This window comes from Mesonia aestuariivivens (genome assembly GCF_019311235.1).
Lineage (GTDB): Bacteria > Bacteroidota > Bacteroidia > Flavobacteriales > Flavobacteriaceae > Mesonia > Mesonia aestuariivivens.
In genome coordinates this window covers 1-115,343 of record NZ_JAHWDF010000001.1, presented here as the reverse complement: position 1 = coordinate 115,343, position 115,343 = coordinate 1, and the positions used below count along the sequence as shown (strand labels likewise).

The 115,343-nt window shown below is 33.4% G+C and carries 93 protein-coding genes and 1 tRNA gene; 38 read left to right on the top strand and 56 right to left on the bottom strand.

What is annotated here, in order from left to right; all coding sequences use genetic code 11:
- Nucleotides 1–151: 151 nt before the first annotated feature.
- The 5 genes from KW502_RS00470 (at nucleotide 152) to KW502_RS00450 (ending at nucleotide 4,277) form a co-directional block, all read left to right on the top strand.
- The gene (locus KW502_RS00470; protein ID WP_219038560.1) at nucleotides 152–1,018 is read left to right on the top strand and encodes a YicC/YloC family endoribonuclease; all 867 of its coding nucleotides are present in this window, start codon (nucleotides 152–154) and stop codon (nucleotides 1,016–1,018) included.
- Nucleotides 1,019–1,591 (top strand): guanylate kinase, encoded by a 573-nt coding sequence (gene gmk / locus KW502_RS00465; protein ID WP_219038559.1) that lies wholly within the window; start codon nucleotides 1,019–1,021, stop codon nucleotides 1,589–1,591.
- Nucleotides 1,592–1,597: 6 nt separating this feature from the next.
- Complete coding sequence (gene nadD, locus KW502_RS00460; RefSeq protein WP_219038558.1) at nucleotides 1,598–2,185, top strand: nicotinate (nicotinamide) nucleotide adenylyltransferase; 588 nt, start codon at nucleotides 1,598–1,600, stop codon at nucleotides 2,183–2,185.
- Nucleotides 2,186–2,367: 182 nt separating this feature from the next.
- Nucleotides 2,368–3,372: an NAD(P)H-dependent glycerol-3-phosphate dehydrogenase gene (locus tag KW502_RS00455; protein ID WP_219038557.1), complete on the top strand. Its 1,005-nt coding sequence runs from the start codon at nucleotides 2,368–2,370 to the stop codon at nucleotides 3,370–3,372.
- A gap of 11 nt (nucleotides 3,373–3,383) precedes the next feature.
- Nucleotides 3,384–4,277, top strand: coding sequence for an EamA family transporter (locus tag KW502_RS00450; RefSeq protein WP_255553918.1), 894 nt, complete (start codon nucleotides 3,384–3,386; stop codon nucleotides 4,275–4,277).
- Nucleotide 4,278: 1 nt separating this feature from the next.
- Here the strand turns inward: KW502_RS00450 and KW502_RS00445 are convergent, their stop codons facing one another.
- Genes KW502_RS00445 through KW502_RS00425 form a run of 5 tightly spaced genes read right to left on the bottom strand, consistent with a single transcriptional unit; the run spans nucleotide 4,279 to nucleotide 6,981 of the window.
- Entirely contained in the window at nucleotides 4,279–4,674 is a 396-nt protein-coding gene (locus tag KW502_RS00445) for a hypothetical protein (RefSeq protein WP_219038556.1), read from the bottom strand.
- Between the two features lie 2 nt (nucleotides 4,675–4,676).
- Nucleotides 4,677–4,847 carry a hypothetical protein gene (locus tag KW502_RS00440; protein ID WP_219038555.1) on the bottom strand — a complete coding sequence of 57 codons (171 nt, stop codon included), beginning with the start codon at nucleotides 4,845–4,847 and terminating at the stop codon, nucleotides 4,677–4,679.
- 1 nt (nucleotide 4,848) lies between these two features.
- Nucleotides 4,849–5,871, bottom strand: a complete 1,023-nt coding sequence (pheS, locus tag KW502_RS00435) for a phenylalanine--tRNA ligase subunit alpha (RefSeq protein WP_219038554.1) — start codon at nucleotides 5,869–5,871, stop codon at nucleotides 4,849–4,851.
- Between the two features lie 57 nt (nucleotides 5,872–5,928).
- Nucleotides 5,929–6,624, bottom strand: a complete 696-nt coding sequence (locus tag KW502_RS00430) for a ceramidase (RefSeq protein WP_219038553.1) — start codon at nucleotides 6,622–6,624, stop codon at nucleotides 5,929–5,931.
- On the bottom strand, nucleotides 6,625–6,981 hold the full coding sequence (locus KW502_RS00425) for a hypothetical protein (protein WP_219038552.1): 357 nt from the start codon (nucleotides 6,979–6,981) through the stop codon (nucleotides 6,625–6,627).
- A 50-nt stretch (nucleotides 6,982–7,031) separates the two neighbouring features.
- Here KW502_RS00425 and KW502_RS00420 point away from each other — a divergent pair, with 50 nt between their 5' ends.
- Entirely contained in the window at nucleotides 7,032–7,544 is a 513-nt protein-coding gene (locus tag KW502_RS00420; RefSeq protein WP_219038551.1) for a CvpA family protein, read from the top strand.
- A 50-nt stretch (nucleotides 7,545–7,594) separates the two neighbouring features.
- Here KW502_RS00420 and can read toward each other — a convergent pair whose 3' ends face one another.
- The 11 genes from can to KW502_RS00365 form a co-directional block, all read right to left on the bottom strand.
- Nucleotides 7,595–8,233: a carbonate dehydratase gene (gene can, locus KW502_RS00415; RefSeq protein ID WP_219038550.1), complete on the bottom strand. Its 639-nt coding sequence runs from the start codon at nucleotides 8,231–8,233 to the stop codon at nucleotides 7,595–7,597.
- A 12-nt stretch (nucleotides 8,234–8,245) separates the two neighbouring features.
- Complete coding sequence (locus tag KW502_RS00410) at nucleotides 8,246–9,823, bottom strand: SulP family inorganic anion transporter (RefSeq protein ID WP_219038549.1); 1,578 nt, start codon at nucleotides 9,821–9,823, stop codon at nucleotides 8,246–8,248.
- Between the two features lie 87 nt (nucleotides 9,824–9,910).
- Nucleotides 9,911–10,219, bottom strand: a complete 309-nt coding sequence (locus KW502_RS00405) for a hypothetical protein (protein ID WP_219038548.1) — start codon at nucleotides 10,217–10,219, stop codon at nucleotides 9,911–9,913.
- Nucleotides 10,220–10,273: 54 nt separating this feature from the next.
- Nucleotides 10,274–11,023, bottom strand: coding sequence for a tetratricopeptide repeat protein (locus tag KW502_RS00400; RefSeq protein ID WP_219038547.1), 750 nt, complete (start codon nucleotides 11,021–11,023; stop codon nucleotides 10,274–10,276).
- A 1-nt stretch (nucleotide 11,024) separates the two neighbouring features.
- Nucleotides 11,025–12,791, bottom strand: a complete 1,767-nt coding sequence (locus KW502_RS00395) for a BatD family protein (RefSeq protein ID WP_369412500.1) — start codon at nucleotides 12,789–12,791, stop codon at nucleotides 11,025–11,027.
- A gap of 5 nt (nucleotides 12,792–12,796) precedes the next feature.
- Nucleotides 12,797–13,654 carry a tetratricopeptide repeat protein gene (locus KW502_RS00390; protein ID WP_255553917.1) on the bottom strand — a complete coding sequence of 286 codons (858 nt, stop codon included), beginning with the start codon at nucleotides 13,652–13,654 and terminating at the stop codon, nucleotides 12,797–12,799.
- Nucleotides 13,644–14,693 (bottom strand): vWA domain-containing protein, encoded by a 1,050-nt coding sequence (locus KW502_RS00385; RefSeq protein WP_219038544.1) that lies wholly within the window; start codon nucleotides 14,691–14,693, stop codon nucleotides 13,644–13,646. The genes KW502_RS00390 and KW502_RS00385 overlap by 11 nt, the downstream gene beginning before the upstream one ends.
- Entirely contained in the window at nucleotides 14,694–15,704 is a 1,011-nt protein-coding gene (locus KW502_RS00380; RefSeq protein WP_219038543.1) for a vWA domain-containing protein, read from the bottom strand.
- Nucleotides 15,704–17,329 carry a BatD family protein gene (locus KW502_RS00375; RefSeq protein WP_219038542.1) on the bottom strand — a complete coding sequence of 542 codons (1,626 nt, stop codon included), beginning with the start codon at nucleotides 17,327–17,329 and terminating at the stop codon, nucleotides 15,704–15,706. The genes KW502_RS00380 and KW502_RS00375 overlap by 1 nt, the downstream gene beginning before the upstream one ends.
- Nucleotides 17,330–18,196, bottom strand: a complete 867-nt coding sequence (locus tag KW502_RS00370) for a DUF58 domain-containing protein (protein ID WP_219038541.1) — start codon at nucleotides 18,194–18,196, stop codon at nucleotides 17,330–17,332. It lies immediately after the preceding gene.
- A gap of 54 nt (nucleotides 18,197–18,250) precedes the next feature.
- A complete protein-coding gene (locus KW502_RS00365) occupies nucleotides 18,251–19,252 on the bottom strand; it encodes an AAA family ATPase (RefSeq protein WP_219038540.1) in 1,002 nt (333 codons plus the stop codon).
- A 344-nt stretch (nucleotides 19,253–19,596) separates the two neighbouring features.
- Here KW502_RS00365 and KW502_RS00360 point away from each other — a divergent pair, with 344 nt between their 5' ends.
- The 5 genes from KW502_RS00360 to KW502_RS00340 all read left to right on the top strand — a co-directional run bounded on the left by KW502_RS00360 (nucleotide 19,597) and on the right by KW502_RS00340 (nucleotide 23,567).
- Complete coding sequence (locus tag KW502_RS00360) at nucleotides 19,597–20,349, top strand: SDR family NAD(P)-dependent oxidoreductase (protein WP_219038539.1); 753 nt, start codon at nucleotides 19,597–19,599, stop codon at nucleotides 20,347–20,349.
- A 1-nt stretch (nucleotide 20,350) separates the two neighbouring features.
- The gene (locus KW502_RS00355) at nucleotides 20,351–21,484 is read left to right on the top strand and encodes an ATP-binding protein (protein ID WP_219038538.1); all 1,134 of its coding nucleotides are present in this window, start codon (nucleotides 20,351–20,353) and stop codon (nucleotides 21,482–21,484) included.
- Nucleotides 21,485–21,556: 72 nt separating this feature from the next.
- On the top strand, nucleotides 21,557–22,282 hold the full coding sequence (locus tag KW502_RS00350) for a metallophosphoesterase family protein (RefSeq protein WP_219038537.1): 726 nt from the start codon (nucleotides 21,557–21,559) through the stop codon (nucleotides 22,280–22,282).
- Between the two features lie 14 nt (nucleotides 22,283–22,296).
- Nucleotides 22,297–22,848: an autotransporter domain-containing protein gene (locus KW502_RS00345; RefSeq protein WP_219038536.1), complete on the top strand. Its 552-nt coding sequence runs from the start codon at nucleotides 22,297–22,299 to the stop codon at nucleotides 22,846–22,848.
- Between the two features lie 134 nt (nucleotides 22,849–22,982).
- A complete protein-coding gene (locus tag KW502_RS00340; RefSeq protein ID WP_219038535.1) occupies nucleotides 22,983–23,567 on the top strand; it encodes a PhnA domain-containing protein in 585 nt (194 codons plus the stop codon).
- Nucleotides 23,568–23,600: 33 nt separating this feature from the next.
- On the opposite strand, the gene KW502_RS00335 is transcribed toward KW502_RS00340, so the two are convergent.
- Genes KW502_RS00335 through KW502_RS00325 form a run of 3 tightly spaced genes read right to left on the bottom strand, consistent with a single transcriptional unit; the run spans nucleotide 23,601 to nucleotide 27,613 of the window.
- Nucleotides 23,601–25,199: an efflux MFS transporter permease gene (locus tag KW502_RS00335; protein ID WP_219038534.1), complete on the bottom strand. Its 1,599-nt coding sequence runs from the start codon at nucleotides 25,197–25,199 to the stop codon at nucleotides 23,601–23,603.
- A 3-nt stretch (nucleotides 25,200–25,202) separates the two neighbouring features.
- A complete protein-coding gene (locus tag KW502_RS00330) occupies nucleotides 25,203–26,264 on the bottom strand; it encodes an HlyD family secretion protein (RefSeq protein WP_219038533.1) in 1,062 nt (353 codons plus the stop codon).
- Entirely contained in the window at nucleotides 26,264–27,613 is a 1,350-nt protein-coding gene (locus tag KW502_RS00325) for a TolC family protein (protein ID WP_219038532.1), read from the bottom strand. Before KW502_RS00325 ends, KW502_RS00330 begins: the two co-directional genes overlap by 1 nt.
- Before the next feature lie 97 nt (nucleotides 27,614–27,710).
- Between KW502_RS00325 and KW502_RS00320 the strand changes: the two genes are divergently transcribed.
- Nucleotides 27,711–28,499: a helix-turn-helix domain-containing protein gene (locus tag KW502_RS00320; RefSeq protein WP_219038531.1), complete on the top strand. Its 789-nt coding sequence runs from the start codon at nucleotides 27,711–27,713 to the stop codon at nucleotides 28,497–28,499.
- Between the two features lie 158 nt (nucleotides 28,500–28,657).
- Entirely contained in the window at nucleotides 28,658–30,274 is a 1,617-nt protein-coding gene (locus KW502_RS15555) for a DUF1186 domain-containing protein (protein ID WP_305067277.1), read from the top strand.
- Between the two features lie 70 nt (nucleotides 30,275–30,344).
- On the opposite strand, the gene amaB is transcribed toward KW502_RS15555, so the two are convergent.
- Nucleotides 30,345–31,898, bottom strand: a complete 1,554-nt coding sequence (gene amaB, locus KW502_RS00310; protein WP_219038530.1) for an L-piperidine-6-carboxylate dehydrogenase — start codon at nucleotides 31,896–31,898, stop codon at nucleotides 30,345–30,347.
- A gap of 332 nt (nucleotides 31,899–32,230) precedes the next feature.
- On the opposite strand from amaB, the gene KW502_RS00305 reads away from it, so the two are divergent.
- Nucleotides 32,231–34,579: a TonB-dependent receptor gene (locus tag KW502_RS00305; protein ID WP_219038529.1), complete on the top strand. Its 2,349-nt coding sequence runs from the start codon at nucleotides 32,231–32,233 to the stop codon at nucleotides 34,577–34,579.
- Nucleotides 34,580–34,599: 20 nt separating this feature from the next.
- A complete protein-coding gene (locus KW502_RS00300; RefSeq protein WP_219038528.1) occupies nucleotides 34,600–35,652 on the top strand; it encodes a PepSY-associated TM helix domain-containing protein in 1,053 nt (350 codons plus the stop codon).
- A 2-nt stretch (nucleotides 35,653–35,654) separates the two neighbouring features.
- On the opposite strand, the gene KW502_RS00295 is transcribed toward KW502_RS00300, so the two are convergent.
- Nucleotides 35,655–36,197: a 3-hydroxyanthranilate 3,4-dioxygenase gene (locus KW502_RS00295; protein ID WP_219038527.1), complete on the bottom strand. Its 543-nt coding sequence runs from the start codon at nucleotides 36,195–36,197 to the stop codon at nucleotides 35,655–35,657.
- Nucleotides 36,198–36,430: 233 nt separating this feature from the next.
- Here KW502_RS00295 and KW502_RS00290 point away from each other — a divergent pair, with 233 nt between their 5' ends.
- From KW502_RS00290 to KW502_RS00265, 6 genes are all read left to right on the top strand, one after another.
- Nucleotides 36,431–41,992 carry an alpha-2-macroglobulin family protein gene (locus KW502_RS00290; protein ID WP_219038526.1) on the top strand — a complete coding sequence of 1,854 codons (5,562 nt, stop codon included), beginning with the start codon at nucleotides 36,431–36,433 and terminating at the stop codon, nucleotides 41,990–41,992.
- Between the two features lie 135 nt (nucleotides 41,993–42,127).
- A complete protein-coding gene (gene pbpC / locus KW502_RS00285; protein ID WP_219038525.1) occupies nucleotides 42,128–44,470 on the top strand; it encodes a penicillin-binding protein 1C in 2,343 nt (780 codons plus the stop codon).
- A 135-nt stretch (nucleotides 44,471–44,605) separates the two neighbouring features.
- Nucleotides 44,606–45,085 carry a GbsR/MarR family transcriptional regulator gene (locus KW502_RS00280; RefSeq protein ID WP_219038524.1) on the top strand — a complete coding sequence of 160 codons (480 nt, stop codon included), beginning with the start codon at nucleotides 44,606–44,608 and terminating at the stop codon, nucleotides 45,083–45,085.
- Between the two features lie 21 nt (nucleotides 45,086–45,106).
- Nucleotides 45,107–46,240, top strand: coding sequence for an efflux RND transporter periplasmic adaptor subunit (locus KW502_RS00275; protein ID WP_219038523.1), 1,134 nt, complete (start codon nucleotides 45,107–45,109; stop codon nucleotides 46,238–46,240).
- 19 nt (nucleotides 46,241–46,259) lie between these two features.
- Entirely contained in the window at nucleotides 46,260–49,406 is a 3,147-nt protein-coding gene (locus KW502_RS00270) for an efflux RND transporter permease subunit (protein WP_219038522.1), read from the top strand.
- A 1-nt stretch (nucleotide 49,407) separates the two neighbouring features.
- Complete coding sequence (locus KW502_RS00265; protein ID WP_219038521.1) at nucleotides 49,408–50,817, top strand: efflux transporter outer membrane subunit; 1,410 nt, start codon at nucleotides 49,408–49,410, stop codon at nucleotides 50,815–50,817.
- Between the two features lie 97 nt (nucleotides 50,818–50,914).
- On the opposite strand, the gene KW502_RS00260 is transcribed toward KW502_RS00265, so the two are convergent.
- On the bottom strand, nucleotides 50,915–51,388 hold the full coding sequence (locus KW502_RS00260; RefSeq protein ID WP_219038520.1) for a CYTH domain-containing protein: 474 nt from the start codon (nucleotides 51,386–51,388) through the stop codon (nucleotides 50,915–50,917).
- Between the two features lie 151 nt (nucleotides 51,389–51,539).
- Here KW502_RS00260 and KW502_RS00255 point away from each other — a divergent pair, with 151 nt between their 5' ends.
- A complete protein-coding gene (locus KW502_RS00255; protein WP_219038519.1) occupies nucleotides 51,540–53,225 on the top strand; it encodes a mechanosensitive ion channel family protein in 1,686 nt (561 codons plus the stop codon).
- Between the two features lie 95 nt (nucleotides 53,226–53,320).
- Here the strand turns inward: KW502_RS00255 and KW502_RS00250 are convergent, their stop codons facing one another.
- The 5 genes from KW502_RS00250 to KW502_RS00230 all read right to left on the bottom strand — a co-directional run bounded on the left by KW502_RS00250 (nucleotide 53,321) and on the right by KW502_RS00230 (nucleotide 57,821).
- Nucleotides 53,321–53,758: a MarR family winged helix-turn-helix transcriptional regulator gene (locus KW502_RS00250; protein WP_219038518.1), complete on the bottom strand. Its 438-nt coding sequence runs from the start codon at nucleotides 53,756–53,758 to the stop codon at nucleotides 53,321–53,323.
- A 110-nt stretch (nucleotides 53,759–53,868) separates the two neighbouring features.
- The gene (locus KW502_RS00245) at nucleotides 53,869–54,285 is read right to left on the bottom strand and encodes an organic hydroperoxide resistance protein (RefSeq protein ID WP_219038517.1); all 417 of its coding nucleotides are present in this window, start codon (nucleotides 54,283–54,285) and stop codon (nucleotides 53,869–53,871) included.
- A gap of 101 nt (nucleotides 54,286–54,386) precedes the next feature.
- Nucleotides 54,387–55,517, bottom strand: coding sequence for an aldo/keto reductase (locus tag KW502_RS00240; RefSeq protein WP_219038516.1), 1,131 nt, complete (start codon nucleotides 55,515–55,517; stop codon nucleotides 54,387–54,389).
- A 97-nt stretch (nucleotides 55,518–55,614) separates the two neighbouring features.
- On the bottom strand, nucleotides 55,615–57,090 hold the full coding sequence (locus KW502_RS00235; RefSeq protein WP_219038515.1) for an MltF family protein: 1,476 nt from the start codon (nucleotides 57,088–57,090) through the stop codon (nucleotides 55,615–55,617).
- A gap of 65 nt (nucleotides 57,091–57,155) precedes the next feature.
- Nucleotides 57,156–57,821 carry an NAD(P)H-binding protein gene (locus tag KW502_RS00230; RefSeq protein ID WP_219038514.1) on the bottom strand — a complete coding sequence of 222 codons (666 nt, stop codon included), beginning with the start codon at nucleotides 57,819–57,821 and terminating at the stop codon, nucleotides 57,156–57,158.
- 53 nt (nucleotides 57,822–57,874) lie between these two features.
- Here KW502_RS00230 and dinB point away from each other — a divergent pair, with 53 nt between their 5' ends.
- Complete coding sequence (gene dinB, locus KW502_RS00225) at nucleotides 57,875–58,969, top strand: DNA polymerase IV (protein WP_219038513.1); 1,095 nt, start codon at nucleotides 57,875–57,877, stop codon at nucleotides 58,967–58,969.
- On the opposite strand, the gene KW502_RS00220 is transcribed toward dinB, so the two are convergent.
- The gene (locus tag KW502_RS00220) at nucleotides 58,966–59,913 is read right to left on the bottom strand and encodes a LysR substrate-binding domain-containing protein (protein WP_219038512.1); all 948 of its coding nucleotides are present in this window, start codon (nucleotides 59,911–59,913) and stop codon (nucleotides 58,966–58,968) included. The genes dinB and KW502_RS00220 overlap by 4 nt on opposite strands.
- Before the next feature lie 109 nt (nucleotides 59,914–60,022).
- On the opposite strand from KW502_RS00220, the gene katG reads away from it, so the two are divergent.
- A complete protein-coding gene (gene katG, locus KW502_RS00215) occupies nucleotides 60,023–62,308 on the top strand; it encodes a catalase/peroxidase HPI (protein ID WP_219038511.1) in 2,286 nt (761 codons plus the stop codon).
- Nucleotides 62,309–62,388: 80 nt separating this feature from the next.
- Here katG and pyk read toward each other — a convergent pair whose 3' ends face one another.
- From pyk to KW502_RS00190, 5 genes are all read right to left on the bottom strand, one after another.
- Nucleotides 62,389–63,819 carry a pyruvate kinase gene (pyk, locus tag KW502_RS00210; RefSeq protein WP_219038510.1) on the bottom strand — a complete coding sequence of 477 codons (1,431 nt, stop codon included), beginning with the start codon at nucleotides 63,817–63,819 and terminating at the stop codon, nucleotides 62,389–62,391.
- Nucleotides 63,819–64,301 (bottom strand): IPExxxVDY family protein, encoded by a 483-nt coding sequence (locus KW502_RS00205; RefSeq protein ID WP_219038509.1) that lies wholly within the window; start codon nucleotides 64,299–64,301, stop codon nucleotides 63,819–63,821. The genes pyk and KW502_RS00205 overlap by 1 nt, the downstream gene beginning before the upstream one ends.
- 86 nt (nucleotides 64,302–64,387) lie before the next feature.
- Nucleotides 64,388–65,125: a ribonuclease III gene (rnc, locus tag KW502_RS00200; RefSeq protein ID WP_219038508.1), complete on the bottom strand. Its 738-nt coding sequence runs from the start codon at nucleotides 65,123–65,125 to the stop codon at nucleotides 64,388–64,390.
- A 7-nt stretch (nucleotides 65,126–65,132) separates the two neighbouring features.
- On the bottom strand, nucleotides 65,133–66,386 hold the full coding sequence (gene fabF, locus KW502_RS00195) for a beta-ketoacyl-ACP synthase II (protein WP_219038507.1): 1,254 nt from the start codon (nucleotides 66,384–66,386) through the stop codon (nucleotides 65,133–65,135).
- Nucleotides 66,387–66,401: 15 nt separating this feature from the next.
- Nucleotides 66,402–66,638 (bottom strand): acyl carrier protein, encoded by a 237-nt coding sequence (locus tag KW502_RS00190; protein WP_027885177.1) that lies wholly within the window; start codon nucleotides 66,636–66,638, stop codon nucleotides 66,402–66,404.
- Between the two features lie 157 nt (nucleotides 66,639–66,795).
- On the opposite strand from KW502_RS00190, the gene purN reads away from it, so the two are divergent.
- Entirely contained in the window at nucleotides 66,796–67,386 is a 591-nt protein-coding gene (gene purN / locus KW502_RS00185) for a phosphoribosylglycinamide formyltransferase (protein WP_219038506.1), read from the top strand.
- Entirely contained in the window at nucleotides 67,386–68,015 is a 630-nt protein-coding gene (locus tag KW502_RS00180) for a ribonuclease H1 domain-containing protein (protein ID WP_219038505.1), read from the top strand. Before purN ends, KW502_RS00180 begins: the two co-directional genes overlap by 1 nt.
- A gap of 85 nt (nucleotides 68,016–68,100) precedes the next feature.
- Here the strand turns inward: KW502_RS00180 and KW502_RS00175 are convergent, their stop codons facing one another.
- On the bottom strand, nucleotides 68,101–68,748 hold the full coding sequence (locus KW502_RS00175; protein WP_219038504.1) for an OmpW/AlkL family protein: 648 nt from the start codon (nucleotides 68,746–68,748) through the stop codon (nucleotides 68,101–68,103).
- Nucleotides 68,749–69,144: 396 nt separating this feature from the next.
- Here KW502_RS00175 and KW502_RS00170 point away from each other — a divergent pair, with 396 nt between their 5' ends.
- Together KW502_RS00170 and KW502_RS00165 are read left to right on the top strand one after the other, a co-directional pair.
- Nucleotides 69,145–70,068, top strand: a complete 924-nt coding sequence (locus KW502_RS00170; RefSeq protein WP_219038503.1) for a PfkB family carbohydrate kinase — start codon at nucleotides 69,145–69,147, stop codon at nucleotides 70,066–70,068.
- Nucleotides 70,069–70,121: 53 nt separating this feature from the next.
- Nucleotides 70,122–72,023, top strand: a complete 1,902-nt coding sequence (locus tag KW502_RS00165; protein ID WP_219038502.1) for an amidophosphoribosyltransferase — start codon at nucleotides 70,122–70,124, stop codon at nucleotides 72,021–72,023.
- A gap of 174 nt (nucleotides 72,024–72,197) precedes the next feature.
- Here the strand turns inward: KW502_RS00165 and KW502_RS00160 are convergent, their stop codons facing one another.
- Nucleotides 72,198–72,806 carry a superoxide dismutase gene (locus tag KW502_RS00160; RefSeq protein WP_219038501.1) on the bottom strand — a complete coding sequence of 203 codons (609 nt, stop codon included), beginning with the start codon at nucleotides 72,804–72,806 and terminating at the stop codon, nucleotides 72,198–72,200.
- 171 nt (nucleotides 72,807–72,977) lie between these two features.
- On the opposite strand from KW502_RS00160, the gene KW502_RS00155 reads away from it, so the two are divergent.
- The 7 genes from KW502_RS00155 (at nucleotide 72,978) to KW502_RS00125 (ending at nucleotide 84,027) form a co-directional block, all read left to right on the top strand.
- Complete coding sequence (locus tag KW502_RS00155; RefSeq protein ID WP_219038500.1) at nucleotides 72,978–76,121, top strand: UvrD-helicase domain-containing protein; 3,144 nt, start codon at nucleotides 72,978–72,980, stop codon at nucleotides 76,119–76,121.
- A gap of 29 nt (nucleotides 76,122–76,150) precedes the next feature.
- On the top strand, nucleotides 76,151–77,347 hold the full coding sequence (gene kbl / locus KW502_RS00150) for a glycine C-acetyltransferase (protein ID WP_219038499.1): 1,197 nt from the start codon (nucleotides 76,151–76,153) through the stop codon (nucleotides 77,345–77,347).
- A gap of 120 nt (nucleotides 77,348–77,467) precedes the next feature.
- Entirely contained in the window at nucleotides 77,468–78,838 is a 1,371-nt protein-coding gene (locus tag KW502_RS00145) for an OmpA family protein (RefSeq protein ID WP_219038498.1), read from the top strand.
- 67 nt (nucleotides 78,839–78,905) lie between these two features.
- Nucleotides 78,906–81,614: a PD-(D/E)XK nuclease family protein gene (locus KW502_RS00140; protein WP_219038497.1), complete on the top strand. Its 2,709-nt coding sequence runs from the start codon at nucleotides 78,906–78,908 to the stop codon at nucleotides 81,612–81,614.
- A 2-nt stretch (nucleotides 81,615–81,616) separates the two neighbouring features.
- Nucleotides 81,617–82,459, top strand: coding sequence for an alpha/beta hydrolase family protein (locus tag KW502_RS00135; protein ID WP_219038496.1), 843 nt, complete (start codon nucleotides 81,617–81,619; stop codon nucleotides 82,457–82,459).
- Nucleotides 82,460–82,461: 2 nt separating this feature from the next.
- Complete coding sequence (locus tag KW502_RS00130; protein ID WP_219038495.1) at nucleotides 82,462–83,910, top strand: potassium/proton antiporter; 1,449 nt, start codon at nucleotides 82,462–82,464, stop codon at nucleotides 83,908–83,910.
- 43 nt (nucleotides 83,911–83,953) lie between these two features.
- A tRNA-Ala gene (locus KW502_RS00125) sits at nucleotides 83,954–84,027 on the top strand.
- Between the two features lie 36 nt (nucleotides 84,028–84,063).
- On the opposite strand, the gene KW502_RS00120 is transcribed toward KW502_RS00125, so the two are convergent.
- The 21 genes from KW502_RS00120 to KW502_RS00020 form a co-directional block, all read right to left on the bottom strand.
- Nucleotides 84,064–85,287 (bottom strand): murein hydrolase activator EnvC family protein, encoded by a 1,224-nt coding sequence (locus KW502_RS00120; RefSeq protein WP_219038494.1) that lies wholly within the window; start codon nucleotides 85,285–85,287, stop codon nucleotides 84,064–84,066.
- Nucleotides 85,284–86,057, bottom strand: a complete 774-nt coding sequence (gene lolB1 / locus KW502_RS00115; RefSeq protein WP_219038493.1) for a lipoprotein insertase outer membrane protein LolB1 — start codon at nucleotides 86,055–86,057, stop codon at nucleotides 85,284–85,286. The genes KW502_RS00120 and lolB1 overlap by 4 nt, the downstream gene beginning before the upstream one ends.
- A 3-nt stretch (nucleotides 86,058–86,060) precedes the next feature.
- Nucleotides 86,061–87,440 (bottom strand): tetratricopeptide repeat protein, encoded by a 1,380-nt coding sequence (locus KW502_RS00110; RefSeq protein WP_219038492.1) that lies wholly within the window; start codon nucleotides 87,438–87,440, stop codon nucleotides 86,061–86,063.
- A 78-nt stretch (nucleotides 87,441–87,518) separates the two neighbouring features.
- Nucleotides 87,519–88,535, bottom strand: coding sequence for a sugar nucleotidyltransferase (locus KW502_RS00105; RefSeq protein ID WP_219038491.1), 1,017 nt, complete (start codon nucleotides 88,533–88,535; stop codon nucleotides 87,519–87,521).
- A gap of 32 nt (nucleotides 88,536–88,567) precedes the next feature.
- The gene (gene dut / locus KW502_RS00100; RefSeq protein ID WP_219038490.1) at nucleotides 88,568–88,999 is read right to left on the bottom strand and encodes a dUTP diphosphatase; all 432 of its coding nucleotides are present in this window, start codon (nucleotides 88,997–88,999) and stop codon (nucleotides 88,568–88,570) included.
- Nucleotide 89,000: 1 nt separating this feature from the next.
- Entirely contained in the window at nucleotides 89,001–90,431 is a 1,431-nt protein-coding gene (locus KW502_RS00095) for an oligosaccharide flippase family protein (protein ID WP_219038489.1), read from the bottom strand.
- Between the two features lie 142 nt (nucleotides 90,432–90,573).
- Nucleotides 90,574–91,437, bottom strand: a complete 864-nt coding sequence (gene atpG, locus KW502_RS00090) for an ATP synthase F1 subunit gamma (protein ID WP_219038488.1) — start codon at nucleotides 91,435–91,437, stop codon at nucleotides 90,574–90,576.
- Between the two features lie 67 nt (nucleotides 91,438–91,504).
- A complete protein-coding gene (gene atpA, locus KW502_RS00085; RefSeq protein ID WP_219038487.1) occupies nucleotides 91,505–93,085 on the bottom strand; it encodes a F0F1 ATP synthase subunit alpha in 1,581 nt (526 codons plus the stop codon).
- Between the two features lie 48 nt (nucleotides 93,086–93,133).
- Nucleotides 93,134–93,679 (bottom strand): ATP synthase F1 subunit delta, encoded by a 546-nt coding sequence (gene atpH / locus KW502_RS00080; RefSeq protein WP_219038486.1) that lies wholly within the window; start codon nucleotides 93,677–93,679, stop codon nucleotides 93,134–93,136.
- A 4-nt stretch (nucleotides 93,680–93,683) separates the two neighbouring features.
- Nucleotides 93,684–94,178, bottom strand: coding sequence for a F0F1 ATP synthase subunit B (locus KW502_RS00075; RefSeq protein WP_219038485.1), 495 nt, complete (start codon nucleotides 94,176–94,178; stop codon nucleotides 93,684–93,686).
- A gap of 85 nt (nucleotides 94,179–94,263) precedes the next feature.
- Complete coding sequence (gene atpE, locus KW502_RS00070) at nucleotides 94,264–94,485, bottom strand: ATP synthase F0 subunit C (protein ID WP_219038484.1); 222 nt, start codon at nucleotides 94,483–94,485, stop codon at nucleotides 94,264–94,266.
- Nucleotides 94,486–94,510: 25 nt separating this feature from the next.
- Nucleotides 94,511–95,596: a F0F1 ATP synthase subunit A gene (gene atpB, locus KW502_RS00065; protein ID WP_219038483.1), complete on the bottom strand. Its 1,086-nt coding sequence runs from the start codon at nucleotides 95,594–95,596 to the stop codon at nucleotides 94,511–94,513.
- Nucleotides 95,597–95,730: 134 nt separating this feature from the next.
- Nucleotides 95,731–96,111 (bottom strand): DUF6168 family protein, encoded by a 381-nt coding sequence (locus tag KW502_RS00060; RefSeq protein WP_219038482.1) that lies wholly within the window; start codon nucleotides 96,109–96,111, stop codon nucleotides 95,731–95,733.
- Nucleotides 96,112–96,122: 11 nt separating this feature from the next.
- The gene (locus KW502_RS00055) at nucleotides 96,123–96,347 is read right to left on the bottom strand and encodes an AtpZ/AtpI family protein (RefSeq protein ID WP_219038481.1); all 225 of its coding nucleotides are present in this window, start codon (nucleotides 96,345–96,347) and stop codon (nucleotides 96,123–96,125) included.
- On the bottom strand, nucleotides 96,307–96,729 hold the full coding sequence (locus KW502_RS00050) for a bactofilin family protein (RefSeq protein WP_219038480.1): 423 nt from the start codon (nucleotides 96,727–96,729) through the stop codon (nucleotides 96,307–96,309). The genes KW502_RS00055 and KW502_RS00050 overlap by 41 nt, the downstream gene beginning before the upstream one ends.
- Before the next feature lie 12 nt (nucleotides 96,730–96,741).
- Nucleotides 96,742–99,309: a type IX secretion system periplasmic lipoprotein PorW/SprE gene (porW, locus tag KW502_RS00045; RefSeq protein ID WP_255553903.1), complete on the bottom strand. Its 2,568-nt coding sequence runs from the start codon at nucleotides 99,307–99,309 to the stop codon at nucleotides 96,742–96,744.
- Nucleotides 99,310–99,417: 108 nt separating this feature from the next.
- Entirely contained in the window at nucleotides 99,418–100,113 is a 696-nt protein-coding gene (locus KW502_RS00040) for an ABC transporter ATP-binding protein (RefSeq protein ID WP_219038479.1), read from the bottom strand.
- Nucleotides 100,114–100,119: 6 nt separating this feature from the next.
- On the bottom strand, nucleotides 100,120–101,592 hold the full coding sequence (locus KW502_RS00035; protein ID WP_219038478.1) for a DUF5687 family protein: 1,473 nt from the start codon (nucleotides 101,590–101,592) through the stop codon (nucleotides 100,120–100,122).
- A 51-nt stretch (nucleotides 101,593–101,643) separates the two neighbouring features.
- The gene (locus tag KW502_RS00030) at nucleotides 101,644–102,342 is read right to left on the bottom strand and encodes a hypothetical protein (RefSeq protein ID WP_219038477.1); all 699 of its coding nucleotides are present in this window, start codon (nucleotides 102,340–102,342) and stop codon (nucleotides 101,644–101,646) included.
- A complete protein-coding gene (locus KW502_RS00025; protein ID WP_219038476.1) occupies nucleotides 102,339–102,974 on the bottom strand; it encodes a hypothetical protein in 636 nt (211 codons plus the stop codon). The genes KW502_RS00030 and KW502_RS00025 overlap by 4 nt, the downstream gene beginning before the upstream one ends.
- Nucleotides 102,971–103,309, bottom strand: a complete 339-nt coding sequence (locus tag KW502_RS00020) for a PadR family transcriptional regulator (RefSeq protein WP_219038475.1) — start codon at nucleotides 103,307–103,309, stop codon at nucleotides 102,971–102,973. The genes KW502_RS00025 and KW502_RS00020 overlap by 4 nt, the downstream gene beginning before the upstream one ends.
- A 125-nt stretch (nucleotides 103,310–103,434) precedes the next feature.
- On the opposite strand from KW502_RS00020, the gene KW502_RS00015 reads away from it, so the two are divergent.
- The 3 genes from KW502_RS00015 to KW502_RS00005 form a co-directional block, all read left to right on the top strand.
- Complete coding sequence (locus KW502_RS00015; RefSeq protein ID WP_219038474.1) at nucleotides 103,435–104,487, top strand: ferredoxin--NADP reductase; 1,053 nt, start codon at nucleotides 103,435–103,437, stop codon at nucleotides 104,485–104,487.
- A 339-nt stretch (nucleotides 104,488–104,826) separates the two neighbouring features.
- On the top strand, nucleotides 104,827–109,101 hold the full coding sequence (locus tag KW502_RS00010; RefSeq protein WP_219038473.1) for a T9SS-dependent choice-of-anchor J family protein: 4,275 nt from the start codon (nucleotides 104,827–104,829) through the stop codon (nucleotides 109,099–109,101).
- Nucleotides 109,102–109,489: 388 nt separating this feature from the next.
- Nucleotides 109,490–115,343: PKD domain-containing protein (locus tag KW502_RS00005; protein ID WP_219038472.1), on the top strand; the 5,854-nt coding region annotated here is incomplete at its 3' end.

Genomic DNA, 115,343 nt, shown 5'->3' with positions numbered 1-115,343 from the left:
TTAGTGATAGGTTAATTTCGATTTACTAAAACCTTTAAGGTTGCCACTAAAAAAGATACCGCTGCTATCCCTATTGCAAAAATCAAATACAGTGAAGTTCTTAGATACTTTATTGTTTTTATTACCTTTGCGCAACTTTTAAAACAAACGCATGATTCAATCTATGACGGGTTTTGGGAAAAGTATGATCGAGCTTCCCAACAAGAAAATCACAATCGAGCTTAAATCACTAAACAGTAAAAATTTAGACTTAAATGCTCGGATGCCTTCTCAATACCGAGAACGTGAATTAGATTTGAGAAACAAAATTGCTAAATCACTTTCTCGCGGTAAAGTAGATTTCTCGTTGTATGTAGAAGTTACTGGAGAAGCTACCACAGCCTCTGTAAATACAGAAGTGGTAAAAAAATACCTTCAGCAATTAAAAGAAATTCCTACTAACGGAACTGCAGACGAAGCATCTCTACTAGCAATTGCCATGCGTCTACCAGATACGTTAAAAACAGAACGTGACGAAATAGACGAATCTGAATTTAACGCAATTGACCAAGGCCTAACAGAAGCTTTATTAGAGATTAATGAGTTTAGAACTGCCGAAGGAAATGCTCTTGAAAAAGATTTCTTACTTCGTGTAGAAACACTTCAGCAATTATTAAAAGAAGTGATACAAATAGATCCTGAACGAATTGAAGGCGTAAAAGAACGTTTGCAAAAAGGAATTGCAGAACTGAAGGAAAGTGTTGATGAAAATCGTTTTGAGCAAGAATTGGTATACTACATCGAAAAATACGATATCACCGAAGAAAAAACACGTTTAGAAAACCATTTAAGTTATTTTATGGAAACCCTAAACTCTTCTGGCGCTAATGGAAAAAAATTAGCCTTTATCGGTCAAGAAATAGGTAGAGAGATTAACACCATTGGTAGTAAATCTAACTTCGCCCCTATGCAAAAACTCGTAGTACAAATGAAAGACGAGTTAGAAAAAATAAAAGAACAACTTTTAAACGTACTTTAAATGATAGAAGGTAAACTTATTGTCTTTTCTGCTCCCTCTGGTTCTGGTAAAACAACCATTGTTCAGCATTTATTAAAACAAGAAGACTTAAACCTAGATTTTTCAATTTCAGCAACCTCTAGAGCTCCAAGAGAAAATGAAGTAAATGGCGAAGATTACTATTTCATGTCTTTAGATGAATTTAAAACCCACATTAAACACGACGATTTTTTAGAATGGGAAGAAGTTTATAGAGATAATTTTTATGGTACGCTAAAAAAAGAAGTAGAACGCATTTGGGAGCAAGGCAAACACGTTGTTTTTGATATTGATGTGGTGGGTGGTTTAGACATTAAGCACATTTACCCAGAACGTACATTAGCTGTTTTTGTAGAACCGCCAAGTATTGAAGAACTAAAAATAAGATTAAAAAAGCGCAAAACAGAAACTGAAGATCGTATTAATATGCGAGTAGCCAAAGCTTCTATAGAAATGGCAACGGCTCCGCAATTCGATTTTATTATTGTAAATAATGACTTGCAAAAAGCACTTGAAGAGTCTTATCATTTGGTTAAAAACTTCATAAATAATTAAACGATTTTGCAAAAAAAAATAGGTTTATATTTTGGCACGTTTAACCCCGTACACATGGGACATTTAGCGATTGCTAACCATATGGTTGAGTTTTCAGATTTAGATGAAGTTTGGATGGTGGTGACTCCTCTCAATCCGTTAAAAAAGAAACGTACATTGCTGGAAGATCATCATCGTTTAGAAATGGTTTACCTAGCCACAGAAGACTACGACCATATACAACCTAGCAATATAGAATTTGGTTTACCACAACCTAATTATACCGTTAATACACTTGCTCATTTAGAAGAAAAATATCCTGAATACAATTTCGCTTTAATTATGGGTGAAGACAATCTAAATACACTTCATAAATGGAAAAACCATGAAGTGATTCTAGAGCGTTTTGAAGTTTTTGTATATCCAAGAATTACTTCAGCTGTTTTAAAAGATGAGTTTCAAAACCATCCAAAAATAACAAAGCTCGATGCTCCTATTATGGAGATCTCTAGCACATTTATAAGAAACGCAGTAAAAAACGGAAAAAGAATCACACCGCTACTTCCGCATAAAGTTTGGGAATATATAGATGAAATGAATTTCTATAAATTGTAAAGCCGCCCTGTGAATTTTCACAAAACGGCTTTACTAAATAACCAACCAAAAAATCTATTTAAATAACGATATCTTTTCTATATAATTGCCCTGTAGATAGAAAAATGAATGTTAAAAGTATCAAATCTTAACCCCTTAAATTCTTCAGAGGCTTTAACTTTGGTATTAAATAAAGAACAGCTATGAATAGAGACGCTAAATTTGCAGTATTAGGTGGTGGCAGTTGGGCTACAGCTATTGCAAAAATGTTGTGCGAAAATGTAGATAAAATTTATTGGTATATGCGCAATAAGACTGCTATTGAACATATACGTAAAGAAGATCACAACCCCAATTACTTAAGTTCTGTTGAATTTAACAATGATCAACTACTACTTACCAATAATATAAATGAAGCTGTTGAAAACGCAGATTACTTAATCTTCGTTATACCATCTGCCTTTTTAAAAACAGAATTAGAAGAACTCACCGCTTCTTTAGAAAATAAAGTAATTTTTAGCGCCATAAAAGGTATTGTACCAGAAACGAGTCTAATTGTAGGTGAACATTTTCATAAAATTTATAATATTCCTTTTGAAAATATTGGCGTAATTACAGGCCCTTGTCATGCCGAAGAAGTTGCCTTAGAACGTTTATCTTACCTAACCATCGCTTGCGCTAATGAAGTTCATGCTGATTTTCTTGCTGAGCATTTAAGTAGTCACTACATTAACTGTAAAACAAGTGAAGATGTAGTAGGCACAGAATACGCAGCTATGCTCAAAAATATTTACGCCATTGCAGCAGGTATTGCTCACGGACTGGGTTACGGAGATAACTTTCAGAGTGTATTGATGAGTAATGCTATTAGAGAGATGAAGCGTTTTATAAAGAAAACGTACAAAATGAAACGTAACATTAACGACTCTGCCTATTTAGGAGATTTGTTAGTGACTGGTTATTCTGTATTTAGTAGAAATAGAATGTTCGGAAATATGATTGGGAAAGGCTACACCGTAAAAAGTGCCCAAATGGAAATGAGTATGGTAGCCGAAGGTTATTATGCTACAAAAAGCGCCTACAACATTAACATAGCTAAGAATAAGAAAAAGGCTAAAACTCCAATTATTAATGCGGTTTATCAAATTCTTTACGAACAGAAAAACCCAAAAGAAATTTTCGCTAAGCTTAGCGATAAACTCAACTAATATAATTTTCATTGAAAAATAAAACACTTTTAGGCGGAATGCTTGTTGCATTAGGAGCCGCGAGTTACGGAATTCTTACCACTTTTGTAAAATTAGCCTACAGCGAAGGTTATAACACCTATGAAGTAACCTTCTCCCAAATGCTATTAGGCTTTATCTGTTTGGTAGTGATTAATTTTTTCTATAAAGGATATACAAAGAAAAAAGCTCCAGAAAAAGCTTCTAAGAAAAATATTCTTCACCTAATGCTGGCAGGAACCTCATTAGGATTAACCAGTACTTTTTATTACTTGGCTGTACAATATGTATCAGTATCTATAGGGATTGTATTATTAATGCAAAGTGTTTGGATGGGTGTAGTTTTTAATGCTTTTCTCACTAAAGAGAAACCTTCTTTTCTAAAAATCTTAGCCGTCATAATTATTCTTACAGGCACTGTATTAGCAACAAATATTCTTTTTGATGAAATTACACTTAGTCCTATAGGAATTCTTTTTGGATTATTAGCGGCTCTTTCTTATACGGTAACTATCTACACCTCTAACACAGTGGCAAAAGAATTACCCTCCATTACCAGAAGTAAATGGATGATGCTAGGCGGACTTATAGTAGTTACTGCTATATCTATACCCTACTTAAACGAAAATTTTAATCTACTTATTTTCACTAAATGGGGACCCATTTTAGCATTGTTTGGAACGGTACTTCCTCCTTTATTAATGACGACAGGGATGCCAAAAATAAATGTAGGATTAGGCGTAATTATAACTTCTATTGAATTGCCAGTAGCTGTGATGGCTGCTTATTTATTACTAAACGAAACTGTTCTTATTTACCAGTGGCTTGGCATTATCTTAATATTAGCATCTATTGTGGTGATGAATATAAGAAAGCTAAAACAATAAATTATTTAGCTAATATGCCGTCTTCTTCCATTAGAGGTATTTTTTTAGCATTTGATTCAGCTATCGTATTTTTCTTAAAAATGAAGTTTTTATGCAACATTTTTCCTTCAGCAAAAAAGCTTATAGAGAATTCATTATTGAGTTTTAACACATTTGGCTCTAAGTATTCAACTTTTGCAAAAGATTTAGCACCTAGCACTTTTAAGGTGTGACGCATTGTAGAGGTCTTATCTTTCTTATCGTAACCATTAGAGACAATTAAAACGGTCTCTAATGGGTAATTATTTTCATTAATAAGGTAAGCATACCAATCGTAAGTTCTATGATCTTTATTAAACTGATTAACAGCTACTAAATAAACGCCTGCAACTTCTGGAATTTTAATATCTTCTTTCAAATCTAATCTTCTAAACGATGTTTAATCTTTTGATAGGCTATTGCAAATAAAATCACAGCAACTGCTAATAATATTAAACCAATGGTTATTTTTAATAGTGCAATCACGAAGGTGACATATAAAATGACCCCCAATACAATGATTGCTAAAATAAAGAAGCCTATCTTTTTCATATTATAAAACTGATTTAAATTGATTTAAAAAACGAACATCGTTATCATAAAACATTCGAATATCACCAATTTGATACAGTAACATTGCAATACGTTCGATACCCATACCAAATGCAAAACCAGAATATTCATTTGGATCTATATTACAGTTTTTAAGCACATTAGGGTCTACCATACCACAGCCCATAATTTCTAACCAACCAGTGCCTTTGGTGATTCTATAATCTGTTTCTGTTTCTAATCCCCAATAAATATCTACCTCAGCACTGGGCTCTGTAAATGGAAAATATGAAGGTCGAAGTCTAATTTTAGATTTCCCAAAAAGTTGCTTGGTAAAATATAACAAAGTTTGCTTTAAATCTGCAAACGAAACGCCTTTGTCGATATATAAACCTTCTACCTGATGAAATATACAGTGTGAACGCGCAGAAATTGCTTCGTTTCTAAATACTCTTCCAGGAGAAATGGTTCTAATTGGCGGCTTATTGTTTTCCATATATCGCACCTGAACGCTAGAAGTATGTGTTCTCAGCAAAATTTCTTCAGGATCGGTTTGAATGAAAAAGGTATCCTGCATATCTCTGGCAGGATGATATTCTGGCAAGTTTAACGCTGTAAAATTATGCCAATCATCTTCCATCTCGGGTCCTTCAGAAACATTAAACCCTATGTTAGAAAAGATTTCTATAATTTGATTTTTAACAATAGATATTGGGTGACGCGAACCTATTTCAATAGGTTCTCCAGGACGAGTTAAATCGCCGTAAACGCCTTTCTCCTCAAGCTTGCTTTCCAACTCTTCTTTAAGTTGGCTTACTTTATCTTGAGCTGCATTTTTTAACTGATTTATCGTTTGCCCAAACTCTTTCTTAGATTCATTGGGAACGTTTTTAAATTCAGCAAAAAACTCTTTTAAGATTCCTTTTTGCCCTAAAAATTTGATTCTAAAGTTTTCTACTTCTTCCTGCGTTGAGGCTGAGAATTTTTCGACTTCAGCAATGTAATTTTTAATCTTATCTACCATTTTTCTTCAACTTATAAAGCAGCAAAGTTAAGAAAATAGAACACTATTTGAAGTTTTTTAACTTGGTATATTTTTAGAAGATAAATGCAAACGATCTTTGTAGATGTATTGCATTAAAAAGAAAACTGAAATCGCTCCGAAGCTGTGCCATAACCAGTGTGTTCCCATTTCAAATAAATCTAAACGCTGGTCTATAATTCTAAAGCTTATAGCAGCAGAAAATGAAAGCAATGCGAATAAAATATATTTACCGTAAATAAAATTTGTTTTTACTAAGTAAATGCACATAGGCAACAATAAGCCTATTGCAGTTGAAATATAACCTATTGAGGTGCCTAATTGGTTGGGCCAATTAATAAGTTCTACACCAAACAACAAAAGTAAAACTATAACTAATAAGCCGTATTTCTGCAGAGAGTTTTCACCGTCTTTAAACGTAAAATAAATAGAGGCTGAAAGGCAAAGAATTACAATAGGCACCCAGTCCATTAACAACCAAATTTCATGACTTCGGGTTGCGTGATATATCGTACCGCCTATAAAACCTATTAGTAAGACGGGCAAAGCAAAAGCTAAAAAAGCTTGCTGCTTTACATTTTTATAAACCTTTAAAGAAAAATAAATCACTATTGATAAAAACAATATATTGCTAAACGTATTAAAAGGCTCTACCGGAAGCCTTCCTGCTAAGGTTTCTCTATAAATAGGACCACTATCGTTAGGGAAATTTAATGCTTTTAAAAATAGACTCATTTAATCAATATATTCTTTTTCTAAAAAATATTGAACGATTGCTTCTTTCATCATCACGGCTTGTTCTCCTGCTTTTAGATTAGGTAATTGCTCGATTATTTTATAGTGCGGCCATCCTTCTTCATCTACATAATCAAACTCATAATATCCATAAGGTTCTAGCAATCTACAAATAGCAATATGCATTAAATCTAATTTCTGATCTTTCTTAAATCTTCTGTGCAATTGCCCTAATTCTTGAACGCCAATTAAATATATAATTGCATCTAATTCTAATACATCTCCTTCTGCAAATTGGTCTGAAAGTTTTTGCTGTACTTTTTGCCAATTTTGTTTTAAATCTTCATCTCTTGCCATAAGCACAAAGATAATCAACTTCTTATTTCAAAATAATTATATTTGCTTTTATGAATCTAGTAGATATTATTATTATCGTAATTCTCGTTTTAGGTTTTGCTCGCGGAGTGATGCGCGGCTTAATTATTGAACTTGCTTCTCTTATTGCATTAATTGCAGGAGTTTATGGCGCCATTCACTTTTCGTATTACGCGATAGATTTGCTAACAAAATATGTTTCTTGGGATGAAGAGTATATTCAAATAGTAGGGATTGCACTTACATTTCTTCTTATTATTATACTTATTATATTGGCAGGAAAATTACTTACCAAATTAGCAGGAGTTATCGCTCTAGGTATTGTTAACCGTATTTTAGGAGGTGTTTTCGGACTTATAAAATTTGCTTTTATCTTGAGTGTAGCTTTAATGTTTACCGAAGGATTAAATAAGAATATTAGTTTTATAAGTGAAGAAAAATTTGAAGAGTCTGTATTATTTGAACCAATTAAAAAAGTAGCTCCAATTATTTTACCGCCTGTACTTAAAGGCATTGAAGAAACTAAAGAAAAACTAAACGTATAAAAAAAGCTGAATAGAATTATTCAGCTTTTTTTATAATTTATTTATTAAAATTAGAAGTTCAATTTATAGACTTCATCTAACTCATCGTTATTACTCATATTAACCCCAAGATCGTTTACAATACCTGTACCAACACCGTAAGCCCAACCGTGTACTGTTAAGTTTTGTTTGTTTTTCCAAGCGTTTTGAACTATTGAAGTTTCGGCAAGATCAAAAACTTGCTCTACCACGTTTAGTTCAACAAACCTATCCCAACGTTGTTTAGTATCGTCTATTTTTTCTAATTCTTCTTTGTGCATTTTATAGACATCTTTAATGTGTCGCACCCAGTTATCTATTAAACCAATCGATTGATTTTCCATAGCTGCTTTTACACCACCGCAACCGTAATGACCGCAAACAATAATATGCTCAATTTTAAGTGCATTTACAGCAAAATCTAAAACACTAAGCATATTCATATCTGTATGAACCACCATATTGGCGATGTTACGATGAACAAAAACTTCTCCTGGCTGGGTTCCAATAATTTCATTTGCAGGCACGCGACTATCTGCACAACCTATCCAAAGCAAAGGGGGTTTTTGACCATTTTCTAATCGCTTAAAAAATTCAGGATCTGCATCTAACTTGCTTTCTACCCATTTTTTATTATTGTCTAAAATCTTCTTATAAAAATCTTGGCTCATAGTTAATAATTTTTAGATAATTTCTTTTTTTTCTTTTTCAAAAAACACTTTATAACTCGTTGGGTTTTCTACTGTTCCTCGTTGTGAAATTAATTGAATTGTTATATTTTTTTCTTTAGCTCGAATAGCAAATTCATCTAAAATTTCAACAATATCATAATCTAACCATTTTGTTTTAGTTACATCTAACTCTAAATAAGCATTTTTTGGCAAATTATGTAATTCTCGATTTATTGCTCCTTTATTTAAAAAAGTAACTTCTTCAGCAAGGTTCATTTTAAATTTATTGTTAATATCATTAAATTTTTCTTTATGTAAAAAGTGAGAATTCTTATAACTATTGAGCAATATAGTAATTATTCCTACTGCTAAGCCTAAACCTATACCTATTAACAAATCTGTAAAGACGATCCCAATAATAGTAATTACAAATGGCAAAAATTGTGCTTTCCCTAACTTATACATGTGTTTAAACAAACTAGGTTTTGCTAATTTATAGCCCACTACAAAGAGTATAGCCGCCAAAACCGCTAATGGAATTTTATTTAATAAAACTGGAATGGTAACTACTGATATTAATATAAATATTCCGTGCAAAATTGCCGAAACTTTCGTTCTTGCGCCAGACTGTATATTTGCTGAGCTTCTTACAATTACCTGAGTAATAGGCAAACCACCAATTAAACCAGAAATAATATTTCCCGTTCCTTGTGCCAACAGCTCTCTGTTAGTTGGCGTTACTCTTTTATGAGGGTCTAACTTATCTGCTGCTTCTACACATAATAAAGTTTCTAAGCTTGCTACAATAGCAATAGTAACTCCGGTCACCCATACCTTCATGTTCGAAATAGCACTAAAATCTGGAAATGTAAATTGAGAACCAAAATCTTTTAAACTCTCTGGCACAGGAACTTTCACCAAATGTGCTTCGGCAATTTCTAAACTAGTGTCTTGCATCAGCATCGCATAAACAACTCCAAAAACTACCGCCACTAATGGACCTGGAATAATGGTGAAAATTTTATGTTTTTTAGAAAGTACATTTTCCCAAAGCAACAAAATAATTAATGAAATAATGGTTACAATTACGGCTCCTGGAGAGATGTAATCAAGCATGTTGATTAATTCTGAAAAAGTGTTTTCTCCATCAGACTGAAAAAATTCTAATTCGCCTTCATAATCTTTATCATAACCAAATGCGTGTGGTATTTGTTTAAGAAAAATTATAATTCCTATACCGGCCAACATCCCTTTTATTACTGCAGAAGGAAAATAATAACCAATGACTCCGGCTCTTAAAATACCTAATAAAATTTGCAGCGCGCCACCTATAACTACGGCCACTAAAAACTGATCAAAACCAAGCGTAGCAATTGCTCCCAAAACAATTACTGCCAACCCTGCTGCCGGCCCGCTAACCCCTAATTGAGAACCGCTAATAGCGCCTACGACCACACCACCAATTATACCGGCAATTAATCCTGAAAACGCAGGTGCGCCACTTGCCAGAGCAATACCTAAACAAAGAGGTAAAGCAACAAAAAAAACGACTATACTCGCAGGTATATCTTTATTTAAATATTTAAACATAACTTTAATTTTTTTACAACTATTGTTTTGAATACTAAAAGAAGGATGAAAATCTCACCTGATTCTTATAATAGAAAATGAAAAAAGTTATGCTAATTTTGGAGGAGGTGATAATAAATCAAAATAAACTATAGGAAGTTGTGCTGCAGTTTGATACTTATCTATAAATGTTTGCACACCTAAACACTGTATATTACTAAAATATACAAAAGAAACTTTATAAACTAAATTTTTTAATTTGGAATACTCATCAAATTCTACCGAATTTTCTTCTTCTGCACCATCAAATAGATTTAACACCTCTTCCTCTTTACTATGCCCAGTTATACTTATTATGGTTGGAGCAAGTAAAAAAGCAGAAAATAAAATTAAAAATATAAGTACTAGTGCTTTCAAAAAAATTAGATTTTAATTTTTCTAAATTATGCAAATAATAAGATATAAAGAAATTTAAAGCGCTTTTAAATCGGTAGCTCTTATCCAACCCTCTCTCCCGTCTGAAAGTGCTATTTTATAATACTTATTAAATTCATCTAATAACTTAATCTTAGTGCCCTCATGCAACGTAAATACGTTAGATGAGCTAGAATTAGGTTCAGACAGAACAGTTGATTCTTCAGCAAAAATAATTGCAAACTTCTTTTTCTGCTGAATATCAAACTGTAAATAAGCAAATATTACTGAAGAAATCATCACTATACAGCTTACTACAAAAACAGTAAAAAAAACTCTCTTTTTACCAGTGGTTGCAGAGAAATAATAAAAGAAAAAGAAGATTAATAATAATACTGAACTACTTACTGCCAACCAAGCCCAGCCATTGTAACTTAGTTTAGAAATTATATTATTCACGACTTTAGACAAACTACTTTTAGGTAAATCATCAATCGCGTCTAAGGTCATATTTTGCGCAAAAACCAAGTTATTCTTTGCGTCTTGATGGTTAGGCTTTAGTAATAAAGCTTTTTCGTAATTGTAGATACTTGGCGCAATATGGTCTAGCTTATAGTGAGCATTTCCCAAATTATAATACAAATTAGCAGAAGCCTCGCCATTGCCTAAGATCTTCTCATATTGGTCTATGGCTTTTTTATAATTACCGTCTGCATAATCTTGTGAAGCTTGTTTAAACAACGCCTCGTTATCTTGTGCCAATAAACTTGTACCAAGTAATAAAAAAACAATCAATAACTTTTTCATTTTACAACTGCTTATCTAATTCTGAAATTGTCTTTTTAGCTTTATCATAATCTTTCTGCATTTCTACATTAGAGGTTGGTGTGTAACGCGCCAACTCACAACTTTCTAAAATCTCTATAAAAGAAGTAGTTGTCGCTGGTTGTACACTTCGCTCTGCCAGTAAAGTTTTAACTTTATCTTTACTCATCTCTCCCGTTTTAATAGAAAGTTTTGCTTTTAAATAATTATGTAAAGCTCGCTCTAAAGCTTCATAAAATTTCTTCTGATCTCCTAAACTATTTTTAGCTTCAGATAAATATTTACGTGCTAGTTTATCTGCTTTTTTAGAAGTATTACCTGCAGCATCTGCTATTAAAGATTTTCGTTTTTTACCTGTAAAAATACCAATAGGGATTAATAATAATGGCGTAACCAAAGCCGACCAAAATGCCACACTTTTAAAAAAGGCTGGTTGATCTATTGGTTTTAAATTTGCGTCTAATTGTATGTATTTGAACTGACTTGAAGCTGAAGCTACAGCTTGTTTAGTAGAACTTTCTTTACCCGAAGAAGCTACTGGAGCCGTTGTAGTAGTTGTGGGACCGTTTTCTACATTTAGCAAAATTTCTTTTGAAGTTATCGTTTTATAGCTCTCAGATCGAGGGTCAAAATAACTAAAACTTACTGGGTTAATGGGGTACTTTCCTTTTAACTGCGGCACAAGTGTATAGCTATCTGTAATTCTTCCGTGCATTCCATTTAAATTGGTACTCACTTGCTCTTGGTGTTCTGGCTCATAAATCTCTAACGAGGCCGGAACATTTAATTTAGGAAGCTGAAATAATTTTAAATTTCCATTTCCAGAAACCTGAAGTTTAATTTGTAACGATTCTGTTGCGTCTAAAACATCTTTACTATTAGTGACATTAAAATTAAAACTCCCTACGGCTCCAGTAAAATTAGCAGGTTTACCAGCTGCTGGTAAAGATTTCACGTCTATAGTTTGATGGTTAGAAGATACTGTTTGATCTACGGTTTCAGACAATCTTCTTCCAAAAATATCACGCCGATCTGAAGGCACACTTACAGGAACACTAAGCACCAAAGGCTCTATCGTTAACTTTCCTGTTTTTTGAGGATACAATACCGTTTCTCTTATTACCACATATTGGTAAGGATCTCCTCGGTATAAATCTTCTTTTACATTTAATTGTTTTATATCTATATTCTGACTCCAAAAATCTGCATACTTAGGATTATCTTTAGGATACCACTGTCTAATGTTTATTTGCGGACTAAAATAGAGTTTATACTTTACAGCAATCCCTTCATTTAAATAAGGTGTTCTATTAGAAATTTCTGCTACTAAATGAATATTATCTGCTGCAATAATTTCTGGATTACTGCCATCGGTAGGTTTATCTACTGCTGCAGTAACCTCGACCGCAACAGGAGGTGTTTTATAAGTTTGCCCTTCTATTTCTATAGTTGCTTGACCAATGTTGAAATTTCCTCTTCCGTTAGGCTGAAGAAAATAACTGTACTTTTTCTGAAAAGAACGCTTTCCGTTAACAAAACTCTGACTGATAGATTGGTTGGGGCCACCAATAACTTTAAACCCACGAAAATCTGGCGGATTAAAATTATCTCCATCTTGATTCATCGTAAAATCTACTCTTAAACGTTCGTTAACCCCCAATTTCTCTCTACTCGCCTGAGCTTCAAATTTTACTTGAGCTATACCTGCACAAGAAACAAATAAAAGGATGTAAAAAATAAACTGCTTCATCTTCATTACCAATCTTTATCTGTAGTTTTTGGTTGACCTTTTGCTCTTCGAGCATTAATTTTATCTTGAATTTCTTTTTCTTGATTTTCCATCGCTTCTAACAAATTCTTCATTTGTTGTGGAGACATTTGTCCTTTCACTGGCTGTTGGCTTTGCTCTTTACCTTCTTCACCCTTATCTCCTTGTTGTTCTTTATCGGGTTGTGGTTTTTCTTGATCGCCTTCTCCTTCTTTCTTTTCTTGTTTATTTTGCTCGCCGTTCTCTTCTTGATCTTTACCTTGATCGCCTTCTTGGTTCTCTTTTTTATCTTTATTCTGCTCTTGGTCTTCTTTATTCTCTCCTTCTTCGTTTTCGTTCTTTTTATTCTCTTCTTCTTTATCTTTATTTTGATCTTGGTCTTGCTGCTGCTGTTTCGCTTTTTCTTTCGCTAATGCAAGATTGTAACGTGTTTCTTCATCGGTGGGGTCGTTTCTTAATGCATTTTTATAAGCTTCTATTGCTTCTCCATATTTTTCTTCTTTCATAAAAACATTTCCTTGGTTATGAAATGCTTTATGTTTTATGGATTTACTTTCTGAAATTTTGGCAGATTGATTTAACCTTACTACCGATTCTGTATTTTTATTTTTATTGTGATAGACTGTTCCTAAATTATATTTCAATTCGGCATTTTCTGGATCTTTAGAAATTGCTTCTCTATATTTAGCTTCAGCTTTCTCAAACTCGTTTTTAGCCATGGCATTTTGAGCTTCAAAAGCTAATATCTTGGCTTGAGTTTTCTTTTCTTTTACTTCTTCATTTTGTGCTTGGGCATAAAAAGTAGTAGAAAAAACTATCAGTATGATTAAAAATTTACTCTTCATCTTCTTTCTTTTCATTAAATAAATTTAACTTTCTTATCCAAGAGGTTTTGCGTTCTAATACAAATATGTCTAATACAATAAAAAGTATGCCAAACCCTAAAAACCATTGAAACTGATCTTTATAATCTGCAATTTGCTGACTTTCAAATTCGGTTTTTTCTATATTGGCTAATATATCATTTACTTTATCTACCACTTGACTTGTTATATTACCGCTAATAAATTCACCATTGGTGGCCATTGCAATTTGCTTTAGTGTTGCTTCATCCAAACGGGTAATAACCGTTTCGCCATTTCTATCTTTTTTATAAGATTGAATCAAGTTATTTCTTTTAATAGGAATTGGACCACCTTTAGCTGTTCCCACTCCTATACTAAAAATACGAATTCCTTTTTCTGCTGCTTGCTCTGCAATATCTTCAATATTACCGCCGTGATCTTCTCCATCGCTTATTAAGAAAAGTACGCGATTGGTTTCTGACTCATCATTGTAATAAGTTTGTGCTAATTCTATGGCTTCATTAATGGCAGTACCTTGACTAGAAACCATATCGGTATTCATAGACTGTAAAAATAATTTTGCCGAGCCATAATCTGTAGTGATAGGTAACTGCGGAAATGCTGAACCTGCATAAGCAATAATACCCACGCGATCACTGGTTAGGTTATTAATGATTTGCGTAACCAGTTGTTTAGATTTTTCTAAACGATTGGGTGCGATATCTTCTGCCAGCATACTTTTACTCACATCGATCGCAAAAACAATATCTACGCCTTCTCGCTTTACCGTTTCCATTTTAGAACCAATCTTTGGATTAACCAATGCCATGGTTAAAAATGCGATTGCTAAGCTCCAAAACAGGACTTTTAAAATGGGCTTAAATTTTGATTTATGAGGACTCAATTTCTCCAACGATTCTGGAGAAGCAAATTTACGCTGAGCTTTTTTCTTCCAAATAAGTTGAAGAAAGTAAATAACCACGACCAATACGATCGCTAGTAAAAACCAAAAATATATTTTCTCTTCTAGAACTACCATTTATACAAAACTTCTAAATACTGTGTTTCTAACTATAATTTCAATTAAAAAAAGTAAACCTGCTAAAATGACTAGTGGTCTATATTTTTCTTCATAATTATAAAATTTAGATTCTTCTACTTCTGTTTTTTCAAGCTTATTAATTTCATCGTAAATTTCTTCTAACTTTTTATTATCAGTAGCTCTAAAGTATTCCCCACTAGTTTTAGTGGCAATTTCTTTCATCAGGTCTTCATCAATCTCGACCTTAGTTGGCCCGTATCTCAATTGCCCATTTCTATCTATTCCTACAGGTCCCATCGCAGTCCCGTTAGAACCTAAACCAATGGTATACACTTTAATATCATATTCTACAGCTAACTCTGTTGCGATTTTAGGATCAATAAACCCAGTGTTGTTCACCCCGTCTGAAAGTAAAATAATCACTTTACTTTTGGCCTTACTGTCTTTTAATCGATTTACAGAAGTAGCTAATCCCATTCCTATCGCTGTACCATTATCTAACAAATCGCTATATTCTATTTCACTCAATGCATTTTGTACAATAGCTTTATCACTGGTTATTGGCGTTTTGGTAAAACTTTCTCCCGAATAAACTACCAAACCAATACGATCGTTTGGGCGACCTTTTATAAATTCTGCCGCAACTTCTTTTAAGGCTTCTAAACGATTTGGCTTTAAATCTCTAGCTAACATACTAGGGGAAACATCTATCGCCATCACGATATCTATACCTTGTGTCTTTTTTGTTTTAGAAGTTACATCTACCGTTCTAGGTCTTGCCATTGCGGTAATTAGTAAGCTTAGCGCTAAGAGTCTAAATACAAATAACAAAGGTCTTAATCTAGGCAGAATACCTTGTTTTATTTTAAAGCCTTTTATGCTAGAAATTTTTACTTCAGGAGTTTGAAGGTTACGTTTCCAAACATACCAAGCAATTAGAATTGGAAATAATAGAAATAACCAAAACCACTGCGGATTTTCAAATGTGATGTTATTAAAATCGAACATTAGTTTTCTCTGTTAAATTCTACGGAATTAATAATTCTGTTGATAATTTCTTTAAAACCTTCATCTTTGTCTTCTGCCGAAATAAAGATGCTAATATTATTGCCTTGCTCTGATGCAAAAAATAGTTGCACATAACTTTTCTTTTCTTCTTGCTTAGTAATAGGATCTTTGATACTAAAATCACCAAAAACCTTCACTCCTTCACTACCATCTGCGGTGGTAAACTTTTCTTCTTTAGATAGAATATTTTTTGCTCCTAACGCTTCTAAACGGTCTACTTGACTTTCTATACTTAGTGAAGAATCTGGTTTGGTGTTAAAAATGTTTAAGTTAATATAAAGATCTTTTGCAATTGCACCGTAAGTAAACAACTCGCCTGTAAGTGTCGCCTTATCTTTAGCTAAGATGGAATTATTGTTTTTTCTTACTAAAACTTCTGGAGTAATAATATACACCGGTGGGTTTCCATATTCACTTGCAATCCAATCTTTTTCGAGTAATTCTTCCGCTGAATCATGAATCACTAAATCTTTAAGGTATTCAAAGCCTTTATTTTCAAAAAAAACAAAATTGGCAACGATAAACACTAAAACCAATCCTACAACACCAGCAATAATTTTAGTACGTTTCTCTTTTTTCTTTTTCCCTTCTAAATAAGCTTCATCTTTTTGCAGCTCTTCTTCGGTAGGTTCTGGTATCGAATCTTTAATGTTATTAATATCTTCTTCGATTAGTTTACGATCTGCTTTAGCGGTAAGTTTATCCATTCCGCCACCAGCAAATTTTATTAAATCTGCTCTTCGTAAAATATCTTTTAAATCGTTAATCACTTTATTATCTACTAAAAGTGATTGATTGGCTTTCAATTCATTTAAATGAACAATTAACTCTTCTGTGGTACTTTCTAAAGCTCGTTCATCAATCTTTTCATCAATGTATCTTTTTACAGCTAAGGTTAATGTAGAATAATAAACTTTCATTTCTCCACGCTCCAACACCTGACTTTCATCTAACTTTTTAAGCGTATCGATAGCTCTCTCATAGGGCGGAATTTGCTTTGCTCGCTCAATTTTTCGTTTTCTCAATTTCAGAATTAAGAAGACTAACCCAGCAATAACACCTATCGTTAAAAGTACCCAAAGTAACCACATCGGGAAAACCGAAGGTTCTTTAATTTCGATGGTTGGTTTAATAGGAAAAACATCTTGCTTTGTCGTATCGACCACTACCGTAGCCACCTCAACTTTTAAAGAATCTGTAAAAAAAGTCTGATCATTAATGATTACTTTTTGTCGCGGAATCGTATAAGATCCTGAATCCCATTGGGTTAATACATATTCTCTAGTAAGTTTCCAAGTTGGGCTGTCTTTAAGTTGCGTAGTATCTATTCTATAAACCTCTACCATTTCTAATGGCATAAAACTTTGTCCTTCTGGGAAGACTACTGGCAAATCTTTATTGGCTTTAACTTGTATTTGATAATGAAGTTGCTCTCCAATTTTAATTTGCGTAGTATCTATTGAAGATGAAATTTCTTGCGCTGAAGTTTGCTGAATAAAGAGCAACCCCAATACCGCCAAAAGCATCACTCTGCCTACTGATATTTGTTTTACTAATTGCTTCATTTAACCTCTTTGTTTAAAATAACCCAATAATTTTTTCACATAACTTTCATCGGTTCTGGCATCAATGCTTCCTGAACCGCTAAGTCTAAAACTCGAATGAAAATAAGCTGTGCGCTCACTAAAGTATTTGGCGTAACTTGTTCGCACCGATTTAGACCCTGTATTTACCCAAATTAATTCGCTTGTTTCTTCATCTTGCATTTGCACCATTCCTACATTGGGCATTTCTTCTTCTCGCTGGTCGTAAACTCGAATTCCGGTTACATCATGTTTATTTCCCATAATTTTAAGCGTATGCTGATAATCATCGGTTAAAAAATCTGAAAGAATAAATACAATGGCTTTTCTCTTCATCATATTCTGAAGAAATTTGAGCGCTTGAGTAAGGTCTGTTTTTTTGCTTTTTGGCTGAAATTCTAATAACTCCCGAATAATTCGTAGCACGTGAGAACGCCCTTTTTTAGGCGGAATGTATAATTCGACCTCATCAGAGAAAAGTAACAACCCAATCTTATCGTTGTTTTGTGTTGCCGAAAAGGCTAAAGTTGCTGCTATTTCTGTGATGATATCTTTTTTAAAAGTCTCGGTAGAACCAAAAAATTCTGACCCAGAAACATCTGCCACCAACATCATGGTGAGTTCGCGTTCTTCTTCAAAAACTTTTACAAAAGGTTCATTATAGCGTGCAGTTACATTCCAATCTATACTTCGCACATCGTCACCAAATTGGTATTGACGTACTTCACTAAAGGTCATTCCGCGACCTTTAAAGGTAGAGTGATATTCACCACCAAACACGTGATTACTTAACCGACGTGTTTTAATTTCTATTTTTCTTACTTTTTTAAGGAGTTCTTTCGTGTTCATTATTCTGCATCAGATTAGATTTCAACTGAAAAAATTAAACCAGCTTTGTCTATTCTATGGCACTTCAATTTCATTTACAATTTTACCTACAATATCTTCTGAAGTTATATTTTCTGCTTCTGCTTCATAGGTAATTCCTATTCGGTGGCGTAAAATATCTAAAACTACTGCACGTACATCTTCTGGGATTACGTAACCTCTTCTCTTTATAAAAGCGTAACATTTTGCGGCAGTCGCTAAGTTAATACTTCCTCTTGGTGAAGCTCCAAAAGAGATTAAGGGCTTTAAAGATTCTAAATTATATTTCTCTGGGTAACGAGTAGCAAAAATAATATCGAGGATATATTTTTCAATCTTCTCATCCATATATACTTCTCTCACGGTTTGCTGAGCGGTTAAAATTTGCTCTAGAGAAACTACCGGATTCACTTTTTCAAATGAGCCTTTTAAATTTGCTCTTACCACCAGTTGTTCTTCTTCTAGGCTAGGGTAATCTATGACTGTTTTTAGCATAAAACGGTCAACTTGCGCTTCTGGCAATGGGTAAGTACCTTCTTGTTCTACTGGGTTTTGTGTAGCCATTACTAAAAAAGGCTTATCTAACACAAAGGTTTGGTCTCCTATCGTAACTTGCTTTTCTTGCATCGCTTCTAACAATGCAGATTGTACTTTTGCTGGTGCACGGTTAATCTCATCTGCTAATACGAAGTTGGCAAAAATGGGACCTTTTTTAATACTGAAGTCATTTTCCTTCATATTATAAATCATCGTTCCCACCACATCGGCAGGAAGTAAATCTGGCGTAAACTGAATTCTACTAAAGCTTCCTTTTACGGCTTTTGAAAGTGTATTAATGGCTAAGGTTTTTGCTAACCCAGGAACACCTTCCAATAAAATATGACCTTGACCTAGCAGACCAATTAATAAACGCTCAATCATGTATTTTTGACCAATGATTACTTTATTCATTTCATTGGTTAATAAATCTACAAACGCACTTTCACGTTGTACCTTTTCGTTTAAACCTGCAATATCTACGGATGTGTTTTGTTCCATAATTAATAACTAAAATTAATTTTTTTCTTATTGTTTATAAGACTTGGCAAAGTCCCAAAATATTCATTCAATAATGTTAATATTTGGTTAAAATACAATTCGATATTGAAATGAAATAAATAGTAAACATAGCATTTTTAAGTCTTTTATTCAAAAGACTTATTTGAAGTATGTAGTGTTGCAAAAAATTTTTGATTTTTTCGCGGAAGTGAATTACGAACCCTTATAAAACGCAAGTTATTCAGGTTTAGTATTTTTCCTGTTCATATCTTTCATTTAAATTAATAGTGATCTTTTTTATTCCTATTTAAAATGATTTACTTTTAAGCAAAAAGTAAATTTTAATGAATAAAACTGTTTTAATTACCGGAGCAACTAGCGGAATAGGAAAAGCTACTGCTATTGAGCTTGCCAAAGAAAACTTTAACTTAATTCTCTGCGGAAGAAGACAAGAACGTCTAGACGAAATAAAAGCTAAACTTTCTGCAACTACGAAAGTTCACACATTAAGTTTTGATGTTCGAGATAAACAAGAAGTTATAAAAGAGATAGCGTCATTACCAAAAGAATTTCAGCTAATTGATATTTTAATTAATAACGCAGGAAACGCACACGGCTTAGACACTATTCAAGATGGAAATATTGACGATTGGGATGCCATGATCGATATTAATGTAAAAGGGTTACTTTATGTAAGTAAACAAATTATTCCGCAGATGGTAGAACGTGGTAACGGACATATTATTAACATTGGCTCTACTGCAGGAAAAGAGGTTTACCCCAAAGGAAATGTATATTGCGCCAGTAAACATGCAGTAGATGCCATTACTCAAGGAATGCGAATAGATCTCAATGGCACAGGAATAAAAGTTGGCGGTATTAATCCGGGATTGGTAGAAACCGAGTTCAGCGAAGTTAGGTTTAAAGGAGACAGCGAAAAAGCCAGTAAAGTTTATCAAGGTTTTACGCCACTAAAACCAGAAGATATTGCAGACATCATCAAATTTGTGGTGACAAGACCTTACCACGTTAATATTGCAGATTTAATTGTGATGTGCACCGCTCAAGCTTCTTCAACTATTGTAGATAAAAAATAACATGATCAATAAGCGCTTACTCATTAAAAACCTCTTAGCTCATAGCGATGAGAATAGTTTTTACGACAAAAAGCGCAAATTAAACTTGGGCGAAAAAGAAGGAAAAGCTAAGTTTTTAAAACACGTTTGCGCTTTAGCCAATAGCAACCCATTTAACAATAGTTATATTGTAGTTGGGGTAGAAGATCGTGATAATAGCATTACGGGCGTAGATTTTTTTGATGATAGTAAAATTCAGAACTTGATTAATGCCTACCTCACCAATCCGCCCAATATCACTTACGAGAATATTCTTTTTCCGCATTTACCTAACGAGAAAGTTGTAGGGTTGGTGATTATTAGAGCCAATCAAGGTAAGGTTTGCAGCCTTCGTAAAAATATTTGGAAGTATTATGGCGGCGCTGTATTTTTTAGAGATGGGAGCATAAGTATGCCCAAAGATTTCGGAATTGATTTAACCGATCGAAATTCTAAAATTGTAGCTTCTATAGAAAGTCACTCACAAAACACCATTGAGTACACACTTGATGGTGTTTTTGATTTTATGCAGAAAAATAGAGATTATCACCCTACTTATAAAGTATTTCAAGAATATTTTGTAGTGTGTTGGGCAGGGAAAGAAAAAGTAATTAAAGATCAAAAATATTATAGCCGGGTAAATATTGAATTAATTAATGAACAAGTAAAATTATTCTATTCAGATTTAGATGAAATAAGAATTTTCTTTGCGCCCGATGAATTCAAAATTATTGAATATGTGTATTTGGGCTTGTACGAAAGTTATCAATATTACCCTTTAGAAGAAGTAAAAATAAGTTTCAAAAACAACATGAGTTATGAGATTGAAAGCAAAATTTTGTTTGAACCGCCTCAATTTTCAAAAAGCACATTGCATCATATTTTTAATAGTAATTCAGCACTCATTAATAAACTTTCCAAAAATTTAATTCTAAAACCAACCGAAGAAAAAGACATAAAGAGCTTACCAGACACCTTGCTTTTGTGCTACCTCAACGGTATTAATAGTGCTTACGATAAACTTGAACAAGCTAAAACACTTTTAAAAAAGTATCCTTCAACTTATCAGCGATTAAAAGATAATTTGAGGATTTTAAGAAAAGTGAGGTATAATTAAATTACATTTAAATCTTTGTTAATCTAAACCACTTATAAACAAACTAAACTTATAAGTTGTAATTTTACTCCAATGAAAAGATTTGCAATAGGAGACATTCACGGCGGACTCAAAGCTTTAAAGCAAGTTTTAGAGAGAGCAAAAGTCACCACCCAAGATCAATTAATATTTCTAGGAGATTATGTAGATGGTTGGAGTGATTCTGCTGCAGTTATTTCTTTTCTAATAGAATTATCTAAAACTCACAATTGCATCTTTATAAGAGGGAACCATGACGATTTAGTGCATCACTGGTTAAAAACCGATGAGCAAAATGAGAACTGGTTAAAGCACGGCGGTCAATCTAGTAAAGATGCTTATGCAAAACTAACTCTTTCTGAAGTTGAAGAACACAAAAAATTCTTCAGCAATCTTGAAAATTATTACATAGATCCAGAGAACAATCTTTTTGTTCATGCGGGTTTCGCCAATATGCATGGTCCACAAAATGAATATGAGCCCTATATGGTTTATTGGGACAGAACTTTATGGGAAACAGCACTTGCGTTAGATGAAAATTTAAAACCAGAAGATTTATTATACCCTAAACGCTTCAAGCTATTTCATGAAATATTTATTGGTCACACCCCAGTCACAAGAATTAACCAAACCAAACCAGTAAATGCCGCAAATATTTGGAATGTAGATACAGGCGCTGCTTTTAAAGGGCCTTTAACCATGCTTAATATAGACACAAAAGAAATTATACAAAGTGAACCCGTTCATCAACTTTACCCAAACGAATCGGGCAGAAATTAATTCAACTAAAAATTATGAAAAAAGCATACTTATTATTGAGCCTTTTACTGGCAACAACATTTGCCAAAGCACAAACAGAAGAATTCCCTAAAAATGAAGTAAAACTAAACATCGCTAACACCATTGCCATTGCATCGGTAGAAGTTGGATATGAACGTTTTATTAGTTTTAATCAATCTGTTGAAGTCGTAGGATTAATAAATGATCGTATAAATTATCACAGTCAAAGTGGTTCTAGAGATTTTAACACCAACAGTATTAAACTAGGTTACAACTATTATTTTGACTTAGAACAATCGGGAGCAGGAATTTACGCCAATCCGTTTTTAAAATATCGATTTGGTGATTTTTCACAAGATCAATCTATTGGTGGGCAAACTATTAATGTAGAAACTGATATGGATGCTTTTATGGTAGGCTTAGGAGCTGGTTATAAATGGAATTTTAATAACAAATTTGTATTAGGCCCTTTTGTAAACATTGCCAGAAACTTTAGTGACGAGGTAAAAGATCGTTTCTCTGCCATAGAGTTTAATGCAGGATTTAATGTGGGGTACAGATTTTAATTTTTGGATAAATTATTTCATCCTAAAAAAATAAGGTTTTAATACATTTCAACAATTAACAGAAAATTTAACAAAATTTGAAATCTCATTTTCTAAGCGGAAATAAAATGTATTTTTGTTGAAAATTTCAGCATATGAGCGTACTTGAGAAAAGATTAGTAGACCGTAGTGGTAACAAATGTGAATTATGTGGTTACGAACACGACTTGCAAGTTTATCAAGTTCCACCAACTTCAGAAAGAACATTAGAAGACTCTATTCTAGCGTGTAAAAATTGTATCACACAAATTGAAGATCCAGAAAAAATAGATCCTAATCATTGGCGTTGCTTAAATGACAGTATGTGGAGTGAACACCTACCAGTACAAATTATAGCTTGGAGAATGCTCAATAGATTACGTAGCGAAGGATGGCCGCAAGATTTGTTAGGGATGATGTATTTAGATGAAGAAGCTTTAGCTTGGGCAAAAGCTACTGAAGATACGGAAGATGAAGCTGAAAAAATAATTCATAAAGACAGCAACGGTAATATTCTTGCCGATGGTGATTCTGTAGTGCTTATTAAAGATTTAGATGTAAAAGGCGCTAATTTCACTGCAAAGCGTGGTGCGCCCGTACATAGAATTTCTTTAGTACACGATAATGCTGAGCAAATTGAAGGCCGTGTAGACGGGCAGCACATTGTTATTCTTACCCAATACGTTAAGAAAACTAAGTAAAGAATTGGATTGTAATTAATTCCGGTTTAAGCTTTAGACCGGAATTAATTTTGCTCCTATCTCGCGTATTTTATAGTGAAAATGTGGGATGACTGCAATCGCTAGCATCACCAACCCTATAAATATACTCATATAGATAAAATAATCTCTAGCAAACATTAGGTTAGACTGCTTACCAATTTCTTTATTTAATAAAGCTTTTGCCGCTTTATTAGATTCTACCAACTTCCCGTTTTGCTGCAACGCATTTGAATATTTTGAAATCTCTTGCATCGCTACTGGATTATCTGCAGTGATATTTGCTGCGAAAGATTGCTGATGTATTTTTTGCTGGTGTAACCCCATAAAAGCGACCAAAGCCATACTCGCTGTAAAAGAGAAAAAACGAAAAGCGACACCTGTAACTGAAGCCGAAAATCCAAGTTCTGGTGATACTGAGGTTGCATAAAAAATTACAATAGAGAGAATTAGCACTCCATTACCAAAACCTTGCAAAAATAATGGCAAAATTAAACCAGTCATTTCAGCTTGATCGCCAAGAACATTTAAACTTAATAAATGGTACACCAACAAAGCTCCAAAACCAGTTAACCAAATCAATCTAATTTTTCTTCCTGCTAAAATAAAACGCGCACTTAAAAATGCTCCTATAACAATTCCTAATCCGTTCCACAACATCACGTAACCTTTATGGTAAGCATCTAAGTTTACGCTATTAGAGAAAAAACCGTACAATACGCTAGTATCTCCTTTCGCCAAATAAAATGCAATAAGCAAAGCCATACCTATTTTAAAGTTTCGCGTTTTAAATATCTTTAAATCTATATAAGGTATTTTCAGTTTTAGTTGTCGCAAAACAAATAACAACAACAAGAAGATAAAGCCAATCATACAAAAAGTAATTCTTAGACTCTTAAACCAGTGATAATATTGCCCATAAAGTAAAATATAAGCGAGTAGCAATAAAGCTGAAGCATAAATTACAAAGCTTTGCCAATCTACATTTCTAAAAGGAATTTTACCTTCTGGCCTTAGATCTACCTTCTTTTTCAACAGAAATAAGAACAATAATAATCCAGGCAAAACGCTATAAATTTTAACTAAGAAAATCACATTAAAATCATAATGTGTAAAAATATTCGCATCTAAAATTTGAGCTAATGGTGCAGTTACAAATAAAGATGAATACAATGTTGCATAGCCCAACACCCTGTTTCTTTGTGCGTGAAATTGCCTAAATATAAGACTAAAAGCTACCCCTATAAAACTTAAAGACAGTGCGCCTCCAAAAAATCTTAAAATGACTAACACCGCAAAACTATTGGTGAAGTATAAAATAAGATTTACACAAACAAAAAGTATTCCAGCTCCTACTAAATAAATTTTTGAAGAAAAGAAATTAAAGAAATTTTTCTCTAAAGGGAAAGCGCTAGCGATTGCCAAATAAAATACAACGACAGAATAACGAATATCTGTACTGTCTACTCCGTAATAACTCATAGCACTAGTCGTACCTGCTAGATAAATCCCTAATACCGAAGCGATCGGAAGTAAAAAAAGAAAGATTGCCAATAAAATTAACCAATCTGGAACCCAACTTTTAAAAATAGCCTGATTTTTTTCACTTGCCATAACTTAAGATTTGGGTACAAAAACTTCCGCATTCATTCCTGCACGAAGTTTTTTAAGTTTAGCTTCCTTATCGGTAAATAGAATACGGACAGGAAAACGCTGTGTGATTTTAACAAAATTTCCGGTGGCATTATTGGTTGGTAATAAAGAAAATTCTGATCCTGTGGCGGGAGAAAGCGATTCAATTTTTCCATGGAAAGTTTCATTAGGATAAGCATCGATCGTAATTTTAGCTTCTTGCCCTTCTTGCATTGTAGCAATTTGAGTTTCTTCAAAATTCGCCACTACCCATTTTCCCTGATTTTGATCTACAATAAAACCAAGCGTTTGTCCTTTTTGAACATACTGCCCTTTTTGCAGGTTTTTTTTACCCATATAACCATCAGACGGAGCAACAATGACACTGTATTTTAAGTTAAGTTGAATACGCTCCAATACCGATTTCTTTTGCGCTATCCTAGCTTCAGCAACGGCAATTTGTGCACTCACATCTCTAGTTTTTCCTTGGGAAGTATTAAAAGAATTTTTAATGGCTTGGTAATTAGACTTAGCGACCTCTAAGCTGGTTTTAATATTTTCAAACTGTTGCTGAGTTACGGCTTCTCCCGCTAGTAGTTTTTGATAGCGATTAAACTCTTGCTGTTGTTGCCATAATTTTGCTTTGGCTGCGCTAATCTTTGCTTCGTTTACACTAGCGCTACTCGTTGCCGTAGAAACGTTACTTTTTAAAACTTCTAATTGTGCTTTTGCTGAAGCTAAAGCTGATTTGGCTTCTTGCAAACTTACATTCGCTTCTTGGGTATCTAAAACCACCAGCGTGTCTCCTTTAGCAACCTGCTCGTGATCTTTGTAGCGTATTTTTTCCACATAACCACTAGCTCTGCTCAAAATAGGATTAATGTATTCTTTTACCTGAGCATCATTCGTTTCTTCATAACGCCAAGAATTTAACAGCGAAAAAGCACCCCAAATAATTAAAGCTAAAACTATAATTAAAGCCACCACGTAGGTGGTTTTCACAACCACTTTATCTAATTTTTCGTATTTTTTTATTTGCTCGCTCATTATAATTCGCCTGTTATTTTAAGTAATTGGTAGTAATGTAATTTTGCTGAAATTTGATTGTTTACCAATTCAAATTTTGCTTGTAATAATTGTGTATCTGCATCTAAAAGATCTGTCAATAACGACAACTGATTGAAATAGGTTTGATTTACAATGCGATAGCTTTCTTTTGCTTGCTCGATATTCATCTTTGCAATTACAATTTTCTCTACATCTTCTTCTAAATGTTTATAAGCTGCTTTCACCCCTTTTCTAAGCTTGTCTTGGGTATTTTCTTTCACTAACTTTTGCCGATCTACTGCAATTTTCGCTGCTTCTTCTTTATGCTTATCGTGATACAAAGCAGAAACATCATAAGACAATTTAATGCCCGCCACTCCTAATAAATAAGGCGCGGTTTCGTAAGGATAGAGTTTAATTTGAGGGTAAGAATAGGTGTAATCTCCAAAAAGTCCAATTTTAGGTAGTTTATCGGCCTTTAATTCCTCTTCTTGAAGTTTTTTTAGCTCGATTTCTTTATCTGCAATCTTCATTAAAGGTGAAATCTCTAACGCATCATTCCTATAATCTCGATATGTTTTCGCTGCTTTTAATAAATTTACCTGAATACTATCTGTAGGTTGTATAGGCTGCTCATCATTAAAACCTACCAAAATATTTAAAGATTGTGTGGCAAGTTCTACATTATTTTTCATTTCCAACAAATTGGTTTGCTGTCTTGATAACTGCAGTTTAGCACGCAATAAATCACTTTTTAAAACCACCCCATTTTCATACAATTTGGTAATTTGATCTAAACGCTTTTCATTTCTCTTTATATTTTGAAGAATTAGCTGATTAAACTCCATTGAGCGTTGCATATCTAGATAAGCTTCAGCTACTTTAAAATGAATAACAGCGCTGGTTTCTTCTTCTAAATAGCTAAGCAATTCTTGTCTTGTTTCTGCTTTTGTAATATGAATATTCGTTTTATTACCATTATATAGATTGAAGTAAGCTTCTACCCCTGCGCTATAAGTGGTATGATCTTCTAAATGAATAAATTCTGCATCGTTAGAAACTCCATCAACAAAAATAGGAATGTTAGAAAGTTGCCCATAACTACCCTCTATCCCAATAACTGGCAAGCGTTCTCGTTTGGCATCTATAACTTTTTCTTTACCAATTTCTTTATCAAACTCACTAAGTCGAAGTTTTTTGCTATACGTATTGGCGCGACTCCAAGCTTCATTTAAACTTAAAGGAATACTATCTTTTGAGACTTGCGCAATTGCTAATTCACTTATAGTGAAAACAAAAGCAACTAAAATTAAGCGCCTTGAAATGCGATGTATGATTTTCAATTTCATTTTGCAAATTTCCGTCATAATTTCAAGTCTTATTTTCAAAAATTAGACAAATATTTTATAATTTAAGCCATTGTTAAAAACTGATATTAGAAGCTTTATGCATCCATTTTTAGAAAACGTAAAACGAGATCCGAACAGCTTTTTTGTGTATCATACCAAAATTGAAGAACGTTTACCCATGCATAGCCACGTTAAACATCAGCTTAGTTATGTAGAAGGAGGTGTTGCTTTTCTGAATACGAGAAACAAGTCTTATTTTTTCCCGGCAAGGCATTTTATTTGGATTCCCGCAGGGAGAGAGCATAACGTAACGTCGAGAACTTCGGTAAAAATAATACGTAATATTTTTTTTCCGAAAGAGGCTATTCCTAAAGATCACGAATTGCAATATCAGGGAGGTATTTTTCCGGTGACTAATCTTTTAATGGAAATGATTTATTACACTGTTAATTGGCGAGGTGACGTGAGCCAAAAAGATACTAGCAAATATGAATTTTTAATGGCAATGAAAAATATTGTGCTTGATGTTGCTGAAAACCCTTTACCTATTGTCTTACCCACAACTAAAAATGAAATTTTACAACCCATCTTAAAATACATACACCTACATATAGACCAAGATTTATATGTAGATAAAATTGCACATGAATTTGGGCAAAGTGCGCGTACACTTTCACGCTTATTTAAAAAAAATATAGAAATCTCTTTTTTGCAATATGTAAAACTTACCCGAATTATAAAAAGTATGGAACTGCTTTTACAAACCGATCTTTCTGTTACCGAAATTGCTTATAGCTGCGGTTATAATAGTATTTCTGCGTTTAGTTATGCTTTTCATCAATTAATTCACCACTCCCCTAATGAGTTTAGAAAACAGAATGTTTAGTTACTGGTAAATCTTTTTTACATTATTATTAGTTTTGCGAGACGCAATGTTTATTTCTAATTGAAGCGCCATTTAAAAAATTGACTGAGTGTATTCAATTCATCATCTATTTCAACACTATTATATTTACCTTTGAAATAACCGAAAATATATAACATATGCTTCAATACCAGCTTACATCTTATACTATAAGTTCAGATCACGAATTATTAGATAATGAAAATCATATTTCTTCAGAAGTACGTGAGGTTCTTGAAAGCATTCATCCCGATGTTCTAAAAGGCAAAAAATACTTACTAAAAAAACTACCCGAGCTTATTGAGCAATATCCAAAGGTACCCGCTTTTAAAAACTTTTTGGCTACACTACATAAAGAACGCGGAGAAATAGACCAAGCTTTTAAAGCTAACCGATGGCTAGCAAAAGAGCATCCCAATTATCTATTTGGCCGAATTAATTTAGCTACAGAATATCTAGCAAATAATCAGTTAGAGAAAATTCCAGAAGTTTTGGGCGAAATGATGGAATTAAAATCACTTTATCCCGATCGCAAAGAGTTTCATATTGAAGAATTTATCGCTTTCAATCAAATCGCAGTTTTATATTTTTTGGGAGACCAAGAGTTAGAACAAGCTGAAATGAGGGCAAATATGATGTTAAAAGTTGCGCCAAATCACCCTAAAACACAATATATACAGGAAAGTATAGAACATTATATACTTACAAAAGTGATGGAAATAAAACAAATGGAAAGCGAAGAATCACACGCTACAGAAGTAATCGGTAAACGTTTGCAAACCGATAAAGCTCCTGTTTTTCATTTTCCCTTACAAATGCAGTGGTTGTATGAAGAAGATTATGATTTTCCTAACTACAAATTACAAACTATCCTGCAACTGGAACGCAAACCGCTTATTGAAGATTTAAAAAAAGTATTAAACGATAGCATTGGTCGTTTCAACTATTTTATGGAAGATGACGAAACAATAGACTTCCTTCTCTTTCCTACACACACCCTATTTCTACTAGAAGAATTAAAAGCTGAACAGGCACTTCATGAAATTTTAGAATTTCTAAAACAAGATGAGGAAATTTATGAAACCTATTTCGGAGATTTTGTAAATGATATTGTCACTTCGATCGTTTTTACATTTGGGGAAAATAATCTAGAACAATTTTTCAACTTTCTAAAAACTCCAAATCTTTATAGTCTTTCTAAAGCATATATTTCTGAAGGAATTACTTTTTTAGCAAAAGAAAAACCAGAATTAAGAGAAAACATTCAATCCCATTATAAAGATCTACTGCTTTATTTTATAGCAGAAAAAGAGAATGAGAACCTGATAGATGAAGAAGCCTACGGACTTATCATCGCAGATATCATCGATTTGAAGATGGAAGAATTATTACCTGAGATCACGGAACTTTATCAGTTGAATTTAGTTTGCGAAAGCGTTAATGGTGACTTAGATACTTTAAAAGAAGATTTCAAAGATCTAAAACCTATAGAAGAACAAGCAGAGCTACCCAAAGCCAACATATTTGAAAAATATAAAATTTGGAAAACAGACTTCGAAGATTATTTAGAAAGAGAATTTGAAGACGACGACTTCGATATAATGGATAACCTTTTTAATGAAGAAGAATTTCAGCGTTTAATTATGCATAACGAAGATGAATCGCCTATTGAAAAACAAAAAGAACCAGGACGAAATGACCCTTGCCCATGTGGAAGTGGTAAAAAATACAAAAAATGCTGTTTGAATAAAAAGTAATATTTGGTTTTACAAAAAAACCCCACAGAATTACCCGTGAGGTTTGTATCTAAAATCTTAGTTATAAAAATTATAAATCAAATTTTATTCCTTGCGCTAGCGGTAATTCTGTGGTATAATTGATCGTATTGGTTTGTCTACGCATATAGACTTTCCAAGCATCAGAACCAGATTCACGACCGCCGCCAGTATCTTTTTCACCACCAAAGGCTCCACCGATTTCAGCTCCTGATGTTCCGATATTTACATTGGCAATCCCACAGTCTGAGCCTTCCACCGATAAGAAACGTTCTGCTTCTCTTAAATTATTAGTCATAATTGCAGAAGAAAGTCCTTGTCGAACTCCGTTCTGTAATGCTAAAGCATCGGCAACATCACCTTTATACTTCATAATATAAAGCACAGGAGCAAAAGTTTCGTGTTGTACGATTTCAAAATGATTTTCAGCTTCAGCAATCGCTGGTTTTACGTAGCAACCGCTTTCATAACCTTCGCCTTCTAAAACACCACCTTCAACTAAAACTTTGCCACCTTCTTCCACTACTTTTTCTAACGCATGTTGATAATTCTTCACGGCATCTTTATCGATTAGCGGCCCCACGTGATTATTTTCATCTAACGGATTACCTATTTTAATTTGCTTATAAGCATCGACAACCGCATCTTTTATTTTATCGTAGATATCTTCGTGAACAATTAAACGACGGGTAGAAGTACAACGTTGTCCGCAAGTTCCTACCGCACCAAAAACAGCTCCGATTACTGTATTTTTAATATTCGCATCTGGAGTAACGATAATGGCATTGTTACCTCCTAATTCTAACAAAGATTTCCCTAAACGCCCAGCAACTTCTTTTGCTACAGTTTTTCCCATTCGGGTAGAACCTGTTGCAGAAATTAACGGAACGCGTTCATCTTTAGTCATTAATTCACCAACCGTATAATCTCCTGTAATTAAACAAGAAATTCCTTCTGGCACTCCATTTTCAGAAAATACACGTGCTGCGATATTTTGACAAGCTACAGAGGTTAATGGTGTTTTTTCTGAACCTTTCCAGATACAGGCATCGCCACAAACCCAAGCTAAAGCAGTGTTCCAAGACCAAACGGCTACAGGAAAGTTAAATGCCGATATTACTCCTACAACTCCAAGTGGGTGATATTGCTCGTACATTCGGTGACCTGGACGCTCAGAATGCATCGTTAATCCGTGTAACTGACGTGAAAGACCTACGGCAAAATCACAGATATCAATCATTTCTTGAACCTCTCCTAAACCTTCTTGATAAGATTTACCCATTTCATAAGAAACAAGTTTCCCTAGTGGTTCTTTTAAACGGCGTAATTCATCATTAAATTTTCTTACAATTTCGCCTCGCTGTGGAGCTGGCATTGTTCGCCATTCTAAGAATCCTTTTTGTGCAGTAGTAATTACTTTTTCGTAATCTTCTTTGGTCGTTGCTTTTACTTTACCAATCAAAGCTCCATCTACTGGAGAGTAAGATTCGATTACTTCTCCAGTAGCGAAAAAGTCTTTTCCGGTAGAAGTCCCATTATTTATTTCTTTTAGCCCTAATTCTTTTAAGGCTTTATCTATTCCAAAATCTTTTGCGATTTGACTCATTAGTGGTATATATTTTAGTTGATTGGTAATTTTCTTGTTATTAAAAAACTTAAATTGAATAAATCTCAATATTTAGCCTAAAATAAAAATTTTATCTCTCAAAACTGATGATTTTCAAGAAAAGTTCAAGAAACTGAACTAAACACAGTTAATTAAAATTTCATCTAAAACTCTTTCTTAACAATTATCTTGATAAGGCAATTATTTAAAAAAACATTATTTTTTTATCCTGTAAAATCTCATCAAATAAATTTTAAAAAAAACTTTGATATGTTACTACATGCATATACTTTTACACTTCTTTAAAATGAGTCTAAATAAAAATAAAATACATGAGATCATTTCTTATTTTATGTCTTAGCTGTTTCACATTCATAAGCACATACGGGCAAGAAGCTAAAATTATCGGAAAAGTTGTAGATGAAAATGACAGAGCTATTCCTTTTGTATCTGTTACCATAGCTGAACTTAATAAAGGTGTAGCGAGCGATATGGAAGGAAACTATGAACTACAAACCAAAAAAACAGGAGAATATACTTTTCATTTCTCTGCCATTGGATTTAAAAAACAAATCAAAAAATTTAGAATTGATAAAGGACAAAATATATTAAACATAAGTTTAGAAAAAAGTTTAGAAGGCTTAGATCAAGTGGTGATTACGTCTAACCGAACTCGTGAAACTTTAGATGAAGTTCCTTCATCAGTTTCTGTCTTAACATCAAAAGATATCGAAAATTTAACGCAAACAAGTAATTCTGTTGCTGATATTCTTAGTACAGTTCCTGGTATTGCACTATCTAATAATCAAACGAGCAGCAACGGGCAAACACTTAGAGGTAGAAATATGTTAATCTTGGTTGATGGGATTCCGCAATCTACGCCTTTAAGAAAAGGAGGAAGAGATATTAATAGTATAGACCCAAGTACCATTGAGCGTATTGAAGTAATTAAAGGAGCAACGGCAATTTACGGAAATGGTGCCGATGGCGGAATTGTAAATTATATTACCAAAAAACCAACAAGTCTAAAAAAGATAGAAAGCACCACAAGTATTAATGCTGAAGGAGGTTTAAAAGGTTTTAATAATACCGTAGGTTCTAAAATTACCCAAACTTTTTCTGGTAACCTCGACAAGTTTTCTTATGTGGCTAGCGGAAGTGTAAAACAAACTGGTGTCTATAAAGATGCCAATGGTGAGGTAATATCGCCTTTCTATGGGTTAGGAGAAACAAGCCAATATAGTTTATTTGGCAAAGCAAATTACACTATTAACGACCAGCATTCTATCCAATTATCATATAATTATTTCAGTAGTAATCAGGATTCAAAATATTTAGCACAAGTAGGAATTTACAGAGAAAACCCAACCATTGGTGTATTAGGAGAAGATGCAGGAGTAGATCAGGGTACGCGTTATAATCATAATGTTCAACTGACTTATAATTTTAATGAGATTTATAAAAATACTGATTTTAAGCTCAACCTATATATGCAAGATTTTAAAACTATCTACGGTTATACGGACAGCTTTTACAATCCAGATTTAGGTTTTGACGGAGGCCAGTCTACTATTTCTTCTACTAAAAAAGGTGCTCGTTTTAATTTCAACACCTATTATAGTTTTGGAGCGATTAATGGTGAAATTTTATATGGTTTAGATGCTTTAAACGATGTTACCTCTCAAGATCTAGTAGATGGTAGGCCTTGGGTACCTAAAATAGATATGAATAATCTTGCTCCATATGCCCAACTAAAGACAATGTATAAAAACTTTGTCTTTAAAGGAGGGATACGTTTTGAGAATATTAAAATTGATATTCCAAATTACACCACACTAACTCGCTATAATGTAGGCGAAACTCAACCCAACAGTGGCGGCGTTGCTATTAATGGAGGAGAAAAAGATTATAATGCTACTACTTTCAATTTAGGTTTACGTTACAATAAATGGGGCATCTTTAAACCCTTTGTTAGTTTTTCTCAAAGTTTTTCTGTTGCCGATATAGGAAGAGTTTTACGTTCAGCTACTGCAAATACTGTAAGTCAAATTAATTCTGAAGCTGTTATCGCGAACAATTATGAAGCAGGTTTTAATAGTAGTTTTGGAAAAACAAATTTGAGTGGTTCATATTATATTAGCACGTCAGACCTAGGTTCAACCTATAGAGAAACCGAGAGTGGTGCCTTTGAAATCTTACGCCAACCAGAAAAAGTATATGGATTTGAAATTGCTTTAACTACAGAAATTATTAAAAATGTTGGTTTTGGAACTTCTTTCTCTTATACCGAAGGAAAAATAGATGCTAATAATGATAATTCTTATAACACCTATATGGGAAGCGATAGAATCTCTCCTATAAAAACAGTAAGCTTTATTTCATATACTTGGAACAATAGATTCAATGCTCGTTTATCACATATTTATAGCGGAAACAGAGATAAATTTGAAGCTAACGAAAACGGTGATTACACATATGGAAAAGGTCCTGTTGAGAGTTTTAATATTTTTAACCTAACCACAAGTTACCAATTAAGTAAGTCTACAAAATTAAGTTTAGGAATTAAAAACTTATTCAATGAAGATTATTACAATTTAATTTCTCAATGGGCTGCAAGAGATTCTAATTACATTAAAGCTAATGGAACTCAATTTAACCTTGGGTTAACCGTAAAAATATAATTTTAGCATTTACAGATTGAATGAACAATAAAAAATTATTGAAATATCATTCTATTAGTGGACTTATTGCCGGTATTTTCTTATTTATTTTAGGGATTACCGGCTCTATTTTAGTGTTTAATTCTAACATTGATAACGCTATAGCTCAAAAATATGAAACTCAAGGTTTCCCAGAAGCTTTTCAGCTTGATAGCGCAATAAAGAATGTTCAAGACCAGTATAAAAACTGGAGCACAAGAATTATACATTTTAAAAAAGGAGAGACTTTCGTTTTTAACGTAAGAAAACCAAATGAGAGAAAGTTAGTTTTTGTTGCTCCTCATACTGGAAAAATAATTGGTGAAATAAATGAAGGTTCACACCTTAGTAAATGGATGTTAAAGTTACACTACTCACTGCATGCGGGTGTAATTGGCAAATTTATAATACTTATCGTAGGCGTCTTATTTTTTATCTCTTTGATTAGTGGGATTATTTTATTTCGAAAAAATATTTTAAAAACGCTCCTCTTTAAAGTTAAACTAAAGAAAAAGAATAAAAGAACCTATTACTCTGTCTTACATCGTTATATAGGAGTTTGGGCATTATTTCTCAATTTAGTTTTAGTCTTTACAGGTATATTTTTAAGTTACAATGTTGCTGTTGGCGGTTTAAAAAAAAAGAGCATCACCTCTCCCCCAATCGTAAAAACTTCAGTAGAAAAAATACTCAATAATTTAAAGAAAAACCATCCTGATTTCAATCCAGAATATATCAGACTACCCTCTACAAAAGGAAAGAAAATTGTAATTAATGGTCCGTTTAAAAATGATCCTTTTTATTACAGCATACATTACAATAAAGTTGAAATAAATTACAAAACTGGTAAGATTAGCAAGATCAAAAAAACTGCACATGAAAGTTTCCTGTACAGGTTTAACAGCTCTATTTTACCTTTTCATTACGGACAGTTTGCAGGAATTTTTGGAAAAATAATTTATTCAGTAATTGGTTTATCTGGTCCATTTCTTTCAATCACCGGGTTTTATCTATGGTATAAAAGAAAAAAGAAGAAGAAAAAGAAAGCTAAATAATCTTATTCTTCATCGGCTACAAATCGCGAATCTACAGGCATCACTTCTCCGCAATTATCACAGGTTCTTAAATCCTCATTCTCGTAGAAATATTTAAAATGCTTTAAAAAATCTACTTCAATATCTTCTAAAGGAAAATAAACCTCATATAACTTATAGTTACAGTTATCACAATGCCAAAGCAAACCATCTTTTACTTCTAAATGTGCACGTTTACGCTCGATCACTAAACCTATAGAATTTTCACCGCGTGCTGGAGAATGAGGTACTTTTGCCGGATGCAAATACATATCGCCAGGGCCTAATTTCATGGTTTTCTTTTCGCCATCTTCTTGAATATGAACTTCAATATTTCCTTCTAATTGATAAAATAATTCTTCCGTTTCATTATAATGATAATCTTTTCTAGCATTAGGTCCTCCTACGATCATCACAATATAATCACCAGCATCCTTATATAAGTTTTTATTTCCAACGGGCGGTTTTAATAGAGCTCTATTATCTTCAATCCACTGATTTAAATTAAAAGGTTGTTGAATAGCCATAATTTTTTGCTTTAGAAATAATAAATTTAAGCATTTCTCTTGGTTCAAAATAAATTTAAAAACATTTTCATTTCAATTTCTATTATTAGAACAATTAAAAACATTATTAATAACCCAACTAATCATAAAGCATCACCAAAATAAATTTAATATTTCACGGTTTACAGCTAGTTTTTCTACTGTAATTCTATCTTATATTTACTAACTTTAAATAGCAACAAATATTCCTTCTTATGAAAAAGTTTTATCGTGTATTAGTTCTTACTATTTTATGCGTTTTCATGGCTTGTAAAGATAAAAGCGACACTACAGAAAATACCGATAATCTTTTTAAGTTTAGAGATTACATTTCGTTTCATACCCAAGGAAAATCTTCTATCGCAGAACCTATTCGTATTGATTTAGCTCAACCTCTAGAGCAATATGAAATAACTCAAGAAATACCTTCTAATTCTATAAAAATAACCCCTGCTACAGAAGGTAAATTACTTATAGAGAATAATAGCACCTTAATTTTTAAGCCAAATAAATACCTGAAACCCGATACAGAATATACCGTAAAATTAGATTTAGAAAAATTATACGAAGACGTAGAAGACGGGTTCGAGACTTTTCAGTTTAGCTTTAAAACCATTCAACCTGACTTCAAAATTAACCTTGATAATTTACAGTCTTATACCAAAGAATGGCAATACGTTACTGGTACAATAGAAGCTTCAGATGTAATTCAATTAGAAAAAGCTAAAACTATTGTAGAAGCAAAACAAGAGGGTGAAAATCTAAAGATCACTTGGCCAGAAAACAATGAAAATGCTAATTATTTTAAATTCACCATCGATAGCATAAAACGACACATAGACGATTCTCAAATAGAAATAGCTTGGAACGGAAAATCTATTAATGCAGATAATAAAGGCAAAAATACTTTTCCTATCCCAGGACAAAATAACTTTACGGTAATCGATTTACAATCTTCTCACGCAGCGCAAAGTTCTGTTGCCATTAACTTTTCAGACCCTATACAAGAAAAACAAAATTTTAAGGGCTTGGTAAATATCGAAAATCAAAACCAGTTGCGTTTTGAAGTAAACGGAAATGTATTATACGTTTATCCTAATCACAGAATCACCGGCGATGTAAAAGTAGATATTTTTAAAGGCATTAAAAATAGTTACGGATTTAGTCTAAAAAAAGATTTTTCAGAAACACTTTCTTTTCAGCAGTTAGAACCAGCTGTTAGGCTTCTCTCTAAAGGTGTAATTTTACCCAACTCACAACAAACTCCTATTTATTTTGAAAGCGTAAACCTTTCTACTGTCGATGTGCGAGTGATCAAAATTTATGAAGATAATATGCTTCAGTTTTTACAAAACGCTAACTTAAATGAAGAAAACTCTTATAACCTTCGCAGAGTAGGAAGACGTGTTGCTAAAAAAACAATTTCTCTAAAAACAACTACAGAGTTTGAACTTAACTCTTGGAAAGCTCATGCCTTAAATATTTCAGAGTTTATTAAAGCAGATCCAGGTGCAATGTACCAAGTAGAAATTAGCTTTAAAAAAGAATACAGCACTTTTGACTGTGGAAATGAAACCAATTTAACTGAAAATAATTCAGAAGAACAGGATTATTACGAAGACTTTGCTTCAACTGAAGAAGAAGAACGTGAAGAACAATATTGGAATAATGAAATTTACAATTGGCGAAATACTCACTACAATTGGCAAGAAAGAGACAATCCTTGCAGTAATTCTTATTATACTAACGATCGTTTTGCAGTCACCAATGTTTTAGGTTCTAACTTAGGTTTAATTGTAAAAGAAAGTAGTAATCGCTCCTATCATTTCGCAACCACCAACTTAATAAGCGCAACAGCAGAACCTGCAACAACAATAGATCTTTATAATTACCAGCAACAGCTCATAGCTTCTGTAATCACAGATAAAGAAGGTTTTGCAATTATAGACAGTGATCAAAAAGCAGCTTTTGCCATTGCTCACAAAAACAAAAATTATGCTTACGCTAAATTAGAAGATGGTAATGCACTTTCTTTAAGCAAGTTTGATGTTTCAGGAAAGATTCTTGAAAAAGGCTTAAAAGGTTTTTTGTATACAGAAAGAGATGTTCATCGCCCAGGAGACACCATTCATTTAACTTTTGCACTGAATGACAAAGCCAATCCGCTACCTAAAAATCACCCCATAAAATTAGAAGTGACAGATGCTCGAGGTAAATTAGTGAAACAAGAAATTTTAAGTGAAAATATAAATACACAGCAAGCTAAAAATGGTTTTTATTATTTCCCTATTAGCACCCAAGACACAGATCCTACTGGAAATTGGAATGCAACCGTTCACGTAGGTGGAGCGAGTTTTTCTAAAAACTTAAAAGTAGCTACCGTAAAACCAAATCGCTTAAAAATAAAACTAGATTTTGAAGATGAAATTCTCGACGCAAGTAAACCCATCGCAGGAAATTTAAGTTCAACTTGGTTACACGGTGCTCCAGCAAGAAATTTAAAAGCTGAAATGGAAGTCACTTTAACTTCAACCACAAGTGCTTTCGATAAATTTCCAAAGTATGTTTTTACTGACCCCGTAAGAAGTTTTGAAAAAATTGAAATGCCTATTGCTGAAACCCAACTTTCTTCAGAGGGAGAAACTTCATTTAGTAAAAAAATGGAACTTAATGAAAAAGCTCCAGGAATGCTAAAAGCTACTTTTTTAACCAAAGTATTTGAAGGCGGAGGCGATTTTTCTATCGATGTATTTTCTAAAAATCTAGCTCCCTATGATTATTTTGTAGGCTTGCTCGCTCCAGAACCCCATCGCTATGGCTCCTATTATACAGATGAAAACACAGTTTTTAATATGGTAAGCGTAGATGCTCAAGGCAAAACTGCGGGTAATCGTGAATTAGAAGTAAAAGTGTTTGAAATTGAATGGCGTTGGTGGTGGAGCCGTGGTAGTGATAACCTTTCACGTTATGAAAACACCAACACCTACCGACCTGTAAAAGATTTCACCATCACTACAGAAAGTAATGGTAAAGGTCAATTTACCCTAAATATTCCCGAAGAAGCAAGCGGACGTTATTTAATACGAGTAATTGATAAAGCTTCTGGTCACGCCACAGGAAAAACTGTTTATTTCTATCGAAATTGGTCTAAAAGGCCATCTGGAGCCGATGCCGAAAGTGCTAAAATGTTAGTCTTTTCTGCAGATAAAGAAAATTATAAGTTAGGCGAAGATGCCGTGATCACTTTCCCTTCTGGTAGTAAAGGAAAAGCTTTTATTAGTATTGAAAATGGAACCGAAGTACTTTCTAAACAATGGGTAGAGACGCAAAAAGGCGAAACACAAGTAACCATTCCACTAACCAAAGAAATGGCTCCCAACGTGTATGTAAATATCTCTTTACTACAACCGCACGCGCAAACTAAAAATGACTTACCCATTAGGTTATACGGTGTTATTCCGCTATTGGTAGAAAACCCAAAAACAAAATTAAATCCCGAAATAGAGATGCCGGAAATTTTAAAACCGGAAGAAAATTATACCATAAAAGTTTCTGAAACTAATGATAAGGAAATGACCTATACGCTTGCTGTGGTTGATGAAGGTTTACTCGACTTAACTCGATACACCACACCAAATATACATGAAGCTTTTTATGCTCGTGAGGCTTTAGGCGTAAAAACTTTCGATATTTTTGATGATGTGATTGGTGCCTACTCTGGAAGCGTAGATAATATTTATGAAATTGGTGGTGGTGATGCCGCCGCAGGGGCCAAAAATAGAAAAGCAGATCGGTTTAAACCAGTGGTTACGTATTTAGGTCCGTTTCAACTAAAATCAGGCGAATCAAAAACTCATCGTTTATATATGTCTAATTATGTAGGCTCAGTTAAAACGATGGTCGTTGCAGGAGATCATAAAACCGCTGCTTACGGAAATGCTGAAAAGGTAACTCCTGTAAGAAAACCGTTAATGATGTTAGCTTCACTGCCAAGAAAACTTTCCCCTGGTGAAATAGTAACTTTACCAGTAACTGTTTTCGCTATGGAAAAGCAGATAAAAAATGTAAAAGTAAAAGTAAAAGCAAGTGAAGCATTTACGCCAATTGGAGCCGCTTCAAAAAACATCTCGTTTTCAGAGATAGGAGAAAAAATTGTAAATTTTGAATTTGAAGTAAGCGCAACAAATAAGCCACAAATTTTTCAAATTTATGCTTCTGGAAACGGAGAAAACGCAAAAACTACAATAGAAATTGATGTAGTGAACCCAAACCCGATTTCTCAAAAATCGATTACCTATACCTTAGAAAATAAAGAAAATAAAAAAGTTGAGTTGACAACTTTTGGAATCGAAGGAAGTAACTCTGCTACAGTAGAATTCTCTACTCTCCCTCCGATGGATTTCAGTAAACGTATGGAATCTTTAATTCGTTATCCTCACGGATGTGTAGAGCAGACTACTTCTAGCGTATTTCCGCAGTTATTTATGGGAGATATTTTTGATCTTACGTTCAACAAAAAGCAAGAAATTGAAGAAAACATCAAACACGCCATTAACCGACTAAATAATTTCCAATCCACTAAAGGAGGCTTAAGTTATTGGCCCGGAAATACAGAAGCTGATGAATGGGGAACTAGTTATGCGGGTCATTTTATGTTAGAAGCTAAGAAAAAAGGCTACGCTTTACCCATAACGTTCTTGAGCAATTGGATACGCTACCAACAAAACCAAGCTCGACAATGGCGAGATTCTCGAACACAATACAATTCAAGCTTAACACAAGCTTATCGACTTTACACCTTAGCACTTGCAGGGCAACCAGAATTAGCAGCGATGAACCGTTTGCGAGAATCTGGAGCGATGAGTAACAATGCAAAATGGAGATTAGCTGCTGCTTATGCGCTTATAGGAAAACAAAGTGTAGCTAAACAAATTGCCGCTAACGCGAACATCAGTTTTCAAGCTAAAGATGACAATTATTACACGTATGGGTCACCATTTAGAAATAAAGCGATGGCACTAGAAACTATGGTAATTTTAAAAGATAACCAACAACGAGAGCTAGCTATTTCTTTAGCTAAAAGCTTATCATCTTCCAACTGGTATAGCACGCAAGAGACCTCTTATGCATTATTATCACTAGCTAAAATGGCGAATAATAACGGAGGGAAATCAGTTGAGGTAAACCACAGTTTCAACGGTAAAGGTGAAAGTCTCAAAACGACTAAATCTCTTGCTGAACGTAACTTAGCGATTAAAATGGGTTCTAATAAATTGATTTTAGAAAATCAAAAAGATAATATTTTATATGTAACGGTTTCGCAAAGCGGAAAACTTCCGTTAGGTGAAGAGTTGGTAGAACAAAGTAAACTCTCGGTAAAAACCCAGTTTATGGATGGCGCAGGCAATGCGTTAGAGGTTTCTGAATTACGCCAAGGCACCGAAGTAATTGCTAAAGTGAGTGTAACCAATACTACTATAGATAAAGTAGATAATATTGCCCTCTCACAAATTTTCCCAAGTGGTTGGGAGTTGGTGAACACTAGCTTTACAGATTTAGCTGGAGGCGCCGATGATGAAGCTAATTATAAAGATATTCGTGATGACCGTGTAAATTTCTATTTTGAATTAGACAGCAAGAAAACCAAAGTCTTCTCTGTAAAACTGAATGCGTCTTACTTAGGCAACTATTATTTACCAGGTACGCAAGCAGAAGCGATGTACGACAATACCTATTTTGCAAGAACCAAAGGAAAATGGATAAAAGTTGTGCAATAAATCTAGCTAAAGAAAACTTTATAAAATGAGACTCTAAACTCTTTTTGGGGTCTCATAAAGTAGATGTATTCAGCTAAAAAAATATCGGTAACGCTCGAGTTAAGAATAAACATTTAAAATTTCAGGAATAACGAAATGCTTCACTTTCTTAAAAGAAATCCAATTAAAATCGGAATTTTACTCCTCTTAATATTGGTGTGGCTTTTTTGTTTACCAAGTAACCTATTTAAAGAACCAACTTCAACCGTGCTTAAAAGCCGAGAAGGTTTGATGCTGGGTGCTAGAATTGCAGACGATGGCCAGTGGCGATTCCCTAAACAAGACAGTGTCTCCCATCGTTTTGAAAAGTGCATTTTAAATTTTGAAGATGAATATTTTTATTGGCATCCCGGCTTTAACCCTATAGCTATAAGTAAAGCTCTTTGGGAAAATCTAACCACTCATGAACGTCGAGGTGGAAGTACCCTAACGCAACAAGTAATACGTTTAGCGAGAAAAAACCAAAAGCGTACCTATTGGGAAAAATTAATAGAAATTTTTCAGGCAACGCGATTAGAATTTCGTTCAAGTAAAAAAGAAATTCTAAATCTCTACACCACGAACGCACCATTTGGTGGAAATGTAGTAGGATTAGAAACTGCTTCTTGGCGTTATTTTGGCATCTCCTCTGAAGATTTAAGTTGGGGACAAGCAGCAGCTTTAGCGGTTTTACCCAATGCACCATCATTAATATTTCCTGGTAAAAATGAAAAGATTTTAAAAGAAAAGCGTGATCGATTGCTGCTAAAACTCTTTAAGAATAAAATTATCGATGAAACTACCTACGACTTAGCACTAGCCGAAAAACTTCCTGGGAAACCTTTAGCGCTTCCTGAAATTGCTCCGCATCTCACCGAAAAGCTTAGAAATGATGATAAGGGAACACAATTAACCTCAACCATTCCTTTTACTCTTCAACAACAAATGAATGAGATTGCTAGGAAAAACTATGAGAACTTACGACAAAATGAAATACACAACCTTTCAATTTTAATACTTGATGTAAATACGCGAGAAGTATTAGCTTACGTAGGTAACTCTCCCACTACGGCAGAACACAATCACTACGTAGATATTATACAGCGACCGCGAAGTACTGGTAGCATTTTAAAACCTTTTTTATATGCCGCGATGCTTGATGAAGGTACACTTCTCCCAAATAGCTTAGTAGCCGATGTTCCCACTTCGATAAATGGTTACCAACCGCAAAACTTTGATAAAAAGTTTAATGGAGCTGTTCCTGCAAATGTAGCTTTAGCGAGGTCATTAAATGTACCGGCGGTAAGAATGCTTCAAGATTACGGTTTACAAAAGTTTTACCATAAACTTCAAAAAATTCAATTAAAAGATGTCAATAAATCTGCAGGTTACTACGGCCTTTCTTTAATTCTAGGAGGCGCAGAAAGTTCACTTTGGAACATTACAACAGCTTATGCAGGTATGGCTTCAACGTTAAATCATTTTAATGCTTCTTCGAGTGAATATTACCCGAATGAGTTTTTAGAACCTATTTATCACTTAGGTAAAAAAGTGAATTTTGGCGATCACCAATTTCAACCTGAAGTTTTTCAGGCCGGAGCCATTTACCACACCTTAAAAACTTTAGAAGAAGTAAACCGACCAACAGGAGAAGAAAACTGGAATTTTTTTTCACACTCACAAGCTATTTCTTGGAAAACAGGAACGAGCTACGGATTTAAAGATGCTTGGGCCGTTGGTTTAAATTCGAAATTTGTAGTGGGCGTTTGGGTAGGAAATGCTGATGGTGAAGGTCGCCCAGGACTGACGGGGTTACAAGCTGCGGCTCCTATTTTATTTGAAGCTTTTGATAAATTACCAAAAGCTAGCCGCTTCAATATTCCTTATGACGAATTAATAGAGGCTGAAGTTTGTACCCAAAGCGGTCACTTAGCGGGAATTTATTGTGATAAAGTAAAAAAAGAATGGATCCCTAAAAACGGAACTCGAACTGAAGCTTGCCCCTATCACAAACAGGTTTTTTTAGATGAATCTGAGCAATTTCAAGTAAATTCTTCTTGTTATGAATTTGCTGCAATGAAAGCAACGAATTGGTTTTCATTACCACCAATTATGGAGTATTACTATGCTTCTAAGCATCCAGAATACAAAAATATTCCTCCGTTCAAATCGGGGTGCTTAAAAGAAGGCGAACAATTAATGCAATTTATCTATCCAAAGAGGAATGAAGCTATTTTACTTCCAAAAAATTTTAAAGAACAGACTAATCCTGTTGTATTTAAATTAGCACATCACAATCCAAACACTACCGTTTACTGGTACCTAGATAAAAAATTTATCACAACTACACAAACTTTTCATGAGCTTCTCTACGAACCTGAACCAGGCAAACACTCCCTCACAGCAACTGATCAGGAAGGAAATTCTATTACTCAAGAAATTTTAATCGAAAAAAATTAAAGTAACAATTAAACCTTTTTATTGCTTCAAAGTCAAACAATAATATGTGTTGATTATTATTTAACAATTATTTAAGTTCTTTTGGTTCGGTTAATTAAGAACTAAATGTATTTTTGCAAACTTAAATTTATGATTATGGGCTGTTCTAATGCAAAGAAAAAATTAATTGAAGAAGTGGGACTTCATTTTGAGCATACGCATCAAATTTCTCCACTAGCAGCTAGAATATATGCAATTATGATTCTATCTCCTTCAGACGGACATACGTTTGAAGAAATTTTAGAAATTACTTGCGCTAGTAAAAGTTCAGTTTCAACACAACTTAATGTTTTATTACAATTAAAAAAAGCAGAATATTTTACTAAATCAGGAGACCGCAAAAGGTATTTTAGGGCTAGTAAAAGATATATGATTAATACTTTAGAAGAACAAGTAGATGCTATTAACAAAGAGATTACTGTAATAAAAAAAATAAGTGAATATCATGCTGAATTTAATGTAAAAAAATATGAAGAACACCAAGATTTCTCCTCGCTCTATAAAGGATATTTAATGAATCAGAAAAATATAATTAAAGATACCATTGAAAAAATGTCAAAACTAACCCATAAATAAATTAATATCTAAAATAATAAAATGAAAAAGACACTAAAATATATCAGTTTATTCGCTGGGATTCTCTTTTTAGTTTCCTGTGGCGATGATAAGCAAGCTCAACAGCAAGGACAAGCTCAAGCACAACAAGCAAAACCATTTCCTGTAATTACGGTTCCTACAAAAACATTAACAGGTTACAATTCTTACCCTACAAGTATTGAAGGAATTGTAAACAGTGAAGTACGCGCTAAAGTACAAGGATACATTCAAGAAGTATTGGTAGATGAAGGTGAAAAAGTAAGAAAAGGCCAACCTTTATTTAAACTAGAAACCCAATCATTATCGCAAGACGCTGCTGCAGGAAAAGCTAATGTGAATGCTGCTCAAGTTGAAGTCGATAAGTTAAAGCCACTTGTTGAAAAAAACATTATAAGCAATGTTCAGTTAGAAACTGCTAAGGCTAAATTACAACAAGCAAAAAGTAACTATCAAAGTATTAATGCCAATATTAATTATGGTACAGTAAAAAGTTCTGTAGATGGTTTTGTTGGTTCAATCCCTTATCGTCAAGGAGCTTTAGTTGGACCTTCAGACCAAACGTTTCTTACTACGGTTTCTGACATTAGTAAAGTATATGCTTATTTTTCAATGAATGAAACAGATTATTTAAGCTTTATACAAACTACTAAAGGAAAAACGTTACAAGAAAAAGTAAATAATTTTCCTGAAGTAAGTTTAGTGCTGACTAACGGAAGTACGTACGAGCAAAAAGGAAAAATACAAACCGTAACTGGGCAGATAGATAAGACTACAGGTACAGTTAGCTTTAGAGCTATTTTCGATAACCCAAATCAATTATTGACTAACGGAAATAGTGGAATTATTAAAATACCACAAACTTATGAGAATGCAGTAGTTATTCCTCAAACTTCAACTTTTGAACAACAAGGGCAAGTATTAGTTTTTAAAGTAGGTAAAAACAATAAAGCAGAATCTTCTGTGCTCTCCATAAAAGACGAAGTTGGAAACTTATATGTAGTCGAAGATGGAATTGAAGAAGGTGAAAAAATTATAGCAAAAGGAGTAGGAAAGTTAAGAAACGGAACTCCTATAGCCCCACAAGAAACTCCTTTTGACAGTATTGCAAAACCGATCAAAAAGGTATTTAAATAATAATAGAAGGCAATAAATTATGCTAAAAACATTTATAGAACGTCCGGTACTTTCTACCGTGATCTCAATTATCATCGTAATATTAGGAGTGTTGGGACTTACCACACTACCTATTGAGCAATATCCAGATATTGCTCCACCAACCGTTAAGGTCACCACAACCTATCCTGGAGCGAATGCAGAAACCATTCTAGAAAGTGTTGTTATACCCTTAGAAGAACAAATTAATGGTGTGGAAGGAATGACCTATCTTACATCTACAGCAACCAACAACGGAACTGCAGAGATTACAGTTTATTTTAATCAAAATGTAGACCCCGATATTGCTGCAGTAAATGTACAAAACCGTGTTGCTAGAGCAAATCCTTTATTACCAGCAGAGGTAAAACAAACTGGAGTACTTACACAAAAGCAACAGACCAGTTCATTAATGTTCTTATCTTTTTATACTACAAATAAAGATTATAGTTCTACTTACCTACAAAACTATTTAAAAATTAATGTTATTCCTGAATTACAAAGGGTAAGTGGTGTTGGAGATGTAAACGTATTTTCTCAAGAAGATTACGCCATGCGTATATGGTTAAAACCAGAAAAACTTGCAGCTTACGACTTAACACCTGCAGATATTAGTGCGGCATTAAGTGAGCAAAGTTTAGAAGCAGCAGCTGGTGCGTTAGGAGAAAATAATGGTGAATCATTTTCTTATGTAATTAAATATAGTGGCCGTTTTAAAACAGAAAAGCAATATTCAGGTATTGTGATAAAGGCCTTAGGAAATGGGCAGTATTTAAAATTAGAAGACGTCGCAGATATTGAACTTGGAGCACAAACTTATGGTAAAAAGTCTATTACAGAGGGATACCCGAGTATTAATATGGCTATATATCAAACTAAAGGTTCTAATGCACAAGAAATTATTAAAGAAATTAAATCTCGCCTAAACGTTTTAGAAAAAGACTTCCCTGATGGTGTAAAGACTCTAATTCCTTACGACACCAATGAGTTTTTAAATGCCTCTATAGAAAAAGTAGTACACACCTTAATAGAAGCTTTTATTTTAGTATTTATTGTTGTATTTATATTCTTACAAGATTTTAGATCTACTTTAATACCTGCTATTGCAGTTCCAGTATCTATTATTGGTACATTCTTTTTCCTAAATGTTTTTGGTTTTTCTATTAACTTACTTACCCTATTTGCACTTGTTCTGGCCATTGGTATTGTTGTTGATGATGCTATTGTAGTAGTAGAAGCTGTACATGCGAAGATTGATGAAGGCGCCAAAACTGCAAAAAAAGCAACCATAGGCGCTATGCACGAAATATCAGGAGCTATTATTTCTATTACACTTGTAATGGCGGCTGTATTTGTACCGGTCACCTTTGTACAAGGACCAACAGGAGTCTTTTATAAACAATTTGGTATAACTTTAATTGTAGCTATTGTTATTTCTGCAGTTAATGCTTTAACACTAAGTCCAGCGCTTTGTGCTTTGTTTTTAAAACCACACAATGAGGAAGAAAGCAAAAAATCATTTTTACAACGATTCTATGCTGCATTTAATCGTGGATTTAATGCTACCATAAATAGATATGGTAAGTCGCTAGGATTCTTATATAAAAATAAGTGGATTACGTTTGTCATCTTAGCATTATCAATCGTGGGTATTTATTGGACTTCTACTACCACTCCGACAGGTTTTATACCTAACGAAGATAGAGGTATTATTTTTGCCAATATTGAATTACCTGCAGGAGCAACGCTAGATAGAACGCATGCTGTAAACGAATCGATGTATAATAAAATTAAAGATTTACCTGGTGTGGAAGCAGTTTCTATGATTGATGGAATTAGTTTATTAAGTGGAGCTGGTGGAAACTATGCACTAGGTTTTATTAAACTTAAAAATTGGTCTGAACGTAAAGAAGATTCTCTATCGGTAGATGCTATTACAGGAAGATTATTTGGTATTGCATCAACTATACCTGAAGCTAATATTATATTCTTTGCACCTCCAAGTGTGCCAGGTTTTAGTGCGTCTGCTGGTGCAGAGGTAAACTTATTAGATCAATCAGGAGGATCGTTTAAAGAGCTCGATAAAACTAATCAAAAGTTTATTCAATCTTTAATGAAGCATCCAGAAGTCCAATACGCGCAATCTTCATTTAACACAAGATACCCACAATATGAATTAAATATCAATGTTCCTGTTGCAAAAGATAAAGGAGTGTCTATTAGTGATATTTTCTCTACACTGCAAGGGTATATTGGTGGAGTTTATGCAGCAGATTTCGCTAGATTTGGTAAACAATATAGAGTATACATTCAATCTTTACCAGAAGATAGAGCTTCAAAAAGTGATTTAAACAAATTATTTGTAAAAACTAGCGATGGTAAGATGTCCCCAATTACTCAATTTATTTCCTTAAAAAGAGTATATGGACCGCAAGCCGTTACCCGTTTTAACTTATTTAATTCCACAAAACTTACAGTAGCCATGAATCCTGGCTTTAGTACAGGTGATGCAATTAATATTATTAAGGAAGAAGCGAGTACGTTACCTAATAATTTTAACACAGCTTATTCTGGGCTTACTAGAGAAGAAGTAAGCGCAGGTAACCAAACTACTATGATATTTATATTGTGTTTAGTTTTTGTTTACTTTTTACTTTCTGCTCAATATGAAAGTTATTTATTACCATTCTCTGTAATCCTTTCATTACCGCTTGGAGTTTTTGGAGCATATTTTTCTATTAAAATGTTAGGCTTACAAAACAATATCTATTTTCAAATTGCACTCATCATGCTAATAGGTCTTCTTGCTAAGAATGCTATTCTTATTGTAGAGTTTGCTATACAAAGAAGAAAACGAGGCGAGTCTATTGTAGATGCTGCTATTAATGGAGCCAAAGCACGTTTAAGACCAATATTAATGACCTCATTTGCATTTATATTAGGTTTAATGCCTTTAGTTTTAGCAAGTGGTGTAGGTGCAATTGGTAATAGATCTATTGGTACAGGTGCTGTTGGAGGATTACTAATAGGTACTCTTGCGGGAGTTTTCGTAATTCCAATACTGTATATTATGTTTCAATGGTTACAAGAAAAAATTTCTGGTGAACCAGAATTCATTATAGAATCTACTGAAGAAGAAAACAAATAATATGAAATCTATCATAAAAAATAAAAAATGGCAAAAAGTAGCTTTAATGGCTACTTTTGCCATCACAATGCAAAGCTGTTTCGTAGCTAAAGATTACGAGCAACCGGAAATTGTAAACGAAGAGAATTTTAGAACAGATAATATTCCTCAAGATAGCCTAAACATGGCAAATGTTTCTTGGAGAGATATGTTCACAGATCCTGTATTGCAAGATTACATAGAAGAAGGTCTTCAAAATAATATTGATATTCGGGTAGCGCTTCAGCAAATATTATATGCTGAAGCTTACTTGAAACAAGGTAAAGCGGGCTATTTCCCTTCCATTACTGGAAATGCAAGTTTAACACATCAAGAAATTTCCTCCAACAGTCAATTTGGTTCATTTTTTTCATCCCAAGATCAATATGAACTTTCTGCCGACCTTTCTTGGGAAGCCGATATTTGGGGAAAAATCAGAAGTCAAAAAAGAGCTTACGGTGCCACTTACCTACAAAGTGTAGCTGCGCATCAAGCCGTAAAAACTACTTTAATTTCTAATATTGCTTCTAACTATTACCAATTGCTTTCTTTAGATGAACAACGAAGAGTCACTAAAAAAACTATTGAAACTAGAGAGAAAAGTTTAGAAACTAATAAAGCTTTAAAAGATGCCGGAAATATTACCGAAGTTGCAGTGAAGCAAACCGAAGCTCAACTTTATACAGCGCAAGCCTTATTGGTAGATTTAAATAATCAAATTAGATTATTAGAAAACACGATGTCAATTCTGCTAGGTAAAGAACCTCAAGATATCAATAGAACCTTGCTAGAAAATCAAAGTATAGACACTGAACTGAAAACCGGTGTTCCTGCACAATTATTAAGCAACAGGCCCGATGTTAAGCAAGCAGAATATAAGCTGGTAAATGCTTTTGAGCTTACCAATGTAGCTCGTGCAAACTTTTATCCTTCGATTACGTTAACGGCAACTGGAGGCCTACAAGCATTAAGCGCAAAAGAATTGTTTGATACGAACTCATTATTTGCTACGATTGTAGGTGGATTAACCCAGCCTATTTTTCAGAAAAGACAAATAAAAACGCAGTATGAGGCAGCTCAAGTACAACAAGAGCAAGCTAGACTTCAGTTTAGACAAGCTTATTTAACGGCAACTAAAGAAGTGGCTGATGCTTTGTATAATTATGAAGCTTCAACAGAAAAAATAGAGATTAAAGAGAAAGAATTTGATGCTTATGAAACGGCTACTAACTATTCTCAAGAATTATTAAATAATGGTTTAGCTAATTATTTAGAAGTGTTAACTGCAAGAGAAAATGCTTTAAACTCTAGGTTAGATTTAATTACAGCAAAATACACCCAGTTAAATTCTATCGTAAATCTTTACCAAGCTTTAGGTGGCGGATGGAAATAAAATTTTATAGTTTGTAATTTTTGGTTAGTAAATCGCTTTGTAAATTAATTTTTACAAGGCGATTTTTTTCATGCTATGTAGTTATAAAGGTACTTCTCTATTTTTCCCAACTACAATAAGGGTGTTGAGTTAATGCTGAATTATAATATTTTTGTTCTCCCGTTACTTCTTTTCCTAACCATTTGGGTAGAATAACTTCATCTTCTTCAGATTTCATCTCTACTTCTGCAACGATTAAACCTTGGTTTTGCCCATAAAACTCATCAACTTCAAAAGTGTGATTTCCAGACTTAATTAAATAGCGCGTCTTTTCAATTTTGCCCGATTCACATAATTTCAGTAAAGCTTCAGCATCTTTTAAATTAATTTCTTTTTCCCACTCAAAACGTGATAAACCGTTTTCAGAAGACTTTCCTTTAACGGTTATAAAAGCCTCAAGTTCTTTTATTCGAATACGAGTGGTACGCTCAGGATGAGAATTTAAATAACCTTGTTTAATCTCAAAAGATTGAAAAGCTTCTATTTTAAAATCTTGGTTTTGTACCAAAAATTTCCGTTCGATTTCAAGCATAGTGTTTTCTTTCAAAAGTAATCATTTCTATAAAACAGTCTTCCTATTGATAAGCTTAGCATTTAAAAGTATTTCTGAAAATTAAAATATTTATTTTTAGCTTAGTAGTCCGTGCGAAATCATCAAGTTAGCAGCACGTTAATTTATACTTATGGGGATTATCTACAAAATTACAGTCGGTTTATTGATAATTTTTTCTGGTTTATCAACGAGCTGTTTTGCTTTTTCTGCTTCAAATTTAAATGAATTTGAACAAGACACTACTTCCACTAAAAACGAGTTAATTCCCAAAGAAAATTTTCCTGTTATTGGTAAAGCGGGAGAAGAATTATTTTCAATTTATCAAAAATCAGGAGATTTATCTGCTGCAGAACGCGCCGAAATTATATCAAGAAGAATACAACGCATTGATGCTAATTTATTTGCAAAAGACTCTCTTCAAATTTTAAATGATAGTGATCATTTAGAAGTGTTTTATGCTAATCAATTACTTTTTAATATTTCTAATTTAGATACGCTTAACACTCAAAAAACAAAAGAGCAGTTAGCCAATTTATACGTAGGTAAAATTGCTGCAAATCTTGATATCGCTGAAAGCAAATATGTCCCGAAAAACATATTCTTAAAAATTGGCTTTGTTGCATTAATACTCTTAGGCTTATGGCTAGCGCTTAAATTAATAGGATTTTTAAACCAGAGAAGTATTCGTTTTATTGAACGTAAAAAAGATAAATGGCTTAAAAGTCTTACCTACAATAACTATACTTTTATCACACCAGAACAAGAACTTAATGTAATACTATTACTACTGAAAGTTTTAAAATGGTTTTTAATTCTGCTGGTTGTCTATATCTTTTTTCCGCTTATTTTTAGCGTATTTGAGTTTACTCAAGGTTGGTCTAATTATCTTTTCGATTTGATATTTTCTTCATTCGGACAAATATTTACAGCCATTTGGAGTTACTTCCCTAACCTCATCAAAATTGCAGTCATCATTTTTGTGATGCGCTATTTTGTAAAATCTGTAAAATATATTTTTACTGAAATTGAAGGTGAAAAGTTAGAAATATCAGGATTTCACCCCGATTGGGCTATGCCCACATTTACCATTATTAGGTTTTTGTTATTTGCCTTTATGTTTGTACTCATCTTTCCATTACTACCAGGATCAGACTCCAACATTTTTAAAGGCGTTTCTGTCTTTTTAGGAGTTTTATTATCGCTAGGATCTTCTTCAGCCATCGCAAATATGGTCGCAGGTTTGGTAATTACCTATATGCGACCTTTTAAAATTGGTGATCGTATTAATATTGGAGATACTACTGGAAATGTAATCGAAAAAACACTTCTAGTTACCCGACTTAAAACCATAAAAAATGAAGAAATCACCATTCCCAATTCTGCAGTTTTGAGTGGAAACACGGTAAATTATTCCACGTTTACCAAAGATAAAGGTGAAGGTTTAATTATTAATACCACAGTGACCTTAGGTTATGACCTTCCGTATAAAACAGTTTATGCAGCTTTAGTTGAAGCCGCTTTACGTACTAATTTAATCGAAAAAAAACCTCAACCTTTTGTGCTACAAACCAGTTTAGATGATTTTTATGTGTCTTACCAACTGAATGCTTATACCAAACACGCTAATAAACAAGCGCTAATTTATTCAGATTTGCATCAAAATATTCAAGATTGTTGTAATGAAATGGATATTGAAATTTTATCGCCACACTACCGTGCCCAACGTGATGGAAATATGAGCACCATTCCGAAAGATTACTTACCTGAAGATTATGAAGCGCCGAGTTTTAATATAAAAAGCAGAAAATCTGAATAATAAACCCTAAAAATTTCTTCAGAAATATTTAATTGAAAATTTACAGATAAATATGCGATTTAGTGTTAAGCACAGAATGACGAAATAACAACTTATTAATCACTCATTTTACCAATCATTTTATATAACAATCGGTATAATTCTTTGGCTTCATCTATAGATAATGGAAGGTGTTCGGCTAATAAAGCTGGAACATCACAAGCTTCATCTTTTAGTGATTTTCCTTTTTGGGTTAAAGTGATTATAATATTACGCTCATCAGTTTCAGAACGTTTTCGCTCCAACAATCCGCGTTTTTCAAGTCGCTTTAAAAGCGGTGTTAATGTATTAGATTGAAGCTGAAGTTTTTCGGCTATCGTACTTAAATTTACCTCATCTTTTTCCCACAACACCATCAATACCAAATATTGCGAATAGGTAAGATCTAATTCCTTTAGCATAGGCTGATATTGCTGAATCACTAAACGTGAAGCCGTATACAACGGAAAACAAAGTTGATTTTCTAGTTTTAAATCTTCATATTTCTCACTCATTCTTCAGTAATTTTTAAGCCAGTACTCTTTTAAGCAATGAAAGTAATAAAAAAAATTCCCTTTCTACAGTTGCAAAAAGGGAATCATAGTTTATAAAATTTTGGGATGAATTAAATCACTTCTAATTCTACTTCAATGTTTCCGCGAGTGGCGTTAGAGTACGGACAAACTTGGTGTGCCTGTTCTACTAACTCTTGTGCTTTCTCCTTTTCTACTCCGGGAATTTCTACCGCAAGTTTAACAGCTAATTGAAATCCGCCTTCTTCATTTGGGCCAATTCCTACGGTAGCTTTTACTATTGTTGGATTTTCGGGTTTTACTTTGGCTTTGCTCATCACTAAATTTAAAGCGCTATCAAAACAAGCGGCATAACCTGCTGCAAATAATTGCTCGGGATTGGTAGCTCCTCCATTTCCGCCTAATTCTTTCGGCATTAAAACGTCAAAATCTACAAATCCGTCTTCACTTTTTACGTGTCCGTTTCTTCCTCCAGTTGCTTCTACTGTTGTTTGATATTGTGTTTTCATAACTATTTTTTTTAATTCATTTACGATTAAATCGTGTACGATACAAATATATCAAAAGAAGCTTAATCTCAGTGTTAAGCTTCTCTCAAAATTTATTTAAACTACTTTATTTTGGGTTCTGGTGCGTTCTGGGCAATTAAACCTTCAGATTTTAATTCTGCCCAAAATGCTTTCGGAATTTTCACATTCATCGATTTTGCATTCGCTGAAGATTGTTCAGCATTACTTGCCCCTGGTATTACACTTGAAACTACATCTGGCGCAGCACAAAACTGAAGTGCTGCCGTAGCTAAATCTACTTGATGTTTATCGGCTACTTTTTGCAACTGATCTCTTTTTACTGCGTATTTTTCAGGAATATCTTTACTATAATCAAAACGATCTTTCCCTGCTAAAAACCCAGAATTATACGGAGCGCCAATTACTAAGCTAATTCCTTCTTTTTCACAAACTGGAAAGACATTATTTAAATCATCTTCGTGATAGATAAGTGAATATTGCTTAGCCGATAAAAATATATCTGGATCGGCAACCTTTATGGTTTCTAAAATAGGTTCAGTAGTATTTACACCCAGTCCCCAAGCTTTAATTAAACCTTCTTCTCGCATTTTAGTAAGCTCTGGCATTGCGCCATTTTTAGCCTGATCAAAATATTTTTCGTAATCGCTTCTAGAAAAATCTGGATTATCGGGCGATAAATCGTGAATAAAAACAATATCTAAATAAGCCAAACCTAAGCGGTGCAAACTATCTTCTACCGATTTTCTAGCTCCTTCAGCCGAGTAATCGTATTTATAATTCATATTTAACTTGCCTTTCCATAAACCATCAGGCATACTAAAATTTGGATCTGGTTTTAAGAGTCGACCTACTTTGGTAGATAACACAAAATCTTCTCTTTTTTTATTGAAAAGATAACTTCCCATTCTGCGCTCGCTAATCCCTAAACCGTACCAAGGTGAAGTATCAAAATAACGTACTCCATTTTCCCAAGCCGCATCCATTGCATTTCGAATTTGTTCATCTGAATTTACGTGAAATCCGTTACCAGCAGCAACTCCACCGATTCCGAACTTCCATTCGGGTTTAAATTTTTCGCGTAAATGATTATTTTTAATTTTTGCCGCAGGGATTCCTGTCGATGTATTTGAAGCATTTAAAATAGACGGAGCCGCCATAATGCCAGCAGACCCTAATATTGTTTTTTGAATGAAATTTCTTCGGTTAGCCATATTCTAAATTTTGTAGATGAATAATTCACTAAAACTATTAAGCAACAACGAAAAAGAATACTATAGAAAGTTAAATTCTAGTTAATTTGAAGCTACTTTAGATTCCGTCTTTGGGAGTTTCAAACGGAATTAATTTTTTGTAATGCTCGTAGCGCAAGAAAATTTCCTTTACATATAAAAAAGGCTCACGACCTCTTACAAAACCATATTTCACTTCTGGTCTGCTAAAAAATTCGCGCGAGCTTAACTTCAGCATATAATCTTCTACATTATCGTCCCATACATAAGGATCTTCATCAAAAGCTTTGGCTAATCGCTGTGCATCTCGAACGTGACCTAACCCACAGTTGTAAGCTGCGAGTGTAAATTTTATTTTCTGAATACTGTCTTCTACCTTGGTGAAATTTTCGCGAAGTTGCTTTAAATATTTTGTCCCACCACGTATATTTTCGGAAGGATTCGTAATATCTGCAATTCCTAAATCTTGCGCTGTTGCTGGCATAATCTGCATTAGACCTCCTGCCCCTGCCCAAGAATTTTCGTTGGGTTTAAATCTAGATTCCTGAAAAATTTGAGAGCTTAGCAAACGCCAATCCCAACCTAATTTTTCTACGTTGTTTTTTACAATAGCATCGTACTGACTTATTTTACCTTCATTCTTACTATAAAATTGACTTTTAATTCGGCGTCTATATGACTTTTTATTTTTGAAGTACTTATTATAAACCACATAGTAGAAATCTTCCTTTTTGGTTTTCTTAAGCCACGAATTTATTTCGGCTAGCAGCTCTGGTGAATTTTTACGAACTGCCCAAGCAATGCGCTGAGAAAAACTAATTTCGGTATCTATGTCTAAAATTGGGTTGTAGGTTTGGTTAATGGCAGCAATATTATAATCGGCGATCGTATAATCTATTTCGCCTTTCACAACCATTTTAATAATGTCTTCGGTGGTTTTATTGCCCGGCACTAATTGAATATCTATCTGCCCGCCAATTTCATCCTCTAAATTTTCTAATCGTTCAAAATACGATGAATTTTTACGCACGTGTATTTTTTTCCCAATCATCTCAATCGGGTCGTTTATCGTTTGCTTTTTAATTTTATACATCGGGAGTTTTCGCCAATTATCAGGACGACGCTGTACCAACACTTGATGCGTGAGGTAGTGATATTCGGTAAAATTGACTAGCTTTTTTCGATCTTCAGTCACCGAAAGTCCAAAGGCTATTAAATCTCCTTCACCAGCATTTAACATATCAAATAAATGATCGATATCTTCGGCCACCTTAATATTAAGCTCTAAGTTTAAATGATCGGCGAGTTTTTTAACCAATTCATACTCAAAACCCATTGGTTTTCCGCGGTATAAAAAGTAACTGGTAGAATTGTAGATGGTTATAACGGTGAGTTTCCCATCTTCTTTTATCTCTGATAATGATTTAGAAACCATACTGGTTTCGTAAGCAAGTTGAGCGCCTTCTGTAAAAGAATCGCTTTTATCTTTACAGCTTGATAGAGAAAATATGATTAAAAAAACTAGTAAGTAATTTGTAATTTTATAGCTATACATTAAAAGTTTGATTTTCTGTAAGATACAAAATTCTTAACAAATCAACTTTTTACAGGTTATATCAACTAATTATTAGTAGCTATTCTCTTAATTTCTTCAGATTCAATAATGGAATTTTTATAATTCACTTTACCCAATATTCTCATCGCTTTAGCTATCGTTTCTGCCTCAATGGGTTTATATTTATTTAAAGGCCCCACCATTAAAAAACTAGCCGCTTTCATTAATTGGTTGGCAACAAATTCCATTTTTCTTTTTTCTGCACGATTTCCCTGAATTAAAGAAGGACGAAGAATATAAGTTTCTGCTAATTGTTGTGCTAAAACTCCTTCTTCCATCTCTCCTTTGGTTTTGTTATAAAAAATATTACTGTCTTTATTGGCTCCCAATGCAGAAACTACAATCATTTTAGAAATCTGATTTTGCTTGGCTAATTTTGCTGCATTCACTGGAATCCCAAAATCTATTTTTCGATAGTTTTTTTCATCTGGAGTTTTCTTTTTAGTGGTCCCTACTGCACAAAAAACAACATCGGCTTGAAAGTGTTGCTGATACTTTTCCAATTCAAATAAATGAATTAAATATTCTTCAATTTTAGGATGCTGAACGTTCACACTACTTCTAGAAAAAAGTATGATTTTATGAAAAGCTTCATCTTTTAGTAATTGCTGAAGTAATAAATTTCCGGTTAGTCCCGTAGCGCCGAGTAATATTGCTGTTTTCGTTTTCATAAGAGTAAGTTATAAAATAGCTCACAAAAAATAAGATTAGTTAACTTTGTATTGTGAAGCCGCAACGTAAAATAATCCATATCGACATGGACGCTTTCTACGCCTCTGTAGAGCAATTAGATAATCCAGAACTACGCGGAAAGGCAATTGTTGTGGGTGGCGGTTCTAAACGTGGGGTAGTGAGCGCTGCCAGTTATGAAGCAAGAAAGTTTGGGGTGAAAAGTGCGATGAGCGGAGTTATGGCAAAAAAACTTTGCCCGCATCTTATTTTTGTAAAATCTAATTTTGATCGTTACCGAGAAATTTCACAGCGCATAAGAACCATCTTTTTAGAATATACAGATTTAGTTGAACCGCTATCTTTAGATGAAGCTTATTTAGATGTCACAATCAATAAAAAAAATAACCCCAGCGCCTCTCTTATTGCAAAAGAAATTAGACAAAAAATTAAGGAGAAAACTGGCTTAAATGCTTCCGCAGGAATATCGATTAATAAATTTGTGGCTAAAGTTGCAAGTGATTACAATAAACCTAACGGACAAAAAACGGTGAATCCAGATGAAGTTGAAGCGTTTCTCGAAAATCTAGAAATTAGAAAATTTCACGGTGTTGGTAAAGTTACGGCAGAAAAAATGTATCAGTTAGGTATTTTCACCGGAAAAGATTTAAAAACTAAATCTGAAGAATTTTTAGCAGATAAATTTGGCAAAAGCGGTTCTTATTATTACAACGTAGTACGTGGAATTCATTTAAGTGAAGTGAAACCTAATAGGATTAGAAAATCTTTAGGTGCCGAACGTACTTTTTCTGAAAATATAACTTCTGAAATTTATATGCTCGAACGTTTAGAACATATCGCTGAAGAGATCGAACGACGTCTAGTGAAGAGTAAAGTTGCCGGTAAAACCATTACGTTAAAAATTAAATACAGCGATTTTACGCAACAAACTCGAAGCAAAACTATATCTTACTTTATCTCTACCAAAGAATTGATTTTAGAGGTTGCTAAGGAGCTTTTATACCAAGAAAAGATGAAAGATTCTGTGCGGCTTTTAGGAATTTCTCTTTCTAACCTAAATACCGATAAAAAAGAGAAAACTAATGAAGATGATAAAGAAATTTACGTCCAACTCAGCTTTCAATTCTAATGATTTGAAGGTAGAGGTTTAATTGTTTTTTGCTGATCTACTTGCGGAATTAAACCTTTAACAGAAGCTAAAATCACTTCATATAGTTTATTTAACAATTTTTTCTTTACAAAAAACTTATTCGTAACCAACCCCACTTTTCGAACCGGAACCGGCTCTTGAAAATAAGCAAGTTGATTTTTCTCTTCTTCCCTCAAATCTAACGTAGCTAAATGAGGAATAATAGTAATTCCTTTTCGTATTTTTGTGATTTTCAACAAACTGTCCATCGAGCCCGATTCTATTTCAAAATTAACATCTTGTGTCGTTAATTTTGCGGAGAGTTCACATATTTCTTGAACTTGTGTACGTAAACAATGACCTTCTTGCAACAGGCAAACTTTAGAATAATTAAGACTTTCTAAGGCTACTTTTTCGTTAGACTTTTCACCCGTACAATCATATAACAAAAAGGGTTCTGTAAACAATTCTAATTCATCAAGCTCTTCATCTACTAGTGGTAAAGCTAATATGCCAATATCTAATTTACGTATTTTTAATTCTTGCTGTATTTGGTCTGTCGTCATTTCTCTCACCACAATTTTAACTTTCGGAAACTTTTCAGCAAAAGCTGTTAAAAAAAGAGGCAATAAGTAAGGAGCAATTGTGGGTATAATTCCAATCTTCACCTCACCTACTATTTCACCTTTCATTTCTTGAATCATGTTTTTTAACGAATCTATTTCGTTATTAATAATTCTGAACCTTTTAATAAGTTGTTCTCCTTCAGAGGTTATGGAAACTGGTTTTGTTTTTCGATTAAATATTTTAATATCAATCTCATTCTCTAGTCTACTTATCATGGTACTTAAAGTAGACTGGGTAACAAAACACTTTTCTGCTGCAGCTTCAAAATTTTTTAATTCTACTACTGCCTGTACGTATTTAAATTGTTGGATTGTCATACTTGCAAATATAACTAATATCTACAACATCAATATACGTATTTAAAATATAGTTTTTGTAAATATATAATTAGACTCATCTTTGCCTTGTAATTAAACAAGTATTCAAATGAAAATTAAATTTTTAAGTTCGGCATTACTCCTCCTTTTTGCTTCTTGCTCCAATTCTGAAAAAGGATCTACATCTCCTAAAAAATCTGGAGGTTGTCCTTTTGGTTTCGATAAATTAAGTAGTATTGGGCAGAATATAAAAAATAAAGATAAAGGCACGACCAATGAAGAATGGTGGCCTAACCAATTAAATGTTGGTATTTTGAGACAGAATTCAGAAATGTCTAATCCCATGGATACTAATTTTGACTATGCTGAAGAGTTTAAGCAGTTAGACTATCAAGCACTCAAAAAAGATCTAAAAAAATTAATGACTAATTCTCAAGATTGGTGGCCTGCAGATTTTGGAAATTATGGTCCATTTTTTATACGCATGGCTTGGCATAGCGCAGGAACTTACCGTACGGGCGATGGTAGAGGTGGTTCTAGAGCAGGACAGCAGCGCTTTGCACCACTAAATAGTTGGCCAGATAACGCAAACTTAGATAAAGCAAGAAGGTTATTGTGGCCTATTAAACAAAAATATGGTAAACAAATCTCTTGGGCAGATTTAATGATTCTTACAGGAAATGTAGCACTAGAATCTATGGGATTTAAAACCATTGGATTTGCAGGTGGCCGTGAAGATGTTTGGGAACCAGAAACTAATGTATACTGGGGTAGTGAAAAAAAATGGTTAGAAAGAGATCAACGTTATGATAAAAATGGAGAATTAGAACAACCATTAGCGGCTTCTCAAATGGGATTAATTTATGTTAACCCTGAAGGTCCAGGAGGAAATCCAGATCCATTACTTGCGGCAAAAGCGATTAGAGAGACTTTTGGCAGAATGGGAATGAATGATGAAGAAACAGTAGCTCTTATTGCCGGCGGACATACTTTAGGGAAAACCCACGGAAAAGCCAATGGTGATGAACATTTAGGTGCTGCCCCAGAAGCTTCAGACATTGAAGATCAAGGGTTAGGGTGGAAAAGTTCTTATAAATCTGGTAAAGGTAAAGATGCAATTACTTCAGGTTTAGAAGTAACTTGGACAGCGACGCCAACGCAATGGAGCCAAGGTTTCTTTAAAAGTTTATTTGAAAATGAATGGGAGCTTACCAAAAGTCCTGGTGGTGCTCACCAATTTGTAGCTAAAACTCCAAAGAAAATGTATCCTGATGCTTTTGATAAAAACAAAACGCATAAGCCAACCATGTTAGTGACAGATATTTCACTTAAAGAAGACCCTGTTTATGAAAAAATCTCGAAACGATTTTATGAAAATCCAGAAGAATTTAATGCTGCTTTTGCAAAAGCATGGTTTAAATTAACACACAGAGATATGGGTCCAAAATCAAGTTATTTAGGACCAGAAATTCCAAAAGAAGATTTCTTATGGCAAGATCCTATTCCTACGGTAGATCATGAATTAGTCAATAAAGAAGACATTAAAACTCTGACTCAAGAAATTTTAAATTCTGAATTAACTGCAAGTGATTTAATAGCTACGGCTTGGGCTTCAGCTTCAACCTATAGAAAATCTGACCGTCGTGGCGGTGCCAATGGAGCTCATATACAACTTGAACCACAAATAAACTGGGAAGCCAATAATCCAAAACGATTAAAAAGAGTACTTGGTGTTTATAAACATATTCAAGATAAGTTTGAACAACAAACCAAGAGAAAAATTTCTATTGCAGATTTAATTGTTTTAGGAGGAAATATCGCTGTTGAAGATGCTGTTCAAAAAGCAGGAGTACCTATAAAAGTTCCTTTTAACCCAGGAAGAATGGATGCTTTGCAAGAACAAACCGATATTGATGGCATGAAATATTTACAACCAATTGCTGATGGTTTTAAAAATTATCAACCCAAGAAATATGCAATTTCTTCTGAAGAATTATTACTTGATAAGGCACAACTTTTATCACTTACAGCTCCAGAAATGACTGTTCTTATTGGTGGCTTGCGTGTGCTTGACGGCAATTATGATGGTTCTGAATATGGCGTATTTACAGAGAAAACCGGAATTCTTACTAATGATTTCTTTAGAAATTTATTGAATATGAATACGGTTTGGAAAGCAACAAATGAAGATAAAATGTTTTTTGAAGGTAGAGATAGAACCACAAATGAACTTAAATGGAAAGCTACAAGAGTAGATTTAATTTTCGGTTCTAATTCAGAATTAAGAGCATTAGCAGAAGTATATGCCAGTGATTATGCAAAAGAAAAATTTGTAAGGGATTTTGTAGCTGCTTGGCATAAAGTCATGAACTTAGATCGATTTGATTTAAACTAAACATTAAACTTAAATTAAATAAAAAACGGGTTGCTTTGTAAGGCAACCCGTTTTTATTATAAATATTTCAAAAAAATCTTCTACTCAATTTCAGAAACACGTAATGTATTTACCATACCTTTATTACCAATTGGCATAGCAGCAAGGTTAACTACAAAATCTCCTTTTTTAACCACTTCTTTTTCTTTAGCGATTTCATTTACATCTTCTACGGTATCATCTGTACTTACAAATTTATCATAGTAATACGCATTAACTCCCCAAAGAAGGCTTAATTGCGTTAAGATTCTTTTATTAGAAGTAAAAGCTAAAATATGGGCATCTGGACGCCAAGCTGAAATTTGAAAAGCTGTGTATCCACTATTTGTTAACGTACAAATTGCTTTTGCATCAATCTCATTCGCCATTAAAGCCGCGTGATAACACACAGATTTGGTAATGTATCTTTTTGTTTTAATATGTGGAGGGTCGTGTGGTACATTAATTAATTTTGAATGCTCGACACTTTTAATAATATCTGTCATTTTCTGAATTACTTCTACTGGGTATTTCCCTACAGAAGTTTCTCCACTTAACATCACAGCATCAGCACCATCCATCACAGAGTTAGCTACATCATTTACTTCCGCTCTTGTTGGAGTAAGACTGCTAATCATGGTTTCCATCATTTGCGTAGCAATGATTACAGGAATACGCGCTTTTTTTGCTTTAAGCACTAATTCTTTTTGAATTAAAGGCACTTCATTAGCAGGAACTTCAACTCCTAAATCTCCACGAGCAACCATTAAACCATCACATGCTTGAACAATCTCATCGATATTTTTAACCCCTTCTGGCTTTTCAATTTTAGCGATGATTGGTATTTTATGCTCACTATGCTCATTAATGATGTCTTGTAAATCTTTAATATCTTGCGCATGGCGTACAAAAGAAAGTGCCATCCAGTCTACTTCTTTCTTAATTGCGAATTCTGCATCTTTTACATCTTTCTCTGTCAGTGCTGGTAAAGAAAGTTCTGTATTTGGTAAGTTTACTCCTTTTCTAGAACGTAAAGGACCTCCTTGAACAACTTTTGCTTCTACTTCATTTTTTCCGTTGGTATTCACCACTTCAAAAATAAGCTTACCATCATCTAATAAAATTCGCTCTTTAGCTTTTACATCTCTAGGAAAGTTATCGTAGTTCATGTAAACGCGTTCTGCTGTACCCTCAAACTCTTCCCCAGTAACGAATGTTATAGTATCGCCTTTAGAAACAACAACTTCTTCTTTCATTACCCCTACACGAAGTTTAGGACCTTGTAAATCTCCTAAAATTCCTGCGTTGAAGCCGTATTCTTCATTTAAATCTCTAATCATTTTGATGCGTTCTTCTACATCATCATAATTGGCGTGAGAAAAGTTAATTCTAAAAATGTTTACTCCACTCTCTAACATTGATTTTAAAACTTCTTTAGAGCTTGTAGCGGGTCCTAAAGTAGCTACAATTTTAGTGTTCTTTGTTTTATGCATTAGCTAAATATTAAATTTTCTATTGATTTCATTTGTGTAACCTCTACTGTGTAGGCGGTTACTATTTGATTTATTTTACTGATAGCGAGTAACAATTCTTTAGTAATTACAGATTCGCTATTATCTTCTATTTTTAAAAAACAGTCTACCCTTTTAAACTCTGGCAAGAGATAGGCTTTTTTTTTCGTTTCTCCTTCAAATAAGAAACCGTTGCTTTGTAGATGATTTGCTTTTATGGAGTACTTATTAGATACGAGGTAATAATTGAAGCCTTCATCTTTACTATAATAATCATAAAGTTCATAAAAAGCCATTCCTTCAGGATAATTATAATCTACATCTTTGGGTGTTCGCTGTAAATTTAAACCTAAAAATTTATTAAGGTAAAATACAACTTTATAAACCTCTGCTGAACAATGAATGGCAATAAGATGAAAATCTTCATCTACCAAATTATCAAGCACCAGTTTATTGATCACCATATTTTATTATCCTGTAAATTTAAAACAAGTTCACAACTTTTAAGAAGACCTAAAGTTAAATAATCTTGAAGTTTAGGACCGATACGCTATTCTTTGCTCATCTTTTTTTGAAATGCATAATATGCACGTTTAGATGCTTTTTCTTCTGCTTTTTTCTTAGAAGTTGCTCTTGCTTTTGCAATTACCTTTTGATCTATCCATAACTTTACGGCAAAATGTTTGAGCTCGTCTTTACCTGTGTCTTCATAAACTTCGTATTTAAATTTATGTTTCTTTTTTTGACACCATTCAATTAAAAGACTTTTATAACTAATTATTCTTCCTTCTAATTGCTCTATATCTACGTAAGGATCTATGACCCTTTTCTGAATAAATTTTTCACAATACTTGTAACCTCTATCTAAATAAATGGCTCCAACTAATGCTTCAAACAAATTTCCATGAATATTTTGACCAAAATGATCTTTAGGCACATTTGTTTCTACAAATGTAATTAATCCTAAATCTTTACCCAATTCATTAAGATGTTTTCTACTCACTACTTTAGACCTCATCTTTGTCAAATACCCTTCGTCTCCACTTGGAACTTCGTTGTAAAGATAAGCAGCAATTATTGAACTTAGCATGGCATCACCAAGAAATTCTAAGCGTTCATAATTTAAATCATTTCCTAAAGTATCTTTTTTATTTAAAGATCTATGAATAAATGCTCTGTTATAATGACTTATAGCTTTAGGCTTAAAACCTATAATGGATTGAATAGCACCAAAAAAATTCCCGTCCTTATGAGAACGGGAATATAATATGTTACGTATAACGTTCATTAAACGCTTACTCTTCTATTTTTTTAAATAAAACACAAGCATTATGACCACCAAAACCAAAGGTGTTACTCATGGCCACATTTACTTCTCTTTCTTGAGCTTTATTTAAAGTTAAATTTAATTCTGGATCAATATTTTCATCTGCCGTTTCATGATTAATGGTTGGCGGCACTAAACTATGTTTCATCGCTAAAATAGAAGCAATAGCTTCAATAGCGCCAGCGGCTCCTAAAAGGTGCCCTGTCATAGATTTAGTTGAATTAATATTAAGAGATTTTGCGTGAGCACCAAAAACTTTTGTAATTGCCTTAAGCTCTGCCACATCACCTAACGGAGTTGAAGTTCCATGCGTATTAATAGCATCTACATCTTCTGGATTTAGGCCTGCATTACGAAGACAATTCTCCATAACAGCCACCACTCCTTTACCTTCAGGGTGCGGAGCCGTCATATGATAAGCATCAGAAGACATACCGCCTCCTAAAACTTCAGCATAAATGGTTGCACCACGTGCCTTGGCATGTTCATACTCTTCTAAAATTAATGCTCCTGCTCCTTCTCCTAAAACGAAACCATCTCGATTTGCATCAAAAGGTCTAGAAGCTTTTTCAGGATCATCATTTCTAGTAGATAGGGCATGCATTGCATTAAAACCACCCATACCTGCTTGTGTTACTGCTGCTTCACTTCCGCCTGTAACCATTACATCACTATAACCTAGTCTTATGTAATTTAAAGCATCTATTAAAGCATTGGCAGAGGAAGCACAAGCAGAAACGGTAGTATAATTTGGCCCCATAAACCCATGTTTGATAGAAATATTACCAGGGGCAATATCTGCAATCATTTTAGGGATAAAAAATGGATTAAAACGAGGTGTACCATCTCCGTTCGCAAAATTTTTAACTTCTTCTTGAAAAGTTTCTAAACCACCTATCCCGGCTCCCCAAATTACACCTACACGATACTTGTCTACAGTTTCTAGATCTATACCAGAATCTGCAATAGCTTCATCAGAAGCTACCAAAGCGTATTGTGCAAATTTGTCTAGCCTACGGATTTCTTTGCGGCCAAAATATTCATTAAAGTCGAAGTTTTTGATCTCGCAAGCAAACTTGGTTTTAAATTTTTCAGTATCAAAATAGGTGATAGGTGCACTTCCGCTTTTACCGCTCACCAAAGAATCCCAATATTCTTCAATATTGTTACCAATTGGTGTTAAGGCACCTAAACCTGTAACTACTACTCGCTTTAACTCCATACGTATGGTTATTTCTTATTTTTTTGCTTCTTCGATGTAAGAAATCGCTTGACCTACTGTAGCAATGTTCTCAGCTTGGTCGTCTGGAATTTGAATATCGAATTCTTTTTCGAATTCCATAATTAATTCTACGGTGTCTAAAGAATCCGCACCTAAATCGTTTGTGAAGCTCGCGTCGTTTACTACTTCGTTCTCGTCAACTCCTAATTTATCAACGATTATTGCTTTTACTCTTGATGCAATGTCTGACATAATTTTATCTTTTTAGATTTTTAATAAGTGGCAAAAATAAAAAACTTTAGTTTAAAACAAGTTTTACTTTAAAAAATGTGGTGTCAATTTACATATTTTTAAAGTAAGTAACTATTTTTATACTTTAATAATTTCTAAAAAATTGCCGCTTTAACCTATGAACTCTTCAAATTCTACAAAAAAAATTGTCATATTCGCCTCAGGCCAAGGCTCTAACGCTAAGAACATTATCCGTTATTTTCAAGACAGGAATGATGTTAAAATTTCTCATGTTCTTTCTAACAACATTAGGGCAAATGTTCTAAAAATGGCACACGAACATGAAATTAATTCACTTCACTTTGATAGAGAAGCACTCTACCATTCTAACGAAATACTTCATATTTTGAAGGATACTAACCCAGATTTAATTGTTTTGGCCGGATTTTTATGGATAATGCCTCAGGAAATTATTGCTGAATTTGAAAATAAAATCATTAATCTTCACCCAGCGTTACTTCCTAAATATGGAGGAAAAGGAATGTACGGCAATTATGTTCATCAAGCTGTTTTAGAAAATAAAGAAAAAGAATCTGGTATTACAATACATTATGTGAACGAAAAGTATGATGAAGGAAAAACTATTGCTCAATTTAGTACTTCAATTGAAACAAATGAATCTATGGAGACATTAAAGAAAAAAATTCAGCAATTAGAGCATGAAAATTTCCCAAAAGTGATTGATGAACTTTTATCGAAAAAATCTTAATGGCTAAAAAAAAATATTATGTAGTTTGGAAGGGGCACAAAACAGGAATTTTCACTTCTTGGAATATTTGTAAAAAAGCAATAGACGGATTTAATGGCGCTCAATATAAATCTTTTAAAAGTTTAGCCGAAGCTGAAGATGCATTTAAAGTTTCTTTTTTTGAATATAAAGAGAACAACAAGAATGGAGTGCCACTATTTCAATTAGAAAAAAGAGCAAAAGAGGTAAATTTTGATTCTATAAATACCGATGCAGCTTGCAGCGGAAACCCTGGTAAAATGGAATACCGTGGTGTTTATACCAAAACTGGTAAAGAAATATTTAAGCAAGGCCCTTTTCTAGAAGGCACTAATAATATTGGCGAATTTTTAGCACTTGTTCACGGCTTGGCTTTTCTTCAGCAGAGAAAAAGCAACTTACCTATTTATTCAGATTCTAGAATCGCGATAGGTTGGGTTAAAAAAAAATGCTGCAATACTAAATTGCAACAAACAGCTAAAAACAAAGATTTATTTCAATTAGTAAAAAGAGCAGAGGTTTGGTTGCACAATAACACCTACTCCAACCCCATTTTAAAATGGAACACTAAAGAATGGGGAGAAATCCCTGCTGATTTTGGGAGGAAATAAATATAAAAAGCTACCTTATTAAAGAAAAAAGTATTTTTTTTTAATAAGGTAGCTAAGTAAGACTGTATTTATAATTTAAATGAAATTACAATTTAACACCAAAACCTACTCCAAAAAGCCAAGGATTAATGTCTACATCTGCACCAACAGTAGCTCCTAATGCAGAAGTTGCATTTATAGTGGCATCGGTTTGCAAAAATAATTTTTTCACATCTACGTTAATAAACCATTTCTCGCTAATCATATAATCTAGCCCTAATTGTCCTGCAAAAGCAAAACTGTTATCATAATCTACATCATCTGCAACAGGACCTTCATCTACACTATAAAAAATCGTATAATTCACCCCTGCACCAATATAAGGTTTAAAATTACCTAAATCTGTATAATGGTATTGAAATGTTAATGTAGGAGGTAACAACCATGCACTTCCTAAATCAATATCTCCAACTGCAGTATTAACTGCTTTCACATCGTGTTTAGTGGTTCCTAAAATAAGTTCTAATGCCCAATTTTCTGTAAAGAAATAAGAAATATCAAGCTCTGGAATTAATGTTGTAGAAATATCTGCATTACCGCCAATAGCATCTATCGAAGCTTTTTCATCTGGCGAAACCACTACCCCTCTTAACCTAAATTGCCACGGATTATCTTTTGTATTTTGCTCTTCTTGAGCTTGTGCTGAAAAGCTAAAAAACAATGCTGTAATTACTGTAAATAGAAATATTCTCATGATTTTTGAATTTTATTAGATTTCAAAAATATTTTCTTATTCTTAGTGAAAAGATGATAAAAATCAGTTTTTCAATTTTTAGAGCGTTTTTTATACTTCAAAATTACATTATTCAGAAAAAAAATCTCTTAATAACTGAGTTACAGCTTAAAGGATAATACCTTCAACTTATTGTTAATTTAAAAAAAATAATAGCTTCCGTAAAACTCAAATATTAGAATTCAGAAAAAGAAAATACTACGATTACATCTCACTTTATTTAGTGAGTTACAAATTATTTAAATCACTAATTATCATATTATAAATCGTATTTTTTTAGAATTTTTTAATAAAAATGCTCAGGTTGAAAAATTACTTATAAACGCCTTATATTTGCAAAAATTCTAAGCAAATAACATGAGTAAATTAGTTGTAGTAGGTACAGTAGCCTTCGATAAAATAGAAACTCCTTTTGGTAAAACCGATAAAATTTTAGGAGGTGCCGGAACTTATATTGGTCTTGCGGCTAAAAAATTTGGTGTAGATGCCGCTATTGTTTCTGTAATTGGCGGTGATTTTCCTGAAGAATATATTTCTATTTTCAAAGAAAGAGACATTAATATTGAGGGTCTAAAGATGATAGAAGATGGTAAAACCTTCTTTTGGAGTGGTAAATATCATGACGATATGAACTCTCGAGACACTTTAGATACCCAGTTAAATGTGTTAGCAGATTTTCAACCCGTAGTGCCTGCTTCTTATAAAGATGCCAAAATTGTAATGCTTGGTAATTTACATCCGTTAGTTCAGTTAAGTGTGATTGAGCAGATGGTAAATCCAGAACTTATTGTATTAGATACGATGAATTTTTGGATGGATAATGCTTTAGAAGATCTTAAGAAAGTAATCGCTAAAGTAGATGTAATTACGATTAACGATGAAGAAGCTAGACAACTTTCAGGAGAATATTCTTTAGTGAAAGCTGCTCGCGAAATCGAGAAAATGGGGCCTAAATACGTAGTAATTAAAAAAGGAGAACATGGCGCTTTATTATTTCATCAAAATGAAATGTTTTTTGCCCCTGCTCTGCCATTAGAAGAAGTTTTTGACCCAACCGGAGCCGGAGATACTTTTGCTGGTGGTTTCGTAGGTTATCTTGCGAAAACCGAAAACACTTCTTTTGAAAACATGAAAAATGCTATTATTTATGGATCTAATTTAGCCTCTTTTTGTGTTGAAAAATTTGGAACTGAAAGGATGCTTAATTTAACCGACAAAGAGATTGAAGAACGTTTAAAAACATTTAAAGCTTTAACTCAATTTAAAATTAGCTTAGATTAAGCACTCAAGATAACAACAACACAACAACCCTTTAAATCTCTCGCCCACAAAATATGAGTGATGCTATTAAACACGAGTGCGGTATTGCACTAGTTAGGTTATTAAAGCCTTTAGAATTTTATAAAGAAAAGTATGGTACCTCTTTTTATGGTTTAAACAAGATGTACCTCATGATGGAAAAGCAACATAATCGAGGACAAGATGGTGCTGGTTTAGCAAGCATAAAATTAGATACTTCGCCTGGCGAAAGATACATTAGCCGTGTAAGATCCAATCAGGCGCAACCTATTCAAGACATTTTTGCTCAAATTAATGATCGTATTAATGACGAAATGCAAAAACATCCTGAATATGCAGAAGATGTTGCGGCACAAAAAAAGAATTTACCTTATATAGGTGAATTACTTTTAGGTCACGTTCGTTATGGAACTTTTGGTAAAAACAGCATCGAAAGTGTTCATCCGTTTTTACGCCAAAACAACTGGATGCACCGTAACCTTATTGTTGCTGGTAACTTTAATATGACCAATGTTTTTAAATTATTTAATAATTTAGTAGAACTAGGTCAGCACCCAAAAGATCAAGCAGATACCGTTACGGTAATGGAAAAGATTGGGCATTTTTTAGATTCTGAAGTACAAAAAGTTTACAAAAAATTAAAAAAAGAAGGCTTTAGTAAAAAAGATGCTTCACCGCATATTGCAGATAGATTGAACGTAGCTAAAATCTTACGTAAATCTTCAAAAGATTGGGATGGTGGTTACGCTATGGCCGGATTAATAGGGCATGGCGATTCTTTTGTGTTAAGAGATCCAGCAGGGATTAGACCTGTTTATTACTATATAGATGATGAAGTGGTGGTTACCGCTTCAGAAAGACCTGTTATTCAAACGGCTTTTAATGTTGCTTTTGAAGATGTAAAAGAACTCGAACCAGGTCACGCTTTAATTACCAAAAAAAGCGGAAAAACTTCCATTAAAAAAATAATAGAACCACTAGAACGTAAGGCTTGCTCTTTTGAACGTATCTATTTTTCTAGAGGAAGTGATGCAGAAATCTATCAAGAACGTAAAAACTTAGGTAAATTTATTATGCCTGAAGTTTTAAAGGCAATAGATTACGATACCATTAATTCTGTTTTTTCATTCATTCCTAATACTGCTGAAACTTCTTTCTACGGAATGGTAGAAGCGGCTCAAGACGAATTAAATCGTCAAAAGAATGAAGCAATTCTAAAAGAAAAAGAAACCCTTACAGATGAGCGCTTAAAGCAAATTCTTTCTTACCGTTTACGTACAGAAAAAATTGCTATTAAAGATGCCAAACTAAGAACTTTTATTACAGAAGATAGTAGCCGTGATGATTTAGTGGCACACGTTTATGATGTAACATACGGTGTGGTTAAACCAGAAGATAATTTAGTGATAATCGACGACAGTATTGTACGTGGTACTACGTTAAAAAAGAGTATCATTAAAATGATGGATCGCTTAGGGCCTAAGAAAATTATCGTAGTTTCTTCTGCTCCGCAAATTCGTTATCCGGACTGTTATGGTATAGATATGGCACGATTAGAAGACTTTGTAGCTTTTAAAGCAGCATTAGCTCTACTAAAAGAAACCAATCAATACGATATTATTGAAAAAGTTTACCATAAATGCCTAGCTCAGGTAGAATTAGAAGACAATCAAGTTCAAAATTTTGTAAAAGAAGTTTACGAGCCTTTTACATACGAGCAGGTTTCTAATAAAATTGCAGAATTACTTTGCGACGAAACTATTGAAGCTAACGTAGAAGTTATTTATCAGAAAGTAGATAAATTACACGAGGCTTGTCCAAAAAATTTAGGCGACTGGTATTTTACTGGAGATTACCCAACACCAGGAGGAAATAGAGTTGTAAATAGAGCATTTATTAATTTCTTTGAAGGTAATAAAGAAAGAGCATATCTATAATTAATGATTTTTATTGTATAAATAAAATTTGTTAATTATTCTCTTAAATTAATAAAAAGATCCTATATTTATAATAGCCATAAAAAAGTAGGTTAAGTTTATGGTAAAATTTGGGGCAAAAAAAGGTGGTTTTTACAAACCACCTTTTTTTATAATTCTATTTTAAAAATCTAATTATTTAGATTTTGCATATTTAGAAGCTACTTCTTCCCAGTCTACAACATTAAAAAATGCATCGATATATTCTGGACGCTTATTTTGATATTTTAGATAATATGCATGCTCCCAAACATCAAGTCCTAAAATTGGTGTTCCTCCACAACCAATACCTGGCATTAATGGATTATCTTGGTTTGGAGTAGAGCAAATTTCTACTTTACCACCTTCGTGTACACAAAGCCAAGCCCAACCAGAACCAAACTGTCCAGCAGCTGCTTTAGCAAATTCTTCTTTAAAAGCATCAAAAGAGCCATAAGCTTCTTCAATAGCTTTTTCTAATTCACCTGTAGGTTTTCCTCCTCCGTTTGGAGACATTACTTCCCAAAAAAGATTATGGTTAAAAAAACCTCCTCCGTTATTTCTAACAGCCGTGTTAGACTTATCTAGATTCATTAAAATATTTTCAATATTTTTTCCATCTAAATCTGTTCCTTCTACAGCTGCATTTAATTTTTTAGTATATCCTGCGTGGTGCTTTCCATAATGAATCTCCATCGTTTCTTTGTCGATGTTAGGTTCAAGTGCGTCAAAAGCATATTTTAATTTTGGTTGTTCAAAAGCCATAATTGTTATATTTTGTTGTTAGTAATCTAATTCGCTATCAAAATTAATTATTAAGAACCTGAATAAAAATAAAAAAATGTTATAAATTACTTAAAGATTTTGAGTTTTCATAGAAACCCATTATAACTTATTATTTTTATCTATATCATTGCTTCAAAAATTTTAATCATTTTGCAAACTTCTCGCTCCCCTTTTCAACTTTATAATGCTTCTGCAGGTTCTGGTAAAACATTTACCATTGTAAAAAAATACATTTCTATTTTACTCAAAGCCAACCGAAAAGATTATTACAAAAATATTCTCGCCATTACATTTACAAATAAGGCGGTGGGAGAAATGAAGTCTAGAATCGTAAATAGTTTAAAAGATTTTGCCGAAGAAGAGACGCCTAAAAAATCTATAGCACTTTTTGAAGAAATAAAGAATGAAACTAAACTTTCTTCAGAAGAAATTAAAAACGAAGCGAAAATTATATTGAGGAGTATTCTTCATAATTACGCTGCGTTTGATGTTTCTACCATCGATGGTTTTACTCATCGTGTTTTGCGTACTTTTGCTAAAGATTTGGGTCTTCCCATGAATTTTGAAGTAGAATTAAATACTTCAGAAATACTACAAGAAGCCGTAGATAGATTAATTTCTAAAGCAGGAACAGATAAAAAACTTACTAAAGTTTTAATAGATTTTGCTATAGCTAAAGCCGATGATGATAAAAGCTGGGATATTAGCAAAGACTTATATGAAATAGCTCAGCTGTTAGTGAATGAAAATAATTTACAGCCGCTTAAAGAATTAGAAACTAAAAATATTGAAGATTTTCAAGCTTTTGAAAAAGAGCTTAAAGCATTTATAAATACTTCAGAAAAAAAATTGCAAAAAAAAGCAGCACAATTTTTTGAATTACTCTTGCAAAATGGATTAGATGATAAAGATTATAACAGAAGCTCTATTCCTGATTATTTCAAAAAGCTTGAGAATGTATCTTACACTGTAAAATCTTCAGATAAAAAAGCGAAGTGGGAACAGGAGATTGCTACAGCTTCACATTATGCGAAGAAACAAACCGATGAAAAAAAATCGGTCATGGATGCCATTCAACCTCAAGTAGCTTCACTTTATTCTTCTTCAGAAACGCTTATAAATAGCATTGAATTTTATAAGAGTATTTTAAAAAAGCTCACCTCTCTTTCGCTGTTAAATCTAATTTACAAAGAAATAGAAAGCGTTAAAATTGAAAAGAATCTGTTACTTATTTCAGAATTTAATAGAAAAATTAGTGAAAGCATAAAAGAGCAACCAGCGCCCTTTATTTATGAGCGTTTAGGCGAGCGTTACCATGAATTTTTTATAGATGAATTTCAAGATACATCAGAATTGCAGTGGATTAATTTAATACCGCTTATTGAGAATAATCTGTCTACAATAGATATTGATGGCAACACCAAAGGTGAGCTTTTTCTGGTGGGTGACGCCAAACAATCTATTTATCGCTGGCGCGGTGGGAAAGCAGAACAATTTATAGATTTGAGTGAAGATTACAACCCATTTAATGTAGAAAAACAGACCATTAATTTGCCCAAAAATTTTAGAAGTCAGCTAGAAATTGTAAAATTCAACAATGCTTTTTTTAACTTTTGTGGTGAAAAATTAAGTTGGGATAAATACCAGAAATTATTTAAAAATGCTGCTCAAGAGCCTCATCAGCAAACTGGTGGTTTTGTAAACATTAGTTTTATTGAAGCACTTAATAACGAAGATCGTGAAGAAGCGTACCCAAAAAAAGTGTTAGAAACCATTGAGCACGTTACGCAGCATGGTTATACAAAAAAAGACATCTGTATTTTAGTACGAAAAAAAGCTCATGGTTATGCCGTGGCTAATTACCTTAACGAAAAGGGAATCCCTATTATTTCTACCGAAAGTCTTCTGGTAAAAAACTCTGAAGCCGTAAATTTTATCGATGCTATATTTCGGTATTCTTTAAACCCAGAAGACAAGAACATTAAATTTGAAATCTTAGATTACCTCTTTCAAAAAAATAAAGAGCACGAAAATTATTTTAGCAGTATTTATGACCGATTAGATTTATTAGAAAAAGATTTTTTTAAGTCTTTACAAGAGTTAGATTATCATTTTAACCTCGCGACACTTCAAAGACTACCTCTTTATGATGCTGCAGAATATATTATTAGAAGTTTTAATTTACAAGAAGAAGCAGACGCTTACCTACAGTTTTACTTAGATTTTATTTACGAGTATACACAAAAAAATACAGGAGTAATTGCCGGTTATGTAGATTATTGGCAGCAGAAAAAAGATACGTTAAGTATCATTGCACCCGAAGGTGAAGATGCAGTACAAATAATGACCATACACACCTCTAAAGGTTTAGAATTTCCTATTGTTATTTACCCTTATGTAAACGAATCTTTAGAAGATACTCGAAACGATGATATTTGGATTCCGCTTTTAGAAGAACCTAATCAAATTCCCTATGCCTATTTAAGTGCCAATAAAAAGTTAGATAATTTTGGTGAAATACCAGCTGCCCTTTACCAAAAGTTACTTATTGAGAATGAATTTGATGCGCTTAACATTTTATATGTTGCTTTTACTAGGGCTGAAAATCAATTGTATATTATATCTGAAATAGATCCTAAAAAACCCGAAGAAGAAAAAAATGATTACCCAGGCTTACTCAAAGGCTATTTAAAATCAATAAACCATTGGGAATCTGAAAAGTATTCTTATGATTTTGGTAATTTTGAAATCGTAGAAAATCAAGAAATAACCCGTGAAATTGAAAAAATGAATTTCATTTCTTCAGCACCTTCAGATCATAATATTACGCTCATCACAAAATCGGGTCTCTTATGGGATTCTGAACAGCAAGAAGCCATAGATAAAGGAAATCTAATTCATGATTTATTAATGAATATTTATACAGTAAACGATATTGATACTGCGCTAGAAAAAGCAGTTAAAAATGGAGAAATGCTTGCTTCTGAACTAGAAGAATATAAAACTAAAATAAACGAAATAACAGAACACCCTCAACTTCAAGAATATTTCACTTCTTCTTATCAAACGTTTAACGAAAAAGAAATTATCACAAACAAAGGCTTTAAACGAATAGACAGGCTTTGTATTACAGCTAACGAAGCTACCATTATAGATTATAAAACCGGATCGACTTCTTCTACTCACGTGCAACAAGTTGAAGCCTATTCTCAATACATTTCAGAAATAGGTTATCAAGTAAAACAAAAAATATTAGTGTATCTCTATCCTTTCGTTACGGTTAAGATTCTCTAATTTTGCTAAAAATTGAAAAAAATAAAACTATGTATAGTCCAGATTTACAAAAATACCTTCAGAAAGAAATTGAAGAAATTAAAGACAATGGTCTTTACAAAAAAGAACGTATTATTACTTCACCACAAGATGCAGTGATAAAAATAGATACAGGAGCAGAGGTTATTAATTTTTGTGCCAATAATTATCTAGGTCTTTCTAACCACCCAGAGGTTATACAAGCTGCAAAAGACACTTTAGATTCTCACGGATTTGGAATGTCTAGTGTTCGCTTTATTTGTGGCACACAAGATATTCATAAAGAATTAGAACAGAAAATAGCTTCTTTTTATGGAACTGAAGACACCATTTTATATGCGGCCGCATTCGATGCTAATGGTGGTGTTTTTGAGCCTTTACTAACGAAAGAAGATGCAATTATTTCAGACTCGTTAAATCATGCTTCCATTATTGATGGAGTAAGACTTTGTAAAGCCGCTCGTTATCGTTATGAAAACAGTAACATGCAAGATTTAGAAAAACAATTAATTGCAGCTAACGAAAATGGAGCAAGACACAAAATTATCGTTACCGATGGTGTATTCTCTATGGACGGCTTACTAGCACCCCTCGATAAAATTTGCGATTTAGCCGATAAATATGATGCAATGGTCATGATTGATGAATGCCATGCCACTGGTTTTATAGGTGAAACCGGAAGAGGTACTTTAGAAGAAAAAGGAGTATTAGGAAGAATTGATATTATCACTGGAACTTTAGGTAAAGCATTAGGCGGTGCTATGGGTGGTTACACTACGGCTAAAAAAGAAGTTATTGAAATATTAAGACAACGCTCTCGTCCTTACCTATTTTCAAATTCTTTAGCACCAGCAATTGTTGGCGCTTCTATTAAAGTATTTGAAATGTTAGAGAATGATACCAAGCTTAGGGACAAATTAGAATGGAATACCAATTACTTCAAAAAAGCGATGAAAGAAGCCGGTTTTGATATCGTAGATGGAGATTCAGCAATCGTTCCCGTAATGCTTTATGACGCAAAGTTATCTCAAGACATGGCAGATAAACTTTTAGAAGAAGGCATTTATGTAATTGGTTTCTTTTATCCTGTGGTTCCTAAAGAAAAAGCAAGAATAAGAGTACAACTTTCTGCAGCTCATGATCAAATACATTTAGACAAAGCCATAAAGGCTTTTCAGAAAGTAGGAAAAGAGTTAGAAATAATTTAAACCCTTATGAATATGCAATTAGTTGCTCATTAAGAAAATTTTATTATATTTATTTTTGGGAATAACCCATAAGCACTTACATTTGCTTTCAATTAACACGTAAAATTAAACACTTTTAATATGAAACATCTTAGCAGATTTTTATTAATTACTATGGTTGTTTTGGGCTTTACTACGGTAAAAGCACAAAATGAAAATAATCCTTGGGTCATCGGAATTGGCGTAAACGCAGTAGACTCTTACCCTGCAAACGAAGACAGTCCTTTTAGAGGTTTCTTTAAAACAGATAATTACAATATTTTACCTTCAGTATCTCGTATTTCTGTAGGTCGTTATATTGGAGCAGGTTTTTCTGCTGAATTAGCGGGATCTATCAATAGAATAGATAATATTGATGAAATGCCTGTTGATGATTTAACTTATTACAGTGTAGATGCTGCTGGTTTATATAGCTTTAGAAACCTAATTAGTGAAGACGGATGGTTTGATCCATTTTTAGGTGCAGGAGCTGGTTATACTTGGTTAGATGAAGAAGGTAACTTCTCTGCAAATGGTACATTTGGTATTAATTTTTGGATGACAGACAATATCGCATTCAATATCCAAACTACCTATAAACACACAATTGACGATAGTGCTGAAGGTGGTTTCCGTCATTTCCAACACGTTGCTGGTTTTAAAGTAGCTTTTGGAGGAACTGATACTGATGGTGATGGTATTTATGATGATGAAGATGAATGTCCTGAAACTCCAGGTTTAAAAGAGTTTAATGGTTGTCCAGATTCCGATGGTGATGGTATTGCAGATAAAAACGATGCTTGTCCAGATGTTGCTGGTTTAGCTGAATTTGATGGTTGCCCTGATACAGATGGTGACGGTGTTCCAGATCCTCAAGACGAATGTCCGAATGTTGCTGGAGTTAAATCTTTAAACGGATGTCCAGATTCAGATGGTGATGGTGTAAAAGATAGTGAAGATGAATGTCCTAACGTTGCAGGACCTGTTGCTAATAATGGTTGTCCTTGGCCAGATAGAGATGGTGATGGTGTTTTAGATAAAGACGATCAGTGTCCAGATGTTGCAGGAACTGCTGCTAATAACGGTTGTCCTGAAGTAACTGTAGAAGTTATTAACGAGTTAAATGAGTATTCTAAAACAATCTTATTTGATTTAGGTAAATCTTCAATAAGAAAAGATTCATATGATGCTTTAGATTCTATTGCTGAAATCATGAATGAGTACCCACAAACTGTTTTCCATATTGAAGGTCATACAGATAGTCAAGGTAGTGATGCTTTAAACTTAAGATTATCTAAAGAAAGAGCTGCTTCTGTTAAAACATACTTAGTAGAACAAGATGGTATAGATTCTAGTAGAATTACATCTGAAGGATACGGAGAAACTCAACCTATAGCAACTAACAAAACTGCTGCAGGAAGACAACAAAACAGACGCGTTGAAGTTTCATTAGAGAAAAACAGAGATAAATAAGAAAAATAAATTCTTATATATATTTAAAACGCCTCACATATCTGAGGCGTTTTTTTATTTTTAGAATATGAAAAGTTTTATAGAACAAACCTTAGATCAGCTCTTAGAAGAAGAAAAATTTAATCTATCTCAAACTACCTTTGTGCTTCCTAGTAAAAGAGCAGGAAGTTATTTAAAAGAGGTTTTAAAGCAAAAGATAACACAAACTTCTTTTTCTCCTGAAGTATGGAGTACAGAAGAATTTATTGAAGAAATTTCTTCTTTAAAATCTATAGATAATTTACAAAGTCTCTTTAAATTTCATAACACCTATAAAGAATTAACACCACAAAAAGAACAAGAAGACTTTGAAGTATTTTATGGTTGGGCACAAACTTTAATTTATGATTTTAATGAAATTGACCGTTACCTAATTGATGCAGATGATTTTTTTTCATACCTCTCAAGAATACAAGACATCAATCATTGGGCACTAAGCGATCCTCAAACAGATCTAATTAAAAAATATTTATCTTTTTGGAATAATATTCCGCTTTACTACCAACATTTTCAGCAACAGCTAATTCAAGAAAATGAAGCCTACCAAGGTTTAATGTATAGAGTAGCTGCCAATAAAATAGAAAATTACCTCTCTAATTCTAAGCAAAATTACGTTTTATTAGGTTTCAATGCGTTAAACAATGCTGAACAAAAGATTTTTCAAACCATATTGAAAAAGGAACGCGGACAAATATTTTGGGATTCAGATCACTATTTTTTCAAAGATCATTTTCATGAAGCCTCCCTATTTTTAAGGGAATATGCTAAAAACTGGAAATTATATAAAGATAATAATCCGTTTAAACATTTACCTGATAACTATATTCAACCCAAAGAAGTTGATATTTATGGAATACCTAAAAATATAGGTCAAGCCAAACAAGTAGCAAAAATTTTAAAAACCATTCCTTCACATAAATTAAGTAAAACAGCCATCATTTTAAATGATGAAGGTCTGTTAACCCCTTTATTAAATTCACTACCAGCAGAGATTCAGAAAATTAATATAACTATGGGTTTGCCGCTTAAAGAAACCCCCTTAGCTTCTTTATTTGAAATTATATTTGAACTCCAACAATTAAGTAGTGACCAGCTTTATTACAAACCTGTTATAGAAATACTCAACCATCCTTTTGTGCTGCACAAATTGGGAGAAAATTCCAAACAACTTCAGCATAATATACATCAAGAGAACCTCGTTTATCTTACTAAAAAGCAAATCTTAGCTTTTTCTAATGAGGAAACTAAAAGAATTATTGGTCCTATTTTAGACCTTCATAATTCTCCCTTAAAATTGCTTCAAACCCTAACGGGCTTCATTCAGAATTTACGTTTAAAAAACAGCTCAGATTATCTTTTAGAGACAGAATATCTATACCATTTTCATCAGTTATTTATCAAAATTAGAAACTTGATAGAAAATAATAGCCCTATTAAGACCATCTCTTCTTTACATAAAATTTATAAAGATTCGTTAGAGACAGAATCGTTAGATTTTAGCGGTTCTCCTTTTGATGGTCTTCAACTTATGGGCATGTTAGAAAGCAGAGTGTTAGATTATGAAAACATCATTATTACCTCTGTAAATGAAGGCGTTCTCCCTGCTGGTAAAAGTAGTAACTCTTTTATTCCGTTTGATTTAAAAAAAGAATACGGTTTACCTACTTATAAAGAAAAAGATGCCATTTACACCTATCACTTTTATAGATTGTTACAGCGTGCCAAGAATATTCATATTCTTTACAATACAGAACCTGGAAGTTTAAATGGAGGTGAAAAAAGCAGATTTATTACCCAATTAGAGATAGAATCTCCTGCGCATAACCAACCTAGAAAGCAATTTCTAAACCCTTATGTTCCTGCTCGAAAAACAACATTAAAGAAGATAGAAAAATCGCCAGAAGTGATTAAAAAACTAAAATCACTAGCAGCTCATGGCTTTTCTCCTTCCGCATTGACCACCTATATTAGAAATCCGTTAGATTTTTATAAAAATTATGTGCTTAATATTCGAGATTCTAACGAGGTAGAAGAAACAGTTGCAGCAAATACTTTGGGGACGGTGGTTCATGATGTTTTAGAACATTTCTATAAAGCTTTTGAAGGCAAACAAATTCTTAAAGAAGATCTGCTGAAAATGAAAAACAGCATTGAAGATCAAGTAAAAATTGAATTTCAAAAAACCTATAAACAAGCGCCTATACATAAAGGAAAAAACTTAATCATTTTTGAAATTGCTAAGCGATATATTTTCAACTTCTTAAACAAAGAACTAAAAGAAATTGAAACTAATGAATTGTATATTAAACAAGTTGAAAATAAATTAACATGCAGTATTTCTATACCCGAACTTAATTTTCCTATTAAAATTGGAGGAAAAGTAGACCGTGTAGATTCTCTCAATAAAAATTTGCGTATTGTAGATTATAAAACGGGTAAAGTTCAAAGCACAGATTTAAATTTAAAAGAATGGGGAGAACTAACAAAAGATTATAAATATTCAAAAGTATTTCAAGTGCTTTGTTATGCCAGAATGATTTTTGAAGAAAGTTATTTTGAACAAGCAGAAGCCGGAATTATATCTTTCAAAAATCTAAAAGCTGGTTTTATGCCTTTCAAACAGGTTAAAAATACAGAAATTAATAAAGACACGTTAAACCAATTTGAAACCCAGTTGAAAAGCTTAATTTTAGAAATATTCAATCCAGAAATTCCATTTGAAGAGAAAGAAGTTTAGCTATGATTAGAGAAAAAAATTTTTTATTAGAAGGAAAATACGAAAAACCTATTGTAACAGATGTTTATTTTGAGCCTAATCAACAACCTAAACCTATTGTTATTTTTTGCCATGGCTACAAAGGTTTCAAAGATTGGGGTGCTTGGGATTTGGTTGCCGAAAAATTTGCCGAAGCTAATTTTTTCTTCATAAAATTTAATTTCTCACACAATGGCGGGACCGCAGACCAACCTATAGATTTTCCTGACTTAGAGGCTTTTGCCCAAGACAATTTTAGTAAACAGCTAGACGACTTACAAACCGTAATTGATTGGATTACCACCACCAAAGAATTTCACGCCAACGCAGAGGTGCAAAATATAAATTTAATAGGTCACAGTCGTGGAGGAGGTATTGTAACGATTAAAGCTGAAGAAGAAAATAAGGTTAAAAAAGTTATTACTTGGAATGGTGTTTCAGATTTCGAAAGTCGTTTCCCTAAAGGAGAAGCTTTACAAAAATGGAAAGACGAAATGTTTTACTATGTTAAAAACGGGCGCACGCAACAACAAATGCCACATCACATTCAATTTTATGAAGATTTTATAACGCACAAAGAGCGGTTTACTATTCAACGAGCAGCCAATAATTTAAATAAACCTTATTTAATTATTCATTCTGAAGCTGACCCTACCGTTAATATTTCTGAAGCAAAACAGCTTCATCTGTGGAGCAAAAAAAGTGAGCTTTTTACTTTAACAGGCAGTGATCATGTCTTCAAAACTAAACATCCTTGGGATCAAAACAGTTTATCTTCAGATTTAGAAAAAGCAACAAATAAAAGTATAAGGTTTATACAAGACTAATTATGATAGCCCAGATTATATTAGTAGGCGCTTTACTATTACTCGTTAGTATTTTAGCAGGAAAAACCTCCTACCGTTTTGGCGTACCTACACTTGTGCTTTTCTTAGCCGTTGGAATGTTAGCTGGCTCTGAAGGTTTATTAGGTATTAAATTTGACAATCCATTAATTGCTCAATTTATAGGAATTGTCGCTTTAAACGTTATTCTATTCTCTGGCGGTCTTGATACACGCTGGGATGCCGTTAAACCTATTATGTATAAAGGCGGTCTTTTAGCTTCTTTAGGCGTTTTTATTACAGCAGGATCTGTAGGCTTGTTTACCTATTATCTTTTAGATTTTTCTATTACTGAAGCCTTTTTACTGGGCGCCATTATTTCTTCTACAGATGCTGCTGCGGTATTTTCTGTGTTACGCTCTAAAAACATTAGCCTTAGAGACGGTATTAGACCAATGTTAGAATTGGAGAGCGGAAGTAATGACCCAATGGCATACTTTTTAACCACAATATTTACCGGCATTGTAGTAGCCCAAGATTTTAACGGATGGGATTCTATATTTAAATTAATTTCACAAATTGCCATTGGAGCAGCTTGCGGTTTTGGAATAGGAAAATTAAGTAAACTTCTTATTAATAAAATAGAATTAGATTTTGAAGGGCTTTACCCTGTTCTAGGCTTAGCATTAAGTTTTATAGCATACTCTTTTACAGATGTGATCGGCGGAAATGGTTTTTTAGCCGTTTATATATCTTCAGTGATTTTGGGTAACAGCAAACTAATTAGAAAAAACTCTTTACGTCAATTTTTTGATGGGTTTGCTTGGCTAATGCAAATTATTTTATTCTTAACGCTAGGTTTACTAGTTTACCCAACACATATTATTCCGGTTATATTAACTGGTTTAGCCATTGCTTTATTTTTAATTTTTGTGGCGAGACCGCTGAGCGTTTTTATAAGCTTAGCCTTTTTTAAAATGAAAATAAAAAGTAAGCTCTTTATTTCATGGGTAGGTTTACGCGGTGCAGTGCCTATTGTTTTTGCTACGTTCCCTATGGTGGCTGGTTTAGAGAAAGCAGATCTTATTTTTAACATCGTGTTTATGGTTACACTTGTTTCTATTATGTTACAAGGCACTACAATCATTAAAATGGCAAATTGGTTGGGAGTAGAAGATAAATCGGTTAAAATCTTAACAAAAGCCCGTGCGTTTGAATTTTCAGATGAATCAAAAACAGAATCTGCAGAAGTTCATCTTAGAGAAAACAGCAAAGGTGTAGGACAAAAACTTTATCAACTTAAATTACCTAAAAACACCTTAGTCGTTATGATTATAAGAGAGGATAATTATTTTGTTCCTGAAGGTTCTACTCAATTAGAAGCTGGCGATACTTTACAGCTTATTTCTGCTAAAAAATCTGATTTAGATTTGGTTGTAGAAAATGTAGGATAACACTATACAAAATAGATTTTTTGATTATTTTAGTGAAAAATTGGGGGGATTAGCTCAGTTGGCTAGAGCGTTTGGCTGGCAGCCAAAAGGCCATCGGTTCGAATCCGATATTCTCCACAAAAAAACCGAAGAAATTTTCTTCGGTTTTTTTATTTACATTTTATAAATCCAAAGTGCAGGATCTAACGCTTGGGTATTTTTATAGATAAAAAAGCTTAAAGTTGGTCTTCCTGTGGCTGTACTTTTACCTACCCTACCTATTACTTGATTAGTGGTTAACTCATCGCCTACTTCAACATTTATATGAGAAAGGTTATTATAAACACTTAAGAAATCTCCATGAATCACATAAATAGCTTTATTAGCTCCTTTTATGGCTTGTATTTTAAAAACTTTACCATTAAAAACGGCTCTTACTGCTTCGTTTTCATTGGTTTCAATTCTTACGCCATTACTTTTAATTTTTGCAGATTTCACCACGGGGTGAGGGTGCGTCCCAAACCTCATCGCGACAACTCCAGATTTTACAGGCCAAGGTAATTTGCCTTTATTTGCTGTAAAATTTGCGGCTAACTCTTTTGCTTCTGGAGTAAGCTCAAATTTACTGGTAGAGGTAGAACCTTTCTTTTTATTTTCTACTGCAATTGCTTCTCGAATTAAACGTTCAATTTCTTGATCTATTCTAGAAACTTCTTTTTGCTTTTGCTGAAGTTCTTTTTCAAAGTCTCCAGTCTTTTTTCGGATAGAGGCTACTAATTCTTCTTGCTGCTTTTTATCTTTTTGTAACTTACTTTGGGTTATTCTATTTTGAGATAAAAGTTCTTCTTTAGCTTTTCGCTGCTCGACCAAATCTTCATTTAACTTTTGTAACAACTCAGTTTGCTGTTTAATCTCTACTCCTTGTTTTTTTCTGTATTTTGTATATTGTTTCATGTATTGCAAACGTTTGTAAGCTTGCAGAAAATTCTCTGAAGAAAACAAAAACATGATTCTACTTTGGTTAGATTTACTCTTGTAAGACTTCTTAATCATCTTTGCATAATCTTCTTTTAGCTTTTCTAAGTCTTTACGTAGTTTAGCTATTTTATTAAGATTAGCATTAATTTCTTTAGTTAATAAATTAGCTTCTTGATTGGTTACTCGTATTAAATTTTCTGTAGCTCTAATGCGTTTATCTAAATCTTCAACTTGAGTTAAAACAGATTGTTGTTTCTGTTTATTTGTAACCAACAAACTACTTATTTCGTTAATTTCTTTACGCAGTGCTATTCGCTGTTGCTCTAATTTTTTTCGCTCAGCGCTTTGAGAAAAACTAATGCTGCTACAACTTACAATAAGAAATAGGCTAACGATGTATTTAAGTTGAAACTGACTCATTCAATTATAATTTCTTCGTATCCTGAAGGTATTTCAAACGGAAAACTTACCGGCTCATTAAATGCTAACGATCGATAATCTATATTTATTTTAGTTGTCTTATCTTCTTGATTAGCAATGATGATAATATTCTTTGGCATATCATAATTTTCTCTACCGTAGAAATCGTCATAAGTAATCATTACAGCTTGGTTCTTTTCTTCACGAAGTAATTGCTGTGCTTTCGTTCTAAAGGTTAACAAATCGATTAAAAAAGACCTTGCAACAGGGGTTTTCTCAATAGAAGATAGCTGGTAACCATTTTGACTTGATGAAAGGATATATTTTTTAGATTTCAGTTCATAAATTGGTTGACCAATTAATAGATTCTGAACTTTCTCATAATCTAACTCTGTACCTAACCATTTACTTAATAAACTAAAGTCACCATCAAAATAAGATCCGTTTATTTTTTCGTAAAACTGAACCCGTTTTGGAGTCACCATTACTTTAGCTAACGGAATAATACCTGCTAATTTTGCACTTAGCCAAATGGCTTTATCTTTCTCTATTCTAATACTTACTGAAATAGACTGACTGTCTTCCCCATCGTCATAGCTTCCTTTTAACCTACCTTGCATGGTTTTAAAAGAAGGTTTTGCGGCTAGATTTTTCTCAATCACATTTTCTTTAGTTGCATCTGCTTTGCGTTCTGCTGCGGTTTTTTTAGGTCCGCAAGAAATCACCAAGAAACCTAAAAGGATTAGAAGTGTTTTATAAATATGCTGCATTTGTTAAAGTGTTTTTTTTATAGTTTCAAATTTCTGTTGAAATTTATCTGCTTCTTCAGTTTTGCCTAAACCGCTATAAGCTATAGCTAATTGCCGATAAAAATCACTTTCCATTTGAGGGTTATCAATTAGAAAATCTAATCCCATTAAAAGATAATCTTCGGCTTCTTTAAAATTTCGCAAGCTATTATTAGCAACACCACTCACCAAATATAAAATAGGCTGTGAAGGATAGGTTGCCATATATTCTTCTGCCAGTAAAATAGATTTGGAAGGCATTTCTTCTTGCAGGTATAATAGCATTAAGTCTTTTGCCGAAGCAAAATCATTTGGATTTTCGCTGACTACTTTTTCTAAGTTCTGAATCGCTTTATGGTTATCTCTACCTTTGTAAAACTGAGCCAAATCTGCATTGCTCTCACCATTGGCTAATTGTTTATCTAAACTTTCAATTAGGTCTTGCTCGTATTTTGGTTGTTGGTTAACCAATTGCACGAAGTCTTTTACAACTTCTTTCTTCATCGTCATGCTCAAATCGCTTTCTAAAACTGTTTTCATTGATGCGACAGCTTCATTATCTTTATATTCGGCTAAGTACTTTTTATATAACGCATAATGCGCTTCTTTAGCTTCTGGATATTTATTGAGCAATTTTTCTGCAATTTTATACATTTTTTCAAGCTTATTTTGCTTGGCATAAAAGTGCATTAAGACTAAGTAATTATTTATTACTGAAGGGGCTTCTGCTAACTGAGCTAGTAAAAAATTTTCTTCCAACATTTTATCTGGATTTTCAGAAAAAATCTTTTCTCTTAACGCATCACGATAATCACTTTGACCTTCTTTTGCATTAATATAATCTAAGGCTTCTAATGCTTTTTGATAGTCTTGTGTTCTTACATAAAGGTTGGCCAAATCTTCATAGTAATCCATATTAAACGGAGTTAATTTTTTAGCAATTTCTATGGCTTTATCATAGTTTTGAGTAAGATAGAAAACATCATAAAGCTCGGTAAGAATATCTACATTTTCTTCTTTTTCTGAAAGGGCTTTGTAAAGGTTTTCTTCTGCTTTACTGTATTGTTCTAAAGCCTTATAATTTTTTCCTAATTCGTAAAAAACTGCTACATTTTTAGGCTGAATTTCTTGCGCTTTTTTTAAAGCTGAAATGGCTTTCTCATAGTTTTCTATGCCTCTTTGAGTTAAGCCCTGAAAGAAATATTCTTGAAAGTTATCTTTTATATTACCTAAATTATCTTGATTGATTTCTTGCTTAGCAATTGCCAATGAATCTTGTTGCTTTTCTTGGGAATTTGAAACAGTAATACTTCCGAAGAAAATTCCGAAGAAAAAAATTAAGGTATGTAATTTTTTATTTTTCAAGTATATTTTTAAGCAGCTTTATGGTAAAACCTACAAGATGTAATTACCTTGTAGGATGATAAGTTTTTGTTATAATTATTATTCTAATACTGAATAATCACCAATACTAATTTGTGTATAATGACCATCGTATTTAGCGTGATTACCAATCATAGAGTTGTCTAACTTCGCATTTTTAATGCTAGAATTGGTTTGAATTAACGAATTTTTAATTTCGCTATCTTCTACCACACAATTATCTCCTATAGAAACATTAGGTCCAATTTTAGCATTTTTCAACACTACATTTTCACCGATATAACAAGGTTCTATAATTTCTGAATTTTCTAATTTTACAGACGCTGATATGGTTTTTTCTCCATCTTGCTTTAGGAAATTCAGCATTTTACCGTTTGTCTCTACGGTTACGTTTTTATTTCCGCAGTCCATCCATTCGTCTACGGTTCCTGTTTTAAAGATTTTGCCATCGGCCATCATCTTCTTAATTCCATCGTTAATTTGATATTCGCCGCCGTGCATTAGGTTTTCTTCTAAAACTTCTTGTAGCTTACCTTTTAGCACCGTAATGTCTTTAAAATAATAAATACCAATTACAGCTTCATCACTTACAAATTCTGCAGGTTTTTCAACTAAATCGATAATTTCATCTTTATCATTTAAGTTAACGACTCCATAAGCTTCAGGGTTTGCGACCTTTTTTGTCCAAATTACAGCATCTGCATCTTTGTCTAGTTCAAAATTAGCTTTAATGAGCGTATCGGCATAAGCGACTACAGCTGGTCCAGAGAGTGAATCTTTAGCACTCATGATGGCGTGACCAGTCCCTAATGGTTGATCTTGACGATAAATAGATGCTTTTGCACCTAAAGATTCTGCTAAGTTTTTTAGACTTGCTACAATTTCTTCACCAAAAAATGCAGGATCTCCTAAAATGAAAGCAACTTCTTCTATTGGCTGATTTAAAACTTTGGCTATATCTTTTACCAAACGATGAACAATAGGCTCACCAGCCACTGGAATTAAAGGTTTAGGGACAGTTAAAGTATGTGGACGAAGACGAGAACCTCTTCCCGCCATTGGAACGATTATTTTCATTTAAATAGATTTCAAATATTAGTTATTCAATTTTAGATGCCGGTACTTCCAAAGCCACCTTCACCACGATCAGATTCTTCTAGAGCATTTACTTCTTGCCATTCTGCTCGTTCGTGTTTTGCAATTACTAATTGTGCAATACGCTCGCCATCGTTAATTACAAACGCTTCTTTAGATAGATTAACCAAAATTACGCCTATCTCTCCGCGATAATCAGCATCTATAGTTCCTGGCGCATTAAGTACGGTAATTCCTTTTTTGGCAGCCAAGCCGCTTCTGGGTCTTACTTGTGCTTCGTAACCTACAGGAAGTTCTATAAACAATCCTGTTTTCACGATGATACGATCTAACGGACTCAACACAATTTTATCTTCTAAATTTGCTCGAATATCCATTCCTGCAGAGGCAATGGTTTCATAAGCAGGAAGCTCATGGTTTGATTTATTAATAATTTTTACAGTCATTTTATGCTTGTAAGATTTTTAAAATTTCTTTTCTCTCTTTTATATACACAATTGCCAAAAATAAGAAAAGTAAAAACGTTCCTATGAGGATATGGCTGTCAAATATATAAAACGATGCAAAAGCGAAAACGCTAGCTATAAATAAATATAAACCTATCGATCGTAAATTATAAGGTACTTTATAATATTTACGACTCAAAAGATAAGAAATAATAACCATTACGCTATAAGCAATCAAGGTTGTCCAGGCTGAAGCTATAAAACCAATTTCAGGAATTAAAAGGTAATTTAAAACAATGGTTACTACAGCGCCAATTAATGATATATACATTCCGAACCTAGTATTATCTGTTAGTTTATACCAAATAGATAAATTGAAATAAATTCCTAAAAGCAGATTTGCTAAAAGCACTATAGGTACAATTTCAATAGCTATCCAATAAGAACGATCTGCCACTAATATTTCTTTGAAAAAATTAAGATATGCGGTAACAAATACTAACATCAAACTTCCTAAAATCACAAAATATTTCATCACCATCGCGTAGGTATTCTTCGCATTCTTTTCTTTGGCATGACTAAAAAAGAAAGGTTCTGCACCTAATCGAAAGCCTTGAATAAAGATGGTCATAAATACCGCAATTTTATAACATGCACTATAAGCCCCATTGATATCTTTTCCTAATAATTGTGGAATTAACCATTTATCAAAATTTTCATTAATAATATAAGCCATTCCAGCAACCATAACTGGCCAACCATAGGCTAATAATTTTTTAAGTATTGAAAACTCAAATTGAACTTTGGATTTAAAAAAATAAGGCAATAACAATAAAAAAGTTAACGCACTAGCAACCAAATTAGATACAAATACATAATGAACTGGATCATCTTTATAGAGCTCTAAAAATCGAATATTGTATGTTGGCATTGCCCAAAGAAAAAACAAATTTAAAAGTACATATGTAAAAACATTGCTCAACTTAATTATAGAAAATTTAATAGGTCTGCCTGAAGCTCTTAAATAAGCGAAAGGAACAACTACCAAAGTATCTAATGCTAAAACTCCAATCAAAAAATTGAAATGAGACAGTTTTAAGTTTACATAATTTGAAATAGAATCATTAAAATACCAGACTAAACCAAAAAACAGAATTGTAGTGATAGTTAAGCTAATTAATGCTGTTGAAAATACACGATCTTGTTTAGCTTTCTCTTTATTAAAAAAACGGAAAAAAGAAGTTTCCATTCCGTAAGTTAATAACACATTAAAAAAAGCAGCGTAAATGTAAAAGGTGGTGTTATCTGAATAACTAGCATTTTCTAAAGTACCCGTGTGCAAGCGCACTAATAGAAAGTTCATTAATCTTGGTAATACGGTTGCTAAACCATAAATAAAGGTGTCTTGAAAAAAACGTTTTAAAGTACTCAAATTGAACTCTCTTAATAAAATTTAAATGTATCAATTTTAAACACGGTTTTCAATGTTTTTATAGAAAAAGAAAACCCCGAATTGCTTCGAGGTTTTATAATAAATTTAGCTAATCTTTTAAATTTAATACTACTTACAGCGTTTATTTGTTCAAGGCCTCTGCACCACCAACAATCTCTAAAATTTCATTGGTTATCGATGCTTGACGTGCTTTATTATAAGACAGTTTTAAAGAATCTCTTAATTCTGTCGCATTATCAGTTGCTTTATGCATAGCGGTCATACGAGCCCCGTGTTCTGAAGCAAAAGAATCTCTCAAGGCTTTATACAATTGAATTTTTAAAGACTTTGGAATTAATTCTTCAATGATTTTCTCTTTTTCAGGTTCAAAAATGTATTCAGACTGTACATCTTCTTCTACATTTTCAATAGGTTGAATAGGTAAAAACTGCTCTGTAGTAACTACCTGCGTAGCTGCATTTCTAAAGCTATTATAAACAATCATGACTTGATCGTAATCACCTTCAACGAAAGACTTCATAATATCTTCAGCAATTACTGCTACATCATCAAATTCTAATTGATCAAAAATGCTTACATTATGATTGGCAATGCTAAATGTTTTCTTTAGAATATCATTTGCTTTTTTACCAATAGTGTATAATTCTACTTCTTTATCTTTTAACCTATTCTCATACAAAGATTTTACGCCTTTAATGATATTGGTGTTAAAAGCACCCGCTAATCCACGGTTAGAAGAGATTGCCACTACCAAAACTTTTTTCACCTCACGTTGTTCAGAGTATTTACTTTCACTCCCTTGATCAAGACTAGCACTAAGGGTTTGCAAAAGTTCTGTAAGTTTATCTGCGTAAGGACGCATGGCAGTAATAGCATCTTGCGCTTTACTCAACTTAGCAGCAGAAACCATTTTCATGGCACTGGTGATCTGCATGGTTGAAGAAACCGAGGTAATCCTACTACGTAATTCTTTTAAATTTGCCATATTGTTAGTAATGAGTTAATAGTGGTGAGTATTAAAAATTGAAGTTTTTAACACTCACCTCTCAAATCTAATTTTTATATTTTGCTGAAATTTCTGATGCTGCGTTTCTTAATACTTCTAAAGACTCATCAGTTAATTTTCCTGCTTTCAATGTATCTAAAGTATCTCTGTGCTTCGCTTTTAAGTACTCTAAATAATCTACTTCAAATTCTTTTACTTTATCTACAGGAACTTCTCTTAATAAGTTCTTAGAACCCGCATATACAATAGCGATTTGATCTTCTACTGGGTAAGGATCGTTTTGAGCTTGTTTTAAAATCTCTACGTTACGCTTACCTTTTTCAATAGTACTTAAAGTTGAAGCATCTAAATCTGACCCAAACTTAGCGAAAGCTTCTAACTCACGGTATTGCGCTTGATCTAATTTTAATGTCCCTGCTACTTTTTTCATTGATTTAATCTGAGCAGAACCTCCCACACGTGATACAGAAATACCTACGTTAATTGCAGGACGAACACCAGAGTTGAATAAATCTGAAGTTAAGAAAATCTGACCATCGGTAATTGAAATTACGTTGGTTGGAATATATGCTGAAACGTCTCCTGCTTGGGTTTCGATAATTGGTAAAGCAGTTAAAGAACCTCCTCCTTTTACTTTATCTTTTAAAGATTCTGGAAGGTCATTCATCCCTTTAGCGATATCATTATCATTAATTACTTTTGCAGCACGCTCTAATAATCTTGAGTGAAGGTAAAAAACATCTCCAGGATATGCTTCACGTCCTGGTGGACGACGTAATAATAAAGACACCTCACGGTAAGCTACTGCTTGCTTAGATAAATCATCATAAATAATTAAAGCTGGACGACCTGTGTCTCTAAAATACTCACCAATAGCAGCTCCTGCAAATGGTGCATAAACCTGCATAGGAGCAGGGTCTGATGCATTTGCAGCAACAATAGTAGTATAAGCTAAAGCACCTTTATCTTCTAAAGTTTTAGCAATACCTGCAACGGTAGAGGCTTTTTGACCAATAGCCACATAAATACAATATACTGGTTCACCTTTATCAAAAAATTCTTTTTGATTAAGAATGGTATCTATACATACGGTTGTTTTACCAGTCTGACGGTCACCAATAACTAACTCACGCTGACCTCTTCCTACAGGAACAAGAGCATCGATAGATTTAATACCGGTTTGCATTGGCTCTGTAACTGGTTCACGATAAATAACCCCAGGCGCTTTACGCTCTAATGGCATTTGAAAAGTTTCACCTGTTATAGGACCTTTACCATCAATTGGATTTCCTAAGGTATCTACCACACGACCAACAATACCTTCACCTACATTAATAGATGCAATACGTTGCGTACGTTTAACGGTATCTCCTTCACTAATTTGTTTTGATGGTCCTAATAATACTACCCCAACATTATCTTCTTCTAAGTTAAGTACCATTCCTTCTAAACCACCTTCAAACTCAACAAGTTCTCCGTATTGTGCGTTAGCAAGACCATAAATGTTAGCGATACCATCACCCACAGTCAATACAGTTCCCACCTCGTCTAATGAAGCCTCTGCTTCAAATCCTGATAGTTGTTCTTTTAATATTGCTGATACTTCAGCAGGGTTCACTTCTGCCATAATTAATTATTATAAATAGTATAAATAATTATACTGTTTTTATTTAATTTAAACGTGTGCTTTATTTTTAAATCTCGTTTTAAGAGCATTCAATTTTCCTTGAATACTAGCATCATATTGCTGGTCTCCAATTCTTAAGATAAAGCCTCCTAAAATTGCCTTATCTATTTTGCTTTTTAAAGTTACTTCACTTCCTGTTAAGGCTTTCACTTTAGTAAGTATTTTCGCTTCCATTTCTGGTGTTAAAGTCTCTGCGGTTGTAACCCTAGCTACTTTGACATTATTTCTTTCATCGTAAAGCTCTATAAACTTATGAGCTACTAAATGTAAATCTGCAATTCTACTATTAGCGGCTAAAACTTTAAAAAGATTTTTAAGCGTAACCGAAGCATCTTTAAAAATCGCATTTAAAGCATTTACTTTTAATTTCGGTTTTACGACCGGACTTTTTAGAACATTACGTAATTCTTGACTATTTATAAGTGTTTTATAAATATCTCGAACTTCTTTATTGACCGCTTCTTGATTTTTATTCTCTTGAGCTAAATCTAATAAAGCTTTCGCGTAACGTTGTGCTGCTCTACTACTTGCCATAATTTTAGTTTAACTTAACATCATCAAGCATGCTGTCAACCAATTTCATTTGGTCTTCTTTATTATCAAGCTCTTTTTTCACTACTTTCTCAGCAATCTCTATAGAAAGACTGGCTACTTGCGCTTTTATTTGTGCTAATGCAGAATGTTTCTCTGCTACGATAGCTTCTTGAGCATTCATAAGAATCTTGTTCGCTTTTTGTTCTGCTTCTGTAGAAGCTTCAGCAATCATTTTCCCTTTAATCTCACGAGCTTCTTTTAGCATTGCATCACGTTCTTCACGTGCTTTCTTTAAAAGCTTATCATTACTAGCCTGAAGATTCTTCATCTCCAAACGTGCTTTTTCGGCAGAATCTAAAGCTTCATTAATAGAGCTTTCTCTGTCTTTGATTAAACCCAAAATGGGTCTCCAAGCAAATTTTGCTAATAAAAAGACTAGTATTACAAACACTACGGTTTGCCAAACTATTAATCCAATTTCTGGCTTGATTAAATCCATAATATTATTTAATAATAATAATTTTTAATACTTCAATTTGTAAACTTATTCGCAACCAACCGTCACGAATAAGTTTAAAAAATTTTTACTTTAACACACCTAATAAGGCAGCAACTACTCCAAAAAGAGCAACACCCTCAATAAGTGCAGCAGCAATAATCATTGCAGTCTGAATCTTACTAGCTGCCTCTGGTTGACGAGCGATAGCTTCCATAGCTGAACCACCAATCTTACCAACACCAATACCAGCTCCGACAACTGCTAAACCAGCTCCTAAAGCTGCTAAACCAACATATAATAACTCCATAGTAAAAAAAATTAAAAATTAAAAATTAATGATGTTCATGTTCTGCTACTGACATACCAATAAATAAGGCAGACAGCATTGTAAATATAAAGGCTTGTAAAAATGCTACAAGTAATTCTAAAACTGAAATAAACAATGCAAAAGGAACAGAAACTCCTGCTACTCCTGCACTTTCTAGTATAAATATTAAACCTAATAAACTTAGTATAATAATATGCCCTGCAGTAATATTTGCAAATAAACGAATCATTAAAGCAATAGGCTTAATAAACAAACCTAAAAGCTCAACAACAGCAAGAATTGGTTTCACGAAAGTTGGGATACCTGGCATCCATAAGGTATGCTTCCAAAAATCTTTATTACCATTTACAAGCATTAATACTAAAGTAACCAGACCTAAAGAAACAGTTACTGAAATATTCCCAGTTACGTTAGCCGCTCCAGGAAACAAACCTAATAAGTTAGTTATCCAGATGAAGAAAAAAACCGTTAATAAAAAGGGCATAAACTTCATATACTTCTTCTCTCCAATCTGAGGTCTTGCAATTTCATCTCTAACAAAAAGAACCAAAGCTTCCATTGCGTTATGAACGCCTTTAGGAGCTCTCTCTGTTTTCTTAAGTTTTCTAGACATGTTAAGAAAAAGCACAAGCATAATAATTACCGTTAAAAACATAGCCGCTACGTTTTTGGTAATTGAAAAGTCTAAAGGCTTTGACGCATTAATAGGATGATTTTCTTCATCTAACTCAACTGCATGCGCATCGTCATTTAGCTGATAAATTTTCTCGTGGAAATTCACAAAACGCTCGCCGTTCTTTTCTACCACGTGATGCCCTGAGGTATCGTGATGAAATTCACTAGACATAAACGTAACCAAACCAGCATCTGTATAAAGAATTACTGGCAATGGTAAAGTCACTGCGTCTTCGTTTTCTCCAAAAAAGTGCCAACCATGAGCATCACCAATGTGGTGCATAATCATATCTGTTGGATTAAAGTCCTCTTCAGCCTCTTTTAAAGACTTTTCTGAAGCGTAACTTGCAACACCACCAAGTAAGGCTGTTAAAGCTAAACAAACAAGGTTTTTAAATAAATTACTGGCTCTCATAAATTCCTTTTAAACTTAAACTAAGGGCTTAAAATTGGCTGCAAAGATAATTTTTTAATTTTTATCTGAAAGCCTGTAGAGATCTTTTTTAAAAAGATTGAATAACAACACGCAAACCTCTATAAAACAATAAACTAATTCTTATTAAGCAGTTTATAAACATAGACGGTTTCAAACCCTAAATATATTAAATAAGGAATAAGAATCATCATTACATTAGCAAACATATCTACTTTTAACCTCATCATCATAGGAAGCATGAATATTACAGTTGCTAGCATTTTTAGAAGGCTGCAAGCTACAAACACAAAACCCGCTTTAGATTTATCTAACGACGAAAAGTACATTAGAAGTGAACACGTAATAAAGGCTAATGAAAAATGAAATAAATAAATTTGTACTACTGAATAATACAAATTTACCTGAATTACAGAACCCACAGTGTATTGTATAGATAGCAAAATGGCCGTCATCACTAACAAGGACAAAGTAAGCCTTAAAAAGTTATTCTTCATTTCTAAAAAATTTACATTGATTTTACTTCTTTATAGACTACATATAGCGCTATAAAGACTCCTAATAATGACCCTGTAACAGTAGCGAATGGGGCTATAGACTCAAATTTACTATCGAGCCATACTCCTATGAAAGTAGTGACAAGAATGGTAAGGACCATCTGAATACCTACGCCTGCAAATTTAACATAGGTGTTAAGCGATCCTTTCTTTTTTTCTTTTTCCTCGTTTTCCATCGTCTTCTAAAGTTTTAACTGAGCCTTTCATTACACAGGTTGAATTGAAAGTCGCTCCATGATCTACCTGCAAATTTCCGGTAATTACTTCTCCTTCAATAAAAGCGGTAGATTTTAAACTTAAAGTTTCTTTTACTACCATTTTCCCTGAAAATTTACCTTCAAAATCAGCGCTATCACATTCTATCTCACCATTTACAAAGCCTGTTTTGCCTACCACAACTTTTCCTGAAGTTTTTAAATTTCCTTCTATTCTACCTTCTATTCTAAAACTTCCCTTACCTTCAATGTTTCCGGTAATTGTTGTTCCTTGTGATATTTTATTTTGTTCTTTAGCTCCTTCTGTAGACACTCCTCTATTTTTTTTGCTTTCTGAAAACATGATTTAAAATCTTTACTGAGACTGCTTAGCTAAATAAGCCTCTAAATTTTTATGAACTTGTATAATTTGATAATTATCATCTGAAATACTAAAATATTCCCGATTTATTTTATACTCTTTTTCTTTTGCTAATATTTCTGCAAAACCTTCTGCTCCCAATTTACTCGACAAACCGTGAACGGTTATAAAAAATTGCTGAGGAGTATAAAAATCTATAGAGGTATAAAACTGATTTTCATATCCCTTTTCGACTATAGCTTTATCTAAAATTTCTTGTAGTTGAGCTGCAGCCTTTTCTTTTCCGCTCAGAAACGAATAGACTAAATAGTATTTTGCATCAGTTTTGTTTTCAGCAAAAGTTTCATTTTTTAAATTAGGTAACGACTCTTTTATTATTTGTTCTGCTTTTTTACCTTCTTCACTTTGTGGATAGGTTAATGCAACATAATTTAACGCTTCTTTATAAGCATCGAAACCCTCATAACGGCCTTTGGCAAATGCTTTTAATAATTCAAATTTAGGGACAATATCTTCACCTGTATATACATCGATGTATTTTTCGGTATCATTAATCACCTCTTGAAATTGATCGTTTTTATATTTTCTATAAACCGAAGTATAAACTGCCTCTGGGCTACTGTCGTCATCTCTTAAAGATCGTGGGTTTTTAAGTATACTAGCATAACGAGAATCTGGGTGTTGGGATAAAATGTTTTGTTTCCACTTTTCCATCATTGCAACATTTTCTGTTGCTTCATAAATTTTATACAAGTTATATTTTGAAGGCAATACAAGACGCTCTTGCGGATTATTTTGAAGCAAGGTCTCCAGTTTTTCTGAAGCCAACTCATATTCTTTAAATTTCTCTTTATAGATCACCCCCAATTGATAATAAGCAAAATTTCTTTCTTTACCAATACTGTCTATCACCTTTTCATCACTAGGCACCTGTTCTAAATAAGTTTCTGGATTGTAGGCAGGGTCACTTTCTATTAAAGCTAAAAAATCTTCTTCTTCTTTAACTTCATCATCACGTCTACTTGCATTTGAGCTTGCTTTGTATCTCCAATTGTCACTTAACTCACGACCTCCCCAAACTCTATTAAATTTCTGTAGGCCTTTGGCTACTTGATTTGCATTGTAAAAATAAAAAGTTGAAGATCTACTATTAGAAGATAAGTTGCTCTGTTGACTTCCAAAAAGATTTTGTGGGTTACTATTTTCAGACTCTCTGTTTAATTGCTCGGCATTAGCAATTGCTTTTTGCTTCATCTTTGCCGTTACTTCTTCAAAATAAGCTAATCGCTCTTGAGATGACATTTTTACAAGATGAAGAATACTATCGTCTTTTTTAGCGATATCTTCATAAAGAATCACATCGTCTAAATTTTCTCTCTTCTTTTTGATGCTACGATATTCACGTGTATTTTCAGTTAAATTTGTAAGCGTACTATCAAAATAAGCGCCAGCTATTTTATATTGTGCTTGATCAAAATTAATATTTCCTAAAGTTAAATAATCTCTAGAAAGCAAATAACTATCTTGAGATTGTGTTCTTAAGGATTTATTGTAGTATTCTACAGAACCTTCAATAGAGTCTGTACTTTTGTAATATTGAGCTATTTGGTAATAAATTTTATCGAGAAATGGTCTGTTTTCTCTATTTTCTTGCATTTCTTCAAGCAGTTCTCTTAGCGCCAAATGATCTTCTTGAGTATAGTCAAAGTTTTTTGCTTTCTGCAGATATGCATTGATCATATAAACGCGAGGGGTTTTACGATTTAAAGCAATAACTTTATCAAAAGATTTGTTAGCACTATCTATTTCACCCAACCGATCATAAATTTGACCTTTTATAAATAAATACCTTCCTTTTTGCTCTTTTGAAGAGGTGTTTTTTATAGCCGTTTCTAAGGGTTTAATCGCTTTTTCTTTTTCTTCTAAATTTAAATAAGCTTGTGCCATTGCAGCTGATGCATGTGCAAGGTCTTCTTCTTCAAATTCTACTTCTTCTTCAAAGAGCTTTTGTAGGTTTTGTAATGCAAGCTCATTATTACCCATTCTCATATAAGCTTTCTCACGCCATACTTTTGCAGCAATTAAACGGTCACTTTCTGGATAATCTGTAAGAATATAATTGAAAGCTTCTAAGGCTGGAAAAAACCGCTGATCATAATACCTCGCTTTTCCCAATAGCAAAAAAGCTTCATCCATTTGCGGATTATGTTCTTCGCCCGCAATACGCATATTATGTTTTTGAATCGCTTTAGTTGCTTTTTCTTCTGCTCGTTGAAAATTAGCATTTTTTGACTCGGAAGAACTAGCTTTTTCTTCTACTTGCATTCTTTCTAAAGGCAAAATTTGCCAATAATCGTCTGTATAATTTTGTGCTAATTCTTCGTTACCTGCTTCTAAAGCTAAGTTACCATTGTACAAAATATTATAATACGTGCCCATCGCATGAAAATTGCGATTAAGCCATTTATCTTTTTTTCTAGAACAAGAAAATATGACTGTAAGAGCCAAAACAGCCACACAAAAATTGACTAGGGTTGAAAAGTTAATCTTCTTCAAATTCATTAATTATTAGCTATTTAGATAACTAAGATTTACTACTTTTAGTATGGTAGTGCGTAAAAATACGTTTCTTTATAAGAATTTAAAGAATATAGTTTAATTTTTTGAATTCTATCTATTAAAATACGCTTCTAACTCTTCTAAAGTAGCTTGACTGGTTTGAATGTCTTTTACCGGTTCACCTTTATCTAAAACTACGATTCTCCTACAAACTTCGGTGACATGAATAAGATCGTGACTCGAAATTAAAATTGTAGTTGCGGTATTTTCATCTAAATCTTTAATGATTTTTTTAAGACGTATTTGTGTGGTGGGATCTAAGTTGGCAAAAGGTTCATCTAAGATAACGACTTCAGGGTTTCCGATAAGCGCTGCGACAATGCCTGCCTTTTTTTGATTTCCTTTAGAAAGATCGCGCAGGTATTTCTTTTTCTGAAGAATTTCATCATTAAAAAACTCTTCGTATTGTTTTAAAAATGAATTGACATCTGCTTTAGATTGCCCACGTAAATCGCCAATAAAATAGAAGTATTCTTCCGCAGTAAGATACCCAATCAAAAAACTTTCATCAATAAAAGAAGAGGTAAAAGGTTTCCACGCTTCACTTTCATTTACAATGATATTTTTATTTTTGATGTAACCATTGGAGGGCTGAATTAAATCTAGTAACAGACTAAAAAAAGTGGTTTTTCCTGCTCCGTTATTTCCTACCAAACCAAAACTTTCTCCAGTCGGTATGTCTAAATTTTCTATATTTAAAACGGTAACACCGTTATAACTTTTACTTAAATTGCTTACACTAATCATGATAAGTTATTTTTTCTCGCCAAAGGCAGCGATGGTTTTATATTTTTGTTTCTGATATACTTTCTCAATGTGGTTTAAGAAAAAGTTGGTAAATACTATTCCTAAAATTCCTGATACCGCTAGACAAATAATACCAGTTTCAAAATTGATTAACTTATAAGGAATGTAAAATATAAGTATAGGTCCTAAAATTTTAGGTAATGCAATTAATAATTGCGTAGGATTAAAACCTTGTGTATTACTAAAAGCTTTTGCTTTCACATTTAATTCTACAGGAACGCGATTTAAGGCACCTCCATATAAAGTGATAAAAGAGTTTAAGCCCATATTAAATAAAGCCCCAGCTGCTATCATAACAAAAATATCCCAACCAAAATAAATATAGGGTGTGCTTAGAATGAATGAAACTCCTACTGCAAAAACCATTAGCAACCATTTAGATTTTAAATATTCACGATACGGAATATTTTGGCTCATTAAAAGTTTATAATATTCGCTATCCCAAGAAGGCACCAATTGCCCAAAAGACATTAAAAAACCGCCGGTTACAAACATCGATGCAAAAGCTAAAAATGCAGGCATATCTTGATAGGCTTTTTGTGTGTAAAAAATAAGACCGTAAAAAAGAAACATAAACGACATTAACAACACTTGTTTTGGGCGCTTGTTTCTTATAATCATACGTACATCATTTTTTAAAAAAGGTGCTATTTTACCAAATCTATTGAGCCAGGTAAACTCTTGGGTATGCACCTCTTTAGTTTCTTTAGCAATAGCCCCGTCTAAGTAAAAATCTTTTCTAATAAACTTGAAATTTACACGATACAACATGACCATAAGTAGTAACGGAATTAAAACCGCATAAGGTTTGTTGTAAATACTATTAAAAAAATAACCTGCCGGTTCTGTTATTGCATAAATACCATAAAACTGAAGTAATCCCAATCCAATAATAATCACTGCTAGCACATAAAATACCTTATTTATTTTATTCAATAAAAAATTAAGATAATTAATGGAAAGCGTAAAAAACAAGATTGAAAAAAACCAAGCTACCACACGTATTACTGAATACCCCTCTACTAATAAAACCACAGAAAAAGGTAAAAAGAAAAATAGCGGTAGAAAATTGAAAAACGATATAGAAGTTTTACCTAATAAAAAATGAATAACAGTACTTCGGTTAACAGGTATCACCATATAAGGCTTTATATTTAATACTGGTAATTGCTGCATGAAAAACCTTAGCATAACATCGGCCAAAAACCAATAAATTAAAAAATTATTCACCACTTCTACGGGATCATTGTTAGGCATTGCTTTTTGAATACCGTAAAAACCTACAGACCCCATAAATATTGCCATACCTATAAAATACAAAGCACCTAATGCCAAGAGTATTTTTATAGCAATTCCTTTTTGAAAATAGGAAGAGCGCGAAAACTGCTTCCACTCTAAAGAGACAAAACGTTTAAACATAATTGATTTGGTTTTGTTTTTTTTTAATAAGTAGGTATTTAATCTAATACGTTACACTTTTTCTAATTTCATTTCAGGATAAACACTGTGTAAAATCTCTTCTTTTTTAGCTAGTAAGATTTTAAAGACGATATAATGAAGTACAAAACTAAAGGTTATTAAAAAGCCCAAAAATATAGCTACATATTGATAAGAAAAGCTTTTTTCAATAGTCCAAAACCAATAAAAAGGCATGAAACCTAATGAGCCAACGTCACCTGTTTTTAACAGAATTTCTTCTAACAAATAAATCCGACCTTTTTCTTTTTTCTTTTGTTTTTGAATTTTTTGCAAACGTATCAATTCGTAAAACATCCAAATCAATTCAGCAAAAACTATCCCACCAATAATTAAAACTCCTATTTCTTTTTGAAGCAGTAAAAAAGAAAGTAACCAAATTAAGAAAGCAACTATAATTACTTTAAGAAGTTTTAAGAACTGAAAAACTTCTTTTTTTACTAATTTAAAGTAACGCTTTTGCATGGCTTGTTGCCGTTCTTCAACTACATCGCCAAAACCAAAAATGCCGAATTTCTTAAATTCTTGCTGAAGTAACATTTCAAACTCTAGCTCTGGATTTTCCTGCCAATGTTTTTCGATTGCAGATGCTAAATGGTCGACCAACTCGGTTTGTACATCGTAATATTCAACATAATGCTGACGTGTAAACTCGTATAAACGCTCGATTTGTTCAGCAGAAAGATTTTTCATGAAAGTAGAAATTTATCTTTATAGAATTTAAAATAATTTACCTGTGTAAACGCAAAGCTTATATTGAACCACGTAATTATCACTAGGGAAATAGAGTACGTAAAAATATAATCATCTACAATTTTCAATACCAAATCAAATACCAAATAGTTTATAAAATAACACAACACCGCTGAACGATTTATAACAGAAATTTTTTGCTTTCGAAACCAAAAAAATGGATAAATAAGACTCAGAAAAACCACACTTCCCGCAATAACTATATGAATAGCTTTAAAATCTACTTGATCAATCAATGAAGTATTTAGTAAAGTAATACTGATCACTAAAAACAGCGTCTGAAAAGCTAAAACCTTCTGATGAAATAAATTTTTAACCACCTGTTTTAAAATCCGTTTATCTAAAGCCCAGCGGTATTTGTGTATATTTTTCAGCAAAGCTTTTTTATGCTGAATCATATACATTTTAAACTCCTCATAAAAATCTGACGTATTATTTTCTATAAATCGGTTTTCAATTTCAGAAGCCACGTGATCGACCACTTCTGAGCGAGTATCGATGTACTCAACGCCAGAATTTTTGAGGTAATTATCTATAAATTGTATTTCTTCTTGGGTTAATTGCTGCTTCATCCTAAACTTGGTTTTGGGTTCACAATGCCTTGTATGGTTTCAATAAAACGTTCTAATTCTTCAATTCGGCTTACTTCTTCTTTATTTCCGGCTTGGGTGAGTTTGTAGTATTTTCGTAATCGGTTATCTACGCGTTGCATTTCAACCTCTAGAAAACCATCGGCTTCCAACTTATGTAAAGCAGGATAAAGAGCACCTTCAGTGATATTCAATTCTCCCTGCGTAAGCTCCTTTACTTTTTGGGTAATCTCGTAACCATACATTTTGTGAGTTTCTGTTAAGAGCTTCAGAATAATGATAGAAAGGCTCCCTTTATATAATTTTGAATTAGACATGTTACCAATTTAAATTCAGCCAAAAATACATAATTTTCTTATGCATATAAAACTTAGGTATTATATTTTACTTTAAATAGTTTAAAAAAACGCTTGACTTTGTATTTTTGCTGAAAAATTAATTAATGAAGAACTTTCATTCCTTATCTATAAAAGAAGTTATTAGAGAAACTGCTAAGTCGGTAAGCTTAGTTTTTAACGTACCTGAAGATTTAAAAACTACTTTTAAATTTACAGCGGGACAATATATCACCATAAAAAAAGAAATCGATGGCGAAGAATTAAGACGCTCTTATTCCATCTGTTCTACTCCAAAAAGTGGAGAATTAAAAGTGAGCGTAAAAGAAATTGCTGATGGTAGATTTTCTTCTTACGCCAATAATGAATTAAAAGCCGGAGACACCTTAGATGTATTTTTACCAGAAGGCAAATTTACTTTTACACCTTCTAAAGATGCGGGTCACCATACCTATGCTGCTTTTGTGGCAGGTAGCGGAATCACACCTGTAATGTCGATTATTAAAACCGCCTTAACAGAAGAAGAGCATAGCAAATTTGTACTAGTTTATGGTAATCGAACCCCAGAAGAAACCATTTTCTTTAAAGAATTACTCGAATTACAGGCAACTTACCCAGATCGGCTTTTTATAGAATTTGTATATAGTCGTGCTCAAAATGAAGATTCTTTCTTTGGAAGAATTGAAAAGAGTACCGTAAATTTTGTGATGAAAAATAAGTTTAAAGGTCATCAATTTAGCGACATTTATTTATGTGGTCCAGAAGAAATGATCGACTTAGTTTCTGAAGTACTTCAAGAAAATAAAATCGCTAAAGAAAATATTCATTATGAATTGTTTAGCTCTAGTGAAGAAGGTGAAATTGTAGCTAATCTTGACGGAAAAACTCAAATTACAGTAATGGTAGATGATGAAGAAAAAACCTTCATTATGGATCAGAAAAAGAATATTCTTGATGCGGTTTTAGATGAAGATTTAGACGCACCCTATTCTTGCCAAGGTGGAATTTGCAGTTCTTGTATTGCCAGAATTACTGAAGGAAAAGCAGAAATGGCGAAAAACCAAATTCTTACCGATGATGAAGTTGAAGAAGGATTAACATTAACTTGCCAAGCGTACCCCATAACTCCTACTATTAAAGTAGATTATGATGATGTTTAAAATATTAGTTTATTAAAATTTAAATCCCTTTAATTATTTTGTTAAAGGGATTTTTTATTTAAAAATTCAAATAGTTAAATAAATGTTAAAATTAAGTTTTAAATAAATTATAAAATTAATATAATTCAATTTTTTAACTAAAAAAAATTTTTTAAATTATATAAAAAGTTAAATTAAAATGAATAGATGAAAAACTAACAAACGTTTGTTAATATATAAATCATATACTTTTAACGTTATAATAAATAATTATATATTTATGACATAACTAACAAAAAATAGAATATGATACACAAATACTTGTTTTTTTTAAAAAAAAATAAAATTAATTTATTTTTTTTGCTGTTTTTAACATTAATTTCTCAATACACCAGTGCAAGCGACTTTGATGATAAAAAAAAGGGAACATCTATTTTTCTTAACTCCCCAGAATATCTCCCTTTAACAATTCAATCAGGATTTAATGAAGATGTAATTGCCAATGGTACAGGCCCAACAGCTAATTCTACCACCAGCGATATTGATGGAACTGGTTTTTGTTTTTTAGTAGAAGGCTTGACTGTAGCTGACGGAGACACACCCAGCACTGTTGGTTTAAATCCTTCAGGATATTATGACGAAACTCAAAATTATGATGGCGCAGTTTATCAGTTTGCCAATTACGATGAGAATAACGCATTAAGACTTTCTAATACAACAGAAATGTCGGGTACGTTGACGTTTGAAAACCCCGCTTCTTTTACAAACTTATACCTTTTAGCTACTTCTGGTAGCGCTAATTCAACTATAGATGTAATCGTTAATTTTGAAGACAATACTTCTCAAACAATTAATGGTAAATCTGTACCAGACTGGTATAACAGTAACAATCCGCCAGCTATAATTACAGGAATTGGTAGAGTAAATACTAATGATGATAATATAGAATCACCATTTAACAATCCAAGAATTTACCATTTAACTTTAGATATAGATTTAGCAAATTATTCAAAAAACGTAGAGAGCTTAACGATTACTAAAACGAATACCGACGGCGTAGTAAGTGTTTTTGCTGTTAGTGGAAAGACTTCAGCTGAATGTTTACAACCCACTAATTTAGATCTAAATAATATAACAACAAATTCAGCTTATTTAACTTGGGATGCTGGTAGCACAGAAACTGCTTGGCAAGCAGCAATTCAAGAAAGTGGTTTAGCAGCACCTGAATCTGGTAGTGAAATCACAACTGCTGAAAATCTTTTTGAAAACTTATTACCCGCTACCGAATATACAATATACATAAGAGCCGCGTGTGGTGATGTAGATTCTTACAGTTTTTGGAGTTCTATTACCTTTTTTACCAATTGCGAAGTGGCCACTGGATTAGAAGAAGGCTTTGAATCTTCTACTTCAACACCTAATTGCTGGAGTGTAATAAATGAAGGTGACAGTAACACATGGTTTGTAAGTAATGGTAATGCACACTCAGGAACAAACTATGCTCAGATTAATTATTCTTCTAATGCTGCTCATAACGATTATTTAATTACAGCTCCGTTCTTGGTTACTGCAAATACTAGTGACGAACTAAGGTTTTGGGCAAGAAATTATAGTAATACATACTTAGAAGAATTCAACTTGAAAATTTCGACCACAGGAAATAGCGAAGTAGATTTCACAGAAACTTTAGAAGCTAATATTTCACCTTCGACTACTTGGACAGAGTATTCTTATAATATTTCAGACTATATTGGAGAAACTGTTTACATCGCTTTTCAAGCTACTTCTCAAAATCAATATTATCTATATATTGATGATGTTCAAACTTTCGGAATTCCTTTATGTCCTTCTCCTACAGATACTGAATTAGATGAAGTAAGTACGACAACAGCTACTTTATCTTGGACTGCCGGTAGTACAGAAACTTCTTGGGAAGTAGCCATCGTAGAAACAGGAATAGATGCTCCTACAACTGGAGAAGAAATTACCGAAGCTAATTACACATCCGAAAATTTAACATCTAATACCTCATACGATTTTTATATTCGAGCTATTTGCAACGAAAATGATTCTAGCGAATGGATGGTTTACACTTTCAATACAAATTGTGAAACTGCAGCTGGTTTAGACGAAAGTTTTGAAGACAGCACAACCATCCCTAATTGCTGGACAACTATAAACGATGGGGCTTCTAATAACGAGTGGGAAGTTTATACTTTTGCTGGAAACACGGGAAGTAATTCCATACGTATAGAATCAGACACTAACGCTCACGACGATTATTTAATAAGTCCAAAATTTAGTGTTACCGCAAATGAAAGTGACTTATTTAATTTTTGGAGTTACAACCAATCTCAATTTTACGCACAAAGTTTTGATATTTTAATTTCTACAACTGGTAGAGCCACAGAAGATTTTATAGAAGTACTTGCAAGTGATATTACACCAAATACTAGCTGGGGAGAATACACGTATGATCTTTCAGAATATGTAGGTAGTGATATTTACATCGCATTCAGAAATACAAGTATAAATACTTTTAATCTATTTTATTTATACCTAGACGATATTAAGACCTCACCAAAACCGTTCTGTGAGGCACCTACAAATTTAAATGCTCCTGTAGTTACGTTAACTTCTGCAGAATTAACTTGGGATGCTAACGATGCCGGTGCTTGGGACGTTGCCGTTCAAGAACTTGGTGCTGGCATACCTACTTCAGGAGAAGAAGTCCTTACAAATTCATACAACACAGATATTACAGAACAAACCGTATATGAGTTTTATGTACGTGTAAATTGTAATGATGTAGATGGCTATAGCCCTTGGGCTGGGCCTTATACATTTGGAGTATATTCTAAATTAGAACCTGTTTCTGGATTAACAGATGATGTAATTGCAAACGGTATTGGAGCCCCTTCAACTTCTACTATTAACGATATTGATGGAGCTGGTTATGTCTATATGTCTGAAGATTATCAGTTAGACGAAAATGCATCTCCTGTTGGACAAAATGGCAACGGTTTACCTATAAATGGAGATTTAACGAAAGAAAATGCAGAAACTAGCGGGTTACATTTTCAAATGTCTCCTTTTGATTCACCATATGAAGGAAATAATTCATTGCGCCTTGAAACAGTTTCTGCTAATGGAACTTTAACGTTTAACGATGTTGAACCAGCAGAAAGTTTACATTTAATGGTTACCTCTGGAAGTGGTTCTGCTGAAATGACTGGTACAATTACTTTTGATGATGGCAGCACACAATCTATTGGAACAACAGCTGTTCCAGATTGGTATAATAATGAAACTCCTCCAGTTATCATAAGAGGAATCGGTCGGTTAAACTTAGGAAATCAAAATGTAGAGGCTTCTACTACTAACCCAAGAATTTATGAGTTAGAAATTGCTATAGATGAAGCTAACCAGTCTAAATCTATTTCAGAATTATATTTTGAAAAAGCCTCTGGTGATGGTGTAATTAATGTATTTGGAGCAAGTATAAAGCTAAGTTTACCTTCTTGTTTAACCCCTACAGAGGTTGTTATTAACAATATTAATGATAATTCTGCTGACGTTTCTTGGACTGCAATTGGCAATGAAACAGAATGGAAAGTAGTTTACGGTCCTGAAGGTTTTGATATAGCTACTGAAGGAACTACGGTTACTGACGATGACGGAGATTTAGGTGTAACACTAACCAATTTAAATCCAGAGTTTACCTATGACGTTTACGTAATTGCTGTTTGTGATGCTGACTTTGAAAGTGATCCTTCTAATCTTGAAACGTTTACTACACTACAAGAACCTTGTGAAATTCCTACAGCAATAACTATTACCAATATTACTGATACTTCTGCAGATATTTCTTGGAATGCAAATAGCGATGAGATAGAATGGATAGTTACTTACGGGTTAACAGGTTTCAATCCAGAAACTGAAGGAAATACCATAACAGACAATGACGGTAATTTAGGGGTAACTCTTACAGACTTAAATCCAGAATTTGATTATGAAGTATATGTTACTGCCGTTTGTGATGTTGATTACTCGAGTGAAATTTCAGAACCCGCAAATTTCACTACTCTACAAGAGCCTTGTGAAACTCCTACTGAAATCACAATAACAAATATCACTACTACTGCTGCTAATGTTTCTTGGACTTCAAATGGAGATGAAACAGAATGGATTGTTACTTATGGGGTAACAGGTTTTAATCCTGAAAACGAAGGAAATACATTTTACGATAATGACGGTACTTTAGGGGTAACCCTAACTAATCTTGAGCCTCAGGAAAGCTACGATATATATGTTACTGCAATATGTGCTTTAGATAATTTTAGTGAAAATAGTAATGTTGAAACTTTTGAGACTTTAACATTAGGTTTAAAGAGTCATAACTTTGCAGGATTTAGCTTATATCCTAATCCTACAAGAGGCTTAGTAAATATTCAATCTCATAAAATTATTCAGCAAGTAATTATCTATAATTTATTAGGTCAAAAAGTGTTTTCAAAAGAAATAAATTCTGCTAAAAAAGAACTTAACATCAATCATTTGGGAGCAGGAAGTTACCTTATGCAAATTAGCATTAATAACGCAACAAAATCTGTAAAATTAATAGTAATTAACTAAATAAAATAAACTTAAAAAAGGTTTTGCTTGAGTACTATTCAAGCAAAACCTTTTTAAGTTAACTCAAGTTAAATTAGGATTTTTTGAATTTCAACTGTTTAATACTTAGAAACAAAATATAACAAAATATGACACACTTAATCCTTCACAAAAAAATTTCATATTACATAACTAGTATTTACCAAAAGGTGTTTTTCAAGCAAAATTCAAGTGAAATAATTCCCATGAAAATATACAAAAATGAAATTCGTAATAATTTTAAATACCGTTAATTATCTAGGCTAACTTTTTCAATTAGAAAACATAATATAAATGTAATATGAGAAATTTTTACTTCTTATTAGGATTGATAATTTTTTCGTTTCCTACTTACTCGCAGAATTACATTATGGGTGAGCAAGAAAATATTGTTACTTGTACCGGAAATTTTTATGACACCGGAGGGCCTAATGAAGGTACTGCATTTCCTGAAGAAACTGTTGTGACTACCATTTGTCCAGATTCAAACTCAGACTTAAACATTCAAGTCATTTTTAATTCTTTTATCACCTCAAGCACAGACATTCTCTATGTTTACGACGGAGAAAACACGAATGCTCCTTTAATAGATTCTTTTAGTGGTCTAATAAACGGTCCTTTTACCATTTCTGTTAGCGATCAAAGTCCTTCTGGTTGTCTTACTTTTGAATATATTCCCGATGGTATGCCTTCCCCATTAGATGGCTGGGAAGCTGTAATTTCTTGCGTTGAAGCTTGTCAACTAATTACACCAAACATTACAAATATAAATCCTTCAAACTTAGAAAACGGAACTTATACGGTTAATGTTTTTACTGAAATCACTTTTAATGCTGAAGCTATCTTTGAAAATAATGGTAATAATGCTATTTATACTTGGGATTTTGGAGATGGAACAACAGCAACAGGTACTAACGTTTCTCATACTTTCACAGATTTAGATACTTATATTATAGAATTAACTGTTACAGACGAAAATGGTTGTGAAGCAACTATTACAATTCCTGTTAATGTTATATTTTTTGAACAAGATGGAGACTGTGTAATTACCACCGTTAATTTTGATTTTGAAGAACCTGTTGTTCCTTCATATGCTACTTTTTTAAATGATAATGATGTGCCAGGTTGGTTTACCACAGCCACTGACAGTCAAATTGAAGTTTGGAGAACTACAAATGCTGGTGGTGGACTCCCTGCCTATTCAGGAAATCAATATATAGAATTAAATGCCAATCAAGCCTCTGGAGTTTATCAAGACTACAATACTCCTGTACAAGGAACAGAATTTTACTTTAGCTTTGCTCATGCAGCAAGAAACCTCTCTCCTTCTGGTAATGATATTGTAGGGGTTTATGCAGGTAGCCCAGGTTCGAACCTAACTCAAGTTGCCCAGTATTCTACGGCTATTAATGAAGGTTGGGACGTTAAAGTTGGCACCTATACTGTACCCAACGATCAACCTACCACCCGATTTGAATTTCGTGCAATTTCAACCGCTTCAGGAAATAATACAGTAGGAAACTTTTTAGACGCTATTCAATTCACGGCAAATTTAGGTGTAGTTACCCAACCGCAAAATATTGCTTGTACCAATCAAGTTACTCTAGAAGCAAGCGGAAGCGGACAGTGGATTGCTGATACAGGTAATCCAACCCCAACTGTTATCGAAAACCCAAATAATAACATCACTTTAGTAACTGGCTTAGATGATTTAGGCACTTACTCTTTTACATGGACTAACCAATATTGTGAAGATTCCATTAATGTAGAAGTAACTGAAGGTGATGCTGCTTTAAATACAAATGCTATTGATATTCTAGGACAATGTGACACTGATGGTATTAATTCTGAAATTTATAACCTCACACAGACTGAACCGCAATTCATTGATAACTCTGAGCAATTTATTTTTTCTTATTATGAAAATGAATCAGACGCCACAGCCGGAAATAATAACACTATTAATGATCCAGAAAATTACACTCTTGTTAATGACACTCCTTATACCATTTATGTTAGAATTGAAGATGAAAATTGCACACTAATTGCAGAAATTAATTCTATTATTTATACGGCTCCTGTTATTGAAAATTTTGAAAACTTATCAAATTGTTTCCCTAACATACAAGAAGCTACATATAATTTGGAAGAAAATACCGCTAATATTTTAGGCGCTCAAAATGCAGCACTTTTCAATATTTCTTATCATGCCTCACAAGATGATGCAAATAATAATGTAGATCCACTTCCTCTGACAGATTATACTCCAAATTCAGTAAATGAGACAATTTACATTAGAATAGAAAATTCAAATAGTTCTAATTGTTATGTTACAGATAATTTTGAGGTTATTACATACACCGTTTCAGCAACTCTTCCTCCAGCCATAGAAGGATGTGATGAAGATAACGATGGAGAAACTATTTTTAATTTAACTGAAAACGAATCAGTTATTTATAATGGCCAAAACCCTGCTAACTTTACGATTAGTTATTATACTTCTCAAGCAGCGGCTGATATTGGTGACTCTAACACAGCTATTGCTAGCCCTTCAACTTATTCAGGAGATACAGAGGTCAATACCATTTATGTAAGAATAGAAAATAATGCTAATCCATCTTGCTATGAAACGACTAGTTTTACAGCAACAGGTTTTTATAGTGGTATTGTTAACGATGTACCGGCAGAAGACAATGTAGTTTGTGTTGAGATTTTATCTGATGCCAGTTTTGATTTACAAGAAAACACCGCTACTATTTTAGGCGCTCAAGATGCAGCAGATTTTAATATTTCTTACCATGGTTCACAAGATGATGCAGATAATAATGCAAGCCCTCTTCCTTTAACAGGTTACACACCAAGCTCAGAAACCGAGACCATTTTTGTGAGAATAGAAAATATTAACAAGACAGACTGCTATACTACTGGAAGCTTTGAGATTAAAGTCAACACCATTCGCATCGGCGATTTAAGCGATGTAGCTTTAGAAGAGTGTGATGATGATAATGATTCTAGCGCTAGTTTCAATTTAGTTGAAGAAGTAGATGCTTTGGCGTTAGCCGGTCAGGATTCATCAGCCTATACGGTAAGTTACTATACGAGTCAGGCTGATGCTGATCTGGGTATGAGTGCTGCTGTAAATAACCCTTCCTCTTTTACTAATACTCAAGGTGAGACTCCAGAGGTGGTTTATGTACGTGTAGAAAACAATGAAGACAGTGATTGTTACCGTACCGCAAGTTTTACCGTAGAGAGTCATTATAGTGGCGTGGCTAATGAGCCTAATCCTATTGTAATCTGTAATAATGGTTTAGGCGATGGCACGGTAGATTTAACACAAAACACCCCTGTTGTTTTAGGCGAACAATCAGCGACAGATTTTAGCATTACTTATTACGAAACAGAAACCGCAGCAGATGCTGATGAACCAGGGATTTTAGATCCAGCTAATTATACTTATTTAGCAGAAGGTCAAGAAATTATTGTTCGTATAGAAAATATAGATCACCCAGAATGTTATAATTTAACGAGTTTTGAATTAGAGGTAACCAAAGTAATTGTTGGAGAGATCAGTAATAAGACAGCTTGCGATAACGGCAGCGCAAATACAGCTACCTTCAATTTACTAAACAGTGATGTAGAAGCATTATCAGGGCAGAGTTCATTAGCTTATACGGTAGATTATTATGCTAGTCAATCAGATTTAGATAATGGTATTGTTATCAATGACTATAGCGCTTATGAGAACACGAGTAATCCGCAGACAATTTATGTAAAGGTAAGCTCCAATGATAGTGAAGAATGTTTTTTAACCACTAGTTTTGAGATTGAAGCCACACCTTCTGCCGAGATATTTGATCCTAGTCCATTATTGGCTTGTGATAGTGATAATGATGGTTTTTATACGCTTTTTGATTTAGAGAGCAAGAGCTCAGAAATCACTGGCGGTAATACAGATGTTAGTATTAGTTACCACTTAACTTTAAGTGATGCTCAAAACAATGTCGATGCCATATCGAGTCCTTATTCAAATATTTCAGCCTATAACCAAACGGTTTATGTACGAGCGGTAGATGATTTAAATGGTTGTGTACAAACGACCACTTTAGCCTTAGCAGTTTATGACCGTCCAATGCTAGTTACACCTTCAGATTTGGAGACCTGTGATAACAACGACAATGGTCAAGCTTATTTTGATTTAACCTCTGTAGAAGAAGAAGTATTAAATGGGTTAGATCCTGCAACTTATGAAGTTACTTATTATACCAGTGAGCAAAATGCGAACGATGGTGTTTCTGCAATCACCAATGCTGGAGGATATCTTACCCAAACATCAACTCAAGAGGTATGGATTCGAGTAGAAGATACCGTCACTCCTGCAGGTTGCTATAGTGTAGTACCGTTAACCTTAATTGTTCATCCTCTACCAGAGCCGGTACAACCTACCCCTTTAGAGGTTTGTGATGATTTAGCTAGTGGCAGTGATACCGATGAGTTAAGTATATTTAATTTAACACAAAAAGAAGCAGAGATCACTGGCGGTGATTCTTCACTTATTGTGAACTGGTATGCTAGCGAAACAGATTTTGCTAATGGTACCCCTATCGCAACGCCAGAGAGTTTCACTAACGAGTTAGATAATGCACAAACCATTATAGCTGAAGTAGTAGATGAACAAGGCTGTAGTGCAACCACTACGCTTACCTTAATAGTAAACCCTTTACCTTCTCCCACCCCTAGTGAACAGTTAGCTGCTTATGAGGTTTGTGATGATGATAATGATGGATTTACTGAATTTGATTTAAGTACCTATGATCAATTAATCGCCAATGGCGAGGCCGATGTAGCAATCACTTATTATGCTACTGTGGCTAATGCAGAATTAGGAGATCCTCAAGATCAGTTGCCAGATTTATATACCAATATTCAAATTAATACGCAGGTCATCTATGCCCGTTCTACCAATATCAACACTGGTTGTTATCGCTATGTATCCCTTACATTAGTGACAACTCCTTTACCAGATTTGGTCGATCCAACTATAGATTTAGACTTGTTTATTTGTGATAACGAGAATAATACCACCACAGCAATATTTGATTTAACCCAAAACAATACAATCATTTATGGCAGTCAAGTTCCAGAAGATTTTAATATCAGTTATTACGAAAGTGAAACACAGGCAGAAAACGGCTTAAACCCTATCGGTAATCCAAGCGCATATTCTAATGCTGGGGTTAGTCCGCTAACAATTTGGTTCCGTATAGAAAATGCCGAAACAAGCTGTTTCCGTATTGGTTCATTTGAGCTAGTAGTAGGCAGTAATCCTAGCATCACCAATCCAAGTAAATTGAGTGTCTGTGATGATAGTGCTTTAGAGGCTACTGATGAGATCGGTTTATTTGATTTGACAGCTGCTATTCCAGAGATCACTACTAATGATAGTTCTTTAACGGCTTATTTCTATGAAAGCGCTGAAGATCTAGCCAATGATACAGCGATAGCCGATCCAGAGAATTACTTAAATATCGATAATGCTCAAACCTTAATTGTGCTTGTGGTAGGAGAGAATACTTGTTCAGCCCGAACCACCCTTACTTTAGAGGTAACGCCCAACCCAAGTTTAGCTGATAGTTTAACCGCTTTAACATCTTGTGATGTAGATAATGATGGGTATACTGAATTTAACTTGGAGGCAGCGATCGCCAATATCTTAAACGGCGAACCTAATGTAAGCATCACTTTCCATCTCACAGAGAATGCCGCTAATTTAGGGACAAATCCTATAGAAAATATCGAAGCCTATAGCACCACTAATGTAAATCAAACCATTTATGTGCGAGCAGAGAATACTGGAGTTAATGGAGATGATGGCACAGGCTGTTATAGCGTACGTTCACTAGCGCTTATTCAAGTAGCCACGCCAGAGATTCAGTTGGAATTAGAAGACCTCTATGTTTGTGATGATGCGACAGCTAATGGATTTGCTTCTTTTGATTTGACACAGAATGACGCTAATATCTTAGGCGATGTCGATGCGAGCAATTTAGAACTTACTTACCACACCAGTGAGCAAGATGCTATAGATGGGGTAAACGCTATTGCAGTACCTACCAACTATACTAATATCGCTAACCCTCAGCGTATTTATGTACGTTTAGAAAACACTGATACAGGCTGTATAGACACCTTTGGTTTTGCGGGTGATAATAGTTTTAGCTTAC

Bases quoted from the DNA above. Each gene is read 5' to 3' on its own strand.
- KW502_RS00470 (WP_219038560.1), top strand. From the start codon at position 152: ATGATTCAATCTATGACGGGTTTTGGGAAAAGTATGATCGAGCTTCCC.
- gmk (WP_219038559.1), top strand. From the start codon at position 1,019: ATGATAGAAGGTAAACTTATTGTCTTTTCTGCTCCCTCTGGTTCTGGT.
- KW502_RS00455 (WP_219038557.1), top strand. From the start codon at position 2,368: ATGAATAGAGACGCTAAATTTGCAGTATTAGGTGGTGGCAGTTGGGCT.
- KW502_RS00440 (WP_219038555.1), bottom strand. From the start codon at position 4,847: ATGAAAAAGATAGGCTTCTTTATTTTAGCAATCATTGTATTGGGGGTC.
- pheS (WP_219038554.1), bottom strand. From the start codon at position 5,871: ATGGTAGATAAGATTAAAAATTACATTGCTGAAGTCGAAAAATTCTCA.
- KW502_RS00430 (WP_219038553.1), bottom strand. From the start codon at position 6,624: ATGAGTCTATTTTTAAAAGCATTAAATTTCCCTAACGATAGTGGTCCT.
- KW502_RS00425 (WP_219038552.1), bottom strand. From the start codon at position 6,981: ATGGCAAGAGATGAAGATTTAAAACAAAATTGGCAAAAAGTACAGCAA.
- KW502_RS00420 (WP_219038551.1), top strand. From the start codon at position 7,032: ATGAATCTAGTAGATATTATTATTATCGTAATTCTCGTTTTAGGTTTT.
- can (WP_219038550.1), bottom strand. From the start codon at position 8,233: ATGAGCCAAGATTTTTATAAGAAGATTTTAGACAATAATAAAAAATGG.
- KW502_RS00410 (WP_219038549.1), bottom strand. From the start codon at position 9,823: ATGTTTAAATATTTAAATAAAGATATACCTGCGAGTATAGTCGTTTTT.
- KW502_RS00400 (WP_219038547.1), bottom strand. From the start codon at position 11,023: ATGAAAAAGTTATTGATTGTTTTTTTATTACTTGGTACAAGTTTATTG.
- KW502_RS00395 (WP_369412500.1), bottom strand. From the start codon at position 12,791: ATGAAGCAGTTTATTTTTTACATCCTTTTATTTGTTTCTTGTGCAGGT.
- KW502_RS00390 (WP_255553917.1), bottom strand. From the start codon at position 13,654: ATGAAGAGTAAATTTTTAATCATACTGATAGTTTTTTCTACTACTTTT.
- KW502_RS00385 (WP_219038544.1), bottom strand. From the start codon at position 14,693: ATGGTAGTTCTAGAAGAGAAAATATATTTTTGGTTTTTACTAGCGATC.
- KW502_RS00380 (WP_219038543.1), bottom strand. From the start codon at position 15,704: ATGTTCGATTTTAATAACATCACATTTGAAAATCCGCAGTGGTTTTGG.
- KW502_RS00375 (WP_219038542.1), bottom strand. From the start codon at position 17,329: ATGAAGCAATTAGTAAAACAAATATCAGTAGGCAGAGTGATGCTTTTG.
- KW502_RS00370 (WP_219038541.1), bottom strand. From the start codon at position 18,196: ATGAACACGAAAGAACTCCTTAAAAAAGTAAGAAAAATAGAAATTAAA.
- KW502_RS00365 (WP_219038540.1), bottom strand. From the start codon at position 19,252: ATGGAACAAAACACATCCGTAGATATTGCAGGTTTAAACGAAAAGGTA.
- KW502_RS00360 (WP_219038539.1), top strand. From the start codon at position 19,597: ATGAATAAAACTGTTTTAATTACCGGAGCAACTAGCGGAATAGGAAAA.
- KW502_RS00355 (WP_219038538.1), top strand. From the start codon at position 20,351: ATGATCAATAAGCGCTTACTCATTAAAAACCTCTTAGCTCATAGCGAT.
- KW502_RS00350 (WP_219038537.1), top strand. From the start codon at position 21,557: ATGAAAAGATTTGCAATAGGAGACATTCACGGCGGACTCAAAGCTTTA.
- KW502_RS00345 (WP_219038536.1), top strand. From the start codon at position 22,297: ATGAAAAAAGCATACTTATTATTGAGCCTTTTACTGGCAACAACATTT.
- KW502_RS00340 (WP_219038535.1), top strand. From the start codon at position 22,983: ATGAGCGTACTTGAGAAAAGATTAGTAGACCGTAGTGGTAACAAATGT.
- KW502_RS00335 (WP_219038534.1), bottom strand. From the start codon at position 25,199: ATGGCAAGTGAAAAAAATCAGGCTATTTTTAAAAGTTGGGTTCCAGAT.
- KW502_RS00330 (WP_219038533.1), bottom strand. From the start codon at position 26,264: ATGAGCGAGCAAATAAAAAAATACGAAAAATTAGATAAAGTGGTTGTG.
- KW502_RS00325 (WP_219038532.1), bottom strand. From the start codon at position 27,613: ATGAAATTGAAAATCATACATCGCATTTCAAGGCGCTTAATTTTAGTT.
- KW502_RS00320 (WP_219038531.1), top strand. From the start codon at position 27,711: ATGCATCCATTTTTAGAAAACGTAAAACGAGATCCGAACAGCTTTTTT.
- KW502_RS15555 (WP_305067277.1), top strand. From the start codon at position 28,658: ATGCTTCAATACCAGCTTACATCTTATACTATAAGTTCAGATCACGAA.
- amaB (WP_219038530.1), bottom strand. From the start codon at position 31,898: ATGAGTCAAATCGCAAAAGATTTTGGAATAGATAAAGCCTTAAAAGAA.
- KW502_RS00305 (WP_219038529.1), top strand. From the start codon at position 32,231: ATGAGATCATTTCTTATTTTATGTCTTAGCTGTTTCACATTCATAAGC.
- KW502_RS00300 (WP_219038528.1), top strand. From the start codon at position 34,600: ATGAACAATAAAAAATTATTGAAATATCATTCTATTAGTGGACTTATT.
- KW502_RS00295 (WP_219038527.1), bottom strand. From the start codon at position 36,197: ATGGCTATTCAACAACCTTTTAATTTAAATCAGTGGATTGAAGATAAT.
- KW502_RS00290 (WP_219038526.1), top strand. From the start codon at position 36,431: ATGAAAAAGTTTTATCGTGTATTAGTTCTTACTATTTTATGCGTTTTC.
- pbpC (WP_219038525.1), top strand. From the start codon at position 42,128: ATGCTTCACTTTCTTAAAAGAAATCCAATTAAAATCGGAATTTTACTC.
- KW502_RS00280 (WP_219038524.1), top strand. From the start codon at position 44,606: ATGGGCTGTTCTAATGCAAAGAAAAAATTAATTGAAGAAGTGGGACTT.
- KW502_RS00275 (WP_219038523.1), top strand. From the start codon at position 45,107: ATGAAAAAGACACTAAAATATATCAGTTTATTCGCTGGGATTCTCTTT.
- KW502_RS00270 (WP_219038522.1), top strand. From the start codon at position 46,260: ATGCTAAAAACATTTATAGAACGTCCGGTACTTTCTACCGTGATCTCA.
- KW502_RS00265 (WP_219038521.1), top strand. From the start codon at position 49,408: ATGAAATCTATCATAAAAAATAAAAAATGGCAAAAAGTAGCTTTAATG.
- KW502_RS00260 (WP_219038520.1), bottom strand. From the start codon at position 51,388: ATGCTTGAAATCGAACGGAAATTTTTGGTACAAAACCAAGATTTTAAA.
- KW502_RS00255 (WP_219038519.1), top strand. From the start codon at position 51,540: ATGGGGATTATCTACAAAATTACAGTCGGTTTATTGATAATTTTTTCT.
- KW502_RS00250 (WP_219038518.1), bottom strand. From the start codon at position 53,758: ATGAGTGAGAAATATGAAGATTTAAAACTAGAAAATCAACTTTGTTTT.
- KW502_RS00245 (WP_219038517.1), bottom strand. From the start codon at position 54,285: ATGAAAACACAATATCAAACAACAGTAGAAGCAACTGGAGGAAGAAAC.
- KW502_RS00240 (WP_219038516.1), bottom strand. From the start codon at position 55,517: ATGGCTAACCGAAGAAATTTCATTCAAAAAACAATATTAGGGTCTGCT.
- KW502_RS00235 (WP_219038515.1), bottom strand. From the start codon at position 57,090: ATGTATAGCTATAAAATTACAAATTACTTACTAGTTTTTTTAATCATA.
- KW502_RS00230 (WP_219038514.1), bottom strand. From the start codon at position 57,821: ATGAAAACGAAAACAGCAATATTACTCGGCGCTACGGGACTAACCGGA.
- KW502_RS00220 (WP_219038512.1), bottom strand. From the start codon at position 59,913: ATGACAATCCAACAATTTAAATACGTACAGGCAGTAGTAGAATTAAAA.
- katG (WP_219038511.1), top strand. From the start codon at position 60,023: ATGAAAATTAAATTTTTAAGTTCGGCATTACTCCTCCTTTTTGCTTCT.
- pyk (WP_219038510.1), bottom strand. From the start codon at position 63,819: ATGCATAAAACAAAGAACACTAAAATTGTAGCTACTTTAGGACCCGCT.
- KW502_RS00205 (WP_219038509.1), bottom strand. From the start codon at position 64,301: ATGGTGATCAATAAACTGGTGCTTGATAATTTGGTAGATGAAGATTTT.
- rnc (WP_219038508.1), bottom strand. From the start codon at position 65,125: ATGAACGTTATACGTAACATATTATATTCCCGTTCTCATAAGGACGGG.
- fabF (WP_219038507.1), bottom strand. From the start codon at position 66,386: ATGGAGTTAAAGCGAGTAGTAGTTACAGGTTTAGGTGCCTTAACACCA.
- KW502_RS00190 (WP_027885177.1), bottom strand. From the start codon at position 66,638: ATGTCAGACATTGCATCAAGAGTAAAAGCAATAATCGTTGATAAATTA.
- purN (WP_219038506.1), top strand. From the start codon at position 66,796: ATGAACTCTTCAAATTCTACAAAAAAAATTGTCATATTCGCCTCAGGC.
- KW502_RS00180 (WP_219038505.1), top strand. From the start codon at position 67,386: ATGGCTAAAAAAAAATATTATGTAGTTTGGAAGGGGCACAAAACAGGA.
- KW502_RS00175 (WP_219038504.1), bottom strand. From the start codon at position 68,748: ATGAGAATATTTCTATTTACAGTAATTACAGCATTGTTTTTTAGCTTT.
- KW502_RS00170 (WP_219038503.1), top strand. From the start codon at position 69,145: ATGAGTAAATTAGTTGTAGTAGGTACAGTAGCCTTCGATAAAATAGAA.
- KW502_RS00165 (WP_219038502.1), top strand. From the start codon at position 70,122: ATGAGTGATGCTATTAAACACGAGTGCGGTATTGCACTAGTTAGGTTA.
- KW502_RS00160 (WP_219038501.1), bottom strand. From the start codon at position 72,806: ATGGCTTTTGAACAACCAAAATTAAAATATGCTTTTGACGCACTTGAA.
- kbl (WP_219038499.1), top strand. From the start codon at position 76,151: ATGTATAGTCCAGATTTACAAAAATACCTTCAGAAAGAAATTGAAGAA.
- KW502_RS00145 (WP_219038498.1), top strand. From the start codon at position 77,468: ATGAAACATCTTAGCAGATTTTTATTAATTACTATGGTTGTTTTGGGC.
- KW502_RS00140 (WP_219038497.1), top strand. From the start codon at position 78,906: ATGAAAAGTTTTATAGAACAAACCTTAGATCAGCTCTTAGAAGAAGAA.
- KW502_RS00135 (WP_219038496.1), top strand. From the start codon at position 81,617: ATGATTAGAGAAAAAAATTTTTTATTAGAAGGAAAATACGAAAAACCT.
- KW502_RS00130 (WP_219038495.1), top strand. From the start codon at position 82,462: ATGATAGCCCAGATTATATTAGTAGGCGCTTTACTATTACTCGTTAGT.
- KW502_RS00120 (WP_219038494.1), bottom strand. From the start codon at position 85,287: ATGAGTCAGTTTCAACTTAAATACATCGTTAGCCTATTTCTTATTGTA.
- lolB1 (WP_219038493.1), bottom strand. From the start codon at position 86,057: ATGCAGCATATTTATAAAACACTTCTAATCCTTTTAGGTTTCTTGGTG.
- KW502_RS00105 (WP_219038491.1), bottom strand. From the start codon at position 88,535: ATGAAAATAATCGTTCCAATGGCGGGAAGAGGTTCTCGTCTTCGTCCA.
- dut (WP_219038490.1), bottom strand. From the start codon at position 88,999: ATGACTGTAAAAATTATTAATAAATCAAACCATGAGCTTCCTGCTTAT.
- atpG (WP_219038488.1), bottom strand. From the start codon at position 91,437: ATGGCAAATTTAAAAGAATTACGTAGTAGGATTACCTCGGTTTCTTCA.
- atpA (WP_219038487.1), bottom strand. From the start codon at position 93,085: ATGGCAGAAGTGAACCCTGCTGAAGTATCAGCAATATTAAAAGAACAA.
- atpH (WP_219038486.1), bottom strand. From the start codon at position 93,679: ATGGCAAGTAGTAGAGCAGCACAACGTTACGCGAAAGCTTTATTAGAT.
- KW502_RS00075 (WP_219038485.1), bottom strand. From the start codon at position 94,178: ATGGATTTAATCAAGCCAGAAATTGGATTAATAGTTTGGCAAACCGTA.
- atpE (WP_219038484.1), bottom strand. From the start codon at position 94,485: ATGGAGTTATTATATGTTGGTTTAGCAGCTTTAGGAGCTGGTTTAGCA.
- atpB (WP_219038483.1), bottom strand. From the start codon at position 95,596: ATGAGAGCCAGTAATTTATTTAAAAACCTTGTTTGTTTAGCTTTAACA.
- KW502_RS00060 (WP_219038482.1), bottom strand. From the start codon at position 96,111: ATGAAGAATAACTTTTTAAGGCTTACTTTGTCCTTGTTAGTGATGACG.
- KW502_RS00055 (WP_219038481.1), bottom strand. From the start codon at position 96,347: ATGGAAAACGAGGAAAAAGAAAAAAAGAAAGGATCGCTTAACACCTAT.
- KW502_RS00050 (WP_219038480.1), bottom strand. From the start codon at position 96,729: ATGTTTTCAGAAAGCAAAAAAAATAGAGGAGTGTCTACAGAAGGAGCT.
- porW (WP_255553903.1), bottom strand. From the start codon at position 99,309: ATGAATTTGAAGAAGATTAACTTTTCAACCCTAGTCAATTTTTGTGTG.
- KW502_RS00040 (WP_219038479.1), bottom strand. From the start codon at position 100,113: ATGATTAGTGTAAGCAATTTAAGTAAAAGTTATAACGGTGTTACCGTT.
- KW502_RS00035 (WP_219038478.1), bottom strand. From the start codon at position 101,592: ATGTTTAAACGTTTTGTCTCTTTAGAGTGGAAGCAGTTTTCGCGCTCT.
- KW502_RS00030 (WP_219038477.1), bottom strand. From the start codon at position 102,342: ATGAAAAATCTTTCTGCTGAACAAATCGAGCGTTTATACGAGTTTACA.
- KW502_RS00025 (WP_219038476.1), bottom strand. From the start codon at position 102,974: ATGAAGCAGCAATTAACCCAAGAAGAAATACAATTTATAGATAATTAC.
- KW502_RS00020 (WP_219038475.1), bottom strand. From the start codon at position 103,309: ATGTCTAATTCAAAATTATATAAAGGGAGCCTTTCTATCATTATTCTG.
- KW502_RS00015 (WP_219038474.1), top strand. From the start codon at position 103,435: ATGAAGAACTTTCATTCCTTATCTATAAAAGAAGTTATTAGAGAAACT.